Raw genomic sequence first — 111629 nt, 5'->3', positions numbered from 1 at the left:
CAGCGCTTCCATGGAAAGCCGTTCCGGCACGAAAGCCAGACGATGGCCGCAGGAGACACAGAAGCGATTGTCGAAATGGACAGGCTGGCCGCAGGATGCGCAGGAGAAAAGCTTCATGTATGAAACCCTTGCGATGGGACGGGTGAAAGAAAAGCAGAGATAAGATGTGAAGGCGCAGGCGTAGCGGCCCGGTCCGTCATGGCCCTCACATGACAAGAGCGCATGTGCGATAACACATGCGCTCCATGCGCCGCATCGTGGGAGAGGCGCAATGTTTCATGCAGAATTACATGCGGTCGACGGCGCCCTTGACGGCGTCCTTCGCCTTGCCGACGGAGCTCTGAACCTTGCCCTTGGTTTCCTGGGCGGCACCCTTAGCACGCAATTCATTATTGCCCGTCGCTTCGCCGACGCTCTTCTTCACCTTGCCAGCAACTTCATTGGCTTTACCGGCGATCTTGTCAGATGTGCTACCCATATTACTGCTCCCTAGTTGAGCCGTACTGTCTGTCCGGCTTTCCGGGTGGGTAACGTCAGGGGTCAGGATTTGGTTCCAGCCGAAAGGGGCAGGAATTGTGTTGAGATCAGGCGTGCCCGGCATCCGTGGAGAGCATGCGCGCATCGACGCCCATCAGGGCCAGCGCCCGCTCGTATTTATTGTCCAGCCCACGGTCGAAGATCAGCTCTTCCGCAGCGGGGCAATTCAGCCAGCCATTATTGGCGATCTCGTTTTCCAGCTGGCCCGGACCCCAGCCGGCATAACCGAGCATCATGGTCGCCCTTTGCGGGCCGCGGCCGTTGGAAATGGCGCGGACGATATCAAGCGTTGCAGTCAGCGAAATGTCATCGCTGACCGGAATGCTGGATTCGCTTAAATAGTCATCCGAATGCAGCACGAAACCGCGGCCGGATTCCACCGGGCCGCCGCACTGGATTGGAAATTCGCGGGTCCGGTTGGGCAGCATGATGGCGTCGTTGCTATCCACCAGCTTCAGATGCAGCAGAATATCCGTAAACGTGATCTGCTGCGGCCGGTTGATGATGAAGCCCATGGCCCCGGCATCCGAATGGGCGCAGATATAGATCACCGCACGGGCAAAATTGCCGTCGTCCAGCCCCGGCATAGCGATGAGGAACTGGCCATCGAGAAAGCCACGTTCGCGTTTGTCCATCAGGGTTGAAAAGCTCACCGGCGCCTCCAGCAGACCGAATTCCGTCGCTCAACGGAAAACGGCGTTCGCACTTCGACAGAGGACAGGATGCGGCATCGCGCCCGATCAATCAACCGAAAATGATGAACCGCACGAATTCGTAACTGGTCCGTCGGGCGATGTTGGGTTAGACGGGAAGCATGAGCGTCAGGATATTCTTTCGATTTTCACATCTTCGTCTCGCGGCCGCATTTGCCGCCCTCCTCGGCGGCATGCATGCCGCCCAGGCCGAAATTACCGACTGGGCCAGAAGCGAGGGCGGCCTGATGCGCGTGGCAAGCCTTGCCATGGATGCGGACGGCGTGGTGCGCGGCGTGCTGCAGATCGAGCCGAAGGACGGCTGGATCACCTATTGGCGCGAACCGGGCGAAGCAGGCATACCGCCGCAGATAACGCCCGATCCGGCAAGCGGCGTGGCGCTTACCACCATGGCCTATCCGGTTCCGAAGCTGATCGAAAACGGCGACATCACCGATATCGGCTATGACCACGCCGTCAGCCTTCCGTTTCAGCTGAAAGCCGCCGACCCGGCAGCGAGCGGGAAGATAGACCTCACCGCCTTTATCGGCGTGTGCCAGAATATCTGCATTCCCTTCGAGGCGAAGTTTTCCATCGACCGCGGCAATGCGGGTGATGATGACAGCGAGGAACGCCGCCTTCTCGAAGAGGCGCGCGAAACGTTGCCCGAGGCGGCGTCCGACGATTTCAAGGTGATCGATTTCCACATCACGCCCGACAAGACCATGCTCGGCGTGCAGCTGCAGCTTCCGGAAAACGCACCCAAGGAGACCGAAATATTCATCGCCGGTCCCTCCGGTTTTGCCTATTACGAGCCGCAGAACCTGGTGCGCGACAAGCGCAAGCTCTCCTTTTACATGAACATCAAGGGCCTGCCGAAAACCTATCAGGTGCAGGGCAACAGCTGGCCCATTCTGGTCAAGTCAGGCGACCGGGCCATGGAGACCATGCTGAATTTCCCGAAGCCGTGAGCGGCGTTTTGCGGCGGAATTTATCTCGAAAACCGCATGACAGCTTTCATTTCCGTGCTCTATAGTCGCGCGAACCGAACGGCTACAGGAGCACGGATATGACCATAAAGATCGGCGAAAAACTGCCTTCCGCAACCTTCAAGGAAAAGACGGCCGACGGCCCGGTGGAAACCACCACGGACGTGCTTTTCGGTGGCAAGAAGGTGGTTCTCTTCGCCGTTCCCGGCGCTTTTACCCCCACCTGCTCGCTGAACCACCTGCCGGGCTATCTCGAAAATCGCGACGCCATTCTTTCCAAGGGCGTGGACGATATCGCCGTCGTCGCCGTCAATGACTGGCACGTCATGGGCGCATGGGCGCAATCATCAGGCGGTCAGGGCAAAATTCACTTCCTCGCCGACTGGGATGCGTCCTTCACCAAGGCGCTCGGCCTCGATGCCGATCTGTCCGGCGGCGGCCTTGGCGTGCGCTCCAAGCGTTATTCGATGCTGGTGGAAGACGGCGTGGTGAAGTCGCTCAACGTGGAAGAGAATCCCGGTCAGGCAACGGTCTCTGCCGCTGCGGCGATGATCGAGCAGCTTTGAGGGCGAGCTTGGTCTCTCCTTGTAAATGTAAAGGCTCCAACTTTCCGTCATGCCGGACATGATCCGGCATCCAGCCACGCGCGCCTGCGCCGTGAGAAGAGTCTTTCGCGATCAAGGACTTGATCGCACTGGACCCCGGATCAAGTCCGGGGTGACGGCACACTTAGTGATACGATCTCACGACAGGCATTCGCATTGAAGAATAAAGGGCGGCTCGGCCGCCCTCTCAAACATTCATATCGAACACCAGAAGCCCGGCGAGACCGCCATCGGTGAGCGACACGAGACGCTCCCCCACTTCCATGTGCTGCGGATGGGCGAGATAGTCGTCGCGGGCTTCGGGGCTTTCCAGCGTCACGATGAAACCATCGACAAAACCGCCATTCAGCCCCTCAGGCGAGACATTCTGGCCGTATTTCACATCAATGATGCCGGGGATGACATCCTTCAGGGCAGCGATCGCCTCGAATATTGCCTGTTTTTCAGAAGACGCCGTTGCGGCCTTGAAGCGTAAAAATACACAATGCAGGATCATCCGGATTTCTCTCCTCCGTTGGGCGCCACTGGAGCACCCCCTTGACGACAAGATAGGTCGGGTTTCGGTTTTCACAACCCCGGATAATGGGGCCCGAGATCAAGTCGGCTCTATTTTCGCCGACCCAAGATAGAGCAGGCTTCCATTACCGCCGTTTGAAGGGCTCCATGCCCTTTCGCGCCAGTTCGTCGGCGCGCTCGTTTTCAGGATGGCCGGCATGGCCCTTGACCCAGTGCAGGGTGACCTTGTGGCGTTCCTGTGCCGCTTCCAGCGCCTGCCACAGCTCGACATTCTTGACCGGCTTGTTATCGGCCGTCTTCCAGCCCTTCTTTTTCCAGCCGAAAATCCACTTGGTGATGCCGTCCTTGACATAGGCGCTGTCGGTATAAAGATCGACCTCGCAGGGGCTCTTCAGCGCATTGAGCGCCGAAATCGCCGCCATCAATTCCATGCGGTTATTGGTGGTCTCGGCCTCGCCGCCGGAGAGTTCCTTCTCCACCTCGCCATAGCGCAGCACTGCGCCCCAACCGCCCGGACCGGGATTGCCGGAGCAGGCGCCATCGGTGAAAATATCGACATGTTTCATTCGCCCGCCAGCCCGTATTCGGCGACATTGGCGATGGAACGGTGGAACCGCAGTTTGCGCAGATATTCCAGCGGGTCCTTCTTCACCACCAGCGCGCCCTCGGGCGTCGTCAGCCAGTCGTAAAGGCGCGTCAGGAAGAAACGCAGCGCCGAACCGCGCGCCAGAAGCGGCAGCGCTTCCAGCTCCGCTTCGCTCAGCGGACGCACCGACTGGTAGCCTTCCAGCAGCGCCTTGCCCTTGGTGACGTTATAGGCGCCGTCCTTTTCGAAGCACCAGGCATTGAGGCAGATCGAGACGTCATAAGCGAGCAGGTCGTTGCAGGCGAAATAAAAGTCGATCAGGCCGGAAAGTTCGTCGCCCAGGAAAAACACATTGTCCTGAAACAGATCGGCATGGATGACGCCGGCCGGCAGATCTTTCGGCCAATGGGCGGCGAGATAATCGATCTCAGGGCGAATCTCGTCTTTCAGGCCCTTCTCCACCTCATCAGCACGCGCTTCGGACTTGTTCCAAAGCACCTTCCAGCCTTCGACGGAGAGCGCATTCGGCCGCTTGATCTCGAAGCCTTCACCGGCCAGATGCATGGCGGCGAGCGCCTTGCCGACTTCCCGGCAATGTTTCGCCTCCGGCTTTCTCAGCCACATGCCTTCAAGAAAGGAAATCAGCGCCGCCGGCCGGCCAGACAGTTCTCCCAGCAACTCGCCATCCTTGCGCGGCAGCGGCAAGGGGCAGGACAGGCCCTTGGCTGCCAGATGCTGCATGAGGCCGAGGAAGAAGGGCAGATCGTTTTTCTCCACGCGCTTTTCATAAAGCGTCAGGATCAGCGGGTCCTTGGTGGTGTGCAGCAGGAAATTGGAGTTTTCGACGCCCTCGGCAATGCCCTTGTAAGAGGTGAGGCTGCCGACGTCGTACTGCGTGAGGAAATTCCTCAGATCATCTTCGGTGATATCAGTATAAACTGCCAATTTCAAATCTCTTGATGAAGGATAGAGTGGAAATCTCGATGGATGACGCCTGTGAGACGGAAACCGCCCACAGTCAGCATCATCCAGCTTTAAATGCCGGCGGCGGTTTTCGGCGGCAGCGCATTGCTGGCATTGCCGTTGACGAAGGCCATATCATCCGTCGTCAGCTCGATGCTGCGCAGCTCGCGATTGACGAGGAAATGTTCCGTTTCCTCAACCGTTACGGCAAGATCGAGCGTGGTGTCGAAGCGCGCCTTGAAGGCCTCGATGATCTCGTCAACGATAACCTCAGGTGCGGAAGCACCGGCCGAGAGGCCGACGGTGCTGATATCGCCGATTTCATCCCAGTCGATTTCCGAGGCCCGCTGCACCAGCACGGAGCGCTTGGCGCCGGCGCGCAGCGCCACTTCCACCAGCCGCTTGGAATTGGAGGAATTGGGCGCACCGACAACGATGAACAGGTCACAGCCGGGGGCTGCCTGCTTCACCGCATCCTGACGATTGGTGGTTGCGTAACAGATGCTGTCGGCTGCGGGCGCCTGAATGGCCGGGAAACGTTCCTGCAGCCTGGCGATAACGCCTGCGGTGTCATCAACCGACAATGTCGTCTGAGTGACGAAGCCGAGATTTTCACGGTCCAGCGGTTCGTAACGGCCGGCATCCTCCACCGTCTCGATCAGCGAGACGGTACCTTCGGGAAGCTGGCCCATGGTGCCGATGACCTCGGGATGGCCGGCATGGCCGATCAGCACCACATGGCGGCCAAGCCGCTGGTGGCGCATGGCCTGCTTGTGGACCTTGGAGACCAGCGGGCAAGTGGCATCGAGATAAAACAGGTTACGAGCCTGCGCATCCTCAGGCACTGATTTCGGCACGCCATGGGCGGAGAAAACCACCGGCTGCTCACGATGCTCGGTGGGGATTTCGTGCAGCTCCTCGACGAAGACCGCACCCTTGGCTTCCAGCCCCTCCACCACATAGCGGTTATGAACGATTTCGTGGCGGACATAGACAGGCGCGCCATAGGCTTTCAGCGCCAGCACGACGATCTGGATCGCCCGGTCCACGCCCGCACAAAAGCCGCGCGGTCCGCACAGCCTTATCGTCAAAGGGGGTTTGGAAACGGCGATGTTCATTCCAGCTCCTTGGCCAGCTCCTTGGCCAGCACCGTGGTCTTGCCCGATCAACTGCCCTACCGGACGCGGCGCGCTTTATTCACCCTGCGCCTTGCCGTTCCGGAAATAGGCAAAACCGGCGACGATGACAAGGGCCGCCGCCAAGCCATACCACGTTATCGCATATTGCAGGTGATTGTTGGGCAAATCTATCAGCGTCACGCCGCCTTCAGGCCAGCCACCCGGATTGGGCGTGGCATCGGCATCCACGAAGAGATTGACCAACCGCTCGGACGGAATTTCGGCGCTGGAAGCCATGGCCGCCAGATCTTTCCAGTAGAAGATATTCTTGGCGATATCATTGTCAGGCAGCAGCGATGATGGCTTTGCCACGAGCGGCGCGCGCGCCAACCCCGTTATTGTCACTTCGCCGGTTACCTGCCCGTCGGGCCGTTTGGCGGGCTCTTTCATCTCGAAAGGCACGAAACCGCGATTGACGAAGAGAATGCGGCCGTCCGCAAGCATCAGCGGCGTATAGATGTAATAACCGGTCCGGCCCTGATGGGTGGCGAAGAAATGCCGCTCATGGGCATGATCGAAGGTGCCGGAAAGGCTGACCCTGCGATATTCGATATCGCCGCCGCTTTTTGCGATCGCCTCGATATCGGCAAGCGTCACCGGATTTGCACTCCGCCGCTCCTCGATATCGGCCATCAACGCCTCTTTCCAGTAGAGCCGCTTCACCTGCCAGGTTCCAAGCCCGAGAAGGATGGCAAGCGCCAGCAGCACCAGCGGCGCGGCGAACCAGACGCGCCTTTCCGCGGCCTTCATGTGGGAAACGTCATTCACGATCAAGCCTGCCTTCGCTTGCATTGTTCTTGTATTGCAGCGCAATCATGATCCCCTTCAGCTTGCGCAGCAGCACCAGGGAGACAATTACCGTAAACGGCAACCACAGCATGACATGCACCCAGACGGGCGGCGCAAAACGCTGATCGACCCAGAGCGCCAGCCCGACGACCAGAAAACCGACGATCAGCATGACAAAGACGGCCGGGCCATCGCCCGCATCGGCAAAACCGTAATCCAGCCCGCAGGCGCTGCAGGCGGGCTTTATGGTCAGAAAACCATCGAACAGCCTGCCGTTGCCGCAACGCGGGCAGCAGCCTTTGAGCCCGACCTTGATGGGATCTACCGGCGCGAAATTGCCGTTTCCGGTTTCTGACATATGACCTCCCGCTTCCGCCTGCAAACCACCCCTCTGGAGAGGGGCTCAGGCACGAGGGCAGCAACCGCTGCCCGTGAAGTGTCGACGGAGGCTCCCTCCTCCGTCATCCCCGGGCGTGACCCGAGGATTTGCACACCACCGATCTGGACTCTCGGCTCGAACCCGAGAATGGCGCCGGGCGTGCGGGAAGCTCGCCCTGGACATCAGGGCGGCGATTGCCGCCCCTCCATTATCGGTGCGATCAGCCGTGCACCGGCGCGCCCCAGCCACCCCAGATATAGATGGCGAAGAACAGGAACAGCCAGACGACGTCAACGAAATGCCAGTACCAGGCGGCCGCTTCGAAACCGAAATGCTGCTTGGGCGTGAAACCGCCGGCAATGGCGCGGAACAGGCAGACAAGCAGGAAGACCGTGCCGACGAAGACGTGGAAACCGTGGAAACCGGTGGCCATGAAGAAGGTCGCGCCATAGATCGAATTCTTGAAGTCGAACGGCGCATGCATGTATTCGTAAACCTGCACGGTGGAGAACAGGATGCCGAGCGCAACGGTGAGCACCAGACCGGTGATCAGGCCCTTGCGGTCATTGTGCAGCAGGGAATGGTGGGCCCAGGTGACGCAGGTGCCCGACAGAAGCAGGATGACGGTGTTGTAGAGCGGCAGATGCCAGGGATCGATGACCTCGATGCCCTTTGGCGGCCATTGCCCGCCGGTATATTCGAGGCGGGACGCCTGAATGGCCTCGTGCGGGAAGAGGCTGGCATCGAAATAGGCCCAGAACCACGCGACGAAGAACATCACTTCTGAGGCGATGAACATGATCATGCCGTAGCGCAGGTGAAGCGAAACGACGCGGGTGTGGCTGCCCTCATTGGCTTCCTTGATCGTATCCGCCCACCACGCATACATGGTGTAGAGCACGATAACGAGACCGATATAGAAAAGCCAGGGATTGGCGAGTTCCGCACCGAACAGCTTGAAGGAGCCGCCCGACAGGTAACGCATGTAGCAGACGCCGCCAAATGTCAGGATGAAGGCGCCGATCGAGGCCAGAAGCGGCCAGGGGCTTGGATCGATGATGTGGTAATCGTGGTTCTTCTGATGCGTATCTGCCATTGCGACAATCCCCTGGTATCTCTTCCCTGATCCGGCCTTAAACAAAAGGCCGGATCTCCTCTCACAATTTGCTTTCGCCAGATTCAGTTTTTACCGGCAAGGACGCAACCGGTTTTTCGGTTTTGGCCGGATAAAACGTATAGGACAGCGTTAAAGTATGAATGCTCTTGGTCTCACGCGCCGTGGCGATGTCAGGATCGACGAAAAATACCACCGGCATTTCCAGCGTTTCACCCGGCTGCAGCGTCGTTTCGGTGAAGCAGAAACACTCCACCTTGTTGAAATAGGCCCCTGCCTCCATCGGCGTGACGTTGAAGACCGCCGTGCCCGTGGTCGCCACGGGTGAACGGTTCGTCGCCTTGAAGGTGACCTGCACCGTTTCGCCGATCTTCGGCGTGACCTTCCTGTCGACCGGCTGGAAATCCCAGTTGAGGCCGTTCGACGTATTCGCGTCGAAGGTGACGTTGATGGTCTTGTCGAGAATGACGTCGGAATATTGCTCGACGCGCTGGGTCGTGCCGTTATAACCGGTGACCCGGCAGAACAGGGTGTAGAGCGGTACGGCGGCATAGGCCATGCCGATCATGGCGCAGAAAAACACCAGACAGAGCACGAGAATGGAGCGATTGCTCACCTTCTGCCTGCCGGTCGCTGCCGTCTGCGTTTCCATATTTGCCATCTCCTCCTCCTCTCCCCTCAATCAGCCCGTCAGTGCGAGCCGATCTTGATGATGGTGATGACGTAGAACAGCACCACCAGGCCGGCGAGCAAAACGCCGAGCGCAATGTTGCGCCCGCGTCTCGATTTTTTCTGAGCCGCGCTCAGTTCCACCGTTTCCATCACAGGACTCCCGACATGACGGCCTTGAGGGCCGGCGCGAAATGATCGGCCAGAAGGCCGGAGAAGATGGCGAAGAGATAAAGCACCGAATAGGCGAACATCTTCTTGGCCGGCAGCATTTTCTCGTCGCCCTCAGGCATGCGCCGGACATCGAACGAACAGTAGACGAAGATTGCGCTCAGCACGGCTGCGAAAATGCCGTAACCGGCGCTCGCCAGACCCGTGAAATAAGGCGCAACAGCCGCAGCCGCGGTCAGCACCGCATAAACGATCATCTGGTTCTTGGTAGAGCGTTCGCCCGCCACATTCGGCATCATCGGAATGCCGACGGCACCGTAATCGCGCATCTTGAAGAGCGCCAGAGCCCAGAAATGCGCCGGTGTCCACAGGAAGATGATGAGGAACAGGATGATGCTATCAAGCGAAACGCCGCCGGTGACGCAGGCCCAGCCGAGCATGGGCGGGAAAGCGCCGGCGGCACCGCCGATGACGATGTTCTGCGGCGTCGAGCGCTTCAGCCACATCGTATAGACGACAGCGTAAAAGAAGATGGTGAAGGCAAGCAGTCCGGCCGAGAACCAGTTGACCGCAAGACCGAGAATGACCACCGAAAAGGCCGACAGCGTCAAACCGAAGGCCAAGGCCTCGCGCGGCGCGATACGGCCCGACGGGATCGGCCGCTTTGCGGTGCGGCTCATCACGGCGTCGATATCGGCATCATACCACATGTTGAGCGCGCCGGACGCGCCGGCGCCGACAGCGATGCAGAGAATGGCGATGATGCCGAGCACCGGATTGATTTCGCCCGGCGCCAGCACGAGGCCCGCAAAGGCCGTGAAGACGACGAGCGACATGACGCGCGGCTTCAGCAACTCGAAATAATCGCGCGCGCCGGCTTCCGAAAGTTCGGAGCCCTTCACGCCCAGCATGTCGCGATTGTCGATAATGCTCATTTCCTGTCCTGTTTTCCTTCAGGCGCCGCCTGTCGCGACATCCCCTGCACCGGCCCGAAAAACGAATGTGATTTCCGGCATGCGCGATGCGTCAATTCATTGGTCCGAACGTTCCGGCATGGGCGGCACCCGGAAGAACCGATACCATTTGCCCGGCCCTGTGACCGCGCCCATCCCGCCATTCGTCTGCGCTGCTCATTCATAAAGGCCAGACTTGGCATTTATCACGTCCGGGGCATGTATCATGTCGGACGATATGCTTCGCTTGGACAAAATGTCACGCAGTAACGGGCATTCCCGCCTCAAGGAAACGGCGCTGGCCAAGGCCGTACCGTCCCTTGTTTTTGAGCGTCCGGAATTTTCGAGCCCTGCCCGCGCCTTCCGGCCACGCATCAGCGAATGCGCGGTAGCTGTTCCCACTGGTGGTAAGGCGGCGGCGAAGACAGCTGCCATTCGAGCGTGGTCGCACCCTCACCCCAGGGATTGTTGCCGGCGATCCGCTTCTTGGCGAAGGCTTCCCAGACGCCGAAGAGGAAGATACCCACGGCAACGGCCGAGATATAGGAACCGTAAGAAGACACCAGGTTCCAGCCGGCATAGGCATCGGGATAATCGATATAGCGGCGCGGCATGCCGGCGAGACCAAGGAAGTGCTGCGGGAAGAAGATCAGGTTCACGCCGACGAACATGACCCAGAAATGCAGCTTGCCGATGAACTCGCTGTACATGTAGCCGGTGATCTTCGGGAACCAGTAATACCAGCCGGCGAAGATCGCGAAGACCGCACCGAGCGACAGCACGTAGTGGAAGTGGGCGACGACGTAATAGGTGTCGTGCAGCGAACGGTCGAGACCGGCATTGGCGAGCTGCACGCCGGTGACGCCACCGACGGTGAACAGGAAGATGAAGCCGATCGCCCAGACCATCGGGGTCGAGAAGGTCAGCGAACCGCCCCACATGGTCGCGATCCACGAGAAGATCTTGATACCCGTCGGCACCGCGATGACCATGGTGGCGAAGACGAAATAACGCTGCGCTTCGAGCGACAGGCCGACCGTATACATGTGGTGGGCCCAGACGATGAAGCCGACGGCGCCGATGGCGACCATGGCGTAAGCCATGCCGAGGTAACCGAAGACCGGCTTCTTGGAGAAGGTGGACACGATGTGGCTGATGATGCCGAAGCCGGGCAGGATCAGGATGTACACTTCCGGGTGACCGAAGAACCAGAACAGGTGCTGGTAGAGGATCGGATCACCGCCGCCTTCCGGCGAGAAGAATGCCGTGCCGAAGTTGCGATCGGTCAGAAGCATGGTGATGCCGCCCGCCAGAACCGGCAGGGAAAGCAGCAGCAGGAATGCGGTGACCAGAACCGACCAGGCAAACAGCGGCATCTTGTGCAGCGTCATGCCCGGAGCGCGCATGTTGAGGATGGTGGTGATGAAGTTGATCGCGCCGAGGATCGAGGATGCGCCGGCAACGTGCAGCGAGAAGATCGCAAGATCCACCGCCGGCCCGGGCATGCCGCTGGTCGATAGCGGCGGATACATGGTCCAGCCGCCGCCGACACCATAAGCGCCCGCCGGGCCTTCGACGAAGAGCGACAGGAGCAGCAGGATGAAGGCCGGGACGATCAGCCAGAAGGAAATATTGTTGAGGCGCGGGAAAGCCATGTCAGGAGCGCCGATCATGATCGGGATCATCCAGTTGGCGAAACCGCCGATCATCGCCGGCATGACCATGAAGAAGATCATGATGAGCGCGTGCGCTGTCGTGAACACGTTGAACATGTGCTTGCCGCCGTCGATGGCAGCGTCGCCCTCGAAGCCGTAAACCATGGAGGCCAGACCGTGGAAGATCTGAATGCCCGGCTCCTGCAGCTCCATGCGCATGACGACCGACAGACCGCCGCCGATGATGCCCGCCATGATGGCGAAGATCAGGTAGAGCGTGCCGATGTCCTTATGGTTGGTGGACAGGAACCAGCGGGCGAAAAAGCCCGGCGTATGGGAATGATGCGCATCATGCGAATGATCGTCATGTGCGGATTGACCATGCGAGTGATGATCGTCGTGTGCGGAAGGTCCAGCCATTGTCGTCACTCCAGGTCTCAGTTGGCTTCGTTGGCGGCAACGTCGACCGTGCGCGGAGCGCCGTCGACGGAGGCCATCAGCGCCCGGTTCGCGCCGTTCAGATCTGAAGCGGCGGCGGCGTGCCAGGCGTTGTACTGCTGTTCGGAAACCACCCGAATGGCGATCGGCATGAAGGCGTGGTCCTTGCCGCAAAGCTCGGAACATTGGCCGTAATAAAGGCCTTCCTTCTCCGGCTTGAACCATGTTTCGTTGAGGCGGCCCGGAACGGCGTCGATCTTGACGCCGAAAGCGGGCATGGCAAAGGCGTGGATGACATCCGTCGGAGCCGCCGTCACCAGAAGGCGAACGGTCTTGCCGACAGGAACGACCATTTCATTGTCTACCGCAAGAAGACGCGGATAGCGGGCCTTGTCCTCCTTGCCCGCAGCAGCGCGATCCTGCTCTTTCAGCAGATAGCTGTCGAAGGAGAGCGGCTCGGCGCCCTCTGCGGCGGCATATTCATAGCTCCACAGCCATTGCGTGGCGGTCGCCTTCAGCGTCAGGTCCGGGTTTTCCGGCTGCGTCAGCTGCGCGTTCAGAAGATTGAACGAGGGGAAAGCGAGGAACAGGAGAATGAGAACCGGCGCCAGCGTCCAGACAACCTCGATCGCCGTGTTATGGCTGGTCTTGGAAGCCACCGGATTTTTCGCGGCGCGGAATTTCAAGGCAACGATGATGAGCAGCGCAAGAACGAAAAGCGTAACCGGAACAATGAACCACAGTGTATATTGTTCAAACCAGCGTATTTCGTGCATGATCGGCGTGGCGGCCTCCTGCATGCCCATTTGCCAATGCACCGGCTGATCGGCGTGGGCGCCGACAGCCGTGAGCAGACAGGTCATCCCCGCCAGTGCTGCGTAAATCCTATTCCTCACGGTACCCTCTCCCTCACGCGTCTGATCTAGATCAATCACAGACGCAGAATCCATGCTAATGGTACTAACTTCAAACCACAGTTTGTCCTCTGCCGCAATATGCGTCGGGACACGGATATGCCCCAATTTTGCCATTGGTCAATCCACGGGCGACTTTCCCGCACCCTGTGTCTGAGCTGCCCCGCCGAACGCGATTTCGAACAGCCCAAATGCGACAAAGCCCCGACTTCCAGTCGGTTCCACCGCCGGATAACGAATGACGTGCCGGGCAAATCAGACGCCCATACAGGCGGTCAGGTCCTATTTCCGCCCAACTCCGCTGGAATTGAAGGTCCAAGGCTTTTTTTTCCGGATTATGGCGTCAAAATAGCCGCACTGATTCGAATCCCAGAGGTATCCATGCGTCTTTCCCCGCTCGCGCGCACTTTTCTTGCCGCCGCCGGTCTTGCCATCATCGCCCCCGCTGCCGCAGCGCTGGCGCAACAGCAGCCGCCCGGCACGCCGAAGTCGACGCATGGCGCATGGTCTGTCATCTGCGACAAGCCGGCGGGTGCATCCGAAGAACAATGCGCCCTCATGCAGAACGTGATTGCCGACGACCGCCCGGAAGTCGGCCTTTCGGTGGTGGTGCTGAAAACCGCCGACCGCAAGTCGCGCATCCTGCGCATCCTTGCGCCGCTTGGCGTGCTTTTGAAGGACGGCATGGAGCTCTATATCGACAATAATAATATCGGCCGCGCCTATTTCACCCGCTGCTTCTCCGAAGGCTGCTACGTGGAAGTGGATATTGACGACGAGCTCTTGAAGGTTCTGCGCGCCGGCAAGAATGCGGTTTTTGCGCTGCGCGAAGCCGTTGATCAGGATCGCGTGGGTATTCCGATCGAGCTTTCCGGCTTTGCCGAGGGCTACGACGCGCTTCCCTGACGCCTGCCACTACGGGACAGCCTTGCGTCCGCCGGCTCCAGTGCCTAAATCGGTCATGAACGATAATGACTGGAGCCTCCCATGACCGACGATCTTGTAAAACTCTTCGATTGCGACGAAACGCAATTGCGCAAGCTCGTCGGCGAGGTGCTCGCCGGCGCTGACGATGGCGAACTCTTCATCGAACATGCCCAGGCCGAATCGCTGACCTTCGACAATGGCCGGCTGAAGGGCGGCTCCTTTAACACCGATCAGGGTTTTGGCCTGCGCGCCGTTGCCGGTGAAACGGTGGGCTATGCCCATGCGGGCGAGCTTTCGCAAAGCGCACTGAAACGCGCTTCGGATGCGGTGGGTGCGGTTACCAGAGGTTATTCCGGTTCTTATGCCGCAGCACCGCAGCGCACCAACAAGAAGCTCTATGGCGACGAGAACCCGATCGGCAGCCCGAGTTTCGAGGAGAAGGTGAAGCTTCTCACCGATATCGACGCCTATCTGCGCGACAAGGACCCGAATGTCCGGCAGGTGACGGCGACCATTTCCGCGAGCTGGCAGGTGGTGGACATCCTGCGCGCCGACGGACATCGCGTCAGCGATATCAGGCCGATGACCCGCATCAACATTTCCGTTGTGGCGGGCGAAGGCGACCGGCAGGAAAGCGGCTCCTACGGCATTGGCGGCCGCGTCGGCTTCGGCGATTTCATCACCACGGAAAACTGGCAACGGGGCGCGGATGAGGCGCTGCGTCAGGCGCTCGTCAATCTCACCGCCATCGATGCGCCGGCTGGCACCATGGATGTGGTGCTTGGCTCCGGCTGGCCGGGCGTGATGCTGCATGAGGCGGTGGGCCATGGCCTCGAGGGCGACTTCAACCGCAAGAAGACCTCCGCCTTTGCCGGCCTGATGGGCGAAATGGTCGCCGCCCCCGGTGTGACCGTGGTGGATGACGGCACCATCGACAGCCGCCGCGGCTCGTTGACGATCGACGACGAAGGCACGCCATCGGGATATAATGTGCTGATCGAGAACGGCAGGCTGGTCGGCTACATGCAGGACCGGCAGAACGCCCGGCTGATGGGCGCGACGCCCACCGGCAACGGCCGCCGGCAGGGTTATGCCTATGTGCCGATGCCGCGCATGACCAATACCTACATGCTGTCAGGCGATAAAACGCCGGAAGAAATCATCGCCTCCGTCAAGAAGGGCATCTATGCCGTTTCCTTCGGCGGCGGTCAGGTGGATATCACCTCAGGCAAATTCGTGTTCGGCTGCACCGAGGCCTATCTCATCGAGAACGGCAGGATCGGCGCGCCGGTCAAGGGCGCGATGCTGATCGGCAATGGGCCGGACGCCATGAAGCGTGTGTCGATGATCGGCAATGATTCCAAACTCGACACCGGCATCGGCAATTGCGGCAAGGCCGGACAATGGGTGCCTGTCGGCGTCGGTCAGCCGCATCTGCGCATGGATCAGATCACCGTCGGCGGTACGAAGGCGTAAATCTCACGACCTGCCCGTAACGACGCTCAATGCGTATCTGTAGCGCAGACAAAGTGATGTAGCGGTGCATCCCCACATCCGTCACTCCGGTCGACGCGCATCCGCGCGGCGAGAGCGTCCTTTCAGCCCAAGGACTTGGGCTGACTGGATTCCTGTGACAGGCACAGGAATGACGGGAGGAAAATTGCGGGACACCAGAGGCTGAGCCTGCCGCGACAATCTCAGCCCGCAGCCTCGCACATGGCTGCCATGATGAGGTTTCCTCTGGCGTGCAGCCGGGAAGACGGTAAGATCAGCCCGTGCCGCAGGCCATCTCCCATCCCGGGCCTGCGCGGCAAAGGAGACCATGACCATCATACGAAATGCCCTCGTTCCTGAAATCGCCGTCAGCGACTGGCAGAAAAGCCGCGCCTTTTATTGCGACCTGATCGGTTTTCATGTGGTCTATGAGCGCCCCGAAGAGGGCTTTACCTATCTGGCGCTGGGGGATGCCCAGCTGATGATCGACCAGATCGGCGCAACCCGGACATTCGTGACTGAAAATGCCGCGCTTGAATTTCCGCTCGGCCGCGGCATGAACCTGCAGCTCGCCGTTCCCTCCCTGCAACCCATTCTTTTCCGGCTGGAGCGATCCTCGATCGACCTCGTGATGCCGCTGGAGGAAAAATGGTACAGGCGCGGCACGGTCGAAGTGGGCAACCGGCAATTCATCGTCGCCGATCCCGATGGTTACCTGATCCGCCCTTTCGAGAGCCTCGGCGAACGCCCTTTCCGGTTCGGTTAAGCCATGTTGCCCTTTCTTCCGCAGGCCGTGGTGTTCGACATGGACGGATTGCTGATCGAGAGCGAGAGGCTTTATCGCGATTCATTTCTGGCGGCCTCGGATGAAGGCGGCCATGGCATGAAGGTCGAAACCTACCAGAAGGTGTGCGGCAGCCCGTGGGATGTCATTACCGGCACCATCTTTGCCGATTATGGCGCGGATTTTCCGATCGACAGCTTCCGCGACGCCTGGCTCCGGCACCTTGGTGTGATGATGGCTGATGGCGTGGCGCTGAAACCGGGCGTCATCGACATTCTCGATCTTCTCGACCGGCTCGATATCCGCCGCGCCATCGCCACCTCGTCGCGGCACGATTCGGTGACGCGCCATCTCGGCCCCCACGATCTTCTCAGACGTTTCGATACCGTCGTCGCACGCGGCGACTATACCGAACCCAAACCCGCGCCCATGCCCTATCTGACCGCAGCCCGGCGTCTTTCGCTCGATCCGGGCCGCTGCCTTGCGCTGGAGGATTCCTATTCAGGCGTACGCTCAGCCACATCGGCGGGCATGTTGACGATCATGGTGCCCGATGTCGCGCCGCCGACCGAGGAAATGCGGGAGAAGTGCATAGCCGTTTCGAGCGACCTTCACGCCGTGGCAAGCCTTCTGCAAAAGGCACGGGCCTGAGCGAGATGAAGAGCGGGCTGAAAGCGCGGAGCCGTCACATGTCCTTAGCCATTTGGCGTCATGATGAGGCGCATGCAGGCTCAAACGCCGCTATTGGCCGAGCGCCTTTGTCGGCGCATCCATAACCGGGGTGATCATGCCGCCTGTTGCCCTGTCGCTCGCGACGCTGATCCTGCTGATTCTGTCCTTATTCCAGATTGCGCTTGCAGCCGGCGCGCCTTTCGGACGCCTTGCCTGGGGCGGCACGCACCGGATATTGCCTGTCCGACAAAGAATTGCCAGCGCGGCTTCGCCGCTCATTTATGCCTTTTTCGCGTCCTTTCCGCTGCAAAAGACGGGCTATGTCGACGTCTTGCCATCCGGCTGGATCGAACCCGGCATCTGGATCATCGCCTGTTATCTCGCGGTGAGCGTTGGATTGAACGCAATGTCGAAAAGCCGCCCCGAGCGGCTGGTGATGACGCCTGTGGCTGCCGCTCTTGCGATCCTGTTCTTTATCATCGCCTTCTCCTAGTCGCACCCCACTAGAGGCGCGATACCGCAAGGATCAAGCCGCCGTTCGACGGTTCGTCAGGCCCCTGGCCTGAAACGCCACTTACGCTCGATCGCTCCTTCAATATCGAGACCGTTATAATGGGCCAGCAACAGCACATGGCCGAGGAGATCGGCGGTTTCGTCGGCCAGATCCCGCTTCATCTCCTCTTTGCTCCTGCCCTTAATGCGCCCCCGTCCTGTCAGCCGGTTCCAGGCCTGTGTGACCTCGCCAACCTCTTCCTGAAGCTTCAGCATGTACCAGTCCGGGTCGCGGAATATTCCGTTTTCAGCGGCATATTTTTGCGAGGCCTCTTCAAACCGAGGCATCATGTCAGCAAACATTTGTTCATCCTTTGTTCATGCGCTATAACTCTAATCACGATTCTTTGACGGCGTCGACCCGTCAGGGCGTCATGCAGCCATGAACGGAAATTTCCGCGACCTGTGCATGCAAGCGAGATAGAAAAAAGATATTCGAACAACCGTGCCATCGCCCATGTCCCACCTCGATTTTTTCTCATCCCTCATCACCGCCCATAGTCCGACGCTGCTGGCGATGTTTGCGGGTGCGGCGTTTCTCGCCGGTCTCGCCCGCGGCTTTTCCGGCTTCGGCGCAGCGCTGATTTTCATCCCGCTTGCCAGCGCCATCGTCGGGCCGCGTGTCGCCTCGGCGGTGCTGCTGGTGGTGGACGGCGTCCTGACGCTCGGCATGATACCGCCCGCCTTTCGCATGGCGGACCGGCGCGAGGTCTTCATCATGGCGGCAGGCGCCTTTGTCGGCATACCGGTCGGCACCCTGCTGCTTTCAAAGGGGGATCCCTTGACCCTGCGCTGGCTCATCTCCGGCGTGGTCGTGGTGCTGCTCTTATTTCTGGTGTCCGGCTGGCGTTACAGCGGCCGGCCGAAAACGCCGCTCACCCTCTTTACCGGACTTCTGGCCGGGCTGTTTTCGGGCGCTGCGCAACTGGGCGGTCCGCCCGTCGTCGCCTATTGGCTGGGCGGAGCGCTGAAAGGCGCTTTCGTGCGCGCCAATGTCATTCTTTATTTCGCGGTTTCGACGGTGTTTTCCATCGCCAGCTATTTTGTCAGTGGCCTGTTTACCGTTGAAGTCTTCGTGTTTTTCCTGCTGGCATTGCCTTTTTACGGCGCGGGTCTTTATGCCGGCGCGCGACTGCACGGGCTTGCGGACGAAGCGTCGTTCCGGCGCATCTGCTATGGGCTGATCGCCATTTCCGCGATCATCGGCCTGCCGCTGTTTGATTCGCTGCTGAAATAGGCAGGCCGCGATGGCCTGCCCGAGGGCGATTACGGATACATGCGGACCTTGGACCATGCACCGTCAGGCGTCTCGCGACGGAATTCGATGCGGTCGTGCAGGCGGAACTTGCGGTCGTGCCAGAATTCGATGCTGAGCGGGCGGATGCGGAAACCGGACCAATGGGACGGGCGCGGAATATCGCCGATGGCATATCTGGCGGTATATTCGGCGACCGCCTTCTCCAGCGCGAAACGGCCCTCCAGCGGCCGCGACTGTTTGGAAGCCCAGGCGCCGATGCGGCTGCCGCGCGGGCGCGAGGCGTAATAGACATCCGCCTCCTCGTCGCTCACGATCTCCACCTCGCCGCGCAGGCGCACCTGCCGGCGGAGACTTTTCCAGTGGAAACACATGGCCGCTTTTTTCTGGCCAAGGATCTCCTGTCCCTTCTGGCTTTCAAAATTCGTGTAGAAAACAAAGCCGCGATCGTCGACGCCTTTCAGCAGCACCATGCGCACATTCGGCAGGCCATTTTCGTCCACGGTGGCAAGCGCAACCGCGTTCGGATCGTTGATTTCGGAAGCCGTTGCGTCCTTCAGCCATTCGGCAAAAAGCGTGAACGGTTCATTTTCTTCCGTGAAGTCACTGGATGTTAACCCCGTTTCCGACATATTGACTAAAATGCTCCCGAGCTGATTTGGACCCCAGAGATGATCTCTGGTGAAAGATGGTGACCGTCATAGCAAAGTCGAACAGTCGAACAAAGGGCCTCCTTTCGTCGGTAGCGGAAGTTTCCGCCGTCGTGTCAATGCTCGTGGTGCTGAGCGGCTGCGTCAGCCTCGATCTGTTCGGCGGCGACAAGGTCGACCGCTCGCTTTCCACGGCCTCCGTTCCCAACCAGCCGAACAATGCGCCGCAGACGGACGATGCGACGATCCGCAATGCGGTAACCTCGGCCGATCTCGCCAAGCTCGCCGACCAGCCGCTGCCCTGGGCCAATGCGGCCACCGGCAGCGCCGGTGTCGTCACCGCCATTCACGAAGACAAATCGAGCGGTTTCGTCTGCCGCGCTTTCAAAACGACGCGTCACTCCTTCGAGGGTGTTGCGAGCTATGCCGGACAGGCCTGCCTGTCGGAAACCGGCGAATGGCTGCTGACCCGCTTCGAACAGAAATAATCTGTTTACCCTTCCGCAGGGAATAGAGCCGGCCTCGGTGCGGCGCGCTTTCTCCGTAAAGGAGTGATTAGCAACTTATTGCAACAGTCGACGTTGATTAAACCGAGGGCGTGCAGGCGAATGATCGCGGGCAGCCCTTTTCGGAGGGGTTAGTTTCAGGATTGCGCCATGAAGGGCGGCAGCGCCTGAGCCAACGTAACTGGTGTTTCGCATGCGCGATCCATATTCGATCCTCGGCGTAAAACGTGACGCCCGCCACGAGGAAATCAAGGCCGCCTGGCGCACGAAGGCGAAAACCGTCCATCCGGACGCCAATCGCGACGATCCCGATGCCTCGGCGCGATTCGCCGAGATCGGCCAGGCCTATGATCTCCTCAAAGATCCCAAAAAGCGCGATCTCTACGATCAGGCCCGCAGGGCCGCCGAAAAGAAGCAGCGCGGCGAAACCATCATGCAGCAGCGGGAAGCCGCGCGCGAGGCCGCAGAGCGCGCCAAGGCGGCCGAAAAGCTGATGGAAGAACTGGCCCGCGCCGATGCCCGCAACCGGGCGCAGACCGGCCAGAAAACCGACGGCAAGGCGGAAACCGCCGAAGACATCGTCGAGCGGATTTTTGGCGCCGAGGCGCAGAACGATCCCAAGGTGCAGCAGGCTGCGGAAGCGGCAAAGGCTGCCGCGAGCGCCGCAAAAGGCGATATGCCTGCGGCCGGCGAGACCACGCCCGGCGCTGGCGATGACCGGACCGCGCCCGCCTCACTTGCCGTCAATCTCTTCAATGCTCTCGTGCGCCGGTTCCGCACCCCGCAGCCGGCCCCCGAAAAGGCGCCTGATATTACCGCGGAAGCCACCGTCACGGTCGCCGATCTGCTGGAGCACAAGTGGATTACCGTGCCGCTTGCCGACGAACGCGACGTTCGCTTCCAGCTCGAAGCCGGCATGACGGACGGGCATGTGGTGCGGCTGAAGGGACAGGGGCTGAAGCTTCCCAACATGGCCCGCGGCGACCTTGCCGTGACATTGCTGACCGCACGTGAGGACGCGTTTTCCCTTCGTGGTTTCGATATTCACACAACGCTGCCGATATCGCTCAGCGACGCGGTTCTGGGTTGTGAAACGAAAGTCGCGCCTCCGCTCGGCGAGGAAAACATCACCATTCCGGCCTGGTCCGGTTCGGACCGCGTGCTGCGCCTCGCCGGCAAGGGCCTTGCCGACGGCAAGGGCGGACAGGGCGATCTCGTCATCGAATTGCGCATCGTCCTGCTCGAAAAGCCGGATGAGAAGGTGACCGACCTGATGCGGCACATGCGCGAAGGCCTTTATTTGTGAAAGTTTTGCGAATAGCCGGGACAACGCACCCTTTGTTACGTTCCCTAACAGTTGATGATCTTTGGCAATCTTGAACAGGATTGCAGCCTATGCCATAGGCAGGACCGATCAAAAGTATTAGGGAGCACAAAATGGCTCAGGCATCCGGTCTTATGGCTGGCAAACGCGGCCTCATCATGGGTGTCGCCAATAATCGTTCCATCGCTTGGGGCATTGCCAAGGCTTGCGCAGACGCAGGCGCGGAAATCGCACTCACCTGGCAGGGCGACGCATTGAAGAAGCGCGTCGAGCCGCTGGCGCAGGAACTTGGCGCCTTCATGGCCGGACACTGCGACGTGACCGATCTCGAGACGATCGATGCGGTTTTTGCCGGGCTGGAAAAGCACTGGGGCAAGATCGACTTCGTCGTGCACGCCATCGCCTTTTCCGACAAGGACGAGCTGACCGGCCGTTACCTCGATACCAGCCGCGACAACTTCAACCGCACCATGGACATTTCCGTCTTCTCGCTGGCGGCCGTCGCCAAGCGCGCGGAACCGATCATGAATGATGGCGGCTCGATCATCACGCTGACCTATTACGGCGCCGAGAAGGTCATGCCGAATTACAACGTGATGGGCGTGGCCAAGGCTGCCCTTGAGGCCAGCGTGCGTTATCTCGCTGTCGACCTCGGCAACCGCGGCATCCGCGTCAACGCCGTTTCCGCCGGCCCGATCAAGACGCTTGCGGCTTCCGGCATCGGCGACTTCCGTTATATTCTGAAGTGGAACGAATATAATGCGCCGCTGAAGCGCACCGTTTCCATCGAGGAAGTCGGCAAGTCGGCGCTTTACCTGCTGTCCGACCTTTCCACCGGCGTGACCGGCGAAATCCACCATGTCGATTCCGGTTACCACACCATCGGCATGAAGGCCGTGGATGCGCCTGACATTTCGGTGGTGAAGGACTAAGCCTGCGAAGTTTGAAAACGGGGTATCGCCTTGCTCGTCTATGTGATCCGGCACGGACAAACGGACTGGAATGCGATACGCCGGCTTCAGGGCCAGAAAGACATTCCGCTCAATGACTTTGGCCGCCAGCAGGCGGTCGGTAACGGCAAACTCCTTGCGCATCTGCTGGGAGAACAGGCCACGGACTTCGATTATGTGGCAAGCCCGCTCGGGCGCACACGCGAAACCATGGAACTGATGCGCGCGGCGATGGGCCTCGATCCGCTCGCCTATCGCACCGACGATCGCCTGATCGAAGTTTCCTTCGGCGACTGGGAGGGACAGACCCTGCCGGAGCTGAAAAAAGAATTCCCGGACCGGGTGAAGGCGCGCAAGGCCAACAAGTGGGATTTCATTCCCCCCGGCCAGGATGCCGAAAGTTACGAAATCCTCTCCTGGCGCATCGGCGCATGGCTTTCCTCCGTTGAGGTTCCAACGATCTGCGTCTGCCATGGCGGCGTGATCCGCTCGATCTTCCGGCTGGTATCAGGCATGGACAAGGATGAGGCGTCGCGAACGCAGATTCCGCAGGACCGGATTTTGAAGGTCGAGATCAACAGGAACAGTGCGGAGTGGATTTCGTGAGGGGCATGGGTCACCCCCTCTCCCGTCATTCCGGCCCTGAGCCGGAATCCAGCCAGCCCAAGTCCTTGGGCTGAAAAGATTCATCCCGCCGCGCAGACACGCGTCGGCTGGATGCCGGATCAAGTCCGGCATGACGGAAATGTTGGTGCTTCCCGAACAAGTTTACAGAGGTTCGCCCCGTCACAGGCAAAGCCGCAACCGCAGCCTTACTCAACGACCTGAAGATCGTCGACCACGCGTTTGCCATCCACTTCCGTGTAGAAAACCACGACCTTCACGCCCGCTTTCAGACCTTCGAAATTGAACTCTTCCGGTACGCGATAGGTCTTGCCGTCGTTGAGCGTAATGCTCAGCCCATTCGCATCGATCTTGCTGATCGTGCCTTCCACATCGACGCTCTGCGCGAAGCTGTTGATGGGCATCAAAAGGTTGGTGGCGGCCAGAAGGGCGGCAATCATCATACGCATCGATCTAGCTTTCGTGGATTTGCGTGAAAACCTTACATGCATGAAGAATTGCCTTTCGAATGTGGCGGAAATTGCCCGCAACCATGACATTTTCGGCCCAATTGATGAACGGATTTGGGATCGCGTTCAAGCCGTTAGTGATTTTTACACCGCATTTCCCGGCAATATTGGAAAACTCGGGATTAGCGTGGAAAACGACGGCGCTTTTACATTTTCGTCATCCCGGAAAAACCTCGTCTTCCCGCGAATCAATCAGGCGATACGATCCATTTATTGATGAAACACGCCGTTCCGGCCCCGGCCGCGCCGCTGTGGACGGTGCGTCACCTCCTTATCGGGCTTGCCGTGAAAGAAAGGCTTTTGCCTTGCCCGGATTTTCCACTAAGACAAATCCGCTTGTTTCAAACGGCGCTGTCCACAGGCGCCCTGTTTTCCGGTTTTGAGAACTATGTCGCATAACAGTTTCGGTCATCTTTTCCGTGTTACCACCTGGGGAGAAAGCCATGGGCCGGCACTTGGCTGCGTGGTGGATGGCTGCCCGCCCGGCATCCGCTTCACCCTTGCCGAGGTGCAGCACTGGATGGACAAGCGCAAACCCGGCCAGAGCCGCTTCGTGACCCAGCGGCGCGAAGATGACATCGTCAAGGTTCTCTCCGGCGTGATGCTGGATGAGGACGGCGAGACGATGATAACAACAGGCACGCCGATTTCGATGCTGATCGAGAATACCGACCAGCGTTCCAAGGATTACGGCGAGATCGCCAAGCGTTTCCGTCCCGGCCATGCCGACTTCACCTATGACCTGAAATACGGCATTCGCGATTATCGCGGCGGTGGACGCTCCTCCGCCCGCGAAACGGCGGCGCGTGTCGCCGCCGGCGCAATCGCCCGCAAGGTGGTGCCGAGCCTCAATGTGCGCGGCGCGCTGGTGCAGATCGGCAAGCACAGGATCAACCGCGACAACTGGGATTGGGATCAGGTCGATCAGAACCCGTTCTTCTGCCCGGATGCAGCCATGGTGCCGGTGTGGGAAGACTATCTCGACGGCATCCGCAAGGCCGGCTCCTCCATCGGGGCCGTTGTCGAAGTGGTGGCGGAGGGCGTTCCGGCCGGTATTGGCGCCCCCATTTATGCCAAGCTCGACCAGGATATCGCCTCAAACCTGATGTCGATCAACGCCGTCAAGGGTGTAGAGATCGGCGAAGGTTTCGCCTCCGCCGAGCTTTCCGGCGAGGAAAATGCCGATGAGATGCGCATGGGCAATGACGGCAAGCCGATCTTCCTCTCCAACCACGCCGGCGGCATTCTGGGCGGCATCGCGACCGGTGAACCTGTCATCGCGCGCTTTGCCATCAAGCCCACCTCCTCCATTCTGACGGAGCGCCTGTCCATCGATACCGACGGCAATAATGTCGATGTGCGCACCAAGGGGCGCCATGACCCCTGCGTCGGCATCCGCGCCGTGCCGATCGGCGAAGCGATGATCGCCTGCACCGTTGCCGACCATTATCTGCGAGACCGCGGCCAGACCGGCCGGCTGAAATAAGGGGGACCGCCATGGCCTATGACCAGAAACGCGTTGTCGACGCCATTCGCGCTTTCGAAGCAGGCGAAATCGTCGTCGTGACCGATGATGACGACCGAGAGAATGAAGGCGATCTGATCATTTCGGCGGTGCATTGCACGGCGGAAAAGATGGCTTTCATCGTGCGCCACACCTCCGGCATCGTCTGCGCGCCCATGCCGCGCGAAGAAGCCAAGCGGCTGAACCTCAACGCCATGGTGGCGGAAAATGATAGCGCGCACACGACGGCCTTCACCGTCAGCGTCGATTTCAAGCACGGCACCACGACGGGCATTTCCGCCGATGACCGGACGCTAACCGTGCGCAATCTCGCCAATCCCAATGTCGGGGCTGCCGATTTTACCCGGCCGGGCCACATCTTCCCGCTGATTGCCCGTGAAGGTGGCGTCCTGATGCGCTCCGGCCATACCGAAGCGGCGGTCGATCTCTGCAAGCTTGCGGGCCTGCCGCCCATCGGGGTCATCTGCGAACTCGTCAATGATGACGGCACCGTGACGCGCGGACCGCAGGGCACCGCCTTTGCGGAAAAACACAAGCTGAAGCAGGTTTCCGTCGCCGACCTCATCGCCTATCGCCAGCGCAAGGAAACGCTGGTGGAGATGGAATCCTCCTTCACCATCGAAACGCCGTTCGGACCGGCCAAGGCGCAAACCTATTCCCTGCCCTGGGACCGGATGCAGCATATGGCGGTGATTTTCGGCGATATCAGAGACGGTGTCGACATTCCCGTTCGCCTGCACCCGGAAAATGTCGCCGACGACGTGTTCGGCGACCGCCAGCCGGTGCAGCACTATATGCAGAAGATTGCCGAGGAAGGCCGCGGCGTCATCGTCTATCTGCGTGAGGGCTCCGTCGGCGTCGGCCAGGTGGCCGGCCGTCGCAAGGCGCGTGATCCCGACGAGGCGCATGCGCAGGCCCGCTCACGTGAAAACGAATGGCTGGAAATCGGTCTCGGTGCGCAGATCCTCAAAGACCTCGGCATCAGCTCGATCAAGCTGATGACGACACGCGAGCGTCATTATGTCGGCCTGGAAGGCTTTGGCATCAAAATTTCGGCGACGGATATCGGGTGATTTAGGGGCTTCGCGAGAGCGCTTCGGCTTGGCGCGCTCTTCGCCCGTTCGGCGTCATCCTCGGCCTTGTGCCGAGGATCCATCCCGCAGTTCCCGACGTGACACGCTTGAGATGTTCCGGACACGTGAAGTCATGATCCCGGAAGCCATTGTCTCCGCGGCTTGTGGATCCTCGCCTCAAGGGCGAGGATGACGTCGAGTGTGGCGGCGCTCGCCACTACATTCAGGCACCGCGAAAAGACACCTTCATTTGTCCTCCCGCCAGCCCTCCAGATAATTCACGCTCTCAACCCCGGTAAACTTCGCAAGCCGCGATAGTTCCGCGTCGAGCTTTTCAAGCCGTCCTGCTGAGGCGCGCACGCCAGGCTCCAGCCACAGGCGGCGCACATCCAGCGTGCCGCGCTTGCGATCCGCCTTCATGTCGATGCGGCCGATCATCCGGTCGCCCTCCAGAAGCGGGAAGACATAATAGCCATATTGCCGTTTCGGCTCGGGCACGAAGACCTCGATGCGGTAATAAAAGCCGAACAGCCGTTCCGTGCGGTTTCGGTCGCGCAACAGCGGATCGAAGGGGCTGAGGACACGGACGCGGGCGGAGGGTTCCGGTACATCCGTCAGGTCGGCGGTGAAATCGGCAAAGGCAAAAGACGGGCGGGCGGTGTCTCCGTCGCTGGAGAGAAGCGAAACCTCGCAGAGTTCATCGCGATGGCTCTTGACCCAGTCCCTCGCCTCCTGCGGGGTGACGAGATCGAAAAAGGCGGCGATTTCGCCATGGGTGGCGAAACCCAGCCGCTTCAGCGCTTCGCGGCAGGCCCAGTCGACAAATTCGGCGTGCTCCACCTCGGTTTCGTGGTGCTCGCCGGGAATGACACGCTCGGCGAGATCATAGACCTTCTGGAAATTCACGCGGCCGGATATGGCGAGCTTGCCGGTGTGCCATAAATATTCGAGCGCCGTCTTGGAGGGATGCCAGTTCCACCAGCCGCCGGACTGATGCCCCTCCTCCTTCAGCTCCCGCGCCAGAACCGGGCCGGTGGCGGCGATGCGCTCCAGCGTTTCGCCGAAAGCGGCATCGAAGCCCTCTCCATGCCATTTGCGCCAGCGCTCCTGAATGATCGGCTCGCGGCGGCGGAAGCGGTGTTTCCAATAGGGGTAAAACTCCGTCGGTACGATGGAAGCGTCATGCGTCCAGTGCTCGAAAAGCGCGCGGTCCTTTTCCAGCAGCGTGGTCAGATGGTCACGCCTGTAGGTCTGGTTGCGTGAGAAGATAATCTGGTGGTGGGCGCGCTCCACGGTGCCGATGCTGTCCACCTGCACAAAACCGATATCGGTGATGAGCTGCAGCAGGCCATCCTTGGAAAGCGCCTTGCCGGGCGGGGAGCAAAGCCCCTGCCGCGCCAGAAAAATCCGCCTTGCCGCTTCGTTCGAAACCTTGATCGTCATGGCGCAAAAGGTATGACGGCTTTTTCAGGATTGCAATGTTCTTTTTTTGTTCCTTGTTTCACTTCTGTTGATGACGGGGTATAGAACCGGAAAACGAGCGCGAGGATGTAAGCTTGGAAATCCGTTTCGATGCCGCCGGTGTCGCTTTCGAGGGCCGGCAGGCCCTGCAGCCGCTGTCTGTGACATTGACGGAACGGCGCATCGGCGTGATCGGCCTCAATGGTTCCGGCAAGACCACCTTTGCCCGGCTGATCAACGGGCTGAACAAGCCGAGTGCAGGCAAGGTTTCGGTAAACGGTCTCGACACCGTGAGCGACGCCAAAGCGGTCTTGCAGACGGTCGGCTTCATCTTCCAGAATCCGCAGAACCAGATCATCCTGCCGATCGTGCGCGACGATGTCGCCTTCGGCCTCAAGCGGCTCGGCCTCGGCAGGACGGAAACCGAAAACCGGGTGAAGGCCGTTCTTGCGCGGCTCGGCATTCCCCATCTGGAAGAGCGGCGCGCGCATGAGCTTTCCGGCGGAGAACTGCAGCTTGCAGCGCTTGCCGCCCTTCTGGTCACCGATCCGCAAATCCTCATTCTCGATGAACCGACCAACCAGCTCGATCTGAAAAACCGTACTATCGTTGAAAAAACCATGGCGGCGCTGTCGCAGGCGCTTGTTGTCATCACCCATGACCTGTCGCTGGTTGCAGGCTTCGACCGCGTGCTGGTTTTCCATGAAGGCGCGCTGGTTGCCGATGCCGGCCCCGAAGAGGCGGTTGCGCATTATCTGGAGGTGGCATCGCGATGAAATCGCTGCATGTCGAAGGCACCGGCTGGCTCTACCGCGTCTCGCCGCCCGTCAAGCTCCTGACGCTTATGGGCTTCAGCATCGCGCTGTTCCTCACCCGCGATCTGCCGCTTCTGGGATGCGCCGTGGTTCTCGCCGCCGCCATCCTGCGCGAGACACGCCTGCCCTTCCACGAGATCGGCCTGCGGCTGCGGCCGGTGATGCTGACCATCTTCCTCGTCGCCGGTTTCAGCTATCTCCTGCTTCCGGCCCATGATGCGAGTGTCAATCTTCTGCGGCTGCCGGCGCTGGCGCTGCTTGCCACCGCCGTCACCATCACCGTCAGCATTTCGCAATTCATGGACGAGATTACGCGTGCCGCAGCCCCTCTGGAACGGCTGGGGCTGGTCAAGGCCGCCGATATCGGACTTGCCGTCGGGCTGGTGGTGCGGTTCGTGCCTGAGATCGTCAATCGTTACCATGCGGTGCGTGACGCGCACCGGGCGCGCGGCCTGCCGGTGCGCATGGCCACCATCATCGTGCCGCTCGTCATTATGACGTTGAAGGATGCCGATGCCATTGCCGACGCCATTGACGCGCGCGGTTTCAGAGGCCAAAGCTTGCGGCCAGATAACCATCCGGAGTTTTGAGCGTCATGACGACCCGCGACCTTGTGCTGATTTCGCTGTTTTCCGCCATCATCATCGCACTCGGGCTGCTGCCGCCGATCACGCTCGGTTTCATTCCGGTGCCGATCACCGCGCAGTCGCTCGGCGTCATGCTGGCAGGCGTCGTCCTCGGCGCAAAGCGCGGTACGCTCGCGGTTCTCCTGACAATCCTGATTGCCGCCATCGGCCTGCCGGTGCTTTCGGGCGGACGCGGCGGCCTTTCCATCTTCACCACGCCGACGACGGGCTTCCTGATCGGCTGGATCGCGGCGGTTTTCGTCACCGGCACGCTCTCGGAAAAACTCGTCAATCGCAGCCAGTCTGCCCTTACACAGGGCATCGGCTTTTTCATCGCCAGCCTGATCGGCGGCGTGATCGTGCTTTATGCTTTCGGCATCACCTATCTGGCGCTGGTCGTCGGTCTTGGTTTCGAAAAGGCCTTCATGGGTTCGCTCGCCTTCATTCCGGGCGATGCGCTGAAGGCCGTGCTTGCGGCGCTGGCCGGCCGCGCCGTGATGGCGGGTTATCCGCTTCTGCCGCAGCGCGCCTGAACACACTTTCTTCGGGAGGAAAAGAATGGCGACGCGTTTATACGAACATCCGATCTTCCTGGAGCATATCACGCCCGAAGGCCACCCCGAGCGGCCGGATCGCCTGCGATCTCTGAACATCGCGCTCGAACATCCGAATTTCGAGCGCCTGATCCGCAAAGAAGCGCCTCAGGCCAATGAAGACGCGGTGTTGCTGGCGCATCCGGAGGAGCACCTGCTTGCCGTCATGCGGCAGATTCCCGAAGAGGATGGCGAGATCAACCGCGTCGAGGCCGACACTTATGTATCACGCAAAAGCCTGCAGGCGGCGCTGACCGGCATCGGTGCGGCCATGGCGGCGGTGGACGACGTGTTTACCGGCGCTGCCGACAATGTCTTCGTCGCGGCCCGCCCGCCCGGCCACCACGCCGAAACAGCCAAGGCCATGGGTTTCTGTCTTTTCAACAATGTGGCAATTGCCGCTCGCCATGCGCAGAAGGCGCACGGAGCAGAGCGCGTCGCCATCATCGACTGGGACGTGCATCACGGCAACGGCACGCAGGATATCTTCTGGAACGACACATCAGTTCTGTTCTGTTCCACCCACCAGATGCCGCTTTATCCGTGGAGCGGCGACAAGAACGAAACCGGCGTGAAGAACAACGTCGTCAACGCCCCGCTTTCGCCCAATACCGGCAGCGAATATTTTCGCGAGGCGTTCAAATCCCGCGTCCTGCCGGCCATTGCCGATTTTTCGCCTGACCTCATCCTCATCTCCGCCGGTTTCGACGCGCATCACCGCGATCCGCTGGCGCAGATCAATCTGGTGGGCGAGGATTTCGACTGGGCGACGGGCCGGCTTCTGGAAATGGCCGATAAATACGCATCGAACCGGGTCGTCAGCCTGCTTGAAGGCGGTTATGATCTGGAAGGGCTGGCGGAATCGGCAGCCATGCACATATTGAGAATGATGAAGGGTTGAACATGACGGAAAATGCCAACACAGCCGATGTCAGCGGTTATTCCTTCGAAAAAGCCGTCGCCGAGCTGGAAAGCATTGTCGCACGCCTGGAGCGCGGAGACGTGGCGCTGGACGAATCCATCGCCATCTACGAGCGTGGCGAAGCCCTGAAGAAGCACTGCGAAACGCTGTTGAACGCTGCGGAAAAGCGAATCGAGAAAATCCGTCTCGATCGCGCCGGAAAACCGCAGGGCGTCGAGCCTCTCGACGGCGAGTAAACACGTCCTGTTGAACGGTGTGACGCTGCGTTCACCATTACGGCGCTCCCACCCCGTTCCGTTCGTGCTAAGCTTTCGTGTAACGATACGAGGAGCTTGCGATGTCCTTTTTTCCCGGTAACGATCCCGTCGCGGGTGATGCCTTTGCCTGCGACGCCATCGAAAACCTCATCATTCCGCGCACCAGCGATATTGGCGGCTTTGCGGTGCGCCGCGCCTTGCCGACCCGACAGCGTCGTCTCGTCGGCCCCTTCATCTTTTTTGACCGCATGGGACCGGCGATCCTGAAGGCTGGTGAGGCGCTGGACGTCAAGCCGCATCCGCATATCGGGCTTTCCACCGTCACCTATCTGTTCGACGGCGAAATCAAGCATCGCGACAGTCTCGGCACCGAACTCGTCATTCGCCCCGGAGACATCAACCTGATGACCGCCGGGCGAGGCATCGTGCATTCGGAACGCACGCCGGAGAACCTGCGCGGCCATCCGCTTTCCATGTCCGGCCTGCAGACCTGGCTTGCCCTGCCCGACCATATGGAAGAAATCGCCCCGGCCTTTGCCCATACCGCCAAGGAAGACATGCCGCTGATCGATATCAAGGGCGCTTCCGGTAGGGTGGTGATCGGCGAATTCGAGGGCCTTACCTCCCCCGTTTCGGCCTTTACCGATACACTTTATGTCGATCTGACGCTGGAGCCGGGAGTGAAATTTCCCTTTTCCGCCGATCATGAGGAGCGGGCGATCTATATTCTCTCCGGTTCGCTCGATGTGGCAGGCGATATCTTCGCCGCCGACCAGTTGCTCGTCTTCAGGCCGGGTGACGACATCACGCTTCAGGCCGGCAGCAATGGCTGTCACATCATGATCTTTGGTGGGGCCGCGCTCAATCAGCGCCGCTACATCTGGTGGAACTTCGTTTCGTCATCAAAAGAACGCATAGAACAGGCCAAACAGGAGTGGAGAACCGGACGCTTCGATATCGTTCCCGGCGACGAAGAAGAGTTTGTCCCTTTGCCGGAAGGTTGAAATTCTATAGAAGTGTACGACATGCAGGAATGGACCGTCGGCTTTCCCTATGAAAGACGCTCTGGCGCCCCCCGCTGACCACGAGAAAAGGCCGAACGATTGACCGGAATGCCACAGACCCCATTGCTTGACCGGGTGAATTTTCCATCCGATCTCAAGGAGATCGACGATCGCGACCTGCCGGAACTGGCAAGGGAGTTGCGCGACGAGATGATCGACGCGGTGTCGAGCACCGGCGGGCATCTGGGGGCCGGTCTGGGCGTGGTGGAGCTGACGATTGCCATCCATAAGGTGTTCAACACGCCGGAAGACCGGTTGATCTTCGATGTCGGCCACCAATGTTATCCGCACAAGATCCTGACCGGCCGTCGCGAGCGCATCCGCACGCTGCGCCAGGAAGGCGGCCTTTCCGGTTTCACCCGGCGGGCCGAAAGCGAATATGACGATTTCGGCGCCGGCCATTCCTCCACCTCCATTTCCGCCGGTCTCGGCATGGCGGTGGCAGCGGGTCTCGACGAAAGCGACCGCAAGGTGATCGCCGTCATCGGCGACGGTTCCATGTCTGCCGGCATGGCGTTCGAGGCGCTCAACAATGCAGGCGCGCTCGACGCGCGGCTGATCGTCATCCTCAACGACAACGACATGTCGATTGCACCGCCGACGGGCGCGATGAGCGCTTATCTCGCCCGCCTTGCCTCCGGCCGCACCTATATGGGCTTCCGTGATTTCGGCAAGAAGCTCACAGCCTATCTCGGCAAGACCATCGACCGCGCCATTACCCGCGCCGTGACCCATGCGCGTGGTTATGTGACCGGCGGTACGCTGTTCGAGGAGCTCGGTTTCTATCACATCGGCCCGATCGACGGCCATTCCTTCGACCACCTGCTACCGGTGCTGCGCAATGTGCGCGACAACCAGAAAGGCCCTGTCCTCATCCATGTGGTGACGCAGAAAGGCAAGGGTTATGCGCCGGCGGAAGCGGCTGCGGACAAATATCACGGCGTCAACAAGTTCGACGTCATCACCGGCGCACAGGCGAAAGCCAAACCGAATGCGCCGAGCTATACCAGCGTCTTTGCCGAAGCGCTGATCCAGGAAGCGACCCTCGACGACAAGATCGTCGGCGTCACCGCCGCCATGCCGAATGGTACCGGCCTCGACAAGATGGCCGAGCTTTTCCCGTCCCGCACCTTCGATGTCGGAATTGCCGAACAGCACGCTGTCACCTTCGCGGCGGGGCTTGCGGCTGACGGCTACAAGCCGTTCTGCGCGCTTTATTCCACCTTCCTGCAGCGTGGTTACGACCAGCTGGTGCATGACGTGGCGATCCAGAGCCTGCCCGTACGTTTCCCGATCGACCGCGCCGGGTTCGTCGGCGCTGACGGACCGACCCATGCCGGCTCCTTCGACACCACTTTCCTCGCCACCCTGCCCGGTATGGTGGTGATGGCGGCGGCCGACGAGGCCGAACTGAAACATATGGTACGCACGGCAGCGGCCTATGATGAAGGCCCGATTTCCTTCCGTTACCCGCGCGGCGAAGGTGTGGGCGTCGAGATGCCTGCACGCGGTGAAATCCTTGAGATCGGCAAGGGCCGCATCATCAAGGAAGGCACCAAGGTTGCGCTGCTCTCCTTCGGTACCCGGCTTGCGGAATGCCTTGCAGCCGCCGAAGATCTTGATGCCGCCGGACTTTCGACGACCGTTGCCGATGCGCGCTTTGCCAAGCCGCTCGATCTCGATCTCATCCGCCAGCTTGCGGCCCATCACGAAGTGCTGGTGACGATCGAGGAAGGCTCAGTCGGCGGTTTTGGCGCGCATGTGCTGCATTTCATGGCAAGCGCCGGATTGCTCGACCACGGCCCCAAGGTCCGGACGCTGACCCTGCCCGACCAGTGGGTGGAGCAGGCCAAGCCCGAGACCATGTATGCCAATGCCGGCCTCGACCGGGCCGGCATCGTGTCCACCGTGTTCAATGCGCTCGGCCAGCGTCAGGCCGGCGTCGGTTTCGCCGGCTGACAAGATTGCCGGGACGGGAGGCGGGACTATCCCGCCTCTGCCTCAGGATGCCGCGCCATCGAGAAAACCGACGACGTTTTCGATCCTCCCCTCGGCATCACGGCTGACGACATCGGTACCGCCGGCCACATCGTCCCCGTCAGGCGAAATGAGACGCCATGAGAAACGGGTGAAGTCGCCGTGGCCATCCGGAGTGCCGGCAAGAACGAAACGATATCCCGGAAATTTCTGCCGCGCCGCCTCGATCATCGCGGCAATTCCCTGCTGCCCCTCGCCCTGCATCAGCGGATCGACGTAACGCGTATTTTCCGACCACGCCTGACCGACGAGATGCCTGCGGCGTTCATTGTCCTCCTCGTTCCAGACCGCGAGATAGGTTTCGGCGATTGCGAGATGCTGCGTCATGATTGCGCTCCTTGTGGTTGACGGCCCAAACATGACGGGTGTCGGGAAGCGGAACAATTACCTCGGAGGTAATCGCATTGCCGATATCTTCTGCTAGGCTGCGGGGCATGACGCATCATCGAGAACATGTCGGCCAAGTGCTGAAGGAATGGCGTGCCCGCCGCAGGTTGAGCCAGCTCGATCTGGCGATTGAGGCGGAAATATCGGCGCGCCATCTGAGCTTTGTGGAAAGTGGGCGATCATCCCCCAGCCGCGACATGCTCGCGAAACTGGCGGAGCAGCTTTCGATGCCCGCCCGCGCCGCCAACCGGCTGATGCTGGCAGCGGGTTATGCGCCTATCCATTCCGAACGGCCGATGGATGCGCCTGATATGACGGCGGCCCGGCAGGCCGTCGAAACCGTGATGCATGGGCATATGCCCTTCCCCGCCCTTGCCGTCGACCGGCACTGGAACGTCGTTCTCGCCAATGGGGCGATCACATCGCTTCTGGCCGGTGTTTCCGAGGAACTGCTTCGCCCGCCGCTTAACGCCTTGAGGCTGAGCCTGCATCCGCAGGGTTTGAGTTCGCGCATCGTCAATCTCGCCGAGTGGCGTCATCACCTGCTGGAACGCCTGCGCCGTCAGGTCGAGGAAACGGGAGACGAGGTGCTTTCTCGGCTGCATGCGGAGCTCGCGGCCTATCCCGCGCCAAAGGCCTCGTCCCATGCCGGAGCCGATCCTCTGGCCATACCGCTCCAGCTCCGTGATCCCTCTTCGGGCAGCATATTGAGCTTCATTTCAACCACCACGGTTTTCGGAACGGCGACAGACGTCACACTGGCCGAACTCGTGCTGGAGTGTTTTTACCCCGCCGACGCGGCAACCCGCGAAGCACTGATGCAAGGCGCCAAGGAGTAACACCCGTGCACACCACCTATCTCATCGGATTTCAGGTCCGTCCCGGCCAGCGCGACCGCTTTCTCGAATTGCTGAATGCGCTGCTTGATGCCATGCGGCACGAAAAGACCTTCGTGAACGCAACCCTGCACCGGGATGGTGAAAACGAGAACCGCTTCCTGCTGCATGAGACCTGGAGCGACCATCAGGATGTCATCGACGTTCAGATTCACCGGCCCTATCGGCAGGCATGGCACGATGCCCTGCCCGATCTTCTGGACGCCCCGCGCGATATTTCCGTATGGCTCCCCATGCGGGCGGATCACGCTCGCAGATCTTAGACGAGCGAGTGTCCTGCATCTGCCAGTAGCTCGGACGTTTTCTCCAGGTCTTTCGATTTCACCAGCAGGTGATCGCCATCGAAAGTCGAAACCACGAATATCCCTATGTCGTTGGTCGATAGCGGTTCGATCACCGAAAGGACGATGCCCGTCTCATCAAAGGCGAACGGACCCTGAAGTTTGAGACAGTTCCAACCGATATCGGACTGAACATCATCAGGGATTCGCTCCTGGCGGCAGACAACGGAAAGCTCGTCATCGGTCCGGCTGATGCTGAGAAAACCTGCGCCATCGGCCCAGGCTGGAATGGATGCATCGGCATGGAGCCGGGCCACCCCATAGGCGCCATCCAGAAGTCTTAACTTAATGCGAGGCGCCATCTGAAAACTGCCTTCCTGAAAGCCAGACGCGGCTTTCTTTGGGTTGAAGGGGATGATTAAACGCTTGCCCCTGATGCAATGCCATCAGTTTCAAAGCCTGATGGCCGTTTCTTCTTTCGCCGTCTTGATGACGACCATGGTGAAAAAGCGCGCCACATTGTGCTGGTCGCGGAACAACCGGTCGCACAGGGCATCGAACTCTTCCATATCCCGCAGGCGCAGCATCAGCACGACATCGGATGCGCCGGTGACGGCATAGGCCTGCGACACGGCCTCTTCGGCGCTGGCAATATCCAGAAAGCGGCGCATATGCTGCTCGCCGTGCAATTTCAGCTCCACCGTCACCAGAGCCTTGATCACCCGCCCCGCCTTTGCGGGATTGAGGATCGCCACGATGCGATCGATCACGCCCGCCTTGCGCAGCCGCTGCAGGCGGCGCAGGCAACTGGATGGAGACAGCCCGACCTCATCGGCCATATCCACGTTGGTGCGCGATGCATCGTTCTGCAAAAGGTTCAGAAGTTTCCGGTCGATCCGATCCATGCCGGCAGCATATCGCCCACCACTATATTTGCAATAAAATTGCACAAAACTGCAATCTTTGACCGCAAATGCGAACGGGCCGGGATTAGTGAATGGGAACAATCTTCAGGGAGCCTTCACATGTCACTTTTCCTGCCCGTCTGGCAAAAAATGCGGGAAACGCTTGCAATCTACTGGGTGCTTGTGCGGATCACGGTTCCGATCGCCATTCTAACCGAGCTGTTATCGAGGATGGGCGCGATCGAGGCGGTGGCGCCTGCCTTTGCGCCGATCATGAACCTCATCGGACTGCCGCCAGAACTCGGTCTTGCCTGGCTGACCGCAATGCTGGTCGGCATTTGGGGCGCGGTGCCGCTCATCTTCACACTTGTACCCGCGTCGTCGCTCACCGTTGCTGATATCACCGTTTTTTCGGCGCTCATCCTGTTCGCCCATGGCCTGCCCATCGAACAGAAGATCATTGAAAAGGCGGGACCGGGCATGATTGTCACCACGGCGCTGCGCGTCGGCGGCGGATTGCTCTATGCCTTTCTCCTGCACCAGCTTCTGGAAGCGACGGGATGGTTGTCAGGCCCGGCAAACCCTGCCTGGATTGCGATGGGCGCCACGCCTGAATGGACCGCCTATTTCCTCGGTCTCGGTGAAACCATGGTCTGGATGCTCGTCATCCTGCTTGCCCTTTCCTTTTGCCTTGAAATCCTCAGGCTCACCGGCCTCCTGGCGCTGATGATGAAAGCGCTTTCGCCCCTGCTGCGTCTTGCGGGCATTCGCGGCGAGGCCGAACATCTCACCGCCATCGGATTGTTCCTGGGAATTTCCTACGGCGCCGGCTTCCTGATCCGCGAGGCGCAATCGGGGACGATATCACCGCGTCAGGTGTTTCTGTCCTGTGTGTTCATGGGTTTTGCCCATAGCGTGATTGAAGACACGCTCGTGGTGATGTCGCTGGGCGCCGATGTCTATGGCGTTCTGGCCGGACGCCTCGTTTTCGCTGTTGCCGCAACCGCCGTCATTGCCGCCCTGCTTCACCGCCTGTCGGATGAGCTGTTCTTTACGCGGATGTTCCGGCTACAGGGCACATAAGCGGCGTTACCCGCCTGAAAACGCCGATGCAAAAAGGGGGCCTTTCGGCCCCCAATTCATAGGTTCACTCTGAAAGCCAGGCTCAGAACTCCGTCCAGTCCTGATCCTTCGCGGCCGGTGCTTCGGCAGCGCCACCGAAGGCGCGGGCGAGGCTCTGGCCGAGCGCACGGGCCGGCGAAGCGACGGGCCTTGCGGTTGTGGAGGCCGATTTTACCGGAGCCTTGCGAACCGGCGCGGCCGGTGCTGACTGGAAGGCAGGCTTTGCCGAAGACTGGCGCGGCGCGGAATAGCCGCCGGCGCTCGCAACGGCAGCGCGCGCGCCACCCATCCTGAACTGGCCGAGCAGGCTGTTCAGCGCTTCCGCTTCGCGGGCCAGCGAATGGCTGGCGGCGGTCTGCTGCTCCACCATGGCGGCATTCTGCTGCGTGCCCTGATCCATGGTGTTCACGGCCGTGTTGATTTCCTGCAGGCCGGTTGCCTGTTCGCGGGAAGCGACGACGATGGCGCTGACATGGGCATTGATCTCTTCGACTTCCGCCACGATGAGTTCCAGCGCCTTGCCGGTTTCATCGACAAGATTGACGCCGTTTTCCACCTGCTGGCTGGAAGCGCCGATCAGCGTCTTGATTTCCTTGGCGGCATTGGCAGAACGCTGGGCAAGCTCACGGACTTCCTGCGCAACCACCGCAAAACCCTTGCCGGCATCACCAGCACGAGCGGCTTCCACACCGGCGTTCAGCGCCAGCAGGTTGGTCTGGAAGGCGATATCGTCGATGACACCGATGATGTTGCCGATTTCGCCTGAGGACTTCTCGATTTCGCGCATGGCGGCAACCGCCCTGCGGACCACGACGCCGGACTTTTCCGCACCGGCGCGGGCGCGCTGGACCAGATTGCCGGCATCTTCCGCACCGCGGGCGCTATCGCGCACGGTGGTGGTGACTTCTTCCAGGGCTGCAGCGGTTTCCTCGATGGAGGCAGCCTGCTGCTCGGTGCGGCGCGACAGATCGTCGGCAGCGGAGAGCATTTCCGAAGCGCCGGAATTGATGGCGGCAGCGTTCTCGCCAACGGTTTTGAGCGCCTGCTGCAGCTTGTCGACAGCGCTGTTGAAATTGAGGCGCACCGGATCGATGGCAGGCACAAAAGGCGTTTCAATGCGATAGGAAAGATCGCCATCAGCAAGAGCGGCAAGGCCCTTGCCAAGCTCGGCGCTGGCGAAGGCGCTGGCGGCTTCGTCCCGCGCCTTTTCCTCCTCGTTGCGGCGGCGTTCGGTCTCGGTGGCGGAGCGCATGCGCTCGGTCTCGCCGGCAAGGCGGGATTTTTCCAGCCCGGCTTCCTTGAAGACGAGAACGGCCTTCGCCATCTTGCCGACTTCGTCGCCACGATCCGTGGCAGGCACTTCCGTCGCCAGATCGCCATCGGCGAGACGGCTCATGGCCGCTGTCATGCCAACGATCGGCGTGACAATGGAGCGCGACAGAGCCCAGATGAGGGCAACGGCCAGAAGACCGGCAACCGCGCCGCCACCCAGAAGCGCATATTTAAGGTTCAATGCCGCTGCCTGCTGTTCCGCCGCGTAAGCGGTGGACAGGCCGTTCAGCTGTTCCTTGATCTTGGCGGCGGAGGTGCGGAAGCCATCGAGCTGGCCCTTCGCCTGATTGCGGCCGATCTCGATGATTTCGGAAATCGGCGCTTCCGTCGTCTTTCGCGCAGCGATCTGCGGTTCCGCCAGTTCCTTGAAGAACACGGTGGCGGATTTCTGCATGTCGTCGATGGATTTCAGGATGTCCGGGCGGCCGACGGCCAGCGTGCGGGCTTCATCGAGCTTCTTCAGCATCAGGTCGCGCTGGGCGAACACATCATTATAGGTGCTGTCGCTGCGGAACAGCAGGAAGCCGCGCTGGTTGACGGCCTGTTCCAGCATGGCGGCCGTCGCGCCATCCACTGCCTGGATGATATCCTTGGTGCGGTTGTTTTCGATCGTGACACGCTCGCTCCCCAGCGTCTGCCAGAATACGACCGCAGACGCGAGCAGACACACACTCATCAGGGCGCAGAAGGTGGCTATGAGCTTCAGGTTAATGGGGAGATTTTTCAGCGACATCGCAAACTCTCTCGGCGACCTGATGCCTCGAAGCAAGCGTCTGCGCTGCAACGGTCGCAATTTTGTGGATGGGAGGAGACGCCGTCATGGCAGGGTCCGGTGGCCGCACGGGCCTTGCGCACAAAGTGCTATACAAGCCTTTATATTGGATTAATCGAACATTCTGACTTTGCGGTGCAACATCGCCATTATGGCCGGCAGCGGGCATTGCCGGCCCGTCCCGGCGATAAATCGCTTGCATCGGCGGAGTTTGGCGGTCATTGACACGGAACCATGTCCAAAACATCTGAAAATGAACGGCTTGACCAGCTTCTTGTGTCGCTCGGCCACTTTGCCAGCCGCTCGCGTGCACGCGACGCGATTGCGCGCGGCACCGTGAGCGTCAACGGCAAGACCGTCACCAAACCGAGCCAGACCGTCGCCGGCAATGCCGAGATCGCCATCAGCGATCCCGCGCAGGCTTACGTCTCCCGCGCCGCCCTCAAGCTGACAGCCGCGCTCGATCATTTCCGGCTCGACCCGAAGGGCCATGACTGTCTTGATGTCGGCGCTTCGACTGGTGGTTTTACCGAGGTGCTGCTTCATCGTGGTGCTAAACACGTCACCGCCATCGATGTCGGGCACGGGCAGATGCATCCAAGGATCGAGAACGATCCGCGTGTGACCAATCTGGAAGGGCTGAATGCGCGCTACCTGACGGCAGAGGATATCGATGACCGGGCCATCGGTTTCATCGTCTCCGACGTGTCCTTCATTTCGCTGAAGCTCGCACTTGCCCCGGCACTTGAGCTTGCTGGATCGGGCGCTCTGGCTGTCCTGCTGGTGAAGCCGCAATTCGAGGCGGGCCGCGACGCCATCAGCAAGGCCGGGCTTTTGAAGGAGCCGGAAACCGCGCCTGCCGTGGCCGCCGAACTGGAACGCTGGCTGACGGAGGACATGGGCTGGAAAAGCCTTGGCCTCATTCCCTCGCCGATTTCCGGCGGTGACGGCAATATCGAATTTCTTCTCGGAGGCGAAAAGCCATGAGTACACAGACCGTCACCATCAAGAGCCTCGGCGCGCAGGGCGACGGCATCGCGCACTGTCCCGACGGCCCGGTCTATGTGCCCTTCGCGCTGCCCGGTGAAACGGTCGCCATCGCCAAGGTCAAGGATCACGGCACCGTCATGTCGATAACGGAAGCCTCGGCGCAGCGCCGTGAACCCGCCTGCCGCCACTTCGGTCCCGATGGCAAGAACGGCACCTGCGGCGGCTGTTCGCTGCAGCATCTTTCCGATCAGCCTTACCATGCCTACAAGCGGGAGCTGGTGGTTTCGGCGCTGAAATCGAAGGGCCTGACGCCTGATGTGGACGATCTTGTCATCTGTCGCCCCGGCGAACGCCGCCGCGCGGTGTTCGCCGCCCGCAAGACGGAAAAGGGCCTGCTGCTCGGCTTCAGCCAGGCAAACAGCCATCACATCGTCGCCATCGAGGACTGTCCCGTCACCTCGCCGGGCATCGTCTCGCGGCTGGCCGCCATCCGCGCCATCGGCCTTTCCATGGTGGCGAACGCCGAGCCGTTCCGCATCACCGTTCTCGAAACGCTCTCCGGTCTCGATATTTCCGTCGAGGGCATCAAGTCGGTCAGTGACAAGCAGCGGCGCACGCTCACGGAAACAGTGCTGTCCATGCGCGGCATTGCCCGCGTCTCGCTTGCCGGCGAAATCCTGATCGAACCGCAGAAGCCGATCATCGAATTCGGCGGTGTTCCCCTTTCGCCGCCGGCCGGCGGCTTCCCGCAGGCGGCGAAGCAGGCGGAAGACGCCATGGCCGAGCTGGTGCTTGCCCATATCGGCAAATCCAAACGCATTGCCGATCTGTTCTGCGGTTCCGGCCCCTTTGCGCTGCGGCTTGCGCGCGTCGGCAGAGTTCATGCGGTGGAAGCGGAAGACAAGCCGTTGAAGGCACTGGATTTCGCCGCCCGCAACACGCAGGGCCTGAAGCCGGTCAGCGTCGAGAAACGCGATCTCTTCCGCCGGCCGCTGATGACAAGCGAATTGAAGAATTACGATGCTGTCGTATTCGATCCACCGCGCGCCGGTGCGGAATTCCAGTGCAAGGAACTGGCCCGCAGCACGGTGAAGAAGATCGTTGCCGTGAGCTGCAACCCGCTGACGCTTGCGCGCGATCTCGCCATCTTGACCGAGGGCGGCTATCGCATCACCCGCGTCACGCCGGTTGACCAGTTCCTGTGGTCACCGCATGTGGAAGCGGTGGCGACGCTGGAGAAATAAGCAATCCGGGCGCAGAGCCGCTCAGCGAAGCTGACGCAACGATTCATATGCCCGCAATCCCAACGGCCCTCATTCCTGTGCTTGTCACAGGAATGAGGATGGAGAGGAAGCCTGGGAGTCTTACCAGGCCGTATCGACCGTGCCGTTGCCGACCACGCCCGAGCAGCGGCAGGCACCGCCCACACGGCCCCGTTCCAGCGGGCAGATATAGGGCCGGCGGCGGTTGGCGCTGTCCGGCGGGGTGATGACGCAGACGAAACGCGCGCGGCGCTGGCGGTCGCGGTTATTGCCGGAATAGAAGTTCGGGCTATCGTCGTCCGTGGACTGCGCCAGAATGACGTCGTTGGTGGAAGCCGCTGGAGCGCGTGTTATCGCCGCCGCTTCGGCAATCGTCGCGGCGGATAGGAAGACAGTCAGGGCGAAAACGAAGTGACGCATGTGGGTGGCCTTCGGACAATGACGTTGCGTTATCTAACCCAAGCCATATTGCCCGGTTGCTTAACCGCAAGGAATTCCTGCCCGCACACTTAACGACGCATGAATGCCTCGAAGGCGGCTCGCGCTTCCGCACTTTGCAGCTGCGCGATGAAATGGCGGCCTTCCTCTTCGATGCGGGCGAGAATATCGGCCGGGTTGCCGCGAACCAGATCGCGGGCGATCTTCAGCGCCTGCTGAGGTTTGGCGGCAAGGCGGGTGGCAAGCGCCAGCGTTTCGGTTTCGACATGTTCGGGGGCGACGACTTTCCAGATCATCCCGGCCTGCAATGCCTGCTCGGCGGAAAAACCCTCGCCCATGGCAAGCAGCGCAAAGGCGCGCTGGTGGCCCATGAGCTTCGGCACAAGCAGGCTGGAGGCCGCTTCCGGCACCAGCGCCAGATCCACGAAGGGCGTCTTGAACAGGCTACGGCTGGAAGCGACCGTCAGGTCACAATGCAGGTTCAGCGTCGTGCCGATGCCGATGGCGAGCCCGTCCACGCCTGATACCATTGGCTTGTCGAAGGCGACGAGCGCTTTCAGAAGTTCCAATGCGGCGAGTTTGCCCTTACCGCCCGACATGGCGAAGGCGAGAAAATCGGCCATGTCGTTACCGGCGGAAAAGCAGCCTTCCGTACCGAGAAACGCAACGACGCGGATGTCCGGATCCGCATTGGCGGCATGCAGGGCCTCGGCCATGCGCAGATACATGGCATCGGTGATGGCGTTTTTCTTGTCCGGCCGGTTGAAGCGGATGGTCAGAACCTCCGGCGCATGACCCACCCGCTCGACGAGAATATGATCGTTCGACATCTGAGCCTCCTCAAGCCAGTACGGTGCGGGCGGCGGCAAGGCTTGCCGCGCCTGATATAACGCGATCCTTCAGCGCCGCCGTTTCCGCCAGCAGGTTTTCCGCTGCGAAGCGGCAAAGTGCGGCGCGATGCCCACCCCTGCCATCATCGACAGAGACCAATGCGCCCTTGGCGAGATAGCCGCCTGTCAGCGCCAGACCGAAGAGGCGCTGATAGGGTGTCGCGCCGGCGAGTGCCGTTTCGGTTTCGCCCGCCTTGATGCGGTCCAGCAGCCAGTCGGTCGCCGTTTCCAGATCGTTGAGGCTGGCTTCAAGATAAGGGGCCGTCTCACCGAGATCATCGCGGTTCGATGCGGCTGTCCGGGCGGCGATCTCGCGCAGTTCTGCGATGAAACCGCGCACCTGCGCGCCCTCGGAGAGCGGCAGTTTGCGCAGCACCAGATCGATGGCCTGAATGCCGTTTGTGCCTTCGTAGATCGGCGCGATGCGGGCATCACGCAGATAACGCGCCGCGCCGGTTTCCTCGATGAAGCCCATGCCGCCATGCACCTGAATGCCCATGGAGGCGACATCCACACCGGCATCGGTGGAGAAGGATTTGGCGATCGGGGTCAGAAGGGCAGCGCGCTCCTGCCAGTGAGCGCGCTGCCGGGCGTCTTCGCTCGCATGCGCCATATCGATGGCATGCGCGCAGCTGAAGGAAATCGCCCGCGACCCTTGAGTCAGCGCCTTCATCGTCAGAAGCGTTCTGGCGATATCAGGATGTTCGATAATCGGGCTCATGCCGGAGCCCTGCCAGCCGGGCGCCTTGCCCTGCGTGCGCTCCCTGGCGTATTCGATCGCCTTCTGGGTCGCCGCTTCGCAGATCGCAACACCCTGCATGCCGACGGCAAGGCGGGCGTTGTTCATCATGGTGAACATGCAGGCGAGACCCTTGTTCTCTTCGCCGACCAGCCAGCCGAGAGCGCCCTTTTCATCTCCGAATTTGCCATCGCCGAAGATCATCGTGCAGGTGGGCGAACCATGAATGCCGAGCTTGTGCTCCAGCGAATGGCAGAAAAGGTCATTGCGGCCACCCGGCGCACCGTTTTCATCAGGCAGGAATTTCGGAACGAGGAACAGCGAGATGCCGCGCGTGCCGGCCGGTGCATCCGGAAGGCGGGCGAGAACGAGGTGGATGATGTTGTCAGCCGCGTCGTGTTCGCCCCAGGTGATGAAAATCTTCTGGCCGAAGATGCGGTAGGTGCCGTCACCATTGCGCTCCGCCCGGGTCTTCAGAACCCCGAGATCCGAACCCGCATGCGGCTCGGTCAGGTTCATGGTGCCGGTCCATTCGCCGGAAACGAGTTTCGGAAGATAGATGCGCTTGAGATCATTGCTGCCGTGGGCGACGATGGCTTCCACCGCGCCCATGGTCAGCGTCGGCGCCAGCGCGAAGGCCATGGAGCCGGAATTCCACATTTCGAGTGCAGCGACATTCAGCATATGCGGCAGGTTCTGGCCGCCGAACTCTTCCGGCGCGGTCAGGCTGTTCCAGCCCGCTTCCGCCCAGCGGCGGTAAAGATCGGCCCAACCGTCAGGCGTCGTCACCTTGCCGTCGGCGAGCTTCGCGCCCTGACGGTCGCCAATATCGGCGAGCGGTGCGACCTGTTCCGTGGCGAAACGGCCAGCTTCCTGCAGGATGGCATCCACGAGGTCTTCACCGAGATCGCCAAGCACACCCTTTGAAAGCGCGTCTCCAAGACCCGCTACATGTTTGAGTGTAAAGGCGATATCATCCACCGGCGCGCTATACATGCTGCCTCCTCCCGAAGCTCTGGCATCTTGCTACTGGCTTCGGGCTAAATGATTTTTACGTAAACGTCAATTTGAAAATTCCCGTCATTTCGACGGGATTGTTATAAAACTGTCATATGAATTTGCTCAGCATGCGCTGAAAGTCGCCCGACGACGCCGCTGCTCCCACACCGGAACGACGGGCGCCTCCCTCCTCCCATCCAGCCGGTCAGGACTGCCACGATGGATCTCATAACGCCAGTTATTCCAGGCCTTGTCTGGGCCTATCAATTCCACCCCGGCACAGCCCCGTGCCGCCGGCTTGCACCCGATGCTGGCTTTCACGAAATGGCCGAGTGCGAAGGCTTCTTCTGGCTGCATCTCAATCTTGCCGATCAGCGCGTGGCGGGTTTTCTCGAGACCATCGACGGTCTCGATCCGGCAGCGCGCGCAAGCCTCACCACCCATGAGACACATCCGTCCATCGTGGGCGATGAAAAATCGCTCTATGGCACGCTGGTCGATTTCCAGCGGGAATTCGACAAGGAAACGCGCGATTTCGGCTGGTTGCATTTTGCGGTAAGCGACCGCTTCATCATCACCACCCGCCTGCAGCCGCTGCATTCGGTGGACCGGCTGAAGGCGGCGGTCGACAAGAATTCCAACCGCTATCTCACACCGTCACATGTGTTCGAAGGCCTCGTCGCCGAATTCCAGCGCTCGCTCATCAATCTGGTGATGGAGACGACGGAGGAACTGAACGCCATCGAGGATCTGGTCTATGACAGCGAGACACGCGACGAACGGCGGCGGCTCGCCCCGCTGCGCCGCACGGTGGTTCGCCTGCACCGGCATCTGCGCACCGTGCTGACGCTGATGCGGCGGGCTTCGGCCGCCGATGATGACGAAATGCCTGACGGTTTCGAGGATGTCGCCTCACGCCTGATGGGCCGCCTTGAGGCTGTCGATCATGACGTCTATGCCCTGCAGGAGCGTGCAAGGCTGCTGCACGAAGAAATCGATTCCAAACTCTCGTCCGAAACCAACCGGCACCTTTATATCCTGTCGCTGATGACGGCATTCCTGCTGCCGCCATCGCTGGTGACCGGTTTCTTCGGCATGAATACGGATGAACTGCCGTTTACCGTCGGCACCGGCGGCACGCTGTCGGCCAGCATCTTCATCGTGATTTCGGTTGCACTCGCCTGGTTCGTGCTGAAGCGCGCACGAATCCTGTAACGTAAAAAGCCGCCCGGTCGTAACCGGACGGCTCTGTCAATTTCAGCCTGACATTCTATCAGCTGTAAGGCGAATAGCAGGGCTGACGCGGGCCATGGTAAGGCTGGAACGTGTTGCTATAGGCATCGTAGGAACGATAGCGGCCATAGCACCAGTTCACATGCGCCTGGCTCATACCGCCACGGCGGACCGGACGATATTCGCGATAGACCGGACGCGGACGATATTCGGGAACCGGACGGTAGACTTCACGCGGCTGCGACAGCGCGCCGCCGATGATCGCACCCGTCGCAAAGGCTGCGAGCGGGAACCAGTAACCGTCATGATGACGATAACCCGGGCGGTAATCACGATAGCCGCGATGGCCGCCATACCAGCCTCGACGTCCGCCATCCCAGTCGCGACGGTCGCGCCAGTACTGCACATTCACGATATTCTTGCTGGCGTCGTTGCCCACCGTCTCGACACTCTTCGGCGCCATTGGTAGTGGCATCGCTGCTTCTGCCGGAACAATCGCTCCTGCTACCACGATCGCAGAAAGACCGACAGCCAAGATATTCTTCATATAGTCTCTCATCTGACTTCCTCCATTCACGACGGTCGACAGGCCGTTGGACGTGAATAATAGCACCTTTTTCTTCTTACTCAGCCAGTTTGTCGGTTCTGGCCGGAACATTACCGGTTGCAGGCTAGGCGTTTTCGCCTGAACCCAGCATTAACGATCCATTCACGCTTCGGTTACCCGGCCCGGCCGCCTGAAAGCAAAAGCCCGGATCAAAATCCGGGCTTTCGAAAACCACTATCAGCGGCTGTAAGGCGATACGCATATGCGGCGCGGACCGCTATTTGGCTGGTAGCTGTTGTCGTAAGCGCGATACGAGCGCCAGCGGTTCTGGCACCATTCGACATGGCTGCCGCCATAGGCCGGGCGCGGCTGCGACATGGCGCCGCCGATGATCGCGCCTGCGGCAAAGGCTGCAAGCGGGAACCAGTAACCGTTGTGATAACGGTAGCCCGGACGGCGGTCGCGATAACCGCGGTGACCATTGTAATATCCATCACGCGGCGGGCGCGGGCGATACATCCGGTCGCCGTACCTGCGGTCGCCTCTGCGGTCCCATTCGCGGTACTGCACCGGCACAACATTATTGTCGGCCGTGATCGCCGGCTTCGGCATCGGCACTGGCGCCTGGAACGCCTGCGATGGCGTAAAGCTGGTGAGGAACACGACTATCGCCGTGGCGACACTCGTTGTCCGGAAATTCATCATGATCTTCCTCCGTTTGCTTAGACGCGTTGAACCGCGCCTTTTCACACAGTCGCTCTTGTCGGAGATATGGGACAGCCCCCTTTATGCCCGAAAAGAATTCGATGACGTGCAAACGAGTTTAGAGAAATTTGGTTCCAGACAACTATCCGGTGAAAGACGAATGAGATGAAACGCCTGCTCGTGTCAGGCTTCCACCTTCACGTCAGTCAGAGGCCGCGAGCAGCAGGCAAGAATATAGCCTTCCTCGATTTCCTCATCGAGAATGCCGCCATTGTGGTTCATCTCCACCTCACCCGAAAGCTTCAGCACCCGGCAGGTGCCGCAGATGCCGGATTCGCAGGCAGCGCCGATACGGACGCCGGCGGCACGCGCCGTCATCAGAACCGTCTGGCCGGGCTGGCAGGGCATTTCCTTGCCGGAAAGGGTGAAACCCACCATCGACAGTGCCTCGCCATCCGCACCGGTGAGGACGTTTTCACCAACGGTGACCGGGGCAGCCGGCGCGAAGCTTTCCTGATGGTAGCGACTCATATCGAAGCCGGATGCGTCGAGCATCGAGCGGACGGCGGCCATGAACGGCTCCGGCCCGCAACAGAAGACGGTGCGCTCCATGAAATCTGGCGCCAGAAGCGCGATCTTGGCCTTGTCGACCATGCCTTTCAGGCCAGACCACAGGTCGGTGCGACCGCATTTCTCGACAATGAAGCCGAGCGAGAGGTTCGGCATGAAACGGGCGAGATATTCCAGTTCGTGACGGAAGACGATATCGCCGGGTGTGCGCGAACAATTGACGAAGGCAATGTCGCTCTGCGGCGCGCGGTCACTCATGTCGCGCACCATCGACATCATCGGCGTGACGCCGGAGCCTGCCGAAATGAAGAGATATTTGTCGCCGGGATGCTTGACGTAGGAAAAGTCGCCGAGCGGCCCGAGCGCCCGGATTTTCATGCCGGGCTTCAGATTGTCGAACATCCAGCGCGTGCCGATGCTGTTGGCCTGCGCTTTGACCGTGACCGACAGCGCGTAGGGTCGCGACGGGCTGGAGGACAAGGTGTAGGTGCGGTAGAGCGGCTCCGCACCCACGGGCAATTCCAGCGTGACGAACTGGCCCGGCAGATAACGGAACCAGTTCTGGTCCTCCGAGCGGAACAGAAACGTCATGACGTCCGAGGTCTCGGGCGTCACTGAAATGCATTCCAGCAGCTGGAGCTTGTCGCTCCACGGCTTCATCTCGTCTATGTGCTTGTAGGTCACAACCATATTCATCTTCGCATCACGCTACAGCAGAGAGCCGGGCCTTATCGCCGGAGAGCCGGTCGACCATGAAATCGGAATACCAGTTGACGAACTGCATCACGCCGCCCTCATCCTCCATGGAATAGGGGCCGGGCTCATAGGCGGGCGAGCGAAAGCCGAAGGCATTTTCCTCGACGATGCGGCGGGCCTGGTCATTGGTCTCGTTCCAGACGTGGGTGAGATCTTCAAGATCGTAGTCCACGCCTTCAACCGCATCCTTGTGCACCAGCCATTTGGTGGTGACCATGGTTTCCGTGGCGCTGAGCGGCAGCACGCGGAAGGAAATGGTGTGGTCGCCGAGGAAATGATTCCAGGTCGTCGGGTAATGGAACAGGAGCAGCGCGCCGATATGGCTGATGCTGACATCCTCCGAAAGCGGTCGGCGCACGGCGCGCTTGCCAGACATGGTGTAGCTTTCCGCTTCACCAATCAGCGGCATGCGGGCGACGCGGAACTGGCCCTTCGGGTCGATCTTGAAGCGGCTCGGCAGGCCGGCGGCCTCGCAGCGCGCCCAGTGGCCGCCGATTTCGGGGTCGCTGGCACCGCCATCCGTTCCCGTCACGCTCGGGTTTTCGGGATAGGTGCGGCAGAGTTCCGGGTGGTTGGCGGCGCAATGGTAGCACTCGCGGTTGTTTTCCCAGACGAGCTTCCAGTTGCCCTTTTCGATGATCGTGCTTTCATGCGCGACCTTCGCTTCCCAGATGCGGTGCGGAGCCATGTAGCTCTCGACTTCCTTGCGCATGGGCTCGAAATCCGCCGGCTGATCGGCAAGGCAGATGAAGACGTAACCGGCGACGGTTTCGCAGGCAACAGGCTTCAGGCCGAAATCGCCCTTGTCGAACTCTTCGCCCATGTGACGTGCGAAGAGCAGCTTGCCGTCGAGATCGTAGGTCCACTGGTGGTAAGGACAGACAAGGCGCGCCGACTGGCCCTTCTGCGTGGTGCAGACGCGGGAGCCGCGGTGGCGACAGGAATTGTGGAAGGCGCGGATCTGCCCATCGCGACCGCGAACGATGACGACGGAATAGGCGCCGACCTGAACGGTGAAATAGCTGCCGGACTTCTGCACTTCGCAATCATGGCCGACAAACAGCCAGTCGCGATACCAGATCGTTTCCATATCCAGCTTGAAATAATCCGGGTCCGTGTAGAAGGGCTGTTCCAGGCTGAAGCCTTCGCGGCGGTTTTTCAGCTGGCGCAATACGGTATCACGCAATTCCATGGCCAAATCCTCGATCAAACCGCCCTGCCCGACACCATTTGCGGGGTTGCGGAAGCATGTACTCATCTAAACACCGGCGGTCATTTGCGGCAGCACAAACAGCGACATCGGCTTCCGCATTGGCGACAAATTGCGACATGCGCAATTCGCCGTCGCAGCCCATTCCGCTGGGAAATCCGACAGCTATTCAATGTCGGAAATCACGTCGCAATATGACGCATGATGTCGCGCGCTTTACTCCCCACCCGTTAAAAAACGGGAGGCGCGACGCAACGGAGTATTAACGCGCCCTAAACTATCTTGCCGGATCGACAGCAACGAGGGCGCTTCCGGTGGAGAAGGCGACACGCATACGCTATTTCGATGCGAGCAGGCATTCGGTCACACCGATAAGATCGAAGACCGCGCATTCGGATTTCCTGCGGACAGGGCGCATCAGCCGTTATGAAGAGCGCTGGTTGCCGAGGGAACGCGTCTATTACAGTCATGATGAAGTGGCTGCGCTGACCGGGCGAAAGCTGGAAGCCGCCGCCGATGCCACCCACAACCGTCTCAACGCCTTTCACCAGTCCATCCGTTTCCCGAAGATGGTTTTTCACCATCTGCTCAATGACCGGCCGCATCTCGGCTATTGTCACGTCACGGCGGCGAAAACGAGCTTCGATGCCGAGCGCCATGTGCTCTGGTCGTTCTATTTCGCGAATTTCTTCGCCGAGCTGAGCGGGGCCGGGAACTTCTTCGAAAATATCGATGCGCGCTATTCACGGATGTATTTCGCCGTCGCCATCAACGCGCTTCCGGATCAGGAAATCGCCGTCGACACCTCCATCCATCGCGGCGGCTTGCTGTTCCAGACCCATGATCCGCGCGTGGCGCTGAAAAATGTGCTCATGCTCGGCGCGCGGTCCGAGGAGATGCGCAAGGTCATCAAGGCGATATAGAAGCGATAGAGCGCCCCGGCGCTTTATCTTTATTTGTTTTATGCAAGTCGTTATCCCGAAACCGCGGACCACTTTCGGGCGACATGCATTAGCGCTTCCCACTCCGCCCTGAAATACGCTATTGACCGCCCTGAAAGGCAGCATCATGGCGCGTCATATCAATATAGACAACGAGCGGGAAACAGCCCTGCAGGCAGCAGCAACCGAGCTTGCCGCCGGCCAACCCATCGCCCTGCCGACGGAAACGGTCTACGGCCTTGCCGCCGACGCCACCAACCCGGCGGCGATTACCCGCATTTACGAGACGAAGGGCCGGCCGCAGTTCAACCCTCTGATCTGCCACATGGCCGATATCGCCATGGCCGAACGTTACGCCGTCTTCGATCCCATATCGCTGAAGCTCGCAGAGGCCTTCTGGCCCGGCCCGCTGACGCTGGTGCTGCCGCTCAAACAGGAAAGCGACATTCATTCGCTGGCGACAGCCGGGCTCGATACCGTCGGCATTCGTGTGCCCCAGGGTTTTGCCGGTGATCTGATCCGCCGCTTCGGCAGGCCGCTCGCCGCCCCCAGCGCCAATAGTTCCGGCAAGATCAGCCCGACAAGTGCCGCCCATGTGGAGGCGGATCTCGGCCAAAAGATCAATCTCATTCTCGATGGCGGGGCGGCCTCCGTCGGTGTGGAATCCACCATCGTCAAGGTGGAAGAGGACGGCCGGGTGCGGCTGCTTCGTCCCGGCGGCATCGTCACCGAGGACATAGAACGTGTTGCGGGCAAAAGCCTCGAACGTCCGAAAAAAGCTTCCGCCGCCATTGAGGCGCCGGGAATGCTGGCCTCGCATTATGCACCGGGTGCTGCCGTGCGTCTCGGCGCCACAACGGTTCTGCCGGGCGAAGCGCTGATCCGCTTCGGCGGCATCGCCATATCAGGCGAAGAGGCCGCGCGCACCGTTCTCGACCTTAGCCCCATCGGCGATCTTGCCGAGGCCGCCGCCAATCTGTTCGATTATCTGAAAGCCGCCGATGCGAGCGGTGCGGACACCATCGCCATCACCGCCATTCCCACCCATGGCCTCGGAGAGGCGATCAACGACCGCCTTTCCCGCGCCGCCGCGCCGCGAGGCTGACGGCACCCCACCCTTTCGCCCATGTTTCAAAAGACAGCGAGATGCCGCCCATGACGACCACCGCCATCCCCTCCTCCGACATCCTTGACCGCTTTGCCGCCATTGTCGGCGAAAAGAACGCGGTGCGTGACCCGGCGGAAATGGCGCCGCGGCTGGTGGAAAATCGCGGGCTTTATCGCGGCGCCTCACCGCTGCTGCTCAAGCCCGGTTCGGTCGAAGAAGTCTCGGCCATCCTGACGCTCGCCAGCGAGACCGGCGCTGCCATCGTGCCGCAGACCGGCAATACCGGCCTTGTGGGCGGCCAGACGCCGCGCACTGATGGCGCCGACATCATCCTGTCGCTGGAACGCTTGAACCGCATCCGCGATATCGATCCGGTCGCCAATATCATCGTCGCCGATGCCGGCTGCATTCTCGACGACATCCACAAGGCCGCCGACACGGTGGAGCGCATGTTCCCGCTGTCGCTCGGCTCTCAAGGGTCCTGCCGCATCGGCGGCAATCTCGCCACCAATGCCGGCGGCACGGCGGTTCTGGCCTATGGCAATATGCGCCAGCTGTGCCTCGGGCTCGAAGTGGTGCTGCCGACAGGCGAAATCTGGAACGGGCTGCGCCGGCTGAAGAAGGACAACACCGGTTACGATCTGCGTGATCTCTTCATCGGCTCGGAAGGCACGCTTGGCGTCATCACCGGCGCGGTGCTGAAGCTCTTCCCGAAGCCGCTCGGCCATCAGGTGGCCTTTGCGGGACTGACCTCCACCGAAGATGCACTGAAGCTGTTTGAAATGGCCTCCAACCTCTGCGGCACGGCGCTGACCGGCTTCGAACTCATGCCGCGAATCGGCGTCGAATTCACCGCGAGACATATTCCCGGCGTGCGCGATCCCCTGGAGCAACCGCACGACTGGTACGCGCTCATCGATATCTCCACCTCCGATTCGGCGGAAACGGCTGATACGATGATGCAATCGCTGCTGGAGCGCGGTTTTGAGGCCGGGCTGGTTCAGGACGCCGTGATCGCCGCATCGGAGGCGCAGCGACAGGCGCTCTGGCACATGCGCGAGAGCATGTCGGATGCGCAGAAGCCCGAAGGCGGGTCGATCAAGCACGATGTTTCCGTTCCGGTTTCAAAAATACCGGAATTCATGGCGACGGCGGAAAAGGCGGTTCTCGCTGCCATCCCGGGCGCGCGTGTCTGCGCCTTCGGCCATCTGGGTGACGGCAATATCCATTACAATATTTCCCAGCCTGTCGGTGCCGACAAGGCCGAATTCCTCGGCCGCTGGCGGGATATGAACGAGGTCGTGCATGGCATCGTGCTGTCGCTCGGCGGTTCCATTTCGGCCGAACACGGCATCGGGCAATTGAAGCGCGATGAACTGGCCGCCATTCGCCCCGGCATCGAAATGGACCTGATGCGGCGCATCAAGCATGCTTTCGACCCCGCCGGCATCATGAATCCCGGCAAGGTTCTGGCCGGGTAAGACGCGCCCGTTAAGCCGAAGCCCGCAGCGCCCAGGCGGGTACTATTTCCGCATTCAGCCGGCGCGGTTTCTGCGCGCCGACAAATTGCGTCAGGCTCATGCCCGATTTCGCAATCGACACGGCATGCTTCTTCGGCAGAAGATACCCGTGTTCCAATGGCGGAATACGGCGCAGCACGCGGCTGAAGACATTGCGCCGGTGATAGCGCGAGGGCGAGAAGCGGGCCGGCTGTGCGCAGATCGCCACATATTCGAGAATCTCGTCGATCCAGCCCGCCTGCGGGCGCGCACCAGGCTCGATCAGAAGCAGCCAGCCGCCGCGCGCGGACTTCACGACATCCTCGATGTCCCATTGCCCATAAAAACGGCAACCGGCGGCATCGGCGACGCGCGACGACCCATCGCGCGAACCGTGATCAAGAATCACAACATCACTCACAAGCCCTTCCACGGCCCCGGTGACAAGCGCAGACAGCGTATGCGCAAGCTCCGGTTCGTGATCCCGGCATTCCATTATGACTGTCAACATCTGCATAGCTCTAACGCATCGCACAATAAATTGCCACTGTGCTGATCGCGGTAAAATCCGTGGCTGCTTATGCCGACCAACACGCGGTCGTCGGACGTGGTCAGGCATATCGCGGTCACGCCCCTGTCTGATGCGCGAGCTGAATCTGGAATTTTGTTCTTGTAATGTTCTCATCCCTGATGTAGGAATTTAATCATTCGGAAGGCGATAAAAGCCCGTCCGGACGGAAACGGTTTAGGGCGTTGAGCGTGCCTCGAAAGGCGTGCGACGTCCTGGGAGCATCCAGATGAGAAACCATACGCTTTCGGGGCAGGCTGCCTTCCAGCCGAGCCATATGCCTGACATTGCCAATGCGCTGGCCGATGCATCTGGCCTGCGCATCGAGATCGACCGCCGTCGCGGCCGTGGCGCCGGGCTCAATCCGGATGGACGTTTCGAGACCTTGCAGCACGAGGTTTTCGACGATGGCTGGCAGACGCTCGAGGACATGCCGGAGTTCCGCACCGAGGTGCAGGTGGAGAAGCCACGCAGCATCATCACCCGCAATGAATCGCCCGACATCCCGTTCGACCGCTCCATCAATCCCTATCGCGGCTGCGAACATGGCTGCATCTATTGTTTCGCAAGGCCGACACACAGCTATATGGGACTTTCGGCCGGTCTGGATTTCGAATCGAAGCTCTTCGCCAAGCCGGATGCGGCAAAGCTGCTGGAAAGGGAACTGGCGAAACCGGGCTACAAGCCAAGGGTGATCGCCATTGGCACCAATACCGACCCTTATCAGCCGATTGAGCGCGAATGGCGCATCATGCGGCAGATACTGGAAGTGCTGGCCAAGGCCGATCATCCCGTCGCCATCGTCACCAAATCGGCGTTGATCAAGCGGGATATCGACATTCTGGCGCCCATGGCCAAAAAGGGGCTCGCCAAGGTCGGCATTTCCGTGACGACGCTGGACCGCAAGCTCGCGCGCAACATGGAGCCGCGCGCCGCCACGCCGGAGAAGCGGCTGGACGCGGTGAAGGCGCTGACCGAGGCGGGCATTCCCGTGGCCGTGATGATGGCGCCTGTCATTCCGGCACTCAACGATCATGAAATCGAGCGCATTCTCGAGGCCGGCAAGGCCGCCGGCGCCACCGAAGCATCTTATGTGCTTTTGCGCCTGCCGCTGGAGGTGAGCCCGCTGTTCCGCGACTGGCTGCTGCGCAACTATCCGGACCGTTACCGCCATGTCATGTCGCTGGTGCGCTCCATGCGTGACGGCAAGGATTATGACGCGGAATTCGGAAAACGCATGAAGGGCGCCGGCCCCTATGCCTGGCAGATCGGCAGGCGTTTCGAGATGGCCACGAAGCGGCTTGACCTCATCCGCCGCGGCATCCACCTGCGTGACGATCTCTTCGTGCCGCCGGGCGGTGCAGGCGTGCAATTGTCGCTGCTTTGAGAAGTAAACGCTGAAAGTGACTGAGGTGATGGATGCCCGAACTGAACTCGACGTCATCCTCGGGCTTGACCCGAGGATATAAACCGAGCGCGATAGTGGATCCTCGGGTCAAGCCCGAGGATGACGTCGAGCATGAAGGATAACTCGCCAACAATCGGAGGCTCTGTGAGCCTATATTAAACGGAATTCAAAACGATAAGGAGCAACCTTCTCATCTTGTTGCTCTCGACGAAATGCCCGACGGGTTTTCCCTGGCCCGCCGGACATCGCCCCCGGAGCCGCCGCCTCGCGTGCGATCGTTTTTCCTCCGCCGCCCCGTTGGAGGATCAAAGGTCATGATGACCTTCGGGGCACGGTGAGCCACGCCCCTTGACCCCGGCTCACCATGCCTGTCATCGCACGCTTCCGGGGGCTTGCAGGAGATCGGGTGTGTGTGCCAGTTTCGCCGCATGAAACGCACGGCCACACCCGATTCTCCTGCCCTTTTTGATCTTGCCGAAACCGGCCCTGACTTCTCCTTCGAGCTGGAAGCGAAAAAGAAGGGCCTCTGGCCCGTCGCCGGCACGGATGAGGCAGGCCGGGGGCCTTTGGCCGGACCCGTGGTTGCGGCAGCCGTCATTCTGGATCCGGACAATATTCCCAAGGGGATGGACGATTCCAAGAAGCTGACCAAGCAGAAGCGGGAAAGCCTGTTCGTACAGATCATGGAAACCTCGATCGTATCCGTCGCCTCCTCCGGCCCCGGCCTGATCGACAGCATGAATATCCTGCGCGCCAGCCTGGACGCCATGCGCCGCGCCATTCTCGGCCTCGAAGTTTCCCCCGCCCTCGTGCTGGCCGACGGCCGCGACCGGCCGCCGGGTATTACCTGCGAGGCCAAGGCCGTCATCAAGGGCGATTCCCGCTCCCTCTCCATCGCCGCAGCCTCGATCATCGCCAAGGTGACGCGCGACCGGATGATGGAACGCGCCGGTGTGGTGCACACATCCTACGGCTTCGAAGGCCATGCCGGCTACGGTACGCCCGCCCACCTGCGCGCCATCGAAAGCCACGGCCCCTGCCCGTTGCACAGGATGAGCTTTCGGCCGCTGAAGCGGGACTGATCGTGAATGAAGGTCCGGCAATCACTTCCGCGATAGGCCAAAGCGGACCCCGGGTTTCAAACTATCGACCGCCAGGCAATCCCAAGCGCTGCAGACAGGGCCAGCGTGACTATCACGGACAGCTTGAGCCGGAAAATGGCGAATGCCGCGAGCAATGTCAGGGCGAGCGACGGCAGCAGGAGTGATGAGAAGACTGGGACATCCAATGCCAGCGGGCCGAGGGCCACGGGTCGGACTTCCTCGAACAGCACGTGAAGTCCAAACCAGACCGCCAGGTTGAGGATCACCCCGACGACGGCCGCAGTGATGGCCGACATCGCCCCGCCAAGCGCCGCGTTACCGCGCATCTTCTCGATGAAGGGCGCACCAGCGAATATCCAAAGGAAACTCGGCAGGAAAGTTACCCAGGTCGTCAGGATCGCTCCGAGAGTTGCCGCCGCCAGCGGCGACAACGCCCCCGGATCGCGATAGCCCGCGAGAAAGCCGACGAACTGCGTTACCATAATGAGAGGACCGGGCGTCGTCTCGGCCATACCGAGACCATCAAGCATTTCTCCCGGACGAAGCCATCCATAGTTTTCCACCGCAGCCTGAGCGACGTAGGCGAGCACGGCATAGGCGCCGCCGAAGGTGACGACGGCCATCTGGCTAAAGAACAGACCCATCTTCGAGAACACATTGTCCCAACCGAGCACCAGGATCAGCGTCGCGACGGGAATGAGCCAGAGCGCTGCAAGAGTGCCAGAGGTTTTGAGCGACCAGGCAAGGTTGGGCCTGGCGTGAAGGGGAATGTCCTCGCCGAGGATGGAATCCCTGTCTTCGAGTATCTTGCCCGATCCCGACTTGTGTCCGCCGTTTGCCTTGAAAGCGTGAAGCCCTGTCCGCCCCCCGAAGCAGCCGATGATTGCGGCCGCGAGGATGATCAGTGGAAAGGGCACGTGAAGGAAGAAGATCGCGACGAAGGCGGCGGCCGCCATGGCGACCATCACATTGTTTTTCAGCGCCCTGCTGCCGATCCGAAAGACCGCCTGAACGACAACGGCGAGGACCGCGCATTTCAGCCCGAAGAACATGCCCTCGATCGCGGTGACGTCGCCGAAGATAACGTAGATGTAACTGAGCGCCAGGATGGATAGAAACCCCGGCAGGACGAACAGCAGGCCGGCGATCATGCCGCCCCTGGTCTTGTTCAGCAGCCAGCCGATATAGATGGCAAGCTGGTGAGCCTCCGGCCCCGGCAGCAGCATGCAGTAGTTGAGGGCATGCAGGAAACGGTGCTCACCCACCCAGCGCTTCTCGTCAACGACGATGCGGTGCATCACTGCTATCTGGCCTGCTGGGCCGCCGAAGCTGAGCGCTGCCACGCGCGCCCATACCTTCACGGCTTCGGAAAGCGGAACGATGCCGTCTTCGCCCGCATCCAGGCGGACACTGGTCTTTGCAAGGTCGGTCATGGTCTCATACCTTCCTCGGGTTGGGCCAGTTGTGGGTCTCCTCGGTTGCATCACGGCACCATCTGTAAAACGCATCGTAGAGCGTCATGCCGGCCGCGAGTTGTTCAAGGTCGTCGTTGAACATCCGGGATAAGCCGAGTGAAGCGGCAAGCAGTCCCGGCACTTCGGGGGCGAGTTCGGGTCTGGACGTATCTGCTCCCCGGACGATTGTCGCGAGGCGGAGCATGGGTTCCGTCGCAAGGCCGAATTCCTCGACCATGACGTCGAAGGTGCAAAGCTCGCCACGGTGGCTCCAGTAGACCTCTTCAATGTCGAAGGGCGTGGCGTTGAAGCGATCGGCGACCGCTGATACTTCCGCCGCCGCTACAAACAGGAAGACCGCCGAAGGATCGACGAAGCGCCGGATCAGCCACGGGCAGGCGATGCGGTCGATTTTCGGACGCGAGCGGGTTACCCAGACCGTCCGGCCACGGCTGTCGCGGGGCGGCAGCCTATCGTCGGGGACCAGGGCCGCTTTCGACGCACGCCAGGCTTCGAAGCCGCCTTCGAGAACCTCGGCGGCACTGCCAACCGCACGAAGGTGAGCGGCAACACCGTGACCGAGCTTCTGGCCTTTCTGACAGAGGACGACCAATGGCCCGGTAAGCCCTTCGGCCCAGTCCATCACCTGGCGGTAATCGCGCCGAATCGCTCCCGGTATGAGGCGGGGATCAGCAGCAAAGTCCTCGTCAGTGCGGACGTCGATAATCGTCGGCGCGTTGGGCGTGCCGATAATGCGATTGAGCTTTTCGGGTGTGATTTCAAGAAATGACGGCATCGCGCGTCCCTCCGTTTTTTTCGGGTTCAAAGGACGCGATTCTTCGGCCGTGGCCTCATGGGGCGATCGCTACCCCATAGGTAAAAATTCGCACCGGAATTGGAATATGTCAAGCAGGTGACCGGGCGTCCTATCGGACCACACCAGCATGGCGCTTCTGTGCCTCGCTATCGAATAAGCCTTCCCGACGATAAGTTGGTTGCGTCAGAAAATGCACAGCATGTCCGCTGTTGGTGCAAAGCGGAAGAGCAATCCGATATCCACCATTAAGAAGACTTTGGCCAAAGCGGGTCGATCACCCACCTTTGGCGCTATAACTCCAACCGGATTTGACAACAAAAAACCCCTCGCAGCTCTCGCCGGAGGGGTTCTTATCAGTCCGAGATAAATCTCAGTTCAGCTTGGACTTCACTTCGCCAATCGTGGCGGTGAAAAGCTTGGCCTTAGTGGCAGCCGTGGTCTTTTCGGCCAGCAGCTTCTCGGAAGCGGCAATGGCGATATCGACTGCGGCGGCGCGGACGGCGCCGATGGCGTCTTCTTCGGCCTGCTTGATCTTCTGTTCCGAAAGGGCCGTGCGGCGGGCGACGAATTCTTCCGTCTTCTGCTTGGCTTCTTCGGTGAGCGCTGCGGCTTCACGCTCGGCGGCAGCAACGATGCCGGCGGCTTCAGCTTCGGCTTCCTTGCGCTTGCGCTGATATTCGGCCAGCAGGTGCTGGGCCTCTTCGCGCAGGCGCTTGGCTTCGGCCAGCTCGTCCTGAATGTTCTGCGCGCGCTCGTCCAGAGACTTGGAGAGCATGCCCGGAACCTTGAGATAGGCGATCAGGACGAAAAAGAGAACAAGACCGACGAGAGCGAAAAATGATGCATCAAACGCCATATCAGGCTCCCTTCACAGTCGAAGCGGCTGCAATGGCGGCCTTGACGTCGGTATCCTTGACCTTAGTGCCGACCAGCTGGTCAACGATCGCGGTCGCGGTTTCCTCAGCAATGGCGCCGACATCGGCGAAAGCCTGTTCCTTGATACCAGCGATGCGCTTTTCGGCGGCGGCAAGCTTTTCAGCAAGTCCGGCCTCGATGGCGGCGCGGTCGGCATCGGCCTTCGCTTTAGCGGAGTCACGTGCCGCGGCGCCGATAGAGCTTGCCTTGGCGCGGGCTGCCGCGAGTTCTTTTTCATAGGTTTCGACGGCAGCGTCGGCTTCGCTTTTCAGGCGTGCCGCTTCATCGAGATCCTGTGCGATGCGTCCATGACGGTTTTCGAGAATGCCGCCGACGCGCGGAACGATGACCTTCTGCATGAGCAGGTAGAAAAGGCCGAACGTAATCGCCAGCCAGAGAACCTGCGATGCATAAGTAGACTGGTCGAACGGCGGGAATACGCCGGAAGCACCGTGTTCAGCGCCGTGCGCCACACCGGTTTCCGTGTGCGTGGCTTCCGGTTGCGGCTGGCCGACAGCCGGAGTTTCCGTATGCGTTTCACCTACGGTCGGTGCTGACTGGGCATAAGCCTCGGTCACGAACATGCTCACCTCCAGGGGGACTGCAAATGCGAAGGATCACGGCACGCTATGTTGCGGGCCGTGATCCAGACCTGATGCTGATATTAAACAGCGAACAGGAGAAGGAGAGCAACGAGCAGCGAGAAGATGCCCAGAGCTTCCGTAACGGCAAAGCCGAATACCAGACGGCCGAACTGGCTGTCGGCAGCAGAGGGGTTGCGCAGTGCGCCGGACAGGTAATCACCGAAGATACGGCCGAGTGCGAGGGACGTACCAGCCATGCCGAGGCATGCGAGACCTGCGCCGATGTACTTTGCTGCTTCCGCTTCCATGTGAGACTCCTTGAGATATTGGTTGTTGCGGCTGTTTTTGACGCCCGTTGCCGGGGCCAGCGACTTTACTTCTCAGTGACCACCATGCACGGCGTCGTTCAGGTACATGCAAGTCAGTACCGCGAAGACGTAAGCCTGCAGGAAGGCAACGAGAAATTCGAGAGCGGTCATGGCGACCGTCATGATGAGAGGCAGAACTGCGCCACCGATGCCGAGCGCGCCGAGCGCGCCCATGGAGGCAACGAAGCCTGCGAAAACCTTGAGCGTGATGTGGCCGGCCAGCATGTTCGCGAAAAGACGAACGGAAAGGCTGATCGGGCGCGACAGGAACGAAATCATTTCAATTGACGCGACAAGCGGCAAAAGCGCCTTCGGCACGCCCGAGGGGGCGAAAATGCCGAAGAAGTGCAGGCCGTGCTTGTAGAAACCGTAAACGATGACCGTGCCGATGACGAGGCAGGCAAGCGCGAAGGTGACGATGATCTGGCTGGTGACCGTGAAGAAATACGGGAACATGCCAAGCAGGTTTGCCGTCAGCACGAACATGAACAGCGAGAACACGAATGGGAAGAACACCATGCCCTTCTTGCCGGCGCCTTCGCGCAGCATGGAGGCGATGAACTCGTAGGACATTTCAGCAACGGACTGCATGCGGGTCGGGATCAGACCGCGGTTCGACGTTGCGAAATAAAGGAAACCGGAAGCGGCAGCCACGGTCGCGACCATGAAAAGCGACGCATTGGTGAAGGAAAAATCGACGCCGCCAATTTCGATCGGAATGATCGGCTGCACCAAGAACTGATGGGTCGGATCGTTTGCCACCGGCTGCCCTCTTTACCTGTCGCCGCCTGTCGCGGCATCTCAACTGCAAGAAAAAACAGCTTAAACGCCGTCTTTTCCACCCTCGTCCTGTCTGTCCGCCTTTTCCAGCAGCGGCGGCTTGGCCACCGCGCCGGTCGAGCGCAACACATTCAATACGCCTGCGCAGAAACCGAGAAGAAGAAGAACGATCATCCCCCACGGCGTCGTGCCGACAAAATAGTCCAGAAGATAACCCAGCATAGCGCCGACCACGATGGCCGAAATGAACTCCGATGAGAGCTTAACCGCCATCGCAAAACCTTTCCGGTTTTCCGCAGCGTTGGTCTCCGCCCTCACTTCCGCCTCATCCTCCGCCTTCACCTTTGCCAGCTCTTCGGCAAGGCGCTTGCGGCGCTCGTCCAGACTATCGTCACGGTTGCCAGTCATCTTAAAATCCCACCCATTTTCTCCGTTCCAGCCATGCCAGAACCCTTTGGAGTTGTAAACGGTGACGGATTAAGCCTGTTCCAGCCCGCTCTGAAGTCGCGCGCAACATAGTTTTAGGGGCTTCTCTAGTCAAGGCACTGCGAGCGGTTGTTTTGGCACAAATTAATCATGCAAAAACAACAGCTTGACATCAAATCGCGGTTTAGCGGCGATGTTTCCCCAGGGAATCGGCATTTTTGACACGCAAAATGCGACAAATCGGCGGTGGTATCAGCTCCAGCCGCCACCATAGGTACGGTAAAAGACGTGCAGGCCGATCCTGCCGACCTTCTTCATGGACTTGCCCCAGGCGGGACGCACATAAACGGCGTGATAATGGGTAGCGGAGCCCACTTCGTTCAACCAGATTTTGCCGGCGGTGGTGGCCATGGCCACTTCACGCGCCATCTTCCAGTGGCGTTCGGAGTTCACCCGGTCCTTGATATTGTCGCAGGCGAAAGAAAACTGGCAGCGGTTGCGCCAGTCCTTGTTCTGATAAACGACGCCGCAGATGGTTTTCGGATAAGCGGGGTTGCGCACGCGGTTGAGGATGACCTGTGCCACGGCCGCCTGTCCCTTCACCGATTCTCCGCGCGCCTCGAAATAGATGCCTGAAGCCAGGCATTGCTGTTCGGCTGCGGAAAACACGGCGGCCGGCAGCGGGGTGGCTGCCCAGGCGTGATCGTCCTGGCTGATCTGCGGCACGAAACGACCGGCCTCGGGCTTTTTGAGAATGGCGTCGAAGGGCGACTCGCGGGCGAAATCCGGCTCGGCCGGCGCGTAAGCCGTGGCGAGAATATCCGGCGTCCTGTTGGTGATGAGTTCGGCCAGCATCGGCGAGACGCTTTTGTCCGCCTTCTTTTCCTCACGGCGGAAATAGAAGGAGGCGAGTTCCACGTCCTTGCCGCGCTTCGGCTTGACGAAAGCCGTGCGGTCCTTGCGCTTCAGCGGCTCGATATCCAGCATGCTGGTGCGCTGCAGGACGGAACCGGCGGTGAAGGCCTTGGGCGGCTGCATGATTTCGGTTGCGACGATGCGGCCCTTCTTGGCGGCGCGGTTGACGCGCTCGCTGTCCGGCGTCGTTGCCTCACCCTTCTTGTTGGTGACAAAGGCGACCTTGCTGCCATTGGGCAGGGTCATGCCGCCGCCATGCAATGCGGCCTCCCCTGCGGCATCGTCGAAAGTCAGCGAGGCATTGTGAACGGAGCCTGCCGGAGATGCCGTCAGCACCATGCGCCATTGCTCCCCGCCCTTGTCCAGCCCGGCCAGAAGCGAGGCCAGATCGGCACGGGCGGCGAGGGATGGAAAAACGAGCCAGGCGGCAAGGCCGAAGACGACGGGCGAGGTCCATTTTGACGCCCACCCCTGAAGGGACACGGGGGACCGACGACGCATTACTCTTTTCGAACGCAAAACCAGCACTCCGAACACCGACAACCATATTTGCTACAGGTGTTCGAGAATCTCTTATTAACCTTGATGCTTGGTTAACGCCGGTGACGGACGCGGTTTCACGTTAATGTGTGAACATATTCTAATGCGCGTCGCGCTGCTTTAGATTCCATAGTATCGGACACAGCTTCATGCACGGCATCCCCACCGCCGTCATTCCGGTCTTGAGCCGGAATGACGGAAGGAAGGAGCCTCTCAGATTGCCGAGAGGCATGCTCCCGTCGTCAGACGACGACGTGCGAGCCGAGTTCCACCACGCGGTTGGCGGGCAAGCGGAAGTAGTCCGAGGGATCGGCGGCCGTTTCGGCAAGCGCGATGAACAGGCGGTTCTGCCAGCCCGGCATGCCCGATTTCGGATCCGGCACCAGCTTGCGACGGCCGAGATAAAACGAAGTGGACATGATGTCGAACTTGTAGCCGGTACGGCGCAGATAGCCGAGTGCCTGGGTGACGTTCTGCGTTTCCATGAAGCCGAAATGCAGTTCGACCACGGCAAAACGATCACTCAGTTTCGTCAGCGTATAACGATCCTCGGGGTGAACGCGCGGCTGGTCTTCGGTGCGGATCGTCAGGATGACGTTCTTGTCGTGCAGAACGTGGTTATGCTTGAGATTGTGCAGCAGTGCCGCCGGCGCGGCCTCCGGATCGCCGGTCAAGAAAATCGCGGTGCCGGGCACACGCACCGGCGCATGGGCGCTTTCCTTTTCCACCGAAGCGACGAAAGCCTTCAACGGCACATCACCGCGGCGGGTCTTGGCGGAGAGGATTTTCGAGCCGCGCTGCCAGGTGGTCATGATGACGGGGAAGGCAATTGCCAAGAGCACCGGCACGTAGCCACCATCGTGAATCTTGAGCAGGTTCGCGCCGAGGAAGATCAGTTCCAGCGCCAGAAGCGGGGCCAGCACGGCGATTGCCAGCCAGACCGACCATTGCCAGCGCTTGCGCACGAATTCGAAGAACATCAGGCTGGTGACGACCATCGCGCCGGTGACGGAAATACCGTAGGCGGTGGCCAGCGCATCCGAACTCTTGAAGGTGAGCACCAGCGCGACGACGCCGAACAGCAGGATGGTGTTGACGGCGGGCAGGTAGATCTGCCCCGTATTGGTTTCCGAGGTGAAGAGGATTTCCATGCGCGGCAGGTAGCCGAGATGGATCGCCTGACGCACGAGCGAAAACGCACCTGTTATGACCGCCTGGCTGGCGATGATGGTGGCGGCAGTCGCCAGAATGACGGCCGGCAGGATCGCCCATTGCGGGAACATCAGATAGAACGGATTGGACATCGCCGCCGGGTCTTTCAGCACCAGCGCGCCCTGACCGAGATAGTTCAGCGTCAATGCCGGGAAAACCAGACAGAACCACGCCCACTGGATGGGACGGCGACCGAAATGGCCGAGATCGGCGTAAAGCGCTTCCGCCCCTGTTATCGTCAGGAAGACCGCGCCCAGCACGACGATGCCGTAAAAACCTTCATTCGCCAGAAACTCGACCGCATGCCACGGGTTGAAGGCAAAGAGAATGCTGAAATCGTCGGCAATATGGATGAGGCCCGCAAGCCCCATGACGATGAACCAGACCGCGGTGATCGGCCCGAAGAACTTCGCCACCGTGCCCGTGCCGTGAGACTGAATGGCGAAGAGGCCAATGAGGATGCCGACGGAAATCGGAATGATGAATTCGTCCATCTCCGGCGTGACGAGTTTCAGGCCTTCCACCGCCGAAAGCACCGATAGTGCCGGGGTGATCATCGCATCGCCGAGAAACAGGGCAGCACCGATGAGGCCGAGCACGATGAGCACGCCGCGATGGGTGCCCGCCGTCTTCATCAGCAGCGCCAGCAGCGAAAGCGTGCCGCCTTCGCCGTCATTGTCGGCGCGCAGCAGCAGCGTGATATATTTGAAGGTGACGATGATCGTCAAAGACCAGATCATCAGTGATGTCAGGCCGATGACTTCTTCCTGAGTCACCCCGTCATAGGCGATGGGCCGCAGGGCTTCGCGAAAGGCATAGAGCGGGCTGGTGCCGATATCGCCATAGACGACGCCGATCGAACCAAGGATCGCGGCGTAAAGCCCCTTGTTCTTGTGCTCGTCATCGGCATCCGGTTTCTCGGCAACGTCCTTGTCAACGATCTGGGACATGATGATCCTGGCTCCTCAGAGCCAGCCCTTCCAACGAAAAAAGAGAAACGGGATGATTGCGGACATCAGCATGATAACAAGCGCCAGGGGATAACCGAACGTCCAGTTCAACTCCGGCATGAGTTGAAAGTTCATTCCGTAAACCGAGGCCACCAGCGTGGGCGGCAAAAACACCACCGAGGCAATCGAGAATATCTTGATGATGCCGTTCTGCTCGATGTTGATGATGCCGAGCGAGGCGTCAAGCAGGAAGGTCAGATTGCCGGAAACGAAGGAGGCATGTTCGTTCAGCGACTGAATATCGCGCCCGATCGACTTGCCCTGTTCCCTCGCTCCCTTGTCCTCGCGAGCCTGATCGCTGGTGGAGAGGAAGGTCTGCAGCCGCGCCAGCGATGCGAGGCTGACGCGGACCTTCGAGATCAGCCGGTGATAGGCGGCGATATTGGTCAGGCGGTCTTCGAGATAGCGCGGCGCCTTGCGTTTGGAACGGGCCTGGCTGCCGAGAATGTCGGCCGCGAGATTGTCGATGCCGGCGACCGAGTTTTCAAGAATTTCCGCCGTGCGGTCGACGATCGTTTCGAGCAGTTTCAAAAGCAGCGCCGTGCCGCTGCGCATTTCGTGCGGCGCGCGGGTAATGGCGGCAATGAAAAGGTGGAATGATTTCGGCTCGGCATAACGGATTGTCACCAGACGCTTGCCAACCAGAACGAAGGCGACATCGGTGAGGCGCGGATCATCCGAATCCGCCTTCCACACCAGAGACGCAGTCATGAAGACATTGGCGTCTTCCATATAGAGACGACTGGAAGGCTCGATATCTTTCAGGTCTTCGCGCGTCGGCAGTTCCACGCCCAGCAGCTTTTCCACATGCTGCTCTTCCGCCCTGTCTGGATTGACGAGATCGATCCAGACGATGTCGTCGGGAATCGGTCCGGAGCCGTCGACTGCCGACAGGCTGATCGCCTCGCAATTGGCGCGATAGGCTTTTATCAATCCGCTTCTCCGCTCCACATCGCGGGCTTGCCGCAATGCTGCTTAACATATCCTGTTTGCCGTCGGCAAACCTTTGGACGACACTTCAGGGAGCGCCGGACCAGGCGGGATTTCACAATCTCGCCAGCCCGATGGACCAAGAGCCAAACGGCGCAGGCGTATGCGCCCAAAGCGAGATGCAATCAAGCAATATTTTTTCGCGACAGCATTGCAGGCGAAGCATCTCTGGAGTTCAAATCCGGAAATGCTACCAGATACTTTCGGTTAATCTTCTGTTTTAAAAGGATTATTCAAAGCGGGCAGATGCCTGCCCGCTTTGCGTCCGCGACTGGCGCATTATTCGAAAACGATCCTCGGCGCGGCTTTTTGCTCGCTCGCACCAATGCGCGCCCAGACTTTTTGCGCGATATCGCGGTAGATCGCGGCCTGCGGGCCATCGGGCTCGGCGGCGACAACAGGCGTTCCGGCATCCGACATTTCGCGGATGGAGATGGTGAGCGGCACTTCGCCGAGGAAGGGCACGCCGATCCTTTCCGCTTCCGCCTTCGCGCCGCCATGGCCGAAAATATCGTAACGAGCGCCGGTATCGGGCGCGATGAAATAGCTCATATTCTCGATGACGCCGAGCAGCGGCACCTCCACCTTGCGGAACATGGTGATGCCCTTGCGAGCGTCGATCAGCGCCAGATCCTGCGGTGTGGAGACGATGACCGCGCCGGCGAGCGGCACCTGCTGGGCGATGGTAAGCTGCGCATCGCCGGTGCCGGGCGGCATGTCCAGCACCAGCACATCCAACTCGCCCCAGGCCACTTCGCGCAGCATCTGCATCAGCGCGGACTGCACCATCGGCCCGCGCCAGATCATCGCCGCTTCCTCATCCACCAGAAAGCCCATGGACATGACCTTCAGTCCATAATTTTCCATGGGAAGGATGATGCGGTCCTCCTGCTGCTGCGGACGGCCGGAAATTTTCAGCAATCGCGGCAGCGAAGGGCCGTAAATATCGGCATCGAGCATGCCGACCTTGAGGCCGAGCGACTGGAGACCGAGCGCCAGATTGACCGCGGTGGTGGACTTGCCCACCCCGCCCTTGCCCGAGGCCACGGCGATGATGGCCCGCACGCCTGGTACGCCCACCTTTGACGAGCCGGGCTGTGTGGCCGGCCGGCCGGGTGCCGCAGCGGGGCGCGCCGGCGCCGGTTGCTGCTGGCCGGGCTTGCGATCGGCCGTCAGCGCGACGACGGCGCCGACGATGCCCTCAACGCCTTTGGCCGCCTGTTCCGCGGAAAGCCGCAGCGGCTCCATCTCCGCAGCCTTGTCGGCCGGTACTGTGATCGAAAAATAGGCCTTCGCATCGGCGATGAAGATTTCCGAGACCATGCCGAGTGCGATGATGCTCTTACCGCTGCCGGGATAGATCACCGCTTCCAGCGCCTTCTCCACCTGGCTCTTGCTGACCTCTGCCATATTCCTGCTCCGCTACATCGTCCGACCGGGGTATTGCGTGCCATCCATAGACAAGCCGGAGCGCTTCGCCAATGCCAAAGCGCGCCAGTCAGGCATTCGCGACGATTTAACGCTGCCGTTTCAGATTTCGTCGTCCATCGCCAGCGTTTCCGGATCGAAAACATGGCCGTCGAAAAAACAGTCGGGCCCGAGCACCAGACCCGTGCGCGACGCGCCGACATGAACAGGCTCGCGCAACGTGCCTTCGAGTTTCAGATTGGCACCCGGCACCGGCACGAAAAGCGGCTTCATGGCCTTGCGGAAAATATCCGGCCGGTAGGCGTTGCGGGCGGCCTCCACCACGGCGGCATCGAGCCGGTAATCGGCGGAAACCTCGCCCCAGCGCAACATCTGGCTGAAGAACCACAGGGCCTGGCTCTGCCAAGGGAAATTGGCGGCCTTGGCGCTCGTCACGAAAAACTCCTGAAAGCGCTGCATGTCCCGCTGCGAGGTGGAAATATAGCCCGTCAGCGCTGGCAGCAGGAATTCACCGTTCTCATCCAGATATTGAGGCGCGGCGAGGATGCCGGCCAGTTCCTCTATGTTGGCGGCATTGGCGCACCATTCGCCGGCGCGGTAAAGCGCCCGCAGCAGCCCTTCCAGAAGGGCGGCGTTTTCCTCTGCCCAGCGCGTCTTCACGGCCAGTATCTTTTCCGGCGCATTGTGCCAGATCAGCGCGCCCGTGGTGACGATACGGCCGCCGCCGCCCAGCCCCACGGCGCTGCCCGCCGGTTCGGCGGTACAGAGCGCATCGACCTTGCCGCTTTCCAGCAGCGATGGCATCGCCTTCGGCAGGGCTTCGACGATTTCCATGTCCCGGCCGAGCAGCACGCCGCAGCTTCCGAGCAGATAACGCAGGGTGTAAAATGGCGTGGAGACAATATCCTCGACCGCAAAGACCGGCGGGGTTCCACCTGCCGCCCGGCGTGCGGCGCAGACACGGGCCATGGCCCGCCCAAAAGCCGCCGGATCCGGCAGCTTCAGTCCTTCGCGATAAAGTTCGTCGTAAAATCCGTGCGAAACGGTCGTTGCCGATCCGCCAAGGGAAAGTGTGAAAACGCCGACAATATCGCCTGGCAGGTCATCCAGGCCAACAGCGGAACCAACGGGAACCGGGGCGGGCAGATGCGCGACATGAACGCCATCCTCGCCAAGCGCCGCAAGCACGGCGCGCGCGGACTGTTTTCGGAAAAGTTCGAGTTCTATGCCCTCATCGGCAGCAAAGCCTTTTTCGGCAGCGGCTATCAGCACGGCGCAGTCGATAGTCGGAGAAAATCCTGCTTTTACCCTATGCCGTTCCGGCAAACGATTTCTCCTTTCCGGTGATTCGAAAGGAGGATCGCCTAGGAAGCGCTTTATCACAATGATAAAATTACGGTTTCGCTATTTTATCAGGCCGACCCGCAGCGCTTTGGCGACAGCCTGGGTGCGGTTGACCGTGTCGAGTTTTTTCGTTGCGCGGTTCAGGTAATGATTGATGGTGTGTTCCGACAGCATCATGATTTCAGCAATTTCAGCGCTGGTCTTGCCGGCGGCGGTCCAGTTCAGACAGTCGATCTCCCGCTCGCTCAATGTTTCGGGAACCCTCAAATCGAGGCTTCGTATTTCAGATAGCCGGGCAAAGACATGGCTGGAAATGTAGAAAAGCTCGGCAAGCCGGCTGGCGGGCAGAGCCGTCTTGTTGCCGGAAAACGAGACCGCGCCGCGTCGCATGGTGATGTCATGAACGGGAAACCACACCGAATTGATCATCTCGAAACGTTCGAAAAGGTTGATCACGGTTTTCTTGGCGATTTCTCCGTCGCCTCTGACCAGAAAATCCATCGAGACGGAAAAGGGGACGGTCGATTTTTTCAACTGCGCCATCACCCGGCTGGTCTGCAGCATGCCCTCTTCATCGTAGCGCTGCAAAAGCTCTGCCGGCCAGCTGGTGATAACAGTATATTGCGACAGTTCGCTCGCCACTTCCGAGGACAGGTCGAGCACCATGAAAGCCCTGAATTCCCAGGCCTCCGTCAGCCGCTTCAGAAACCGGAATATATCGAATTGCGTGTTGAGATCAGCGATCTCGCGAACGCAATCAACACCAATCGACTGAACGGCGGCCGTCTCTGTTTTCTGCATCAAAGCTGTTCTTCGAGAATGAGAAAATGCCGCCGCAAAGGCCCGCCTTTGCCCGGAAATTGTTGCGGATGTTACTCACCAAAACGATTCATGCAAACAAAAGTTGAAAACTTAATTCAGAATAGTCGAAAATAATATCAAATGCACCTGAATGGACGCGTCCCCGCGCTTTCCATAAGGGAAAATCCACCGGCTAACGCCCCGTTTTTTCCTCAACCATCCGCAACCGGGGATAATCTGCAGGCAAGATCATCGGAAATTCTATCGGCAGTCTCGCGCACCAGAGGGGCCCATTTGCGAAGCTGGTCCACATCCACACGATAGGCCGGACCGGTGACGGAAATCGCCGCGCGAAAATTGCGCCCGGGCGCCTGGACCGGTGCGGCAACGCAATGAATCCCGATCTCGTGCTCCTGAAGGTCGAAACCGTAGCCATTGTCGCGAATGGTCGCCACGTCAGCCATCAGCGCGTCCGTCGTCGTGATCGTGTTTTCCGTGAAGCGATGAAAATCGAGTTCCGCAGTCAGCGCCGCCAGTTCATCACCGGCGAGCAGCGACAGCGCCGCCTTGCCAACCCCCGTGCAATAGACCGGTGAGGTTTTGCCGACCTGCGAATGCATGCGCAATGTGTGCTGCCCCTCCATCTTGTCGAGATAGGTCACCTGCCTGCCGTTCAACACGGCGAGATGCACGGACTCCTGCGTCACCTCCTGCAACGCTGCCAGATGCGGGGCCGCGACGCTGCGCAGGTCATTGCCGCTCCAGGCTTTCGCTGCCAGTTGCAGCAGTCTCAGCCCCACGGCATAGGTCTGATCGGCAGCGTGATCGATAAGGCCCTCGGCGATGAGATGGGCGAGCTGGCGGTGAACCGAGCCGCGCGGCTGGCCGCAGGCTTCGACCACATCGGTAAAGCGCATCGGCTTGTCGGCAAAGGCGATCAACTCCAGCAGCGAGACGGCCTTGCCGAGCGTGCCCGTGTCACTCCCGGTTTTCCGTTGCACCATCGGAACCGCATCAGGCTTTTGCCCATTGGGCTTTTTATTATCGGCCATGGCAACACCCACCGTCATCTGTCTTGACATAAGCGTGACGCCAAGAGAATAATTCCATTTAGTAAAATCTAGTTCCAAATAATGGAACAATCAAGCCTTTCAATGGATGAGATGACGCCGATGACGCAAGCCCAATTTCCGGACCTCAAGGATGCGGGCGTGCTCGTCACCGGCGGCGGTTCCGGCATCGGGGCATCGCTGGTGGAAGCCTTCGCGATGCAGGGAGCGAGGGTTTCGTTCATCGACATCGCCGAGGAGCCAAGCCTGGCGCTCGTAAAGCGGCTTGCGACAACGGCGCAGCATCCGGTCCACTTCTTCAAAACCGACCTTCGCAATATCGCGGCGATCGGAAAGACGGTGGAGGCGGCGGCCTTGGCCACCGGCGGCATCAGGGTACTCGTCAACAATGCCGCCTGGGACGACCGCCACGATATAGAAACGGTGACCGAAGCCTATTGGGACGCCAATCAGGCGGTCAATCTCAAGCAGATGTTCTTCACCGTTCAGGCCGCACTTCCCCATCTCCGGCAGGCGAAGGACGCGTCCATCGTCAATTTTTCGTCCATCTCGTTTCTGCTCAACATGGGCGAGCTGCCCTCCTATGCGGCGGCCAAGGCCGGTATCATCGGGCTGACGAAAAGCCTCGCCGGCCGGCTGGGGCCGGAAAACATCCGCGTCAACACGCTGCTGCCCGGCATGATCGTGACGGAGCGGCAGAAGGAGCTATGGCTGACGGATGAGAACATTACCGCCACCACGGCGCGGCAATGTCTGAAGCGCACGCTCGTCGCCGCCGACCTGGCGGGTCCGTGCCTGTTTCTCGCATCCTCGGCCTCAAGCGCCATCACAGCGCAATCCATAATCGTAGACGGAGGCCTTCTATAATGTCTGAACCCGCTTTCATCGCCGTCGACTGGGGTACAACCAGTTTCCGGCTCTGGCTCATGAGCCGATCGGGCGCGGTGCTGGCGGAGCGCAGAAGCGCGGAAGGCATGACCACCGCCATGCGGACCGGTTTTGCCGACGTATTGCAATCGCATCTGGACGCCATCGGCGCGCCGGAAGATTTGCCGGTTCTCGTCTGCGGCATGGCGGGGGCGCGGCAAGGCTGGGTCGAAGCGGGTTATATCGACGTGCCGGCATCGCTTTCGGCGGTTCTCGATGGCGCGGTTCGCGTGCCGGGCCAGGTGCGGGATGTGCGCATTCTGCCGGGGCTGGCGCAGCGGGATAAAAACGCGCCCGACGTGATGCGCGGCGAGGAAACGCAATTGCTCGGCGCTCTCGCTTCTTCGGACGCCGGTGAAAAACTCGTCTGCATGCCCGGCACCCATTCCAAATGGGTGACCGTCAAGGATGGCGGCGTGACGGGTTTTGCCACTTTCATGACCGGCGAACTCTTCGAAGTCATCTCGAAACAGACGATCCTTTCCCATGCGGTGGCAGAGGCCGAAGCCTTTACCGGCGAGCATGAGGCTTTCACGGCGGCCGTGCGCGATATTTACGCCCATCCCGCGCTTGCGACCAATCGCCTTTTCACCCTGCGCTCCGGGCAATTGCTGCATGGGCTTACCGCGACCGACGCCAAGGCCAAGCTCTCCGGCATCATGATCGGGCTGGAAATCGCCGGTGCGCATTCGACGGCACGGCGGGAGACGCCCGTGGTGCTGATCGGCTCCGGTGCGCTCGGCGCGCTTTACGAGGGTGCCTTCGCAGCCCTCGAGATTCAATATACGGTCATCGACGCCGACGAGGCCGTGCGGCGCGGATTGCTCGCCGCTGCAAATGCCATCTGGCCATAGGATAAAGAGACATCATGCGTATTCCCTTCCCTTCCATCAAATATCCGCTGATCGCCATCCTGCGCGGTCTGAAGCCCGAGGAAACCGAAGGCGTTGTCGGCGCGTTGATCGAGACCGGCTTCCGCGCCATCGAAATCCCGCTCAATTCGCCCGATCCGTTCCGCTCGATCGAGATCGCCGCAAAGATGGCGCCCGCCGATTGCCTGATCGGCGCCGGCACCGTGCTTAGCGTGGAAGAGGTGGAATCGCTGGATGCGGCCGGCGGCAAGCTGATGGTCAGCCCCAATGCCGATGCCGACGTTATCGTCGCCGCCCGCGTCAAGGGCATGGTGACGATGCCGGGCGTTCTCACCCCCACCGAGGCGCTGGTGGCCGCAAAGGCCGGGGCGACCGGGCTGAAGTTCTTTCCCGCCAGCATCATCGGCCCCGCGGGTATCAATGCGATCCGGACCATCCTGCCGAAGGATCTGGTCATCGCCGCCGTCGGCGGCGTCTCGGACAGGAACTTCGCGGAATATACCAACGCCGGCATTACGGCTTTCGGGCTTGGCACGAGCCTTTATAAGCCGGGCATGACGGCGGCGGAGGTGCGCGAACGCGCCACTGTCACACTTTCAGCCTATGATGCAGCCATCGGAGGATAAGAGCTTGGCGACTGTTTTTCCCTTTGCCGGACGTGTTCTGGACGAGACGCCGATGCTACTCGGCGAAGGCCCGACCTTCGACCCTGCGACCGGCACCGCCTGGTGGTTCAATATTCTCGAGCGGGAACTGCACGAGCTGCATCTCGCCTCCGGCCGCAAGACCGTGCATGCCCTGCCCTTCATGGGCAGTGCGCTCGCCAAGGTCAGCGACAGCAAACAGCTGGTCGCCTCCGATGACGGACTTTTCCTGCGAGACACGGCAACCGGCGTGCTGACGCTGCATGCGGAGCTGGAAAAGGATTTGCCCGGCAACCGCTCCAATGACGGGCGCATGCACCCCTCCGGCGCGCTGTGGATCGGCACCATGGGTCGCAAGGCGGAGACAGGCGCGGGCAGCATCTATCATGTTTCCAAAGGCACCGTGACGAAGCTGTTTGGCGAGATCAGCATTCCGAATTCGATCTGCTTCTCACCCGATGGCGCGACGGGATATTACGTCGATACCAAGGTGAACAAACTGATGCGGGTGCCGCTTGATGCCGGGACCGGCCTGCCCTCCGGCAAGGCGGAAGTCTTCATCGATTCCACCGGTATCAAAGGCGGCGTGGACGGATCCGTCTGCGATGCCGAAGGGCATATCTGGAACGCCCGCTGGGGTGAGGGTGCGGTCGATCGTTACGATACGGACGGCAATCACATCGCCCGATATGAGGTGCCCGGCAAACAGACGACCTGCCCGGCCTTCATCGGCCCCGACGCGTCGCGCCTTCTTGTCACCTCGGCGCGCGAACATCTAGACGACGACGCCATTGCCGCCAATCCGCAGCATGGGTTGACGTTCGAGCTCGGGGTTGAGGTCAAGGGCCGGTTTGAGCCGCTTTACAGGCTCTGAGACGCGGCACGCACCGCACTCTCCTCATTCCTGTGCTTGTCACAGGAATCTAGCCAGCCCAAGTCCTTGGGCTGAAAGGAGTCGTTTCGCCGCGCAAACGCGCGTCGGCTGGATTCCTGTGACAAGCACAGGAATGAGGGAAGTTGGAGATTGCGTCCGCCGCCTTGCAGCCGCGGCCAGACCGCTCTGTCTCAGGAAATATCCGACAATATCTCGCGGTAATTCTCGTGCAGATACCGCTGGGTCGCCGCGGCATCGGCGGGGCGGCCGTAGAAATAGCCCTGCCCCATGGCGCAACCGAGCGCGCGCAGCTTTTCCTCTTCCGCCCGTTCTTCTATCCCCTCGGCCACGACTTCGAGATCGAGCCCTTCGCACATGGCGACGATGGCCTTGATGATATGTTCGGAAGGACGATCGCTGCTGATGCGCGACACGAAGGCGCGGTCGATCTTTACCTTGTCGAAGGTGAAATCCCGCAGGCGGCCGAGGCTCGACTGGCCAGTGCCGAAATCGTCAAGCGAAATGCGAACGCCGGCGCTCTGCAATTCGCTGATGATGCGTTGCGCGGTATCGGCTGATGTCATGACAGCCGTTTCGGTGATCTCAAGTTCCAGCCGATGCGGATCGAGGCCGACACGCGAGAGAATGGACAGAATATTGTCCGCCGTGCTGGGGTCCATCAATTGCGCGGAAGAGAGATTGAAGGACAGGAAGAGTTCACGCGGCCAGAACAGGGCCGCTTCCGCCGCCTTTCTGAGCAGGGCTTCCGACAGCGCATCGATGAAACCGCGCTCTTCGGCGAGCGGCACAAAAACCGCAGGCGATACGAAACCGAGATCGGGATCGTTCCAGCGGGCCAGCGCCTCGAAACCAATGACCTTTGCCTCTTCCAGCCGGACGATGGGCTGGAAATGCACATCGATGGCATCGGTGATGATGGCGTTTCTAAGCGCCTGTTCCAGCTGCGTGGCGCGCTTCATCTCCTGCGCGATCTCACGCGAATAGACCGTGATCTGGCCGCGGCCACGTCTCTTGGAGCGATAGAGCGCCGTCTCGGCGCTTTTCAGCAAATCCTCGAATTCATCGCCGGCGAAGGGATAGATGGCGAAACCGAAGGAGGAAGAAAGCCGGACGTTGCGGTCACCGAGATCATAAGGGGCAGAAAGCACGTCCTTGATCATGTTGCCGATACGCTCGGCGCCAGTACGCTCGAACACCAGCGGCAGCACGAAGGCGAATTCGTCACCGTCATGGCGCGTCACGACCGCGCCATCGGGAATGCAGGCCTTCAGCCGGTGCGCGACCTGGCAGAGGATTTCATCGCCCGCCTGCACGCCGAAAAGATCGTTGATGGGTTTGAAGCCGTCTATATTGGCAATGCCGACCGTGAAGGGGGCGGGATCGCTGGAGCGCTCGCTGGCAAGCATCCGGATCTTGTCGCGCAAACGGTAGCGGTTGCCCAGCCCCGTCAGCGGGTCGCTGTAGGCCATCGCCTGCAACTCGTTCTGGCTGACCTGCAACGATTGCGGCTCTGCCCGTTTCATTCCTGCATCTCGTGAATCCTGTGTCGACCGCGCTCACAATGCAGGGCAAGTATTAAAAAAGCCATAGCCTCCCGGCAATGGCAATTTCAGGCCTGCAGCCGCAGGGCGTCCTTGCCGAAAAGCCGCAGGAAAACCGCCTCGACCATGTCAGGACTGACGGGTTTCAGCAGCATGTCATCCATGCCGGAGGCCCGGCACTTGTCGAGATCGCCCTCGAATGCGTGGGTGATGACACCGACGATGGGAATATGTTTCTCGCCGCCCAGGCCGCGCATGCGGCGGGCGACCTCGAAGCCGTCGATATCGCCCAGCGTCGTGTCGAGCAGGACGGCGGAAGGCGGTTGTTCCACAAAGAGACGCAAGGCTTCCTCGCCCGAGGTGGCGAGCCGCCAGGAAAGCCCCAGACCTTCGAGTATCTGCGAGAAGACGATCTGGTTGACCCTGTTATCCTCGACGAGAAGTATCTCGCAGACGCCGCCGGTCTTGAGTATTTCGGGCAGATCCTCCGTCATGATCTCCCAGTCCTCGTCAGCGGTTTTCTCATTTGGGGAGGATTTCAACCCAGCGGCAAGATAATGCAGCAGGGAAGCATCTATTTCCTCCTCCTCGATGGTGACGACGGGCAGATCATGCGCGGCGGCAATATCGAGGCAAGCGACGCTCATCTGGGCGTCGACAACGACCACATCGATGCTCACACCGGCGGAAGCCGCGACATCGATGAATGCGCGCTGCTCGTCCCCGCGCGTCACCGCCGCATGGTCCATGCCGCCCGCGGTCAGAAGACGACCGGCGGCTTCCGCAAAGCGTCCGTTTTCAGAGACGACCAACACCGCCTTGCTCTTTAAAACCCCGCCGCGATTGTCCGTTTCCTCGTCCCTGCCATAGATGGAGGCCACGAAAGGAACATGTTCGAGCGAGGGGATGACGGGCGTGCCATTGGCATCGATGGTGGCAAGAGCGGTCACGTCCTCCATCGTCGTCACCAGGAAATATCGGCCGGGCCGGCCCACACGCTGCTTGCGGGTGATTGTCAGCACCTCTTCGCCATTCAGGCGTCGCACCCTTTCGGGAATGACAGCCGGCGTACCGCTATCCAGCACCATACGATCGGCGGCATCGATCCGTCCGGCGACCTTGCGCGAGTGGAGATCGAAAACGGTACGGCCGAGAATGCTCTCGGGACTGGTTTCGACCAGGGCGCTGGCGGATTTGTTGAGGGCGACATAGGCCATGTTCCGATCCTTGACGAAGACGGGAAATGGCAGATTGTCGAGAATTTCCTCAACGAGCTGTACGCGCTCAAGGTCGATGCGCCATTGCTCTTCGCGTTTCTTCTGTTCGGAAATATCGGCAACCACGCTGATGCCGAGGCCGGACGGCAGGCGGTTCATGACGAAGCGCAGGAAGCGCTCTCCCTTCAGCCGTTCGGTTTTTTCCGATCTTTCCTTCCAGTGCAGCGCCAGCCGCTCGCCGATCCATTCCTCCCGGCCGAGCGGGCGGGCATTGGCGGAGAGGCTTTCCGCCTCGAGCAGATAACAATCATATAGCGCGCTCAGATAGTCGCGCAGCCGCGCGCCCGGGCCGATAACGGCCTCTTCCAGCGGAAAAAAGCTGAGGAGTTTCCGGCTTGCAAAAATAATGTGATCATTACGGTCGTAAACGACGATCGCCGCGCCAAGCGCGTCGCAAAGGGCATCAAGCATCACCGTATGAACGCCCGCGCCAGAGGACGCCAAATCACTCAACTGCAAACTCCCGCCTGTTTTTCAGGGGTCAGGCTTATGTTTCTAGTGGAATCGTCCAGGGCAAATGCCGGGATGAAACGAAAAATTCCGAAAAAGAGACATCAGGGTTTGCAACTTGAAGCAGTCTTGAGGGGAAGATGACGCTCACCCATAGTCGACGTCACACGCCGCCCGGCGAAGGCGGCCCCGTTCCTGCGGTCATTTCAAGCCGCCTCACCATAATCAAGGCCGATTAAAGGCGGATTAACGCTTAACGCCATGTTGACCGAAATGATCAAATGCCCAAGGGACCGTAAAACATGTGCAAATTTCCACAGCCCGAGTTTTTTGCTTTCGAAGCCGTAGCGAATCCGCGAAAATGACAATCATGGCCATCAAGCAGCTTTCAGAAACCCTTATCAACCAGATCGCCGCCGGCGAGGTCATCGAGAGACCCTCCAGCGCCACGAAGGAACTGGTGGAAAACGCCATCGACGCTGGCGCGACCAGGATCGAGATCGCCACGGCGGGAGGCGGCAAGGGGCTGGTGCGGATTACCGATAACGGTTCCGGCATGTCACCTGCCGATCTGGAGCTTGCGGTCAGGCGTCACTGCACCTCGAAAATTTCCGATACGCTGGATGATATCCGCACGCTCGGGTTTCGTGGCGAGGCGCTGCCCTCCATCGGCTCGGTCGCCAAGCTGACGATTACCAGCCGCCAACAGGGCGCGGAACAGGGTTCGGTGATTTCCGTTACCGGCGGCAAGGTTTCCGATGTCCGGCCCGCCGCCTCGAATGCCGGTACAATCGTCGAGGTGCGCGACCTGTTTTTCGCCACCCCCGCGCGGCTGAAATTCCTGAAGACGGAACGGGCCGAGGCGGCCGCGATTACCGAAGTCGTCAAGCGCATGGCGATCGCCTTCCCGCATATCCGTTTCGTGCTATCAGGCACCGACCGTTCGACGCTCGAAATTCCTTCGACCGGCGACGATCATCTGGCCCGCATGGCGCAGATTCTGGGCGCCGAGTTCAAGGACAACGCCATCGAGATCGATGCCGGGCGCGAGGATGTGACGCTGACCGGTTTTGCCGGTGTTCCGACCTTCAATCGCGGCAACTCGGCGCATCAATATGTCTTCGTCAACGGCCGCCCGGTGCAGGACAAGCTGCTTTTATCCGCCATTCGCGGCGCTTATGCCGAAACCGTGCCGCATGGGCGATATCCGGTCGCGGTGCTGTCCATCACGCTTGACCCCGCCTTTGTGGATGTGAACGTGCATCCGGCGAAATCCGACGTGCGTTTTCGTGATCCCGGCCTCATTCGCGGGCTGATCGTCGGCGCGATCCGCCAGGCGCTGACGCGCGACGGCGACAGGGCCGCGACGACGGGCGCGAGCCAGATGATGAATGCGTTCCGCCCCGGCTATAGCCCGTCCGGCATCAGGCCCTCGCCTTCCATGGCAGCAGCCGCGCCGTGGTCCGCCGCCACCTCACCGTCGCGGCCGCTTGCGGTTTCCGGGGACATGCAATTTGCCGAGGCGGTGCAATCGCGCTTTTCCGACATCACCATGCCGACGGCGCGGGCCGAGCCTCGGGAGATTTACGAGACCGCCGCGAGCCCCTCGCCGGAACCCGTGCTTTACCCACTCGGCGCCGCGCGGGCGCAGCTGCACGAGAACTACATCATCGCCCAGACGGAAAACGGCCTTGTCATCGTCGACCAGCATGCCGCGCATGAGCGGCTGGTGTTTGAGGAAATGCGCAATGCACTGCATTCCCGGCGTCCGCCGTCGCAGGTGCTGCTCATCCCTGAAATCATCGACCTGCCGGAAGAGGATTGCGACCGGCTGATGGATCACGCCGCCGGGTTCGATGCGCTGGGGCTCGTCATCGAACGTTTCGGGCCGGGCGCGGTCGCCGTCCGGGAAACGCCTGCCATGCTGGGTGAGGTCAATGTGCAGGGGCTGGTGCGTCAGCTTGCAGACGAGATCGCCGAATGGGACGCCGCCTCCACGCTTGCCAACAAGCTGGAATATGTCGCGGCCACCATGGCCTGCCACGGCTCGGTGCGTTCCGGCCGGCGTATGCGGCCGGAAGAGATGAACGCGCTTCTACGGCAGATGGAAAACACGCCGGGTTCCGGTCAATGCAATCATGGCCGACCGACCTATATCGAACTGAAACTTTCCGATATAGAACGGCTCTTCGGCCGCAGCTGACACCTTCATCCAGCCGCAAGCAGGCGGGGCTGGCCTTGCGCCGCGCCGGGCTATATAAATTCAGGATACTGGAGCATCCGGATTGTTCAGGAAAACGCTACGCCGTTTCGGACTGGGTGCCCTGACAGGACAGAGCAGGAGACGAAAACGGATGAACAGATTTGAAGGAGGCGGCAACCGCCTCGCCGTCATCGAATATCTCGACGGTGACTTCCGCATCGTCCAGACCGGCTCGCATGTCATCTGCGCCATGACAGGTAAGACAATCCCGGTTGATGAGCTGCGCTACTGGAGCGTGGCGCGGCAGGAAGCCTATGTGGATGCGGCGGCTTCGCTAGAAGCAGAACGCAAGGCGGGCAATCTGCCAGCATAGTGTAGATGCGACGATGTAGTGAATATGCTTCGCGAGTCCTGGTCTTATAGAAAACGCTAATTCACGCGAAAATTGAATTATGCGATAATTCTCTTGTTCAACGAGCAAAGGAACGATTCGTTATGATCACTGCCAGAATTAGATGCATCAATAAAACTGACAGAAGCAGCGCTTGGGAACGCATAAGAAGCGTCGGCGGCGTCAACCCTGATGGTAAGAACTGGAAACTTACGCTCAACGACGCAATCGTAGGCATCGAGAACAAAACTTACGCGTTCTATGTAGAACGTCCCGCTGGGGATAGGGTCAACGTAGTTTTGGCCAAAAGTGCTTATGGGAACAAATATCTAAAAACTACATCAGACGGTGATCAACCAAATAACCTCCTAAGCTTGCCTGAATGCCCTTAAGACGAGTATGGCATAGCGCACTGAAATATAAATCTCTATTTTGGTGCGCTTACCACATAATACTTGGTATACTTGTTAGATTGACGTCCGCGCATTTTCCCGCAGCAAACGCGCGCGGCAGTTCCCCACCGCGGTCTCGATGATCGTCGTGGCGGCGTTGGGGTCATCGAACACCATGTCGATTTCGATCACCAGGCTGTTCCACAGTAATTCTTCCGCCCGGCCGTGGTGGCCGTTGAGCCGCACCGCATCCTTGGCCGTCGTCACCAGCTGCAAATTTTGCTTGCCGGCGTCCTGCAGAAGATCGGCGATCTCGTCGTCGCTGAAGTGGTGATGATCCGGGAAAGAGCGCTGCAGCACGATCTCGCCGCCGAGCGCCTCGACGGTTCTGAAGAATTTGGCCGGGTCGGCAATGCCCGCATAGGCCAGCACGCGCCTTCCCCTGAAATCCTGCGGCTCCTGTGGCGTGATCGCCGCAACGAAGACGGGTTTGGCAGCCTTTGCCGCCTGCCTGACCAGCGCATCGGCCGCATGGCCTTTGCCGACCTTCAGGAGCCCGGTCATATGCCGCATCTGTTCGGCAAGCGGCGCTCTTACCGGACCGCCCGGCACGAGATGGCCGTTGCCGATGCCGCGCATCGTATCGATGACAACAAGCGCATAATCCAGCGTCAGGCGCGCGCTCTGGAAACCATCATCCATGATGATGAGATCGACGCCTTCTTTCACCAGCCGGTGCGCACCTTCCACCCGCTTGCGGGAAATGACCGTGATCGCCTCGCGCGCCAGAAGCAGCGGCTCGTCTCCGACATCGGCGGAGCGGTGCTGTCCGGGATCGACAAGGGTGGTAACGTCAAGCGTGCCGCCATAACCGCGGCTGAGGAATCCGGGTTTCAGGCCTTTTGCGACGGCGGCTCTCGCAATTGCCATCGCCGTCGGCGTCTTGCCAGCGCCGCCCACGGTGAAGTTGCCGATGCAGATGACCGGAACGGGAACGCTTGCCCGTTTCGCTGTCCGCATCCGCCGGCCGGCAACCTTCCCGTAAAGAAGCGAGAAAGGTGACAGGAGCCACGCCTGCCAGCCCGCTTTCTGCCACCAGAACGGCGGCGCTTCAGAAACCATCTATTCCCGCTCCCGGCCGCGTCGCCCACGGCATTCCGTTCGCCTGTCACATGTCAGGGAGGTTGTTTGCCAGAAAAAACCGTAAATTGCAAAAATGGATTAGACGGTTCCACGGGGCCATGCCGGGCCCGGCGGAAATCTAACCGGGTTCAGAGAGCCCGTTCCGGCAAAAGCGCTTCGAGAGCGGTAATGTCCTCGAAACAATAATCGGCATCCGCACCCAGGCTTTCGCGCGAGCCTGTTCCCGTCAGAACGGCGATACGCAGACCGGCTCCGGCATTTTTCGCCATGTGCAGATCGTGGTTATTGTCGCCGACAACGGCCACGCGTTCCGGCGGGAAGCCGATCGCCTCGCAGAAGCCCAGAACCATGCCGGGCTGCGGCTTGGTGCCGTAACCGCTGTCATATCCCGCGACGAAATCGACGTCGTTTTCGAAACCGAAGCGGATGGCCGTCTGTCGAATGGAGTTTTCATTGTCGCTGGAGGCAATGCCGAGCTTGTAGCCGCGCGCCTTCAGCCTTGCGAAAAATGCCTTGAGATCGGTCACCGGCACGGATTTATCCGCAGCCTCGGTGAACAACCGGTCAAGGCGGGCAGTCAGTTCTCCGACATCGCAGGGAGAGCCCGCGGCTACCAGACCGGCGGCGATTTCCGCCGTGTTGCCGGCGGCCAGCAGGCTGTCCGGCACCACATGACCGGTAACGGGATCCATTCCGCAGGCGGAGAGAAGCCGGTCGGCGAGAACGGGATCTCCCTTGGCCGCGATGGCCGCAAGTTCGCGGTTCACCGGTCCCCAGCTGGCGTCATAGCCTAAAAGCGTTCCGTCCTTGTCGAAAAGGACTGCGGCGATCGATTGCGCCGCGTTGAGTTCGATATCCGCTACCATGAGCCGATGGCGCTCCGTGGTTGCAGCTTGGCGGAAACGGTGAGCGGGTTGATATAGGGCTCCAGCGCCTTGACGGTGGAGGACAGCGCGCCGCGCATATCCTGAATGACCCGGTTGCCCGCATCGATCATCTTGTAACGCTCATTGTCATTGACCAGGAGGTAATGCACCGCCTTGGCCAGCATCTCGACATCCCGAATGATACGACCGCCGCCGGCGCGGATGAGCTTCTGATAGGCCTCGCGGAAATTCTGCACATGCGCGCCTGACAGGACGGCGCAGCCGAGCATCGCCGGCTCCAGCGGGTTCTGCCCGCCTTCGGCCGTCAGCGAGCGGCCAACAAAGGCAAGTTCGGTCAGCCGCAGGTAAAGCCCCATTTCGCCGATGGAATCGCCAAGGAAAATATCGGTTTCCGGCGTTATCACGTCATTGCGGCTGCGACGCGCGACGGTGAGCCCCATGCCTTTCAGCATGCCCTCCACATCATCGCCGCGCTCGGGATGGCGCGGCACGATGATGGTCAACTGGCCATTGCGGGACTTGATCGCCGCATGCACGGTGGCGGCAGCCTTCTCCTCGCCGTCGAAAGTGGAGATGGCGGCCCATGTCTTGCGATTGCCGACCTGCTTGCGATAGTGCTCCAGAAGCGCCTCGTCACAGGGCGGCGGGTCGGTGTCACCTTTGAGGTTACCCGAAATCACCACCGGCCAGGAGCCGAGATCACGGAAAAGTTCGGCATCGAGATCGGACTGCGCAACCACCAGCGCCAGCTTTGAAAACAGCGATTCCGCAATATCATGCCGGGCTTTCCAGCGGTCGAAGGAACGGTCGGAGAGACGGGCATTGACCCGGATCTGCGGAATGTGCCGGCGCTCCAGCTCCATCATCGTCACCGGCCAGATTTCCGATTCCGCTGTGATGGCGGCATCCGGCGCCCAGTAGGTGAGGAAGCGATTGACCGCGATCTTGATGTCGAGCGGCACATACTGGTGGATCACGTCATCGCCGAGCCGGGTGCGGGTCAGTTCGGCCGAGGTGACCGTGCCGGTGGTCAGAAGCACGAAGATATCGCGCTTGCGGATTTCACGGATCAGCGGGATGAGGGCAAGCGTTTCGCCGACACTTGCGGCGTGGAACCAGACGAGCGGCCCGCGCGGGCGCTCGGCGCTCGCATAACCGAAACGTTCGAGCCGGCGGCGCTTGTCTTCCTTGCCCTTCGCGGCCCGATAGGAAAGATAGGGCTTGGCGAACGGGTACGCGGCGATACCGGCAATGCGGTAACCGGAAAGAGCGAAACGTGCGAGACGGCTGCTCATGACATTCTGCCCTTGATCATTCCGCGCAATGCCCTGCCCCTGTTCTGGTTGTTATCGCCGCCTACTTCTTCTCAAATTGCGTCATTTTTTGTCATCGGAAACGAAAGCGCGATCACATTTTCTCGCTCCGGCATTCCCGGCCTGCGCCGCTCGCGCAGGAATCACGGGAAAGCTCGCCTTCACCCAATAGTATTACAACGCAAGGGCAAAAGGACTCAAATTTTATCGTCCGGATTGAGAAGACGGTGCATATGCACGATAAAATAACGCATATGGGCGTTATCAACAGTCATTTGCGCCTTGGACTTCCATGCGGTGAGCGCGGAAGCATAGTCCGGATAGATGCCGACGATATCGAGCGCGTTCAAATCCCGGAACTGAACATCCTGAAGGTTTTCAAGTTCGCCGCCGAAGACGAGGTGCAGCAGCTGTTTCGGTTTGCCAGATTCCGTCATTTCTTAGTCTCTTTCTTAAACGCTGAGAGAGGCCTTCATCTGCGGGATTTCCCGGCAAACGTCAACTGTCAGACAGATGTGAAAACGCTTTCAAAAGTGCAGGCAGCGCATAATCTGCTGCAGCGCACAATGCGGGGTGGTTAACCTGCCGGCGATTATACATCAGAGGTTTTCCATCGAGCCCGACCAGACGACCGCCGGCCTTCTCCAGAATGAGGTCGGCGGCGGCCAGATCCCACTCATGCGAGTTGGCCTTGACCAGCGTTCCGTCGATGCGGCCATCCGCCACCATGGCCAGCCGGTAGGCGAGCGAGGGCACGTGTGGAATGCGTTTGACGGTGCTGCGCACCTCTTCCGGCAGATGCGTGATCACGTCTTCGGGCGCTGCCAGATGGAAGATGCCGGCATTTTCGCGCGCGGCAAAAACGGGTGACCCGTTCTTCAGAGCTTCACCACCTTCAAATGCGGTAAACTCCTCCGCAAGCGCCGGAGCGACAAGAGCCGCGACCACCGGTCGGCCTTCATGCACCACCGCGACGCTGACGCACCATGTATCCCGGCCGCCGATGAAGGCGCGGGTACCGTCAATGGGGTCGACGACGAAGACGGTGGAGCGGGAAAGCCTGTCCGTATCGTCATCCGTCTCTTCGGAAAGCCAGCCATAATCCGGCCGGGCGGAGCGCAGGATGGTTTCGAGGATTTCATTGGCGGCGTAATCGGCCGCGCTGACCGGCGAAAGCCCGCCATTTTTCCACCAGACCTCGGGATCCTTGCGGAAGAAACCGAGGGCCGTCTCACCCGCCTTGCGGGCGGCTTTAAGGACCAGCCGCAGATCGGAGGCCCAGCGGGCTTCAGCCATATCGTTCATTTTGCCGTCTTTTCCACGCGCCTCAAACGGCGCGCCCGTTTTTCTCTTCGCACTTGCACATAAAGTGTCGGCGAAAACAACCCGCAGGCCGCCTCACTTGCCCGCGATCGTCATGCCTTCAATGGCGAGCGTCGGGGCCGCGACGCCGTATTTGCGATCGATATCATTGGCCGGTGTGACCCGCATGAACATGTCCTTCAGGTTCGAGGCAATGGTGACCTCGGAAACCGCGAAGGTCTTTTCGCCATTCTCGATCCAGAAACCGCTGGCGCCGCAGCTATATTCACCCGTGATCATGTTGGCGCCGTGGCCGATCAGCTCGGTGACGTAAAAGCCGGTTCCGACCTGCCTCAGCAAGTCCTCCGGCGAGAGATCGCCCGGCTCCAGCGCGAGATTGGTAGAGGCCGGCGAAACCGCCGTGCCGCCGCGCACGCCGCGCCCGTTGGTTTCAAGGCCAAGTTCCCGCGCCGCCGAAGTGGAAAGGAACCAGTGCTTCAAGACACCATCCTCGATCATCGTCATCTTCTCGCCCCTGACACCCTCGCCATCGAAGGGACGCGAGGACGGGCCGCGCACGATCTGCGGGTCGTCGGTGAGATAAAGGCCCTTTTTCAGAACCTGCTGACCCATTTTATCGCGCAGGAAGCTGGTCTTGCGGGCAACCGAAGCGCCGTTGATCGCGCCGGCAATTGCACCGACGAAGCCGCGGGCGATGCGTGGATCGAAAACCACAGTGATGTTGCTGCCGGTATCGACCTGGCGCGGGCCGACACGCCGCACGACTTTTTCACCGGCGCGGCGACCGATTTCCTCGGCCTCATCGAGATCGGCATAATAAAGGCGGCTGTCGAAATCGTAGTCGCGCTCCATCTTCGTGCCTTGGCCGGCGATGACGCTGACGGAGCGACTGAAACGGCTGCCCATATAGCTGCCGGAAAAACCGTGTGACGTAGCGAGGACGAGACCACCCACGCCGCTCGATGCGCCGGCACCGGAGGAATTGCTGACGCCCTTGACGCCGAGTGCTGCTTCTTCAGAAGCAAGGGCTGCCTCACGCAGCTGATCGGCCGAGACCTCAGTCGCATCGAAAAGCTGGAGATCGTTGTAGGACGTCGCAAGCCGCTCCTTGTCCGCCAGGCAGGCAAAGGGATCTTCCGGCGAGACCTTGGCCATGGCGACGGCCCGTTCCGCCAGCGTCTTCAGATCGAAGCCCGGATTGGCGGAAACGCTCGCCACCCGGCGGCCAACGAAGACGCGCAGGGAAAAATCGTCGCTTTCGGAGGATTCGGTGCTTTCCACCTTGCCCAGCCGCACGCCGACCGACTGCGAGCGGGAGCGGACGACAACGGCATCCGCCTCATCCGCGCCGGCGGCACGGGCAAGATCGACAAGTTCGCTGGCGCGATCGAGAAGTTTGGAAGAATCTATTTCTGAGGACATGAGTTGGCCTTTCATTCCTGTTCCATTTATTGTGCCAGCAACCCCGCATCAAGGGCGAAACGCCGCTTTCTCCATTCGGACGGTATTGTCGCCACCCTATTCGAAAGTCCGCCCGCATGACCGAGCACGACGCTCTCTTTTCCGAACCATTGCTGCTTCTGGCCGGCGCGGTCATCGCGGCCTCCGTTTTCCGCAAGCTCGGGCTTGGCACCGTGCTCGGTTATCTGGTCGCCGGCATCATCATCGGCCCGTTCCTGCATCTGGTCACGGATGCGAAGGACATCTTCAACGTCTCGGAACTGGGCGTCGTTTTCCTGCTCTTCATCATCGGCCTTGAACTCAAGCCTTCACGCATCTGGCAGATGCGGCGCGATATTTTAGGCCTGGGGTTGGCTCAGGTGCTGGTGACCGGCAGCGTGCTGGCGGCCATTGCATGGTGGGCGGGGCTGATCGACTGGCGGGGAAGCGTGGTTGCGGGTTTCGGTCTTGCGCTTTCCTCCACCGCCTTTGCGCTGCAAATCCTTGCCGATGACGGCGACATGAATACGCGGCATGGCAACCGGTCCTTCTCTATCCTGCTGTTTCAGGACCTTGCCATCGTGCCGCTTCTTGCCCTCGTCACCATTCTTTCCAACCGCCCGGATGTGCCGACGGATTCGATGGTGTCCGATCTCATCGCCTCCGTCGTTGCTGTGGCGGGCATGGTGCTGGCCGGGCGTTACCTGCTCACGCCGATGTTCCAGATCATCGCCCGCACGGGTGCGCGTGAAGTGATGATCGCGGCCGCCCTTTTTGTCGTCATCGGTGCTGCCGCCATCATGGAGATGGTCGGGCTTTCCATGGGCATGGGTGCGCTGCTGGCCGGGCTGATGCTGTCGGAATCTTCCTATCGCCATGAGCTGGAGGCCGATATCGAGCCGTTTCGCGGGCTGTTTCTGGCGTTGTTCTTCATGGCCGTCGGCATGTCACTGCACATCCATATCGTTTATGAGCACATCGTCCTCATCCTGATCGCCGTGCCGGCGATGATGGCGGTGAAGGCTGCCCTGATCTATGGCCTCTGCCGGATCGCCGGCTCCTCGCGTTATGCATCGAGCCGGATTGCGCTGCTTCTGGCGCAGGGCGGCGAATTCGGTTTCGTGCTTTTCACCACGGCGGCGGCCTCCGGGCTGTTTCCGCAGGCAACCGCCTCGATCCTCGTTGCCGTTGTCACGCTTTCCATGGCGCTGACGCCGCTTCTGGCCGTGATTTCGCGGCGGCTGACGGCGGAGGATGCGGAAGAGGACAAGCTGGAAGAGGATTTCGACGGGGCGGGCGCGGATGTGCTGATGATCGGCTTTTCCCGTTTCGGCCAGATCGCCTCACAGATTCTTCTCGCCGGCGGGCGCGACGTAACCGTCATCGACAGTTCCGCCGACCGCGTGCGTCAGGCCGCCCGGTTCGGCTTTCGCATCTTTTTCGGTGACGGCACCCGCAAGGACGTGCTGATCGCCGCCGGCATAGAAAGGGCCGATCTCGTGGCGGTCTGTACCCATAAAAAGGAGGTCACCGACCGTATCATCGACATGATCCAGTCAGAATTTCCAAGCGTGCGCATCTATGCCCGCTCTTATGACCGCGTGCATTCCCTCGACCTCAGGAAAAGAGGCGTGGAATATGAAATCCGCGAGACGCTGGAATCCGGCCTGCTGTTCGGCAGGCGCATTCTGGAGGGGCTCGACATGGATGGCGAAAGGGCACTGGCGATTGCCGACGATATTCGCGAACGCGACGAGCAGCGGCTGGAGCTTCAGGCCGTCGAAGGCCTCGCCGCCGGCCGGCAGATGCTGCACAACAAGCCGGTGCGCGAGGTGAAGCCGGAACCGCTGATGAAGCCGAAGACCAAGGCGGAAAAGTGGGAGGAGGAAGAGGGTTCGGAGGAGAGCGAGACGGAAGTTTCGCTGTGATTCAAAGGCGATGGCTGGAAGAGCGCCACTTGTTCCCAGCGAATATCCAGGACGTACCGCTCAAGCCTCCACACCCTGCCCGCGATGAAACAGCTCCACCTGCATGTCGATCTGCCGTTTCAGGTCGTCCTTGATGCTAGCCGACGCGTTCAGCACCTCCTCGGACTTCAGGAAATCCAGCACGCCGAAACGGTGCACCGGCGGGCGCAGGAAAATATGCGGCGGGCGTAGCCTCAGTTTCAGGGCGATTGCCGCCTGCATCATCAGCTGGCTGGCGCCGAACAGGCTGTCCAGCCGGTTCGGCATGGTTGTGCCGTCGCCTTCGGGGCCGCCGACGACATCGACGCCGATGACGATATCGGCCCGATCCAGCAGATGTTCATAGGGCACGGGGTTGAAGATGCCGCCATCGATCATGATGCGGCCATCGATACGAACAGGCATGAACAGTGCCGGAATGGCCGCGGATGCCGCCAGCGCCTGGATGATCTCCCCGCGTTCCACCACCACTTCGGTCTGCGCGTAATAGTCTGTGGTTATCACTTTGAGCGGAATGGCAAGCTCCGAAAAATCCTTCGGCAGAGCCTGCGGCATCAGCGCGTGCAGAATGAGTTCGAGGTTGAACTGCCCAAGGCGAAAACCGTCCACCGCGTGTCGCATCGATGCCGGGCCGAGGCTCCAGAGCCGGTTGGCGACCGAGCCCTTTCGTCCCATGAGTTCAAGCGTGTATTCGCGGATTTCGCGGCCGGTCATGCCGGCTGCCATGCCCGCGCCGATGATGGAGCCGATGGAAGAACCGGAAATCGCGACGGGCCGGATGCCGAGTTCGTCCAGCGCCTCGATGACGTTGATGTGGCAGATGCCCCGCGCCCCGCCGCCGCCGAGCGCCAGTCCGAATGTCGGCTCGTGGCCACCCGTGCTGTCACCTTGGAGAACCTCTTCCCCGGCGCGGACGATCGTGACGCTTTCGTTTACACCCTGCTCCATGCGCACACCCAAATTCTTTCCGCGGCAAAGACTCTGCCTATTCGGCAAAGAAGACAAGACCGTGGCGTGACGGGAGGTGTTCCTATCAGAGCGTTTTCGCTTTTCTTTAAATCGCGAAAACACTCCAACTCTTTGTTCTGTCGGATTTCCCGGCGGAAAACCGGGCTCCACTTTTCCTGGAAAGGTTCTAGGGCTCGTAGCGGTAGAAATGCATTTTCGTGTCGCCGAAGATGCGGCTTTCGAGCGGCTTGAATACCGGATCGACCTTTACCGCCACATCGCCGCGCTCTTCCAGAATGGCGAGCGCGCCAGGTGTCAGCCAGCCGCCGCCATGGGCTGCCGAGAAAGCCTTCTCACCATGGCCATGGCCATAGGGCGGGTCGGCGAAGAGAAGATCGAAGGGCTCGATATTATTGACACCACCGAGCTTGGTGGCGTCACGCCGCAAAATGCGGGCGCGGCCATGCAGACCCAGCGCATCGATATTTTCCCAGAGCAGCCCCCTGCCCTCCACGCCGTTTTCGACGAAGAGCGCCACACGACAGCCGCGCGAAAGCGCCTCCAGACCAACCGCGCCCGTTCCGGCAAAAACGTCCAGAACGCGCGTGCCGTCCAGACTTTCCGGATAGGCGTGGCTTAAAATGTTGAAGAGGCTTTCCCGCGTCCTGTCGATGGTCGGACGAATGGAATTCGATTTCGGCGCGGCCAGTGTCCGGCCGCGGAACTCACCGCCTACGATCCGCATTACGTGTCATTCCCCTGCCTCCAGAAGGTTTGCCACCCGGGCCTTTGCCGCCCGGCTTGCCGCCGCCGGGACCACCGGGGCCTTTGCTCTTGCCTGAGAAACCAGAACGTTCGCCACGCTCGCCCGATTTCCCGAAGGACGGCTTGCCGAATCCGGGTTTACCGCCCGGCTTGCCGCCACGGGGCTTGTCTCCCGCCGGGCGCTCGCCGCGTGGGCGCTCACCGTCTTCACGGGGCCTGTCGCGGAACGGACGGTCACCGAAAGGTTTTTCACCGCGGGCGGTGCGATCACCGAAACTCTTTTCGCCGCGTGGGCGGTCACTGCGCGGACGATCACCCTCTTCACGCGGCTTGTCACGGAACGGCCGGTCGCCGAAAGGTTTGCCGCCGCGCGCCGGGCGGTCACCGAAGCTCTTTTCGCCGCGTGGGCGGTCGCCACGCGGGCGATCACCCTCTTCGCGCGGCTTGTCGCGGAATGGCCGGTCACCGAACGGCTTTCCGCCGCGTCCACCACGATCGCCAAAGCTCTTTTCGCCGCGCGGACGGTCGCCGCGTCCGCGGCCACCTTCTTCTTCGCGGGGAGAATCTGAGCGGATCCACTCGCCCTCGGCATCCGCATGCCGCACAACGTTGCGGCGCGCCTCGTCCTGGGCGGAAGGCTTCTTGAAGAGGTTTTCGGCTTCCGCGCGGGCGGAAGACTTGCGCTCCTTGCCGTCACGGGTGGGCCTTGCACCGGGCGCCATCCAGACATTGGCCGTGCGGCTGGTGCCGGCGGGCTGGCGTGGGCGGCGGTCGTCGCCATCATCCTCGCTGCGGCCCTTTGCGCCAAATTTCCCGGCGGGCTTGGAGCCGAACTTTCCAGCCGGCTTGTCGCCGCGCTTGGTATCCAGCCGTCCGAGCGCCTTTTCGCGACGGTCTTCCGGCTTGCCGACAGCCTTGTCGAAACGCGGCTTGCCTTCCGGCGCATCGCTCTTTGCCCATTCGGACTTCACCGCCCGCTTCGGCGTGTTGTCTTCCTCGTCTTCAACGGGCGCATTATAGATCGGCGCGTCAAAATTGGCGCCGGCCTGTTCGATCAGACGCGGTCCGAGCTGGTCGCGCAGCATGCGGCCGCGCACTTCCAGCACCTTGCCTTCGGCGAGATCGCCGAGCTGGAACGGACCGTAGGAAACGCGGATCAGGCGGTTGACCTCGAGGCCGAGTGCGCCGAGCACGTTCTTGATCTCGCGGTTCTTGCCTTCACGCAGGCCCATGCTGATCCAGACGTTGTGACCCTGGGTACGGTCGAGCGTCGCGTCGATTGCGCCATAAAGCACGCCATCGACGGCAATGCCTTCCTTCAGCTTGTCGAGCGCTGCCTGATCGACCTCGCCATGGGCGCGGACGCGGTAACGGCGCAGCCAGCCGGTGGTCGGCAGTTCCAGCACGCGGGAGAGACCGCCATCATTGGTGAGCAGCAGCAGGCCTTCGGTATTGATATCGAGGCGGCCGATGGACAGAACGCGCGGCAGTTCGCTCGGCAGATTGTCGAAAACGGTCGGGCGGCCTTCCGGGTCGGAATTGGTCGTCACCAGACCGGCGGGCTTGTGATAGAGCCACAGGCGCGTGCGCTCGGCACCGCGAATCGGCATGCCGTCGACTTCGATCTTGTCCGACAGCGTGGCGTTGACCACCGGTGTATCCAGCTTGACGCCGTTCAGCGACACGCGGCCTTCCATGATCATGCGCTCGACATCGCGGCGCGAGGCCACACCTGCGCGCGCCATGATCTTGGAAATGCGCTCGGGCTTGGAGCCGCCAACGGTTTCCGGCGCCGGGGCGGCCTTTGCCTCGGTCGGTTTCTTTTCGCGCTCTGCGGCGGGCTTGCCGGGGCCTTTCGGCTTCTTGTCGCGGCTAATTGTCTTGCCGCCGTCACGCTTCGGCTTGTCTTTAAAAGTCATTTGCTGTTTGCCTGTTGTTTGGGCTGTCCTATCAGGTCCAAGCACAAGGGTTAAGAGGAAATTGAAACGCAATGGCCGAAAGGACGCATTTCATGGAACTGGCGCTGGCGGAAGCCCGTGCCGCCGGCGAGCGGCAGGAGGTTCCGATCGGCGCCGTACTGGTTCTGGACGGCCGCGTCATCGCCCGTTCCGGCAACCGCACCCGTGAATTGAATGATGTGACGGCGCACGCCGAAATCGCCGTGATCCGCATGGCCTGCGAAGCGCTGGAGCAGGAACGCCTGCCCGGCGCTGATCTCTACGTGACACTGGAGCCCTGCACCATGTGTGCTGCGGCGATTTCATTCGCCCGTATCCGCCGGCTCTATTATGGCGCGGAAGACCCCAAGGGCGGCGCGGTGCATAATGGCGTGCGCTTCTTCAGCCAGCCGACCTGCCACCACGCGCCGGATGTCTATTCCGGGCTGGCGGAAAGCGAAAGTGCTGACATCCTACGGCAATTCTTTCGCGAGAAACGCCTCGACGATTGAGCGGCCGGCGGGAGGCTCATGCTTTCCCGCAGGCCATCAGCCATTCGTTTTTACTGGAAGGGGTTCCACCAGCTCTTGCCGGTGCCGGCGACTGCCGCTTCTTTCTTGCGGCGCTTTTCTTTCTTCTGCTCCGGCTCGCCGAGATCGGTCAGCTGATCCTGCGGGACGCTGCGATATTCAGCCGGCGGGTCGGTGAGGAACTTGCGCTGGGCGTTGACGACCGAGCCGCCCTGGGCTTCGGCCTTCGCCTTGCGGAAGGCTTCCCATTTCTGGCTTTCGGTCATCTGGCCGGCAGTGCCGTTACCGGCGAGCAACGGCGAGCGGTAATGCGGGTTGTTCTTATTGGCATCCGCTTCGTCGCGCAGACGTTCGCGGGTTTCTTCCGGCGATTCCACCCATTGCGGGTTGTTTTCGCGGCTTGCCATGTTCTGCTGCGGCGTGGCCAGCTGTTCGGCACGGGTCTGGGCGGGAACGACGAGACCCGGGCGGGGGCTGTATTTCAGGTTGCGCTTGCTCTGGTCACCGGTGATCGAGGTCGCGTTGCCAAGATCGTCGACAAGCTGTTCAGCCGCCGTCTTGCCCGTACCGTAGGTCGGGCTCGTGCAGGCGCCGAGCAGCACGCCTATCGCCGTGATGCCAACAACCGTGCGAAACATGCCCAAACCCTGCGCATTACCCTGCATCGTCTTCATCGAAACCCTTCCAGCCGTCCGTCCCACTGCGCCAGACATCGTCTTTCGGCAGGCGGCAGCCCGCATTGCCGTGCAAATCCGGCCATTTTCAGGCAGGTGTACCGGATGAAGAGGCAAAGCGCAATTCATCCGGCCATTTTCATTATGCCAGGGCTGCAAGCTCGCGCAGCGCGGCCGCATCGCGGGCGGAAACCTCCGGATAGTCCGGATCGGAACCGACATCGGTGGTGATGCGCCAGGAGCGAGCGCATTTTACGCCCTCCGCCAGCTTCTGCTCAACCACGACCTTTGCCACTTCCGGCAGGCGGAAGCCATCGGCGGGGCCTTCGTCACCAACCACCGAGATGGCCGAGGTGATGCAGATTTCGGCGAAATCCTGCCCCTTCAGCGCCGCCAGAAGATCGGCGTCGGCAATGTGCACGACGGGCGCGGCTTCGAGCGAGGAGCCGATACGCTTTTCGCGGCGTTCGACTTCCAGCGCGCCTGTCACGACCGTGCGGACCTTGCGGATTTTCTCCCACTTCGCTTCCAGCGCGTCGTTCTTCCATTCCGCCGGGATTTCCGGGAACTGGGCAAGATGCACCGATTCCGCATCCGGATAACGCGATAGCCACGCTTCTTCGGTGGTGAAGGGCAGCATGGGCGCGAGCCAGGAAACAAGGCAATCGAACAGCTTGGCGATGACCGACAGCGATGCCCGGCGCTTCAGCGACGACGGCGCGTCGCAATAAAGCGTGTCCTTGCGGATATCGAAATAGAAGGCCGAAAGCTCGACATTGGCGAAATCCACCAGCGCGCGGGCGATCTTCTTGAACTCGAAGCCGTCATAACCCTCGCGCACGACCTTATCCAGATCGGACAGGCGATGCAGCACCAGCTTTTCCAGCTCCGGCAGATCGTCATAGGCGATCTCTTCGCCCTTATAATGGGCGAGCGTACCGAGCATCCAGCGGATGGTGTTGCGCAGCTTGCGATAGGCATCGACATTGGTCTGGATGATGGCCTTGCCGAGACGCTGGTCTTCCCAATAATCCGTCGTCATGACCCACAGGCGCAGGATATCGGCGCCGGCGTCCTTCATGACTTCCTGCGGCGAGACGACGTTGCCCTTGGACTTGGACATCTTCTCGCCCTTCTCATCCATGGTGAAACCATGGGTGACAACGGCGTTATAGGGCGCGCGGCCGCGCGTCGCGCAGCTTTCGAGCAGCGACGAATGGAACCAGCCGCGATGCTGGTCGGAACCTTCGAGATAGACATCCGCCGGCCACTTCATGTCCGGGCGGTCTTCAAGCGTGAAGGTGTGGGTGCAACCGCTGTCGAACCACACATCGAGGATGTCCATGACCTGCTGCCATTTGGCGTGGTCGTGGTCATTGCCGAGGAAACGTTCCTTGGCGCCTTCGGCAAACCAGGCATCCGCACCTTCAGCTTCGAAAGCCTCGATGATACGGGCGTTGACGGCCTCGTCGACCAGAACCTCACCATGCTCGTCGGCGAAAACGGCGATCGGCACGCCCCAGCTGCGCTGGCGCGACAGAACCCAGTCGGGACGGCCTTCGATCATGGCGCGCAGGCGGTTCTGGCCGGAGGCCGGAACGAAGCGGGTCTGATCGATGGCGTTCAAGGAGCGCGAACGCAGCGTCGTGCCGTCGCCCAGTTCCTTGTCCATATAGACGAACCATTGCGGCGTGTTGCGGAAGATGACCGGCTTCTTGGAGCGCCAGCTATGCGGATAGCTGTGCTTCAGGCGGCCGCGGGCAAACAGGTTATTGGCAGCGATCAGCGCCTTGATGACGCGGTCGTTGGCGTCGCCCTTCTTGCCGTTATCATCCATGACGCGGGCAGCGCCGCCTTCGGCGGACGGGCCGAAACCGGGAGCGTCTTCGGTGTAGAAACCATCGTCACCGACCGGGAACGGGATGGCCGACGAAACACCGCGCGCTTCCAGCTCGCGCTGATGCGCGGTCCAGACGTCAAAGTCCTCGCGGCCATGGCTCGGCGCGGTGTGCACGAAGCCCGTACCGGCATCGTCGGTGACGTGATCGCCTTCGAGAAGCGGAACCGGGAAATCGTAACCGAGCGAAGCCAAAGGGTGGGCGCAGGTGATGGCGGCCAGTTCTTCGGTTTTCACGTCGCGAACGAGCTTGAAGGTCAGCTTCGCCTTGGCTGCGGCCTCATCGGCCAGCTTCTTGGCGAAGATCAGCTTTTCGCCCGGCTGCGGGCCAAAATCATTCTGCGCGCTTTCAACTTCGAAAAGACCATATTCGACCCGCGAAGAAAACGCGATGGCGCGGTTGCCGGGGATGGTCCACGGCGTGGTCGTCCAGATGACGACGGAGACGCCGGAAAGAGCGGGCGCAGCGTCCTTTACCGGGAATTTCACCCAGATCATGTCGCTCTCGACATCGGCATATTCGACTTCGGCTTCCGCCAGCGCCGTGCGCTCGACGACCGACCACATGATCGGCTTGGAGCCGCGATAGAGCTGGCCGCTCTTGGCGATCTTCAGGAGTTCGCCGGCGATGCGGGCTTCGGCGTGGAAGTTCATCGTCGTATAAGGGTTTTCGAAGTCGCCTTCGATGCCGAGGCGCTTGAACTCTTCCGACTGAACCTTGATCCAGCCGGCCGCGAAGTCACGGCATTCCTTGCGGAATTCGTTGACCGGAACCTCGTCCTTGTTCTTGCCCCTGGCGCGATAGGCTTCCTCGATCTTCCATTCGATCGGCAGGCCGTGGCAATCCCAGCCCGGAACGTAATTGGCATCGTAACCGCGCATCTGGAACGAGCGGGTGATGACGTCCTTCAGGATCTTGTTCAGCGCATGGCCGATGTGGATGTTGCCGTTGGCATAGGGTGGGCCGTCATGCAGCACGAATTTCTCGCGGCCGGCGGCGGAAGCGCGCAGGCGCTTGTAGAGGCCCATCTCCTGCCAGCGCTTCACCGTTTCCGGTTCCTTCTGCGGCAGGCCAGCGCGCATCGGAAAATCCGTCTGCGGCAGATAGAGGGTGGAGGAGTAGTCCAGTTTTTCTGCGGTGTCGCTCATAATCGTACCGTTGTTGCGCGCCGTGTCGGTCGCGCCGTCTCAATTTCAAAGAGGGGCAAATACGGAAAGCGCCATGACAAATGCCATGACAAGCGCCAAAATCCCGGACCTTCCGGCTCGTCAGAGCGGGCGGAAGGCCGGGCCAATAATTCGGCCAATCTGAACTGTAAACTTCAACCGGTATTGGGACATGGCCGGTTGTTTATGCGGTTTTCCGGCAAAAAGGAAGAGAAAAGCGACGGCAATATAGCCCGGAATATGGGCTGACAGGTCTCATCAGATCAAAACGCAATCTTCGCATCCAACGCGCTGAGCGGGCGCACGCCCGATAACATCGCTCTCGCCTCTTCTTCATCGCGCCTGATCTGGGCGACGAGCGGATCGAGGCCATCGAATTTCAGTTCATCGCGCAGGTGCCCGAAGAAGGAGACCGAACAGACCTCGCCGTAGAGATCGCCGGAGAAATCGAAGACGAATGTTTCGAGCAGCGCCGCGCCGTTTTCTGTGACGGTCGGACGATAACCGAAGCTTGCCACGCCATCGTGGATAGAACCATCGGGGCGACGGAACCGCACGGCATAGATGCCGGCCTTCAGTTCCGTTTCCGGGGCGAGCGCCATGTTGGCGGTGGGATAACCCAGCGTGCGCCCCAGCTTCTGGCCGCCAATGACCTCGCTTTCCACCGTGAAGCGGTATCCGAGCAGGCCTGCGGCGCCTGCCACATCACCGTCGCACAGAAGCGAGCGGATACGGCTGGAGGAGACGACATCCGCACCCTCGTCGCGGAAGGCATCCACCAGCGTCACGTCAAAACCATGGCGTTTGCCGGCCTCCATCAGGAATGCCGGGCCGCCTTCCCGGCCCTTGCCGAAATGGAAATCGAAGCCGGTGACGACGGCGCTGGCATGAAGCCAGTCGACCAGGATGGATTGAACGAATTCCTCCGCCGAGCGCTGCGAAAATTCCCGGTCGAAGGGATATTCGATGACGGAGCGGAAACCGATGGCCTCAAGGATGCGCGCCTTGAGCGGCGCGGGCGTGAGGCGAAAGACCGGCGTGTCGGGACGGAAGACGGAACGGGGATGCGGCTCGAAGGTCAGCACCAGCGCGGGAACGCCACGGGCTTCCGCCAGTTCCAGAGCACGATCCAGCACAGCCCGGTGGCCACGATGCACGCCGTCGAAATTGCCGATGGCGATGACGCCGCCACGAAGAGCTTCCGGCAGCGGCTCCTTTTTTTCATTGCGGTGAAAGACGGTCATGGCAATCGATCCATTCCTGCGCCAGCTATTCCTCAGGCGAGATATCCTCAGGCGAGACGGGGCATCCACCAGCCGGGAGCTGCACCCTGCCCCTTCAGATAGGCGTTCAGAAGCGCCTCGTCCGTCTGGCCGTTCAGCGTATATTCGGCAGCGTGAATGCCGCCGCTGATATAGAGAAGGTTGAGACCGCTCGCAATCGCGCCCTTCACATCCGTCGGCATGCCGTCACCGATGGCGAGCACGCGATCCTTGGCGAAGGCGCCGCGCACTTCCTTGGCCGCAGCTAAGCAGGCTTCATAGATCGGCGCATGCGGCTTGCCGGCAATGCGGACTTCGCCGCCGAGCTGTTCGTAATAGGCGGCCATGGCGCCGGCGCAGGGAATGATGCGCTCGCCGCGTTCCACCACCAGATCGGGGTTGGCGCAGATCATCGGCACCTTGCGGGCAATGAAGCCCTTGAGCATTTCGGTATAGTCTTCGGGCGTCTCCGTCTCGTCGTCGAAGAAGCCGGTGCAGACCACGGATTCCGTTTCCGCCTCGCCGACACATTCGACATCGAGACCTTCCAGCAGCGGCATGTCCCGCTCCGGGCCGAGCAGGAAGACCTTTTTTGGGCCTTCCGCGATCAGACCACGGGTAACGTCGCCCGAGGTGATGATACGGTCATAGGCCTCATCAGGCACGCCGAGAACGCGCAACTGGGCGATGACGCCGGGGGCGGGACGCGGCGAATTGGTGATGAGCACCACCGTCTTGCCAGCCTTGCGCGCTTCCCGCAGCGCAACCGCCGCATCCGGAAAGGCGCTGACCCCATTGTGCAGCACGCCCCAGACATCCGAAAGAATAACGTCGAACCCATCAGTGATTTCGCCGAGAGTGAGAATGCGGTGGGCCATGAGATGCTTTCCGGATGCGAGAAGAGGGTGTGCGTCACATCGCAAAGCGGGACGCCGATGGCAAGGAAAAAAGCGGTGAGTGACCGGTCTTCGGCCCCGCCTGACGCAGCATGAACACAAATGTCCCGTAGATGGATGCGACGCGCATCGCGCGAAAAGAATGTCGTCATGGCGCGCATCCGCACATGGGAAATTTCTGTCATGGAACGCTGATAACCATAAGCCATGAAATTTTTCAGACAGGGCGTTCTTGACTCCGGCAGATGCCCTCCTTATCTCGGTTCCGCTGGCACTCGATAAAGGAGAGTGCTAACACCCATCTGGCGAGTTCCAAAAGCTCGCGCAGTCATTTGATCGAGGGATTAGGCAATGACAAGCACCAATTTCCGCCCGCTTCATGATCGCGTCGTCGTTCGTCGCGTTGAATCCGAAGCAAAGACCAAGGGCGGCATCATCATTCCCGATACCGCCAAGGAAAAGCCGCAGGAAGGCGAAATCGTCGCCGTCGGCTCCGGCGCTCGCGATGAGGCCGGCAAGGTCGTCGCTCTCGACGTCAAGGTTGGCGATCGCGTCCTGTTCGGCAAGTGGTCGGGCACCGAAGTCAAGCTCAACGGCGAAGACCTTCTGATCATGAAGGAAGCCGACATCATGGGTATCATCGGCTGATTTCGCCGAACCCATCGTTTCCTTAAATTTCAAGCCGGATCCATTCCGGCCGTTCGAAACCAGGAGTTTTGAAAATGGCAGCCAAAGAAGTCAAATTCGGCCGCTCAGCGCGCGAAAAGATGCTCAAGGGCGTCGACATTCTCGCTGATGCAGTGAAGGTAACCCTCGGCCCGAAGGGTCGTAACGTCGTTATCGACAAGTCCTTCGGCGCTCCGCGCATCACCAAGGACGGCGTTTCGGTCGCCAAGGAAATCGAACTGGAAGACAAGTTCGAGAACATGGGCGCACAGCTCGTTCGCGAAGTTGCCTCCAAGACCAACGACATCGCCGGTGACGGCACCACCACCGCAACGGTTCTGGCCCAGGCCATCGTTCGCGAAGGTGCAAAGGCAGTTGCTGCCGGCATGAACCCTATGGACCTCAAGCGCGGTATCGATCTGGCCGTTGCAGAAGTCGTCAAGGACCTTCAGGCCAAGGCCAAGAAGATCAACACTTCGGAAGAAGTTGCACAGGTCGGCACGATCTCTGCAAACGGCGAGCGTCAGATCGGTCTCGACATTGCTGAAGCAATGCAGCGCGTCGGCAACGAAGGCGTCATCACCGTTGAAGAAGCCAAGACCGCTGAAACCGAACTCGAAGTCGTCGAAGGCATGCAGTTCGACCGCGGCTACCTGTCGCCTTACTTCGTGACCAACCCGGAAAAGATGGTTGCTGACCTCGAAGACGCATACATCCTTCTGCACGAAAAGAAGCTTTCGAACCTCCAGGCTATGCTGCCGGTTCTCGAAGCTGTCGTTCAGACCGGCAAGCCGCTCGTCATCATCGCTGAAGACGTAGAAGGCGAAGCTCTTGCAACGCTCGTCGTCAACAAGCTGCGTGGCGGCCTCAAGATCGCTGCCGTCAAGGCTCCGGGCTTCGGCGACCGCCGCAAGGCCATGCTGGAAGACATCGCCATCCTGACCGGTGGTACCGTCATTTCCGAAGACCTCGGCATCAAGCTCGAAAGCGTTACCCTCGACATGCTCGGCAAGTCGAAGAAGGTTTCGATCTCCAAGGAAAACACCACGATCGTTGACGGCGCAGGCCAGAAGTCCGACATCGAAGGCCGCGTTGCCCAGATCAAGGCGCAGATCGAAGAAACCACTTCCGATTACGACCGCGAAAAGCTGCAGGAACGTCTTGCCAAGCTCGCTGGCGGCGTTGCCGTGATCCGCGTTGGCGGTTCGACGGAAGTTGAAGTGAAGGAAAAGAAGGACCGCATTGACGACGCTCTCAACGCGACGCGCGCTGCTGTTCAGGAAGGTATCGTACCGGGCGGCGGCGTTGCCCTGCTGCGTTCTTCCACGAAGATCACCGTCAAGGGTGCAAACGACGACCAGGAAGCCGGCATCAACATCGTGCGTAAGGCTCTGCAGTCTCTGGTTCGCCAGATCGCAGAAAACGCAGGTGACGAAGCTTCCATCGTTGTCGGCAAGATCCTCGACAAGAACGAAGACAACTACGGCTACAACGCCCAGACCGGCGAATATGGCGACCTGATCCAGCTCGGCATCGTCGACCCGGTCAAGGTTGTACGTACGGCTCTGCAGAACGCAGCTTCGGTTGCTTCGCTGCTGATCACCACCGAAGCCATGATCGCCGAGCTTCCGAAGAAGGAATCGGCAATGCCGCAGATGCCCGGCGGCGGCATGGGCGGCATGGACTTCTAATCAGTCCTGTCACTGGAATAAGAAAGGGCGGTCTTCGGACCGCCCTTTTTCTTTGCCGTCCCTGCACGTTTGACGAAAGGGGCGTCATCTTTGGGCCTGTCCCGAGCATCTGCAACCGATTGATTTCCCGCGACGTGATTAGATCCTCGGCACGAGGCCGAGGAGGACGTCGTCTCTCTTGCGAGAGATGCCTCATAAAATCAACCGGTTGCATAATTCTGAAGGCCGAAAGCGGAAGCGCTCAAATATTGTCCCGTTTTGGAACAGCCGTGATTTTATCCGGCTATTTTTTGCCATCCCATGCAATAATGCGGCAGCGCCATGAGCGAATCACCACCCCATACGGGCCTGATTTCCACTCGGACCGGCTTATAAGTGCGCTATTTAGTTGTGCTTTTTTTTCGCAAATCTCGCGATTTTGAAGAAGAAATACATAATATTTTTGATTTTCTCACTGACTGGTTGTTGTAGGTAGGGGAAAATAAACTATAAGTCAGCCCCCGTAAGGGTTCCGCGACTGGGCGGCGAGCATTGAAGGGGTTTCGATGCTTGGCAAACACGTTCGACTGCGGGTGGCGGTAAAGGTTCAACCTGGCAGTGGCGCTAGAAATGGCGGCGCTGGCACGTGTTCATGCGGGGGCGCGATTTGTTTGAAATATCAAGACGCAACGATGCTCTGCCAACGGCGGTGACGACCACGCCCGATCCCCGGACCATGTCGCATTTCTTCATTTCGGAGGAGTGGAGCAGCGATCTTTCGAGCGGCGTCATCCGGCTCGGCGAACACGCATCATTCATGCACGGCCTGCCGCCGGGCGAGTGCGGCTTGCTGAGCCTTGTCCGCTGTTACGACCGCGCTGACCACGCCCGCGTGCTGGAACTTTTCGAGCAGGTTTCCACTGCGCCCTCACGTTTCTGTTTTTCAACCGGCCTTTCCATCTTGCCGGCAATGCGGCAGCCGGTCATCTGCATGGGTGAATCTTCCGGCTTCGAAGACGGCCAGCAGGGGCGCATATCTGGGCTTTTCCTGTTTCCGCGCCTTGAGGATATTCGCTTCGCCGCCTAAGGCTTTTTGCAGCGATGCCATCCACCGTTCACAAAATGAAGACAATTTGTCTTCTGTTGTTCATCTTTATGGATGAGTGATTTTCCGACATTGATGTCTCCAGACATTGCCCTGCAGATAAACCGGCAACACGCCGATCAATTACCGGAGATATCCATGTCCAGCAGCCAGAACGTTCTCGTTCTCATCGCCCGCATTCTGCTTTCCTTCATCTTCATCACTTCGGGCTTCAGCAAGCTCGTCGATCCGGCCGGCACGGCCGGCATGATCACCGGCGCCGGCCTGCCCGCCGCAACCGCGCTTGCCTATGTCGCAGGCCTGTTCGAACTCGTTGCCGGTCTTGCCATTCTTGCTGGTTTCCAGACCAAAATCGCCGCCTGGGCGCTTGCCGTCTTCTGCGTCTTCACCGGTCTGGTTTTCCACAGCGGCACCGTTGCCGTTCCCGGCTGGCCTGAGCCGGCTCTTGGCTGGATCAACACGCTGAACGGCATCATGATGGTGAAGAACATCACGCTTGCCGGCGCTTACATCCTGCTTGCCGCCTTCGGCGCTGGCGCCTACTCCGTCGACGCAAAGCGCGGCGCGGCTGTGGCCCACGCCTGAGCCAGATAGATCGACCAACAAAAAAGCCGCCGGATCGCTCCGGCGGCTTTTTTTGTCTGGTGTCAGACCGTCGCCCTTATGCGCGAAGCGATCTCCTCAACCCTCGCATCGCCATCGTGCTCCGGCTTGCGGGCGCGGACAAAGCAGGCCTCCGAACGGACGATGATGCCGTCGGAGAGGATTTTCAGATGATTGGCTTTCAGCGTCGAACCGGTTGAGGTGATATCGACGATGATATCCGCCTGCCCCGCCGCAGGCGCACCCTCGGTCGCGCCAAGGCTTTCGACGATACGGTAAAGCTGGATGCCGTGCTGGCGCGAAAAGAACTGCTGCGTCAGCCGCCAGTATTTGGTGGCGATCGCCAGCCTGCGGCCATGACGGGCGCGGAATTCCGAAGCGACATCGCCGAGATCGGCCATGCTGTCCACATCCAGCCAGATTTCCGGCACGGCGACCACGACGTCGGCATGACCGAAACCGAGGCGGGCGCAAAATTCCACCTGCGCATCGGCATTGGTCAGTCCCTCGCGCACAAGGTCCTCGCCCGTCACGCCGAAATCCACCGTGCCGGCGCCGATCTCGCGGGCGATCTCAGAGGCCGACAGATAGGCGATCTCGATATCGTCCCGTCCTTCGATACGGCCGCGATAGGAGCGGTCATTGCCGACTGCCGCGACCTTCAATCCGGCGCGTTCCAGAACGGCGGAAGCGTCTTCCTTCATCCGGCCCTTGGAGGGCAATGCGATGGTGATCATGGCTTGTCGCTCCCCCGCACCGCTTCGATGCGATCCAGCCAGAGCGAAAAACCCACAGCCGGTATTTTTTCCTGTGCGCCGAGCAGCGTCAGCAGCCGGTCGAAACGGCCGCCACCGGCCAGAACGCTGTCTCCACCCGCTTCCACCACCTCGAAAACAAGGCCGGTATAATAATCGAGCGGACGGCCGAAGGCCGCGCCATAGGTGACGGTCTCAAGATCGACACCGGCATTGGCTAGGGCTGCGACACGTTTGTCGAAAGCGGAAAGCGCACCATCCAGCTTCAGCTTCGCCTTTGCGGCAAAATCAGCCAGAACCTGCGAGGCCTGCGGCAGCGGCGCCTTCAGGGCCAGAAACTGCTTGAGCAACGCGAAGCTATCATCCGGCAGGCGGGTGGCCGCAAGCGCCAGTTTCTCCCGCAGACGGCGGGCGATTTCCTGCGGCGAACGGCTGGCATTGGTGGAATAGCCGGTCTCCTGCATCACCGTATCGAGATAATCGACCAGCACCGCCTCGTCGCCAGTCGCCAGCAGGCCCGCGACCCGGGCATCAAGACCGGTCATCGGCTTGGGATGCACGAGGCTTTCCAGCAGCGCGTCGAGCTGCGCCATATCGCCAAAGGCCTGCACCAGCCGCTTCTGCCAGCCGAGCGGCAGGCCAAGGGCGGCAACCACCGCCTCGAACACCTGCTGATCCCCCAGCGTAACGGCAAGCGCCCGGCCCGGCAGCAGGCGCTGCAGAATGCCGGTGGCATCGATGACGGCACGGGCATCGGCAGCGGCAATATCGGTATCGCCAAGGTCTTCGATGCCGGCCTGATAAAACTCGTTCGCACCTTCACGACGCTGGCGGAAGACCTCGCCCAGATAGGAATAACGCTTCGGCGTGCCGGTCGCCGTCTCGATATGGCGCAGGCAGACGGGGATGGTGAATTCCGGGCGCAGGCAAAGGCTCGTCCCCGTCTCGCTCTCCGTCATGAAGATACGGCGGCGCAAATCCTCGCCCGCCATATCCAGAAACGGTTCGGCGGGCTGGATGACGGGCGTGTTCACACGGCTCGTGCGGCGCGCGGAGAATTCTTCCAGTAGCTCTCCGGAAAATTCCGGCATGTCGATCAGGGGCATGAAACGGTACTTTTCGTCACGGTTCGAGCGGTTGCATCAATTCGATGCGGTTTCCGAAGGGATCATGGACATAAAACCGGTGATATCCTTCAAGCAGCTCATCCTCAACCACATGGCGGCCTGCTGTTTCAAGTGTTTTTCGCAAGGTTGCCAGATCATCGACCAGAAAGGCCGGATGGGCTTTGCGCGCCGGGCGGAAATCCTGCTCGACGCCGAGATGCAGTTTTATCGAACCCCGGCTGAACCAGCACCCGCCGCGCGCGGCCAGATTAGCGGGCTTGATCTCCTCCGCAAAGCCGAGCAGGCCACCATAAAAGGCACGCGCCTCATCTTCGCGGCCCGCCGGCATCGCCAGCTGAACATGGTCGAGCGCAAGGATCGCCATGGCTTCAGCGCCCTTCGGCGGCGCGGCGAACGTCCTCTGCCTGATGCTCCAGAATCTCGCGGACCTTCGCCACCAGTTCGGCCTCCGGCACGCTGACCTGCGCCACGCGCGCCTCGCGCCAGCTGGCATTGTCCTCGATTTCGCCGGAGAGGCGCTTGCCTTCGATCAGATCCTTGATCTGGACCACGCCTTCGGCACGCTCGTCGCCTCCCTGGATGACGGCGATGGGGGAGCCGAGACGGTCGGCATATTTCAGCTGGTTGCCGAATTTCTTCCAGTTGCCCTGGTACATTTCAGCACGGATGCCCTCGGCGCGCAGCGCCTGCGTGAAGCGCTGGTAATGGCCCATGCTTTCCACATCGCCATCCATGACGGTGATCAGAATAGGAGCGAGCGGCTTGACCTGGCCGAGCTTGCCGAGGTTCTTCAACGCCGTCATCAGGCGCGAAACGCCGATTGAGAAGCCCGTGGCCGGAACCGGCTGACCCATGAAGCGCGAGACGAGACCGTCATAACGCCCGCCGCCGCCGACAGAGCCGAACACGACCTTTTCGCCCTTTTCATTGGTGACATCGAAGGACAGCTCGGCCTCATAGACCGGGCCGGTATAATATTCGAGGCCGCGAACGACGGAGGGGTCGATCTTGATGCGCGTCGCATCGTAACCGGCACCGGAGACCAGAGCGCCGATGATGTTCAGTTCATCAACGCCTTCCGCGCCTTTCGAGGTGCCCGCAACCAGTTTCGCCAGATCATCGGCGCTTGCCGTATAGTCCTTGATGCCGACGAAAAACAGGACCTTTTCGATCTGCTCCTCGCCAAGGCCCGCGCCCTTGGTGAAATCACCGGACTCGTCCTTGCGACCGGGACCGAGCAGCAACCTCACCCCTTCAGGACCGAACTTGTCGAGCTTGTCGATGGCGCGCAGCACATTCAGACGACGGCCGGCATTTTCCTCGCCGCCGAGGCCGATGGCTTCCATGACGCCATCAAGCACCTTGCGGTTGTTGACGCGAATGACGTAATCGCCGCGCTTGATTCCGAGCGCTTCCAGCGTATCGGCCATCATCATGCACATTTCGGCATCGGCCTGCACGCCGGCGGCGCCCACCGTATCGGCATCGAACTGCATGAACTGGCGGAAGCGGCCGGGGCCGGGCTTTTCATTGCGGAAGACATAACCGGCGCGATAGGTGCGGTATGGCAGCTGGATTTCGTTGAAGTTTTCCGCGACATGACGGGCGAGCGGCGCGGTCAGATCGTAGCGCAGGCTCATCCACTGATCGTCGTCATCCTGCAGCGAAAACACGCCTTCGTTCGGACGGTCGCTATCGGGCAGGAATTTGCCGAGCGCATCGGTATATTCGAACAGCGGGGTTTCCACCGGATCGAAGCCGTAGAGCTCATAGACCTTGCGGATCTTCTCGATCATCTCATTCACGGCATGAATATCGGCAGCCGTTCGATCCACGAAGCCGCGCGGCAGGCGGGCTTTCAGTTTCTGAGGCTTTTTTGCTTTTTCGCTCATGGGGCCGATCCGATATTTTCCTGAAATTATGCCGGTGTATTAGAGGATGAAGCCCGGTGCGGCAAGCCGCAAAGGCTCCGGTTTTGCTGGCTCACGCAGCCAGGCGGTGCTATATGGGATACATGTATCCCAATTCGGATCGGGAAGGACGCGACCCATGAGCAAACAGACGGCCATCCGCCTGCCTGATGAGACCTATGAGCGGCTGAAGGCGCTTTCCGAGCGCACCGGCCGCACATCCGCCTATTACATCCGCGAGGCGATCGAGAAACATATCGAGGATATGGAAGATCTTTATCTTGCGGAGGAGGCGACGCGGCAGCGCATCGCCAATAAAGAACGCACCTATACTCTGGAAGAAGTGATGCGTGATCTTGATCTGGAAAATTGAGTTTCAGCGCGCTGCCGTCAAGCAACTGGGCGCTTTGACGAAAAGCGATGCCAATCGCATCGTTTCTTTTCTGACGGACCGCATTGCCAGAGATGGCAACCCTCGAAGGACCGGCGCCGCCCTTCAAGGCTCCGAACTCGGAAATTTCTGGCGCTACCGGGTGGGCGATTACCGCATCATCTGCGATATACAGGATCACAAGCTCGTCGTGCTGGTGGTCGAAATCGGCCATCGCCGTGAAATCTACCGATAGGCATTCATGATCCTCGAAGCCCTGCAATATGCCGCCACACGCGCGGTCACGCCGAAAGAATTCCGGCCGCATATACGCTATTCCGTCAACCTCTGGGCGCGCGCCAACCGCTGCGCCAACGCCTGGGCAGAGCATGAAAACAACAGCCGGCAATTCGTGCTGCAATCGGCCGGAAAGCTGAAGCAGCGGCGAACGGCGGTGGTGCTGGGCTCGGGCCTGTTGCGCGATGTGCCCTATGATGCGCTGGTGGCGATGTTCGATACCGTCGTGCTGGTCGATCTGGTGCATCTCGCCAGCGTGCAGGCAAAGCTGCGCCTCAATGCCAAAAAGAATGTCCGCATCGCCAGTCGCGATCTTTCCGGTTTTGACGATGTTCTCGCCGGCCGGCCGGCCGAACCGCTCGATTTCCTGCGGCGGGTGCCCTATCTCGATCTCGTGGTATCGGCCAATCTCCTGTCACAGATCGGCACCGGTGCGCGCCACCGGCTGGAGCGGGAAAAGATCGCAGATGCCCCGGACGATCTTCTGCCGAAGCTCATTCACACCCATCTGGAAGCGCTGGCTGGCCTGCCCTGCAAGGCCTGCCTGATAACCGACACCTCCTTCGACGTCATCGGCAAGGATGGTAATCTGCACCAGCACGAAGACCTGCTGCATGGCATCGAGCTTCCTGCGCCCGCCGCCGCATGGGAATGGCCGCTTGCCCCGTTTGGCGAGGAAAGCAGGGATTACCGCATCGTGCATCACGTCATTGCGCGCGAACTCACCTGATCGTCATGCTTATTCCATAATTTCCGCGGTAAATTCACGCCATGTCCCAGGTGGTCCGCACATTGATGTTCCTTGCCTGCCTGCTTTACGGCGCAATGCCGGCGCAGATGGCGATGAGCATGCCGACGGGCATGGCGGCTTCCTCACAATCGCCGATGAAACACGACGATGCCCATTCGCATCATGCAGATGATCGGGACCACGGCTCTCAAAAACACGCGGAGAATGCGGCCCATAAAGCGGAAACGGGCGGTTGCTGTCCGCATGGTGACAATGCCGCCCATCCCGGTTCCTGCGCCGCGTGCCTGATCGTGGTTCCACGAACCATCTTCGCCGATAGCGGACGCATGACGTTTGCCTATCCGAAGCCGCAACGCGGCATTGCCTTCGACGGCAAGGCTTTCGCCCCGCCGCTGCCGCCTCCCCGCGCCTGACCGCAGATTTTTTCAGACCACCATCGAAAAATCCGTCAGACACAGGAAGGATAATCCATGTCTATCAAGACCATGACGCTCGCCGTCGCTTTCGCAGCCTCTCTCGCCATGCCCGTTTTTGCACAGGATGCGGGCGGCCATGCCGGACATGACATGTCAAAAGGCACGATGAGCGACAGCGCTTCCACCAAGGCCTTCATGGAAGCCAGCAAGAAAATGCATGGCGATATGGCCATCGATTATAGCGGTGATGCCGATGTCGATTTCGTGCGCGGCATGATCCCGCACCATCAGGGCGCAATCGATATGGCCAAGGTCCAGCTGGAATACGGCAAGAATCCGGAAATCCGCAAGCTGGCTGAAGAGGTGATCAAGGCGCAGGAAGGCGAGATCGCCATGATGAAGGCCTGGCTGGAGTCCAAAGGCAAGTGATTGATGCTGACGAATGGGGAACGCCGGTTGCGGCGCTCCCCTTTTCTTCTCCCCGCCGGGGAGAAGGTGGCCCGAAGGGTCGGATGAGGGGGCAAGCTCTCCGAATATTTCGACCGTCGCCCCCTCATCCCGCTGCCGCGGACTTCTCCCCGGCGGGGAGAAGAAGCAGGCGGCGGCCTTCCCATGCCAACGGTGCCACTCGCCACTCTGCTACAATCCCGCAAGGCCGGCCTTGTAATCCTCCGACGCCGCCCGGCTGAGGCGCTCCAGTTCCATCGCGGCCCGGCTGGTGTGACGTTCCTTGTGACGCAGCAAAGCGAAGTTGCGGGCAGGCAGATCGATGCCGGCGCGGACGAGCAACCCTTGCCGCAGGAACAGGGATGCCACTGAGGCGGACACCGCCGTGGCGGCGCCGCCGGAACGCGCCGCCATCACCACCGCCTCATTGGACGGCAGTTCCAGCATGACGGACAGTTCCGCGGGGTCCACCCCCATCTGCCGCACGGCCGCTTCGAAGGCGGAGCGGGTGCCGGAGCCCTGTTCGCGCAGCACCCAGGAGGTGCCATAGAGCATATCGAGCGCGGTGAGGTAACGACCATCGGCAAAGGGGTGGGCCGAACCGGTGACGACCAGCAGCTTGTCGGAGACGACGGGCTGCACCATCAAAGCCGGCTCATCAATCCTGCCTTCGATGAAACCGACCTCCGCCAGACCATCAAGCACCGCCTGCGTCACCGTCTTGGTATTGCCGATATCAAGCCGCACGGTCACGCCGGGATAGAGTTTCTTGAACTGCATCAGGATCGGCGGCAGCCAGTAGCTTGCAATGGTCTGGCTGGCGCAGACGGTGATTTCACCACGCGTCAGCCCGCCCATTTCGGAGAGAATCAATTCCGCATTGCGCACACGCGCCAGCGTCGCCTTGGCTTCACCCAGAAAAACCCGACCGCTTTCGGTCAATTCAATGTTGCGGCCGACGCGATGAAACAGCTCGACATTATAAAATGCTTCGAGATTCTTGATGGCGGAGCTGACGGCGGAGGCGGTCAAACCGATGGCTTCTGCGGCCCTTGTGAGGTGTTCGCGTTCGGCAACGGCGATGAAGATGCGGAGCTGTTCAAAGGTCATGATCATTCATTCGATTTTATCGAATAATATATGCCATATTATTTGATAGAATAAAACAGGCGGCTGCGGCATTGTCTGGCCATGGCACAACATCGCACCCTCGCTCATCCCTTTCAGTTTTCGCTCCGCTGGCTTACCCCGCTTCTGCCGGGAATTCTCATCTGCGCGGCGGTCAGCTGCGCCGCCATTCTGGCGGAGCGCTTTCAGGTGCGGCTTGCGGGCCACGCATGGCTTGGCGATCTTGTGCTCGCCATTCTGATCGGCACGCTGCTGCGTTCGCTGGTGTCTCTGCCTGCCGTCGCTTCGGCCGGTATAAAGTTCAGCGCCAAGACGCTGCTCGAAATCGCGGTGGCGCTTCTTGGCGCATCCCTGAGCCTTTCCATCCTCAAAGGCGCAGGCGGCTTGCTGATCGGCGGCATTGCGCTGATCGTCGCGCTGTCGCTGGTCGTGAGCTACGCGGCCGGACGAATGCTGGGCCTGCCACCCAAGCTCGCGACGCTGATTGCCTGCGGCAACTCCATCTGCGGCAATTCCGCCATTGCCGCCGCAGCGCCCGCCATTGGCGCCAAACCGGAAGATGTTGCCGCCTCGATTGCCTTTACCGCTGTCCTCGGCGTCGCCGCTGTTCTTTTGATGCCGTTCCTGCCGCAGCTTCTGGGTCTCGATGCCACCCAATACGGCATTTTCGCCGGCCTGACGGTCTATGCCGTGCCGCAGGTTCTGGCGGCCACCGCCCCCCTCGGCGCGATCGCCGTGCAGACCGGCACCATCGTCAAGCTCATCCGCGTTTTGATGCTGGGGCCCGTGATCGCTGCCCTCTCCGTCATCCACGGCCGGTCCGACAAGGGACGCCTGAAGCTGCAGCAGATGGTTCCGTGGTTCATCATCGGCTTCGTGCTGATGATCATGGCCCGGTCCTTCGGACTCATTCCCGAGGCTCTTATCGGCCCCGTTGCCTCGCTCTCCAACATCCTCACCATCATGTCGATGGCGGCTTTGGGCCTTTCGGTCGATATCCGCAGCCTGCGCCATGCCGGAGGCAAGGTCGTCATCGCCGCCAGCCTGTCGCTCGTGCTGCTTTGTGTTCTGAGTTTCGGACTGATTGTGCTGACCCAGGCGGCCTGAGCAAAAGGCGGGCCGTTATTTTCCGGTGCTGACCGTCAACGTGTAGTGCGCGCCCAGCCCACGGCGCGGTGATCCCAGAATAAGCGTCGGGCGGATCAGCCATTCCGTATCCGCCTTCGGCGTCAGCGTCGCGACCTTGCCTTCGGAATCGCTGAAGAAGATCGCATCCTCATCCGGCGTCGAAAAATCGAAGACCGCCATCAGGACGAATTCGCTGGAGGCGGCAAGCTCGATCTTCACCGTCTGCCCGGCCTTTACTTTCAGGCGATAGACATCGCCGCGCCCGCGCCGCGTCCAGCCGTCAAGCTTCAGCGGGCCGGCTGGCGGCAGCGCCACTTCCTTCAGCCTCTCGCCGTCATCGAGCCAGATGCCGTCTACATTGCGGCCTTCTTCGGCGAAGGAGGAATGCGGCACGGCGACCGCGGCCATGGTGAGAGCCAGGAGAAGGGAGGT

General features: G+C 60.6%; 118 protein-coding genes (2 of these 118 cut by a window edge). 52 read left to right on the top strand and 66 right to left on the bottom strand.

Annotation, left to right across the window (positions count from 1 at the left end; genetic code table 11):
• The 3 genes from ASB65_RS03340 to ASB65_RS03330 all read right to left on the bottom strand — a co-directional run.
• A protein-coding gene (locus tag ASB65_RS03340; RefSeq protein WP_060723004.1) for a zinc-binding metallopeptidase family protein crosses the window boundary here: on the bottom strand, positions 1–117 show its 5' end (the start). It extends 978 nt beyond the left edge of the window; the window shows 117 of its 1095 coding nt (coding positions 1–117); the start codon lies at positions 115–117; its stop codon lies beyond the left edge, outside the window.
• Positions 118–286: 169 nt separating this feature from the next.
• Positions 287–478 carry a CsbD family protein gene (locus ASB65_RS03335; RefSeq protein WP_003509115.1) on the bottom strand — a complete coding sequence of 64 codons (192 nt, stop codon included), beginning with the start codon at positions 476–478 and terminating at the stop codon, positions 287–289.
• Between the two features lie 106 nt (positions 479–584).
• The gene (locus ASB65_RS03330; RefSeq protein WP_004440387.1) at positions 585–1190 is read right to left on the bottom strand and encodes a YqgE/AlgH family protein; all 606 of its coding nucleotides are present in this window, start codon (positions 1188–1190) and stop codon (positions 585–587) included.
• A gap of 161 nt (positions 1191–1351) precedes the next feature.
• Here ASB65_RS03330 and ASB65_RS03325 point away from each other — a divergent pair, with 161 nt between their 5' ends.
• Positions 1352–2200, top strand: a complete 849-nt coding sequence (locus ASB65_RS03325; protein ID WP_060723003.1) for a protein-disulfide reductase DsbD domain-containing protein — start codon at positions 1352–1354, stop codon at positions 2198–2200.
• 98 nt (positions 2201–2298) lie between these two features.
• Positions 2299–2784, top strand: a complete 486-nt coding sequence (locus ASB65_RS03320) for a peroxiredoxin (protein WP_060723002.1) — start codon at positions 2299–2301, stop codon at positions 2782–2784.
• A gap of 226 nt (positions 2785–3010) precedes the next feature.
• Here the strand turns inward: ASB65_RS03320 and ASB65_RS03315 are convergent, their stop codons facing one another.
• From ASB65_RS03315 to coxB, 12 genes are all read right to left on the bottom strand, one after another.
• Complete coding sequence (locus ASB65_RS03315; protein WP_003494265.1) at positions 3011–3319, bottom strand: Dabb family protein; 309 nt, start codon at positions 3317–3319, stop codon at positions 3011–3013.
• A 145-nt stretch (positions 3320–3464) separates the two neighbouring features.
• Entirely contained in the window at positions 3465–3905 is a 441-nt protein-coding gene (gene rnhA, locus ASB65_RS03310) for a ribonuclease HI (protein ID WP_060723001.1), read from the bottom strand.
• A complete protein-coding gene (locus ASB65_RS03305) occupies positions 3902–4870 on the bottom strand; it encodes a homoserine kinase (RefSeq protein ID WP_060723038.1) in 969 nt (322 codons plus the stop codon). Before ASB65_RS03305 ends, rnhA begins: the two co-directional genes overlap by 4 nt.
• A gap of 89 nt (positions 4871–4959) precedes the next feature.
• Positions 4960–6006 carry a 4-hydroxy-3-methylbut-2-enyl diphosphate reductase gene (gene ispH, locus ASB65_RS03300; protein WP_003509126.1) on the bottom strand — a complete coding sequence of 349 codons (1047 nt, stop codon included), beginning with the start codon at positions 6004–6006 and terminating at the stop codon, positions 4960–4962.
• A gap of 75 nt (positions 6007–6081) precedes the next feature.
• Complete coding sequence (locus ASB65_RS03295) at positions 6082–6816, bottom strand: SURF1 family protein (protein ID WP_060723037.1); 735 nt, start codon at positions 6814–6816, stop codon at positions 6082–6084.
• 10 nt (positions 6817–6826) lie between these two features.
• Positions 6827–7213: a DUF983 domain-containing protein gene (locus ASB65_RS03290; RefSeq protein ID WP_060723000.1), complete on the bottom strand. Its 387-nt coding sequence runs from the start codon at positions 7211–7213 to the stop codon at positions 6827–6829.
• 241 nt (positions 7214–7454) lie between these two features.
• On the bottom strand, positions 7455–8330 hold the full coding sequence (locus ASB65_RS03285) for a cytochrome c oxidase subunit 3 (RefSeq protein ID WP_003509131.1): 876 nt from the start codon (positions 8328–8330) through the stop codon (positions 7455–7457).
• 61 nt (positions 8331–8391) lie between these two features.
• A complete protein-coding gene (locus ASB65_RS03280; RefSeq protein WP_060722999.1) occupies positions 8392–9009 on the bottom strand; it encodes a cytochrome c oxidase assembly protein in 618 nt (205 codons plus the stop codon).
• Positions 9010–9038: 29 nt separating this feature from the next.
• Positions 9039–9170, bottom strand: a complete 132-nt coding sequence (locus ASB65_RS29065; RefSeq protein WP_003509137.1) for a hypothetical protein — start codon at positions 9168–9170, stop codon at positions 9039–9041.
• A complete protein-coding gene (gene cyoE, locus ASB65_RS03270) occupies positions 9170–10123 on the bottom strand; it encodes a heme o synthase (protein ID WP_003509139.1) in 954 nt (317 codons plus the stop codon). The genes ASB65_RS29065 and cyoE overlap by 1 nt, the downstream gene beginning before the upstream one ends.
• 392 nt (positions 10124–10515) lie before the next feature.
• The gene (ctaD, locus tag ASB65_RS03265) at positions 10516–12216 is read right to left on the bottom strand and encodes a cytochrome c oxidase subunit I (protein ID WP_003509141.1); all 1701 of its coding nucleotides are present in this window, start codon (positions 12214–12216) and stop codon (positions 10516–10518) included.
• A gap of 17 nt (positions 12217–12233) precedes the next feature.
• Positions 12234–13097 carry a cytochrome c oxidase subunit II gene (gene coxB, locus ASB65_RS03260; RefSeq protein WP_003509143.1) on the bottom strand — a complete coding sequence of 288 codons (864 nt, stop codon included), beginning with the start codon at positions 13095–13097 and terminating at the stop codon, positions 12234–12236.
• Between the two features lie 432 nt (positions 13098–13529).
• On the opposite strand from coxB, the gene ASB65_RS03255 reads away from it, so the two are divergent.
• From ASB65_RS03255 to ASB65_RS03235, 5 genes are all read left to right on the top strand, one after another.
• A complete protein-coding gene (locus tag ASB65_RS03255; RefSeq protein WP_003521101.1) occupies positions 13530–14054 on the top strand; it encodes an invasion associated locus B family protein in 525 nt (174 codons plus the stop codon).
• Between the two features lie 81 nt (positions 14055–14135).
• Positions 14136–15551, top strand: coding sequence for a metalloprotease TldD (tldD, locus tag ASB65_RS03250; protein WP_060722998.1), 1416 nt, complete (start codon positions 14136–14138; stop codon positions 15549–15551).
• 346 nt (positions 15552–15897) lie between these two features.
• Positions 15898–16335 (top strand): bleomycin resistance protein, encoded by a 438-nt coding sequence (locus ASB65_RS03245; RefSeq protein WP_060722997.1) that lies wholly within the window; start codon positions 15898–15900, stop codon positions 16333–16335.
• A gap of 3 nt (positions 16336–16338) precedes the next feature.
• Positions 16339–17004 carry an HAD family hydrolase gene (locus ASB65_RS03240; protein WP_060722996.1) on the top strand — a complete coding sequence of 222 codons (666 nt, stop codon included), beginning with the start codon at positions 16339–16341 and terminating at the stop codon, positions 17002–17004.
• Positions 17005–17140: 136 nt separating this feature from the next.
• Positions 17141–17518 carry a hypothetical protein gene (locus ASB65_RS03235; RefSeq protein ID WP_060722995.1) on the top strand — a complete coding sequence of 126 codons (378 nt, stop codon included), beginning with the start codon at positions 17141–17143 and terminating at the stop codon, positions 17516–17518.
• 56 nt (positions 17519–17574) lie between these two features.
• Here the strand turns inward: ASB65_RS03235 and ASB65_RS03230 are convergent, their stop codons facing one another.
• Positions 17575–17880, bottom strand: a complete 306-nt coding sequence (locus tag ASB65_RS03230) for a MazG nucleotide pyrophosphohydrolase domain-containing protein (RefSeq protein WP_060722994.1) — start codon at positions 17878–17880, stop codon at positions 17575–17577.
• Positions 17881–18034: 154 nt separating this feature from the next.
• Between ASB65_RS03230 and ASB65_RS03225 the strand changes: the two genes are divergently transcribed.
• Positions 18035–18814: a sulfite exporter TauE/SafE family protein gene (locus tag ASB65_RS03225; RefSeq protein WP_060722993.1), complete on the top strand. Its 780-nt coding sequence runs from the start codon at positions 18035–18037 to the stop codon at positions 18812–18814.
• Positions 18815–18843: 29 nt separating this feature from the next.
• Here ASB65_RS03225 and pdxH read toward each other — a convergent pair whose 3' ends face one another.
• The gene (gene pdxH / locus ASB65_RS03220) at positions 18844–19464 is read right to left on the bottom strand and encodes a pyridoxamine 5'-phosphate oxidase (protein WP_060722992.1); all 621 of its coding nucleotides are present in this window, start codon (positions 19462–19464) and stop codon (positions 18844–18846) included.
• 56 nt (positions 19465–19520) lie between these two features.
• Here pdxH and ASB65_RS03215 point away from each other — a divergent pair, with 56 nt between their 5' ends.
• The 4 genes from ASB65_RS03215 (at position 19521) to ASB65_RS03200 (ending at position 22868) form a co-directional block, all read left to right on the top strand.
• Positions 19521–19970: an RT0821/Lpp0805 family surface protein gene (locus ASB65_RS03215; protein WP_035213424.1), complete on the top strand. Its 450-nt coding sequence runs from the start codon at positions 19521–19523 to the stop codon at positions 19968–19970.
• Between the two features lie 211 nt (positions 19971–20181).
• Positions 20182–21294, top strand: a complete 1113-nt coding sequence (locus ASB65_RS03210) for a DnaJ C-terminal domain-containing protein (protein ID WP_060722991.1) — start codon at positions 20182–20184, stop codon at positions 21292–21294.
• 131 nt (positions 21295–21425) lie between these two features.
• A complete protein-coding gene (fabI, locus tag ASB65_RS03205; RefSeq protein ID WP_003509163.1) occupies positions 21426–22244 on the top strand; it encodes an enoyl-ACP reductase FabI in 819 nt (272 codons plus the stop codon).
• A 30-nt stretch (positions 22245–22274) separates the two neighbouring features.
• Complete coding sequence (locus ASB65_RS03200) at positions 22275–22868, top strand: histidine phosphatase family protein (protein ID WP_060722990.1); 594 nt, start codon at positions 22275–22277, stop codon at positions 22866–22868.
• Positions 22869–23074: 206 nt separating this feature from the next.
• Here the strand turns inward: ASB65_RS03200 and ASB65_RS03195 are convergent, their stop codons facing one another.
• The gene (locus tag ASB65_RS03195) at positions 23075–23335 is read right to left on the bottom strand and encodes a DUF1344 domain-containing protein (protein WP_003509170.1); all 261 of its coding nucleotides are present in this window, start codon (positions 23333–23335) and stop codon (positions 23075–23077) included.
• An 83-nt stretch (positions 23336–23418) separates the two neighbouring features.
• Here ASB65_RS03195 and ASB65_RS28480 point away from each other — a divergent pair, with 83 nt between their 5' ends.
• From ASB65_RS28480 to ribB, 3 genes are read left to right on the top strand one after another with little or no spacing between them, the layout of a single operon-like run.
• A complete protein-coding gene (locus ASB65_RS28480) occupies positions 23419–23778 on the top strand; it encodes a hypothetical protein (protein WP_162266764.1) in 360 nt (119 codons plus the stop codon).
• Positions 23779–23783: 5 nt separating this feature from the next.
• Positions 23784–24881: a chorismate synthase gene (gene aroC / locus ASB65_RS03185; protein WP_003509173.1), complete on the top strand. Its 1098-nt coding sequence runs from the start codon at positions 23784–23786 to the stop codon at positions 24879–24881.
• An 11-nt stretch (positions 24882–24892) separates the two neighbouring features.
• On the top strand, positions 24893–25993 hold the full coding sequence (gene ribB, locus ASB65_RS03180; protein ID WP_060722988.1) for a 3,4-dihydroxy-2-butanone-4-phosphate synthase: 1101 nt from the start codon (positions 24893–24895) through the stop codon (positions 25991–25993).
• 246 nt (positions 25994–26239) lie between these two features.
• Here the strand turns inward: ribB and ASB65_RS03175 are convergent, their stop codons facing one another.
• The gene (locus tag ASB65_RS03175; protein WP_060722987.1) at positions 26240–27436 is read right to left on the bottom strand and encodes a winged helix-turn-helix domain-containing protein; all 1197 of its coding nucleotides are present in this window, start codon (positions 27434–27436) and stop codon (positions 26240–26242) included.
• A gap of 113 nt (positions 27437–27549) precedes the next feature.
• Here ASB65_RS03175 and ASB65_RS03170 point away from each other — a divergent pair, with 113 nt between their 5' ends.
• From ASB65_RS03170 to dxs, 7 genes are all read left to right on the top strand, one after another.
• Complete coding sequence (locus tag ASB65_RS03170) at positions 27550–28230, top strand: energy-coupling factor ABC transporter ATP-binding protein (protein WP_003503055.1); 681 nt, start codon at positions 27550–27552, stop codon at positions 28228–28230.
• Positions 28227–28859, top strand: coding sequence for an energy-coupling factor transporter transmembrane component T family protein (locus tag ASB65_RS03165; RefSeq protein ID WP_060722986.1), 633 nt, complete (start codon positions 28227–28229; stop codon positions 28857–28859). Before ASB65_RS03170 ends, ASB65_RS03165 begins: the two co-directional genes overlap by 4 nt.
• A 5-nt stretch (positions 28860–28864) precedes the next feature.
• Positions 28865–29428 carry a biotin transporter BioY gene (locus ASB65_RS03160; RefSeq protein ID WP_003503057.1) on the top strand — a complete coding sequence of 188 codons (564 nt, stop codon included), beginning with the start codon at positions 28865–28867 and terminating at the stop codon, positions 29426–29428.
• A 25-nt stretch (positions 29429–29453) separates the two neighbouring features.
• Complete coding sequence (locus ASB65_RS03155) at positions 29454–30389, top strand: histone deacetylase family protein (RefSeq protein ID WP_060722985.1); 936 nt, start codon at positions 29454–29456, stop codon at positions 30387–30389.
• Between the two features lie 2 nt (positions 30390–30391).
• The gene (locus tag ASB65_RS03150; protein WP_003503059.1) at positions 30392–30646 is read left to right on the top strand and encodes an exodeoxyribonuclease VII small subunit; all 255 of its coding nucleotides are present in this window, start codon (positions 30392–30394) and stop codon (positions 30644–30646) included.
• A 101-nt stretch (positions 30647–30747) separates the two neighbouring features.
• Complete coding sequence (locus ASB65_RS03145) at positions 30748–31671, top strand: pirin family protein (RefSeq protein WP_003503061.1); 924 nt, start codon at positions 30748–30750, stop codon at positions 31669–31671.
• Between the two features lie 99 nt (positions 31672–31770).
• Complete coding sequence (dxs, locus tag ASB65_RS03140) at positions 31771–33690, top strand: 1-deoxy-D-xylulose-5-phosphate synthase (RefSeq protein ID WP_060722984.1); 1920 nt, start codon at positions 31771–31773, stop codon at positions 33688–33690.
• A 42-nt stretch (positions 33691–33732) separates the two neighbouring features.
• Here the strand turns inward: dxs and ASB65_RS03135 are convergent, their stop codons facing one another.
• The gene (locus tag ASB65_RS03135; protein WP_003503064.1) at positions 33733–34095 is read right to left on the bottom strand and encodes a nuclear transport factor 2 family protein; all 363 of its coding nucleotides are present in this window, start codon (positions 34093–34095) and stop codon (positions 33733–33735) included.
• A 107-nt stretch (positions 34096–34202) separates the two neighbouring features.
• Here ASB65_RS03135 and ASB65_RS03130 point away from each other — a divergent pair, with 107 nt between their 5' ends.
• Together ASB65_RS03130 and ASB65_RS03125 are read left to right on the top strand one after the other, a co-directional pair.
• Positions 34203–34994, top strand: a complete 792-nt coding sequence (locus ASB65_RS03130; RefSeq protein WP_060722983.1) for a helix-turn-helix domain-containing protein — start codon at positions 34203–34205, stop codon at positions 34992–34994.
• A gap of 5 nt (positions 34995–34999) precedes the next feature.
• A complete protein-coding gene (locus ASB65_RS03125; RefSeq protein ID WP_060722982.1) occupies positions 35000–35314 on the top strand; it encodes a putative quinol monooxygenase in 315 nt (104 codons plus the stop codon).
• Here the strand turns inward: ASB65_RS03125 and ASB65_RS03120 are convergent.
• Together ASB65_RS03120 and ASB65_RS03115 are read right to left on the bottom strand one after the other, a co-directional pair.
• The gene (locus tag ASB65_RS03120) at positions 35311–35694 is read right to left on the bottom strand and encodes an ACT domain-containing protein (RefSeq protein WP_060722981.1); all 384 of its coding nucleotides are present in this window, start codon (positions 35692–35694) and stop codon (positions 35311–35313) included. The two genes, ASB65_RS03125 and ASB65_RS03120, sit on opposite strands and share 4 nt — an antisense overlap.
• A 90-nt stretch (positions 35695–35784) precedes the next feature.
• Entirely contained in the window at positions 35785–36237 is a 453-nt protein-coding gene (locus tag ASB65_RS03115) for an Lrp/AsnC family transcriptional regulator (protein WP_060722980.1), read from the bottom strand.
• Between the two features lie 120 nt (positions 36238–36357).
• Here ASB65_RS03115 and ASB65_RS03110 point away from each other — a divergent pair, with 120 nt between their 5' ends.
• On the top strand, positions 36358–37320 hold the full coding sequence (locus ASB65_RS03110; protein ID WP_003503073.1) for a nucleoside recognition domain-containing protein: 963 nt from the start codon (positions 36358–36360) through the stop codon (positions 37318–37320).
• Positions 37321–37402: 82 nt separating this feature from the next.
• On the opposite strand, the gene ASB65_RS03105 is transcribed toward ASB65_RS03110, so the two are convergent.
• A complete protein-coding gene (locus ASB65_RS03105) occupies positions 37403–39424 on the bottom strand; it encodes a methyl-accepting chemotaxis protein (RefSeq protein ID WP_003503074.1) in 2022 nt (673 codons plus the stop codon).
• Positions 39425–39697: 273 nt separating this feature from the next.
• Here ASB65_RS03105 and ASB65_RS03100 point away from each other — a divergent pair, with 273 nt between their 5' ends.
• Together ASB65_RS03100 and ASB65_RS03095 are read left to right on the top strand one after the other, a co-directional pair.
• Positions 39698–40450 carry a TlyA family RNA methyltransferase gene (locus tag ASB65_RS03100; protein ID WP_003503077.1) on the top strand — a complete coding sequence of 251 codons (753 nt, stop codon included), beginning with the start codon at positions 39698–39700 and terminating at the stop codon, positions 40448–40450.
• Entirely contained in the window at positions 40447–41697 is a 1251-nt protein-coding gene (locus tag ASB65_RS03095; RefSeq protein WP_060722979.1) for a class I SAM-dependent RNA methyltransferase, read from the top strand. Before ASB65_RS03100 ends, ASB65_RS03095 begins: the two co-directional genes overlap by 4 nt.
• Before the next feature lie 120 nt (positions 41698–41817).
• Here the strand turns inward: ASB65_RS03095 and ASB65_RS03090 are convergent, their stop codons facing one another.
• The 3 genes from ASB65_RS03090 to ASB65_RS03080 form a co-directional block, all read right to left on the bottom strand.
• Positions 41818–42135, bottom strand: a complete 318-nt coding sequence (locus ASB65_RS03090) for a hypothetical protein (protein ID WP_003503086.1) — start codon at positions 42133–42135, stop codon at positions 41818–41820.
• An 89-nt stretch (positions 42136–42224) separates the two neighbouring features.
• Positions 42225–42983, bottom strand: a complete 759-nt coding sequence (locus tag ASB65_RS03085) for a crotonase/enoyl-CoA hydratase family protein (RefSeq protein ID WP_003503088.1) — start codon at positions 42981–42983, stop codon at positions 42225–42227.
• A 10-nt stretch (positions 42984–42993) separates the two neighbouring features.
• A complete protein-coding gene (locus ASB65_RS03080; RefSeq protein WP_003503089.1) occupies positions 42994–44778 on the bottom strand; it encodes an acyl-CoA dehydrogenase in 1785 nt (594 codons plus the stop codon).
• A 222-nt stretch (positions 44779–45000) separates the two neighbouring features.
• Between ASB65_RS03080 and ASB65_RS03075 the strand changes: the two genes are divergently transcribed.
• Positions 45001–45996, top strand: coding sequence for a transporter (locus ASB65_RS03075; protein WP_060722978.1), 996 nt, complete (start codon positions 45001–45003; stop codon positions 45994–45996).
• Positions 45997–46054: 58 nt separating this feature from the next.
• Here ASB65_RS03075 and ASB65_RS03070 read toward each other — a convergent pair whose 3' ends face one another.
• The 4 genes from ASB65_RS03070 to ASB65_RS03055 all read right to left on the bottom strand — a co-directional run bounded on the left by ASB65_RS03070 (position 46055) and on the right by ASB65_RS03055 (position 49784).
• On the bottom strand, positions 46055–46573 hold the full coding sequence (locus ASB65_RS03070; RefSeq protein ID WP_003503093.1) for a BA14K family protein: 519 nt from the start codon (positions 46571–46573) through the stop codon (positions 46055–46057).
• Positions 46574–46798: 225 nt separating this feature from the next.
• The gene (locus ASB65_RS03065) at positions 46799–47266 is read right to left on the bottom strand and encodes a BA14K family protein (protein WP_003503095.1); all 468 of its coding nucleotides are present in this window, start codon (positions 47264–47266) and stop codon (positions 46799–46801) included.
• 183 nt (positions 47267–47449) lie between these two features.
• On the bottom strand, positions 47450–48532 hold the full coding sequence (locus tag ASB65_RS03060; protein ID WP_035212538.1) for a hybrid-cluster NAD(P)-dependent oxidoreductase: 1083 nt from the start codon (positions 48530–48532) through the stop codon (positions 47450–47452).
• Between the two features lie 7 nt (positions 48533–48539).
• Positions 48540–49784 (bottom strand): aromatic ring-hydroxylating oxygenase subunit alpha, encoded by a 1245-nt coding sequence (locus ASB65_RS03055; protein ID WP_060723036.1) that lies wholly within the window; start codon positions 49782–49784, stop codon positions 48540–48542.
• Positions 49785–50116: 332 nt separating this feature from the next.
• Between ASB65_RS03055 and ASB65_RS03050 the strand changes: the two genes are divergently transcribed.
• From ASB65_RS03050 to ASB65_RS03040, 3 genes are all read left to right on the top strand, one after another.
• Positions 50117–50725: a DUF6656 family protein gene (locus ASB65_RS03050; protein WP_060722977.1), complete on the top strand. Its 609-nt coding sequence runs from the start codon at positions 50117–50119 to the stop codon at positions 50723–50725.
• 145 nt (positions 50726–50870) lie between these two features.
• The gene (locus ASB65_RS03045; RefSeq protein ID WP_060723034.1) at positions 50871–51848 is read left to right on the top strand and encodes an L-threonylcarbamoyladenylate synthase; all 978 of its coding nucleotides are present in this window, start codon (positions 50871–50873) and stop codon (positions 51846–51848) included.
• A 50-nt stretch (positions 51849–51898) separates the two neighbouring features.
• The gene (locus ASB65_RS03040; protein WP_060723035.1) at positions 51899–53332 is read left to right on the top strand and encodes an FAD-binding oxidoreductase; all 1434 of its coding nucleotides are present in this window, start codon (positions 51899–51901) and stop codon (positions 53330–53332) included.
• A gap of 10 nt (positions 53333–53342) precedes the next feature.
• Here the strand turns inward: ASB65_RS03040 and ASB65_RS03035 are convergent, their stop codons facing one another.
• Positions 53343–53861, bottom strand: a complete 519-nt coding sequence (locus tag ASB65_RS03035) for a glycosyl transferase (RefSeq protein ID WP_003503106.1) — start codon at positions 53859–53861, stop codon at positions 53343–53345.
• Between the two features lie 286 nt (positions 53862–54147).
• Here ASB65_RS03035 and ASB65_RS03030 point away from each other — a divergent pair, with 286 nt between their 5' ends.
• Both ASB65_RS03030 and ASB65_RS03025 read left to right on the top strand, forming a co-directional pair.
• Entirely contained in the window at positions 54148–55305 is a 1158-nt protein-coding gene (locus tag ASB65_RS03030) for a PA0069 family radical SAM protein (protein WP_060722976.1), read from the top strand.
• Positions 55306–55754: 449 nt separating this feature from the next.
• Positions 55755–56408 (top strand): ribonuclease HII, encoded by a 654-nt coding sequence (locus tag ASB65_RS03025; RefSeq protein WP_080868392.1) that lies wholly within the window; start codon positions 55755–55757, stop codon positions 56406–56408.
• Positions 56409–56464: 56 nt separating this feature from the next.
• Here the strand turns inward: ASB65_RS03025 and chrA are convergent, their stop codons facing one another.
• From chrA to ASB65_RS02955, 14 genes are all read right to left on the bottom strand, one after another.
• Complete coding sequence (chrA, locus tag ASB65_RS03020; RefSeq protein WP_060722974.1) at positions 56465–57862, bottom strand: chromate efflux transporter; 1398 nt, start codon at positions 57860–57862, stop codon at positions 56465–56467.
• Positions 57863–57866: 4 nt separating this feature from the next.
• A complete protein-coding gene (locus tag ASB65_RS03015) occupies positions 57867–58679 on the bottom strand; it encodes a chromate resistance protein ChrB domain-containing protein (protein ID WP_060722973.1) in 813 nt (270 codons plus the stop codon).
• A 391-nt stretch (positions 58680–59070) separates the two neighbouring features.
• Entirely contained in the window at positions 59071–59556 is a 486-nt protein-coding gene (locus tag ASB65_RS03010) for a F0F1 ATP synthase subunit B (protein ID WP_020010562.1), read from the bottom strand.
• A 1-nt stretch (position 59557) separates the two neighbouring features.
• Positions 59558–60199, bottom strand: coding sequence for a F0F1 ATP synthase subunit B (locus ASB65_RS03005; RefSeq protein WP_003503119.1), 642 nt, complete (start codon positions 60197–60199; stop codon positions 59558–59560).
• Positions 60200–60279: 80 nt separating this feature from the next.
• Positions 60280–60507: a F0F1 ATP synthase subunit C gene (locus ASB65_RS03000; protein ID WP_003494147.1), complete on the bottom strand. Its 228-nt coding sequence runs from the start codon at positions 60505–60507 to the stop codon at positions 60280–60282.
• Positions 60508–60579: 72 nt separating this feature from the next.
• On the bottom strand, positions 60580–61329 hold the full coding sequence (locus ASB65_RS02995; protein ID WP_003503121.1) for a F0F1 ATP synthase subunit A: 750 nt from the start codon (positions 61327–61329) through the stop codon (positions 60580–60582).
• Positions 61330–61389: 60 nt separating this feature from the next.
• The gene (locus ASB65_RS02990; protein WP_003503122.1) at positions 61390–61755 is read right to left on the bottom strand and encodes an AtpZ/AtpI family protein; all 366 of its coding nucleotides are present in this window, start codon (positions 61753–61755) and stop codon (positions 61390–61392) included.
• A gap of 270 nt (positions 61756–62025) precedes the next feature.
• Positions 62026–63189: a cell wall hydrolase gene (locus ASB65_RS02985; RefSeq protein WP_003503123.1), complete on the bottom strand. Its 1164-nt coding sequence runs from the start codon at positions 63187–63189 to the stop codon at positions 62026–62028.
• A gap of 281 nt (positions 63190–63470) precedes the next feature.
• Positions 63471–65390, bottom strand: coding sequence for a potassium transporter Kup (locus ASB65_RS02980; RefSeq protein WP_060722972.1), 1920 nt, complete (start codon positions 65388–65390; stop codon positions 63471–63473).
• A 15-nt stretch (positions 65391–65405) separates the two neighbouring features.
• The gene (locus tag ASB65_RS02975) at positions 65406–66383 is read right to left on the bottom strand and encodes a magnesium transporter CorA family protein (RefSeq protein ID WP_060722971.1); all 978 of its coding nucleotides are present in this window, start codon (positions 66381–66383) and stop codon (positions 65406–65408) included.
• Positions 66384–66719: 336 nt separating this feature from the next.
• A complete protein-coding gene (locus ASB65_RS02970) occupies positions 66720–67850 on the bottom strand; it encodes an Mrp/NBP35 family ATP-binding protein (RefSeq protein WP_060722970.1) in 1131 nt (376 codons plus the stop codon).
• 120 nt (positions 67851–67970) lie between these two features.
• The gene (locus ASB65_RS02965) at positions 67971–69194 is read right to left on the bottom strand and encodes an ABC transporter substrate-binding protein (protein WP_060722969.1); all 1224 of its coding nucleotides are present in this window, start codon (positions 69192–69194) and stop codon (positions 67971–67973) included.
• A 78-nt stretch (positions 69195–69272) separates the two neighbouring features.
• Positions 69273–70013: a helix-turn-helix transcriptional regulator gene (locus ASB65_RS02960; protein ID WP_060722968.1), complete on the bottom strand. Its 741-nt coding sequence runs from the start codon at positions 70011–70013 to the stop codon at positions 69273–69275.
• A 212-nt stretch (positions 70014–70225) separates the two neighbouring features.
• Positions 70226–71095: an IclR family transcriptional regulator gene (locus ASB65_RS02955; RefSeq protein ID WP_060722967.1), complete on the bottom strand. Its 870-nt coding sequence runs from the start codon at positions 71093–71095 to the stop codon at positions 70226–70228.
• A gap of 72 nt (positions 71096–71167) precedes the next feature.
• Here ASB65_RS02955 and ASB65_RS02950 point away from each other — a divergent pair, with 72 nt between their 5' ends.
• The 4 genes from ASB65_RS02950 to ASB65_RS02935 are packed head-to-tail and all read left to right on the top strand — an operon-like array spanning position 71168 to position 74400.
• Positions 71168–71950, top strand: a complete 783-nt coding sequence (locus ASB65_RS02950; RefSeq protein WP_060722966.1) for an SDR family NAD(P)-dependent oxidoreductase — start codon at positions 71168–71170, stop codon at positions 71948–71950.
• Positions 71950–72864: a 2-dehydro-3-deoxygalactonokinase gene (locus ASB65_RS02945; RefSeq protein WP_060722965.1), complete on the top strand. Its 915-nt coding sequence runs from the start codon at positions 71950–71952 to the stop codon at positions 72862–72864. Before ASB65_RS02950 ends, ASB65_RS02945 begins: the two co-directional genes overlap by 1 nt.
• A gap of 14 nt (positions 72865–72878) precedes the next feature.
• The gene (locus ASB65_RS02940; RefSeq protein ID WP_003503136.1) at positions 72879–73508 is read left to right on the top strand and encodes a 2-dehydro-3-deoxy-6-phosphogalactonate aldolase; all 630 of its coding nucleotides are present in this window, start codon (positions 72879–72881) and stop codon (positions 73506–73508) included.
• Between the two features lie 4 nt (positions 73509–73512).
• Complete coding sequence (locus tag ASB65_RS02935; protein ID WP_060722964.1) at positions 73513–74400, top strand: SMP-30/gluconolactonase/LRE family protein; 888 nt, start codon at positions 73513–73515, stop codon at positions 74398–74400.
• Between the two features lie 191 nt (positions 74401–74591).
• Here the strand turns inward: ASB65_RS02935 and ASB65_RS02930 are convergent, their stop codons facing one another.
• Both ASB65_RS02930 and ASB65_RS02925 read right to left on the bottom strand, forming a co-directional pair.
• A complete protein-coding gene (locus ASB65_RS02930) occupies positions 74592–75944 on the bottom strand; it encodes a putative bifunctional diguanylate cyclase/phosphodiesterase (protein WP_003503140.1) in 1353 nt (450 codons plus the stop codon).
• A gap of 86 nt (positions 75945–76030) precedes the next feature.
• Positions 76031–77650: a response regulator gene (locus tag ASB65_RS02925; protein WP_060723033.1), complete on the bottom strand. Its 1620-nt coding sequence runs from the start codon at positions 77648–77650 to the stop codon at positions 76031–76033.
• A 409-nt stretch (positions 77651–78059) separates the two neighbouring features.
• Here ASB65_RS02925 and mutL point away from each other — a divergent pair, with 409 nt between their 5' ends.
• The 3 genes from mutL to ASB65_RS26990 all read left to right on the top strand — a co-directional run bounded on the left by mutL (position 78060) and on the right by ASB65_RS26990 (position 80675).
• Complete coding sequence (gene mutL / locus ASB65_RS02920) at positions 78060–79892, top strand: DNA mismatch repair endonuclease MutL (protein WP_060722963.1); 1833 nt, start codon at positions 78060–78062, stop codon at positions 79890–79892.
• Positions 79893–80043: 151 nt separating this feature from the next.
• Entirely contained in the window at positions 80044–80265 is a 222-nt protein-coding gene (locus ASB65_RS02915) for a DUF2093 domain-containing protein (RefSeq protein WP_060722962.1), read from the top strand.
• Between the two features lie 122 nt (positions 80266–80387).
• On the top strand, positions 80388–80675 hold the full coding sequence (locus tag ASB65_RS26990) for a DUF3892 domain-containing protein (protein ID WP_080868389.1): 288 nt from the start codon (positions 80388–80390) through the stop codon (positions 80673–80675).
• A 75-nt stretch (positions 80676–80750) separates the two neighbouring features.
• Here ASB65_RS26990 and lpxK read toward each other — a convergent pair whose 3' ends face one another.
• The 6 genes from lpxK to ASB65_RS02885 form a co-directional block, all read right to left on the bottom strand.
• Positions 80751–81797, bottom strand: coding sequence for a tetraacyldisaccharide 4'-kinase (gene lpxK / locus ASB65_RS02910; protein ID WP_060722961.1), 1047 nt, complete (start codon positions 81795–81797; stop codon positions 80751–80753).
• A gap of 149 nt (positions 81798–81946) precedes the next feature.
• Positions 81947–82684, bottom strand: coding sequence for an HAD family hydrolase (locus ASB65_RS02905; RefSeq protein WP_003503151.1), 738 nt, complete (start codon positions 82682–82684; stop codon positions 81947–81949).
• Entirely contained in the window at positions 82678–84000 is a 1323-nt protein-coding gene (gene waaA / locus ASB65_RS02900; protein WP_060722960.1) for a lipid IV(A) 3-deoxy-D-manno-octulosonic acid transferase, read from the bottom strand. The genes ASB65_RS02905 and waaA overlap by 7 nt, the downstream gene beginning before the upstream one ends.
• Before the next feature lie 215 nt (positions 84001–84215).
• The gene (locus tag ASB65_RS02895; protein ID WP_003503155.1) at positions 84216–84455 is read right to left on the bottom strand and encodes a DUF4170 domain-containing protein; all 240 of its coding nucleotides are present in this window, start codon (positions 84453–84455) and stop codon (positions 84216–84218) included.
• Positions 84456–84516: 61 nt separating this feature from the next.
• The gene (locus ASB65_RS02890; protein WP_003503157.1) at positions 84517–85323 is read right to left on the bottom strand and encodes a 3'(2'),5'-bisphosphate nucleotidase CysQ; all 807 of its coding nucleotides are present in this window, start codon (positions 85321–85323) and stop codon (positions 84517–84519) included.
• Between the two features lie 93 nt (positions 85324–85416).
• Positions 85417–86763 (bottom strand): TldD/PmbA family protein, encoded by a 1347-nt coding sequence (locus ASB65_RS02885; RefSeq protein WP_060723032.1) that lies wholly within the window; start codon positions 86761–86763, stop codon positions 85417–85419.
• Positions 86764–86879: 116 nt separating this feature from the next.
• On the opposite strand from ASB65_RS02885, the gene ASB65_RS02880 reads away from it, so the two are divergent.
• Complete coding sequence (locus ASB65_RS02880; protein ID WP_060722959.1) at positions 86880–88709, top strand: monovalent cation:proton antiporter-2 (CPA2) family protein; 1830 nt, start codon at positions 86880–86882, stop codon at positions 88707–88709.
• A 60-nt stretch (positions 88710–88769) separates the two neighbouring features.
• On the opposite strand, the gene ASB65_RS02875 is transcribed toward ASB65_RS02880, so the two are convergent.
• The 3 genes from ASB65_RS02875 to ASB65_RS02865 form a co-directional block, all read right to left on the bottom strand.
• Positions 88770–89696: a patatin-like phospholipase family protein gene (locus ASB65_RS02875; RefSeq protein WP_060722958.1), complete on the bottom strand. Its 927-nt coding sequence runs from the start codon at positions 89694–89696 to the stop codon at positions 88770–88772.
• A 187-nt stretch (positions 89697–89883) separates the two neighbouring features.
• Complete coding sequence (rsmD, locus tag ASB65_RS02870; protein ID WP_003503166.1) at positions 89884–90441, bottom strand: 16S rRNA (guanine(966)-N(2))-methyltransferase RsmD; 558 nt, start codon at positions 90439–90441, stop codon at positions 89884–89886.
• The gene (locus ASB65_RS02865; protein ID WP_060722957.1) at positions 90422–92380 is read right to left on the bottom strand and encodes a pseudouridine synthase; all 1959 of its coding nucleotides are present in this window, start codon (positions 92378–92380) and stop codon (positions 90422–90424) included. The genes rsmD and ASB65_RS02865 overlap by 20 nt, the downstream gene beginning before the upstream one ends.
• A 71-nt stretch (positions 92381–92451) precedes the next feature.
• Here ASB65_RS02865 and ASB65_RS02860 point away from each other — a divergent pair, with 71 nt between their 5' ends.
• On the top strand, positions 92452–92910 hold the full coding sequence (locus ASB65_RS02860; protein ID WP_003503170.1) for a nucleoside deaminase: 459 nt from the start codon (positions 92452–92454) through the stop codon (positions 92908–92910).
• Positions 92911–92960: 50 nt separating this feature from the next.
• On the opposite strand, the gene ASB65_RS02855 is transcribed toward ASB65_RS02860, so the two are convergent.
• The 4 genes from ASB65_RS02855 to ASB65_RS02840 all read right to left on the bottom strand — a co-directional run bounded on the left by ASB65_RS02855 (position 92961) and on the right by ASB65_RS02840 (position 98806).
• Positions 92961–93602: a hypothetical protein gene (locus ASB65_RS02855; protein WP_020811949.1), complete on the bottom strand. Its 642-nt coding sequence runs from the start codon at positions 93600–93602 to the stop codon at positions 92961–92963.
• Positions 93603–93744: 142 nt separating this feature from the next.
• Positions 93745–96648, bottom strand: coding sequence for an isoleucine--tRNA ligase (ileS, locus tag ASB65_RS02850; RefSeq protein WP_060722956.1), 2904 nt, complete (start codon positions 96646–96648; stop codon positions 93745–93747).
• 281 nt (positions 96649–96929) lie between these two features.
• A complete protein-coding gene (locus ASB65_RS02845; protein WP_035261003.1) occupies positions 96930–97910 on the bottom strand; it encodes a bifunctional riboflavin kinase/FAD synthetase in 981 nt (326 codons plus the stop codon).
• A 47-nt stretch (positions 97911–97957) separates the two neighbouring features.
• Positions 97958–98806 (bottom strand): TIGR01459 family HAD-type hydrolase, encoded by an 849-nt coding sequence (locus tag ASB65_RS02840; RefSeq protein WP_003503178.1) that lies wholly within the window; start codon positions 98804–98806, stop codon positions 97958–97960.
• Between the two features lie 369 nt (positions 98807–99175).
• On the opposite strand from ASB65_RS02840, the gene groES reads away from it, so the two are divergent.
• The 4 genes from groES to ASB65_RS02820 all read left to right on the top strand — a co-directional run bounded on the left by groES (position 99176) and on the right by ASB65_RS02820 (position 102850).
• Entirely contained in the window at positions 99176–99472 is a 297-nt protein-coding gene (gene groES, locus ASB65_RS02835) for a co-chaperone GroES (protein WP_003503180.1), read from the top strand.
• 74 nt (positions 99473–99546) lie between these two features.
• A complete protein-coding gene (groL, locus tag ASB65_RS02830) occupies positions 99547–101181 on the top strand; it encodes a chaperonin GroEL (RefSeq protein WP_003503181.1) in 1635 nt (544 codons plus the stop codon).
• Between the two features lie 631 nt (positions 101182–101812).
• Positions 101813–102247 carry a hypothetical protein gene (locus tag ASB65_RS02825; RefSeq protein ID WP_003503182.1) on the top strand — a complete coding sequence of 145 codons (435 nt, stop codon included), beginning with the start codon at positions 101813–101815 and terminating at the stop codon, positions 102245–102247.
• A 156-nt stretch (positions 102248–102403) separates the two neighbouring features.
• Positions 102404–102850 (top strand): DoxX family protein, encoded by a 447-nt coding sequence (locus ASB65_RS02820; RefSeq protein WP_003503183.1) that lies wholly within the window; start codon positions 102404–102406, stop codon positions 102848–102850.
• 62 nt (positions 102851–102912) lie between these two features.
• On the opposite strand, the gene hisG is transcribed toward ASB65_RS02820, so the two are convergent.
• Genes hisG through hisS form a run of 4 tightly spaced genes read right to left on the bottom strand, consistent with a single transcriptional unit; the run spans position 102913 to position 106642 of the window.
• Positions 102913–103605, bottom strand: coding sequence for an ATP phosphoribosyltransferase (gene hisG, locus ASB65_RS02815; protein ID WP_060722955.1), 693 nt, complete (start codon positions 103603–103605; stop codon positions 102913–102915).
• Positions 103602–104729 (bottom strand): ATP phosphoribosyltransferase regulatory subunit, encoded by a 1128-nt coding sequence (locus ASB65_RS02810; protein ID WP_003503185.1) that lies wholly within the window; start codon positions 104727–104729, stop codon positions 103602–103604. The genes hisG and ASB65_RS02810 overlap by 4 nt, the downstream gene beginning before the upstream one ends.
• Before the next feature lie 16 nt (positions 104730–104745).
• The gene (locus ASB65_RS02805) at positions 104746–105114 is read right to left on the bottom strand and encodes a VOC family protein (protein ID WP_003503186.1); all 369 of its coding nucleotides are present in this window, start codon (positions 105112–105114) and stop codon (positions 104746–104748) included.
• A gap of 4 nt (positions 105115–105118) precedes the next feature.
• Positions 105119–106642 (bottom strand): histidine--tRNA ligase, encoded by a 1524-nt coding sequence (hisS, locus tag ASB65_RS02800; protein ID WP_003503187.1) that lies wholly within the window; start codon positions 106640–106642, stop codon positions 105119–105121.
• Positions 106643–106799: 157 nt separating this feature from the next.
• On the opposite strand from hisS, the gene ASB65_RS02795 reads away from it, so the two are divergent.
• From ASB65_RS02795 to ASB65_RS02775, 5 genes are read left to right on the top strand one after another with little or no spacing between them, the layout of a single operon-like run.
• A complete protein-coding gene (locus ASB65_RS02795) occupies positions 106800–107033 on the top strand; it encodes a DUF6290 family protein (RefSeq protein WP_003503188.1) in 234 nt (77 codons plus the stop codon).
• Positions 107017–107286, top strand: coding sequence for a type II toxin-antitoxin system RelE family toxin (locus ASB65_RS02790; RefSeq protein WP_003503189.1), 270 nt, complete (start codon positions 107017–107019; stop codon positions 107284–107286). Before ASB65_RS02795 ends, ASB65_RS02790 begins: the two co-directional genes overlap by 17 nt.
• A gap of 6 nt (positions 107287–107292) precedes the next feature.
• Entirely contained in the window at positions 107293–108057 is a 765-nt protein-coding gene (locus ASB65_RS02785) for a hypothetical protein (RefSeq protein ID WP_003503190.1), read from the top strand.
• Between the two features lie 41 nt (positions 108058–108098).
• Positions 108099–108491: a hypothetical protein gene (locus tag ASB65_RS02780; protein ID WP_003503191.1), complete on the top strand. Its 393-nt coding sequence runs from the start codon at positions 108099–108101 to the stop codon at positions 108489–108491.
• A gap of 57 nt (positions 108492–108548) precedes the next feature.
• On the top strand, positions 108549–108923 hold the full coding sequence (locus ASB65_RS02775) for a DUF305 domain-containing protein (RefSeq protein WP_060722954.1): 375 nt from the start codon (positions 108549–108551) through the stop codon (positions 108921–108923).
• Between the two features lie 210 nt (positions 108924–109133).
• On the opposite strand, the gene ASB65_RS02770 is transcribed toward ASB65_RS02775, so the two are convergent.
• Complete coding sequence (locus tag ASB65_RS02770) at positions 109134–110051, bottom strand: LysR substrate-binding domain-containing protein (protein ID WP_026363679.1); 918 nt, start codon at positions 110049–110051, stop codon at positions 109134–109136.
• Positions 110052–110132: 81 nt separating this feature from the next.
• Here ASB65_RS02770 and ASB65_RS02765 point away from each other — a divergent pair, with 81 nt between their 5' ends.
• Positions 110133–111176, top strand: a complete 1044-nt coding sequence (locus ASB65_RS02765) for a YeiH family protein (RefSeq protein WP_060722953.1) — start codon at positions 110133–110135, stop codon at positions 111174–111176.
• Between the two features lie 15 nt (positions 111177–111191).
• On the opposite strand, the gene ASB65_RS02760 is transcribed toward ASB65_RS02765, so the two are convergent.
• On the bottom strand, positions 111192–111629 hold the 3' portion of the coding sequence (locus ASB65_RS02760; protein WP_060722952.1) for a hypothetical protein. It continues 9 nt past the right edge of the window; 438 of the gene's 447 nt are visible here — the last part of the coding sequence; its start codon lies beyond the right edge, outside the window — the gene reads right to left on this strand; the stop codon is at positions 111192–111194.

Source organism: Agrobacterium tumefaciens str. B6 (assembly GCF_001541315.1).
GTDB classification, from domain to species: Bacteria; Pseudomonadota; Alphaproteobacteria; order Rhizobiales; family Rhizobiaceae; genus Agrobacterium; species Agrobacterium radiobacter.
The sequence above is the reverse complement of the archived record's forward strand: the minus strand, read 5'-3'. Positions and strand labels throughout refer to the sequence as shown.

Coding starts and splice junctions, on each gene's coding strand:
- ASB65_RS03335 (WP_003509115.1), bottom strand. CDS start 478: ATGGGTAGCACATCTGACAAGATCGCCGGTAAAGCCAATGAAGTTGCT.
- ASB65_RS03325 (WP_060723003.1), top strand. CDS start 1,352: ATGAGCGTCAGGATATTCTTTCGATTTTCACATCTTCGTCTCGCGGCC.
- ASB65_RS03320 (WP_060723002.1), top strand. CDS start 2,299: ATGACCATAAAGATCGGCGAAAAACTGCCTTCCGCAACCTTCAAGGAA.
- ASB65_RS03315 (WP_003494265.1), bottom strand. CDS start 3,319: ATGATCCTGCATTGTGTATTTTTACGCTTCAAGGCCGCAACGGCGTCT.
- rnhA (WP_060723001.1), bottom strand. CDS start 3,905: ATGAAACATGTCGATATTTTCACCGATGGCGCCTGCTCCGGCAATCCC.
- ispH (WP_003509126.1), bottom strand. CDS start 6,006: ATGAACATCGCCGTTTCCAAACCCCCTTTGACGATAAGGCTGTGCGGA.
- ASB65_RS03295 (WP_060723037.1), bottom strand. CDS start 6,816: ATGAAGGCCGCGGAAAGGCGCGTCTGGTTCGCCGCGCCGCTGGTGCTG.
- ASB65_RS03290 (WP_060723000.1), bottom strand. CDS start 7,213: ATGTCAGAAACCGGAAACGGCAATTTCGCGCCGGTAGATCCCATCAAG.
- ASB65_RS03285 (WP_003509131.1), bottom strand. CDS start 8,330: ATGGCAGATACGCATCAGAAGAACCACGATTACCACATCATCGATCCA.
- ASB65_RS03280 (WP_060722999.1), bottom strand. CDS start 9,009: ATGGCAAATATGGAAACGCAGACGGCAGCGACCGGCAGGCAGAAGGTG.
- ASB65_RS29065 (WP_003509137.1), bottom strand. CDS start 9,170: ATGGAAACGGTGGAACTGAGCGCGGCTCAGAAAAAATCGAGACGCGGG.
- cyoE (WP_003509139.1), bottom strand. CDS start 10,123: ATGAGCATTATCGACAATCGCGACATGCTGGGCGTGAAGGGCTCCGAA.
- ctaD (WP_003509141.1), bottom strand. CDS start 12,216: ATGGCTGGACCTTCCGCACACGACGATCATCACTCGCATGGTCAATCC.
- coxB (WP_003509143.1), bottom strand. CDS start 13,097: ATGACCTGTCTGCTCACGGCTGTCGGCGCCCACGCCGATCAGCCGGTG.
- ASB65_RS03255 (WP_003521101.1), top strand. CDS start 13,530: ATGCGTCTTTCCCCGCTCGCGCGCACTTTTCTTGCCGCCGCCGGTCTT.
- tldD (WP_060722998.1), top strand. CDS start 14,136: ATGACCGACGATCTTGTAAAACTCTTCGATTGCGACGAAACGCAATTG.
- ASB65_RS03245 (WP_060722997.1), top strand. CDS start 15,898: ATGACCATCATACGAAATGCCCTCGTTCCTGAAATCGCCGTCAGCGAC.
- ASB65_RS03240 (WP_060722996.1), top strand. CDS start 16,339: ATGTTGCCCTTTCTTCCGCAGGCCGTGGTGTTCGACATGGACGGATTG.
- ASB65_RS03235 (WP_060722995.1), top strand. CDS start 17,141: ATGCCGCCTGTTGCCCTGTCGCTCGCGACGCTGATCCTGCTGATTCTG.
- ASB65_RS03230 (WP_060722994.1), bottom strand. CDS start 17,880: ATGTTTGCTGACATGATGCCTCGGTTTGAAGAGGCCTCGCAAAAATAT.
- ASB65_RS03225 (WP_060722993.1), top strand. CDS start 18,035: ATGTCCCACCTCGATTTTTTCTCATCCCTCATCACCGCCCATAGTCCG.
- pdxH (WP_060722992.1), bottom strand. CDS start 19,464: ATGTCGGAAACGGGGTTAACATCCAGTGACTTCACGGAAGAAAATGAA.
- ASB65_RS03215 (WP_035213424.1), top strand. CDS start 19,521: ATGGTGACCGTCATAGCAAAGTCGAACAGTCGAACAAAGGGCCTCCTT.
- ASB65_RS03210 (WP_060722991.1), top strand. CDS start 20,182: ATGCGCGATCCATATTCGATCCTCGGCGTAAAACGTGACGCCCGCCAC.
- fabI (WP_003509163.1), top strand. CDS start 21,426: ATGGCTCAGGCATCCGGTCTTATGGCTGGCAAACGCGGCCTCATCATG.
- ASB65_RS03195 (WP_003509170.1), bottom strand. CDS start 23,335: ATGCGTATGATGATTGCCGCCCTTCTGGCCGCCACCAACCTTTTGATG.
- ASB65_RS28480 (WP_162266764.1), top strand. CDS start 23,419: ATGACATTTTCGGCCCAATTGATGAACGGATTTGGGATCGCGTTCAAG.
- aroC (WP_003509173.1), top strand. CDS start 23,784: ATGTCGCATAACAGTTTCGGTCATCTTTTCCGTGTTACCACCTGGGGA.
- ribB (WP_060722988.1), top strand. CDS start 24,893: ATGGCCTATGACCAGAAACGCGTTGTCGACGCCATTCGCGCTTTCGAA.
- ASB65_RS03175 (WP_060722987.1), bottom strand. CDS start 27,436: ATGACGATCAAGGTTTCGAACGAAGCGGCAAGGCGGATTTTTCTGGCG.
- ASB65_RS03165 (WP_060722986.1), top strand. CDS start 28,227: ATGAAATCGCTGCATGTCGAAGGCACCGGCTGGCTCTACCGCGTCTCG.
- ASB65_RS03160 (WP_003503057.1), top strand. CDS start 28,865: ATGACGACCCGCGACCTTGTGCTGATTTCGCTGTTTTCCGCCATCATC.
- ASB65_RS03155 (WP_060722985.1), top strand. CDS start 29,454: ATGGCGACGCGTTTATACGAACATCCGATCTTCCTGGAGCATATCACG.
- ASB65_RS03150 (WP_003503059.1), top strand. CDS start 30,392: ATGACGGAAAATGCCAACACAGCCGATGTCAGCGGTTATTCCTTCGAA.
- ASB65_RS03145 (WP_003503061.1), top strand. CDS start 30,748: ATGTCCTTTTTTCCCGGTAACGATCCCGTCGCGGGTGATGCCTTTGCC.
- ASB65_RS03135 (WP_003503064.1), bottom strand. CDS start 34,095: ATGACGCAGCATCTCGCAATCGCCGAAACCTATCTCGCGGTCTGGAAC.
- ASB65_RS03130 (WP_060722983.1), top strand. CDS start 34,203: ATGACGCATCATCGAGAACATGTCGGCCAAGTGCTGAAGGAATGGCGT.
- ASB65_RS03120 (WP_060722981.1), bottom strand. CDS start 35,694: ATGGCGCCTCGCATTAAGTTAAGACTTCTGGATGGCGCCTATGGGGTG.
- ASB65_RS03115 (WP_060722980.1), bottom strand. CDS start 36,237: ATGGATCGGATCGACCGGAAACTTCTGAACCTTTTGCAGAACGATGCA.
- ASB65_RS03110 (WP_003503073.1), top strand. CDS start 36,358: ATGTCACTTTTCCTGCCCGTCTGGCAAAAAATGCGGGAAACGCTTGCA.
- ASB65_RS03105 (WP_003503074.1), bottom strand. CDS start 39,424: ATGTCGCTGAAAAATCTCCCCATTAACCTGAAGCTCATAGCCACCTTC.
- ASB65_RS03100 (WP_003503077.1), top strand. CDS start 39,698: ATGTCCAAAACATCTGAAAATGAACGGCTTGACCAGCTTCTTGTGTCG.
- ASB65_RS03095 (WP_060722979.1), top strand. CDS start 40,447: ATGAGTACACAGACCGTCACCATCAAGAGCCTCGGCGCGCAGGGCGAC.
- ASB65_RS03090 (WP_003503086.1), bottom strand. CDS start 42,135: ATGCGTCACTTCGTTTTCGCCCTGACTGTCTTCCTATCCGCCGCGACG.
- ASB65_RS03085 (WP_003503088.1), bottom strand. CDS start 42,983: ATGTCGAACGATCATATTCTCGTCGAGCGGGTGGGTCATGCGCCGGAG.
- ASB65_RS03080 (WP_003503089.1), bottom strand. CDS start 44,778: ATGTATAGCGCGCCGGTGGATGATATCGCCTTTACACTCAAACATGTA.
- ASB65_RS03075 (WP_060722978.1), top strand. CDS start 45,001: ATGGATCTCATAACGCCAGTTATTCCAGGCCTTGTCTGGGCCTATCAA.
- ASB65_RS03070 (WP_003503093.1), bottom strand. CDS start 46,573: ATGAGAGACTATATGAAGAATATCTTGGCTGTCGGTCTTTCTGCGATC.
- ASB65_RS03065 (WP_003503095.1), bottom strand. CDS start 47,266: ATGATGAATTTCCGGACAACGAGTGTCGCCACGGCGATAGTCGTGTTC.
- ASB65_RS03060 (WP_035212538.1), bottom strand. CDS start 48,532: ATGAATATGGTTGTGACCTACAAGCACATAGACGAGATGAAGCCGTGG.
- ASB65_RS03055 (WP_060723036.1), bottom strand. CDS start 49,784: ATGGAATTGCGTGATACCGTATTGCGCCAGCTGAAAAACCGCCGCGAA.
- ASB65_RS03045 (WP_060723034.1), top strand. CDS start 50,871: ATGGCGCGTCATATCAATATAGACAACGAGCGGGAAACAGCCCTGCAG.
- ASB65_RS03040 (WP_060723035.1), top strand. CDS start 51,899: ATGACGACCACCGCCATCCCCTCCTCCGACATCCTTGACCGCTTTGCC.
- ASB65_RS03035 (WP_003503106.1), bottom strand. CDS start 53,861: ATGTTGACAGTCATAATGGAATGCCGGGATCACGAACCGGAGCTTGCG.
- ASB65_RS03030 (WP_060722976.1), top strand. CDS start 54,148: ATGAGAAACCATACGCTTTCGGGGCAGGCTGCCTTCCAGCCGAGCCAT.
- ASB65_RS03025 (WP_080868392.1), top strand. CDS start 55,755: ATGAAACGCACGGCCACACCCGATTCTCCTGCCCTTTTTGATCTTGCC.
- chrA (WP_060722974.1), bottom strand. CDS start 57,862: ATGACCGACCTTGCAAAGACCAGTGTCCGCCTGGATGCGGGCGAAGAC.
- ASB65_RS03015 (WP_060722973.1), bottom strand. CDS start 58,679: ATGCCGTCATTTCTTGAAATCACACCCGAAAAGCTCAATCGCATTATC.
- ASB65_RS03010 (WP_020010562.1), bottom strand. CDS start 59,556: ATGGCGTTTGATGCATCATTTTTCGCTCTCGTCGGTCTTGTTCTCTTT.
- ASB65_RS03005 (WP_003503119.1), bottom strand. CDS start 60,199: ATGTTCGTGACCGAGGCTTATGCCCAGTCAGCACCGACCGTAGGTGAA.
- ASB65_RS03000 (WP_003494147.1), bottom strand. CDS start 60,507: ATGGAAGCGGAAGCAGCAAAGTACATCGGCGCAGGTCTCGCATGCCTC.
- ASB65_RS02990 (WP_003503122.1), bottom strand. CDS start 61,755: ATGACTGGCAACCGTGACGATAGTCTGGACGAGCGCCGCAAGCGCCTT.
- ASB65_RS02985 (WP_003503123.1), bottom strand. CDS start 63,189: ATGCGTCGTCGGTCCCCCGTGTCCCTTCAGGGGTGGGCGTCAAAATGG.
- ASB65_RS02980 (WP_060722972.1), bottom strand. CDS start 65,390: ATGTCCCAGATCGTTGACAAGGACGTTGCCGAGAAACCGGATGCCGAT.
- ASB65_RS02970 (WP_060722970.1), bottom strand. CDS start 67,850: ATGGCAGAGGTCAGCAAGAGCCAGGTGGAGAAGGCGCTGGAAGCGGTG.
- ASB65_RS02960 (WP_060722968.1), bottom strand. CDS start 70,013: ATGCAGAAAACAGAGACGGCCGCCGTTCAGTCGATTGGTGTTGATTGC.
- ASB65_RS02955 (WP_060722967.1), bottom strand. CDS start 71,095: ATGTCAAGACAGATGACGGTGGGTGTTGCCATGGCCGATAATAAAAAG.
- ASB65_RS02950 (WP_060722966.1), top strand. CDS start 71,168: ATGGATGAGATGACGCCGATGACGCAAGCCCAATTTCCGGACCTCAAG.
- ASB65_RS02945 (WP_060722965.1), top strand. CDS start 71,950: ATGTCTGAACCCGCTTTCATCGCCGTCGACTGGGGTACAACCAGTTTC.
- ASB65_RS02940 (WP_003503136.1), top strand. CDS start 72,879: ATGCGTATTCCCTTCCCTTCCATCAAATATCCGCTGATCGCCATCCTG.
- ASB65_RS02930 (WP_003503140.1), bottom strand. CDS start 75,944: ATGAAACGGGCAGAGCCGCAATCGTTGCAGGTCAGCCAGAACGAGTTG.
- ASB65_RS02925 (WP_060723033.1), bottom strand. CDS start 77,650: ATGCTTGATGCCCTTTGCGACGCGCTTGGCGCGGCGATCGTCGTTTAC.
- mutL (WP_060722963.1), top strand. CDS start 78,060: ATGGCCATCAAGCAGCTTTCAGAAACCCTTATCAACCAGATCGCCGCC.
- ASB65_RS02915 (WP_060722962.1), top strand. CDS start 80,044: ATGAACAGATTTGAAGGAGGCGGCAACCGCCTCGCCGTCATCGAATAT.
- ASB65_RS26990 (WP_080868389.1), top strand. CDS start 80,388: ATGATCACTGCCAGAATTAGATGCATCAATAAAACTGACAGAAGCAGC.
- lpxK (WP_060722961.1), bottom strand. CDS start 81,797: ATGGTTTCTGAAGCGCCGCCGTTCTGGTGGCAGAAAGCGGGCTGGCAG.
- ASB65_RS02905 (WP_003503151.1), bottom strand. CDS start 82,684: ATGGTAGCGGATATCGAACTCAACGCGGCGCAATCGATCGCCGCAGTC.
- waaA (WP_060722960.1), bottom strand. CDS start 84,000: ATGAGCAGCCGTCTCGCACGTTTCGCTCTTTCCGGTTACCGCATTGCC.
- ASB65_RS02895 (WP_003503155.1), bottom strand. CDS start 84,455: ATGACGGAATCTGGCAAACCGAAACAGCTGCTGCACCTCGTCTTCGGC.
- ASB65_RS02890 (WP_003503157.1), bottom strand. CDS start 85,323: ATGAACGATATGGCTGAAGCCCGCTGGGCCTCCGATCTGCGGCTGGTC.
- ASB65_RS02885 (WP_060723032.1), bottom strand. CDS start 86,763: ATGTCCTCAGAAATAGATTCTTCCAAACTTCTCGATCGCGCCAGCGAA.
- ASB65_RS02880 (WP_060722959.1), top strand. CDS start 86,880: ATGACCGAGCACGACGCTCTCTTTTCCGAACCATTGCTGCTTCTGGCC.
- ASB65_RS02875 (WP_060722958.1), bottom strand. CDS start 89,696: ATGGAGCAGGGTGTAAACGAAAGCGTCACGATCGTCCGCGCCGGGGAA.
- rsmD (WP_003503166.1), bottom strand. CDS start 90,441: ATGCGGATCGTAGGCGGTGAGTTCCGCGGCCGGACACTGGCCGCGCCG.
- ASB65_RS02865 (WP_060722957.1), bottom strand. CDS start 92,380: ATGACTTTTAAAGACAAGCCGAAGCGTGACGGCGGCAAGACAATTAGC.
- ASB65_RS02860 (WP_003503170.1), top strand. CDS start 92,452: ATGGCCGAAAGGACGCATTTCATGGAACTGGCGCTGGCGGAAGCCCGT.
- ASB65_RS02855 (WP_020811949.1), bottom strand. CDS start 93,602: ATGAAGACGATGCAGGGTAATGCGCAGGGTTTGGGCATGTTTCGCACG.
- ileS (WP_060722956.1), bottom strand. CDS start 96,648: ATGAGCGACACCGCAGAAAAACTGGACTACTCCTCCACCCTCTATCTG.
- ASB65_RS02845 (WP_035261003.1), bottom strand. CDS start 97,910: ATGACCGTCTTTCACCGCAATGAAAAAAAGGAGCCGCTGCCGGAAGCT.
- ASB65_RS02840 (WP_003503178.1), bottom strand. CDS start 98,806: ATGGCCCACCGCATTCTCACTCTCGGCGAAATCACTGATGGGTTCGAC.
- groES (WP_003503180.1), top strand. CDS start 99,176: ATGACAAGCACCAATTTCCGCCCGCTTCATGATCGCGTCGTCGTTCGT.
- groL (WP_003503181.1), top strand. CDS start 99,547: ATGGCAGCCAAAGAAGTCAAATTCGGCCGCTCAGCGCGCGAAAAGATG.
- ASB65_RS02825 (WP_003503182.1), top strand. CDS start 101,813: ATGCGGGGGCGCGATTTGTTTGAAATATCAAGACGCAACGATGCTCTG.
- ASB65_RS02820 (WP_003503183.1), top strand. CDS start 102,404: ATGTCCAGCAGCCAGAACGTTCTCGTTCTCATCGCCCGCATTCTGCTT.
- hisG (WP_060722955.1), bottom strand. CDS start 103,605: ATGATCACCATCGCATTGCCCTCCAAGGGCCGGATGAAGGAAGACGCT.
- ASB65_RS02810 (WP_003503185.1), bottom strand. CDS start 104,729: ATGCCCCTGATCGACATGCCGGAATTTTCCGGAGAGCTACTGGAAGAA.
- ASB65_RS02805 (WP_003503186.1), bottom strand. CDS start 105,114: ATGGCGATCCTTGCGCTCGACCATGTTCAGCTGGCGATGCCGGCGGGC.
- hisS (WP_003503187.1), bottom strand. CDS start 106,642: ATGAGCGAAAAAGCAAAAAAGCCTCAGAAACTGAAAGCCCGCCTGCCG.
- ASB65_RS02795 (WP_003503188.1), top strand. CDS start 106,800: ATGAGCAAACAGACGGCCATCCGCCTGCCTGATGAGACCTATGAGCGG.
- ASB65_RS02785 (WP_003503190.1), top strand. CDS start 107,293: ATGATCCTCGAAGCCCTGCAATATGCCGCCACACGCGCGGTCACGCCG.
- ASB65_RS02780 (WP_003503191.1), top strand. CDS start 108,099: ATGTCCCAGGTGGTCCGCACATTGATGTTCCTTGCCTGCCTGCTTTAC.
- ASB65_RS02775 (WP_060722954.1), top strand. CDS start 108,549: ATGTCTATCAAGACCATGACGCTCGCCGTCGCTTTCGCAGCCTCTCTC.
- ASB65_RS02770 (WP_026363679.1), bottom strand. CDS start 110,051: ATGACCTTTGAACAGCTCCGCATCTTCATCGCCGTTGCCGAACGCGAA.
- ASB65_RS02765 (WP_060722953.1), top strand. CDS start 110,133: ATGGCACAACATCGCACCCTCGCTCATCCCTTTCAGTTTTCGCTCCGC.